At 62.7% G+C, this 114055-nt stretch carries 107 protein-coding genes, 3 tRNA genes, 3 rRNA genes and 1 pseudogene (2 of these 114 cut by a window edge); 56 read left to right on the forward strand and 58 right to left on the reverse strand.

Annotation, left to right across the window (positions count from 1 at the left end):
• From GJR96_RS05485 to upp, 5 genes are all read right to left on the reverse strand, one after another.
• Nucleotides 1-1147, reverse strand: the beginning of a protein-coding gene (locus GJR96_RS05485) for a TRAP transporter permease (protein ID WP_151162012.1). Its footprint begins 1694 nt before the window's first position; only the first 1147 of its 2841 coding nucleotides appear in the window; it begins with the start codon at nt 1145-1147; its stop codon lies off the left edge, out of view.
• A gap of 3 nt (nt 1148-1150) precedes the next feature.
• Nucleotides 1151-1639, reverse strand: a complete 489-nt coding sequence (locus GJR96_RS05490; protein ID WP_151162013.1) for a DUF1850 domain-containing protein — start codon at nt 1637-1639, stop codon at nt 1151-1153.
• Between the two features lie 51 nt (nt 1640-1690).
• On the reverse strand, nt 1691-2722 hold the full coding sequence (locus GJR96_RS05495) for a TAXI family TRAP transporter solute-binding subunit (protein ID WP_151162014.1): 1032 nt from the start codon (nt 2720-2722) through the stop codon (nt 1691-1693).
• A gap of 385 nt (nt 2723-3107) precedes the next feature.
• Nucleotides 3108-3317: a DUF7569 family protein gene (locus tag GJR96_RS05500; protein ID WP_058573015.1), complete on the reverse strand. Its 210-nt coding sequence runs from the start codon at nt 3315-3317 to the stop codon at nt 3108-3110.
• Between the two features lie 93 nt (nt 3318-3410).
• Nucleotides 3411-4091: a uracil phosphoribosyltransferase gene (gene upp / locus GJR96_RS05505; RefSeq protein WP_151162015.1), complete on the reverse strand. Its 681-nt coding sequence runs from the start codon at nt 4089-4091 to the stop codon at nt 3411-3413.
• Between the two features lie 247 nt (nt 4092-4338).
• Between upp and GJR96_RS05510 the strand changes: the two genes are divergently transcribed.
• The gene (locus GJR96_RS05510) at nt 4339-4668 is read left to right on the forward strand and encodes a hypothetical protein (RefSeq protein WP_151162016.1); all 330 of its coding nucleotides are present in this window, start codon (nt 4339-4341) and stop codon (nt 4666-4668) included.
• A 146-nt stretch (nt 4669-4814) separates the two neighbouring features.
• Nucleotides 4815-5036, forward strand: a complete 222-nt coding sequence (locus GJR96_RS05515; RefSeq protein WP_151162017.1) for a hypothetical protein — start codon at nt 4815-4817, stop codon at nt 5034-5036.
• Between the two features lie 46 nt (nt 5037-5082).
• Here the strand turns inward: GJR96_RS05515 and GJR96_RS05520 are convergent, their stop codons facing one another.
• Nucleotides 5083-5286: a hypothetical protein gene (locus GJR96_RS05520; RefSeq protein ID WP_151162018.1), complete on the reverse strand. Its 204-nt coding sequence runs from the start codon at nt 5284-5286 to the stop codon at nt 5083-5085.
• A complete protein-coding gene (locus GJR96_RS05525) occupies nt 5283-6569 on the reverse strand; it encodes a CobW family GTP-binding protein (RefSeq protein ID WP_151162019.1) in 1287 nt (428 codons plus the stop codon). Before GJR96_RS05525 ends, GJR96_RS05520 begins: the two co-directional genes overlap by 4 nt.
• Nucleotides 6570-6670: 101 nt before the next feature.
• Here GJR96_RS05525 and GJR96_RS05530 point away from each other — a divergent pair, with 101 nt between their 5' ends.
• The 3 genes from GJR96_RS05530 (at nt 6671) to GJR96_RS05540 (ending at nt 9880) form a co-directional block, all read left to right on the forward strand.
• Nucleotides 6671-6967, forward strand: a complete 297-nt coding sequence (locus tag GJR96_RS05530) for a hypothetical protein (protein ID WP_151162020.1) — start codon at nt 6671-6673, stop codon at nt 6965-6967.
• Between the two features lies 1 nt (nt 6968).
• Nucleotides 6969-7934, forward strand: coding sequence for an ArsA family ATPase (locus GJR96_RS05535; RefSeq protein ID WP_151162021.1), 966 nt, complete (start codon nt 6969-6971; stop codon nt 7932-7934).
• 137 nt (nt 7935-8071) lie between these two features.
• Nucleotides 8072-9880 (forward strand): carbon starvation CstA family protein, encoded by a 1809-nt coding sequence (locus tag GJR96_RS05540; RefSeq protein WP_151162022.1) that lies wholly within the window; start codon nt 8072-8074, stop codon nt 9878-9880.
• A 29-nt stretch (nt 9881-9909) separates the two neighbouring features.
• Here GJR96_RS05540 and GJR96_RS05545 read toward each other — a convergent pair whose 3' ends face one another.
• Together GJR96_RS05545 and GJR96_RS05550 are read right to left on the reverse strand one after the other, a co-directional pair.
• Nucleotides 9910-10536, reverse strand: coding sequence for a hypothetical protein (locus GJR96_RS05545; protein ID WP_151162023.1), 627 nt, complete (start codon nt 10534-10536; stop codon nt 9910-9912).
• Nucleotides 10533-10913, reverse strand: coding sequence for a cupin domain-containing protein (locus GJR96_RS05550; protein ID WP_151162024.1), 381 nt, complete (start codon nt 10911-10913; stop codon nt 10533-10535). The genes GJR96_RS05545 and GJR96_RS05550 overlap by 4 nt, the downstream gene beginning before the upstream one ends.
• 88 nt (nt 10914-11001) lie before the next feature.
• Here GJR96_RS05550 and GJR96_RS05555 point away from each other — a divergent pair, with 88 nt between their 5' ends.
• The 6 genes from GJR96_RS05555 to GJR96_RS05580 all read left to right on the forward strand — a co-directional run bounded on the left by GJR96_RS05555 (nt 11002) and on the right by GJR96_RS05580 (nt 14890).
• Entirely contained in the window at nt 11002-11211 is a 210-nt protein-coding gene (locus GJR96_RS05555; RefSeq protein WP_151162025.1) for a hypothetical protein, read from the forward strand.
• A gap of 127 nt (nt 11212-11338) precedes the next feature.
• Nucleotides 11339-12031, forward strand: a complete 693-nt coding sequence (locus GJR96_RS05560; RefSeq protein ID WP_151162026.1) for a DUF5828 family protein — start codon at nt 11339-11341, stop codon at nt 12029-12031.
• Between the two features lie 235 nt (nt 12032-12266).
• Nucleotides 12267-12506 carry a hypothetical protein gene (locus GJR96_RS05565; RefSeq protein ID WP_151162027.1) on the forward strand — a complete coding sequence of 80 codons (240 nt, stop codon included), beginning with the start codon at nt 12267-12269 and terminating at the stop codon, nt 12504-12506.
• 90 nt (nt 12507-12596) lie between these two features.
• Nucleotides 12597-12968 carry a helix-turn-helix domain-containing protein gene (locus GJR96_RS05570; RefSeq protein WP_151162028.1) on the forward strand — a complete coding sequence of 124 codons (372 nt, stop codon included), beginning with the start codon at nt 12597-12599 and terminating at the stop codon, nt 12966-12968.
• A gap of 93 nt (nt 12969-13061) precedes the next feature.
• Nucleotides 13062-14321 carry a threonine synthase gene (thrC, locus tag GJR96_RS05575; protein ID WP_151162029.1) on the forward strand — a complete coding sequence of 420 codons (1260 nt, stop codon included), beginning with the start codon at nt 13062-13064 and terminating at the stop codon, nt 14319-14321.
• Between the two features lie 119 nt (nt 14322-14440).
• Nucleotides 14441-14890 (forward strand): hypothetical protein, encoded by a 450-nt coding sequence (locus tag GJR96_RS05580; protein WP_151162030.1) that lies wholly within the window; start codon nt 14441-14443, stop codon nt 14888-14890.
• Nucleotides 14891-14896: 6 nt separating this feature from the next.
• On the opposite strand, the gene serA is transcribed toward GJR96_RS05580, so the two are convergent.
• Nucleotides 14897-16474 (reverse strand): phosphoglycerate dehydrogenase, encoded by a 1578-nt coding sequence (gene serA / locus GJR96_RS05585; protein ID WP_151162031.1) that lies wholly within the window; start codon nt 16472-16474, stop codon nt 14897-14899.
• Between the two features lie 161 nt (nt 16475-16635).
• Here serA and serB point away from each other — a divergent pair, with 161 nt between their 5' ends.
• The 3 genes from serB to GJR96_RS05600 all read left to right on the forward strand — a co-directional run bounded on the left by serB (nt 16636) and on the right by GJR96_RS05600 (nt 19104).
• Nucleotides 16636-17286: a phosphoserine phosphatase SerB gene (gene serB / locus GJR96_RS05590; RefSeq protein WP_151162032.1), complete on the forward strand. Its 651-nt coding sequence runs from the start codon at nt 16636-16638 to the stop codon at nt 17284-17286.
• 110 nt (nt 17287-17396) lie between these two features.
• Nucleotides 17397-17588 (forward strand): hypothetical protein, encoded by a 192-nt coding sequence (locus GJR96_RS05595; RefSeq protein ID WP_151162033.1) that lies wholly within the window; start codon nt 17397-17399, stop codon nt 17586-17588.
• Between the two features lie 166 nt (nt 17589-17754).
• A complete protein-coding gene (locus GJR96_RS05600; protein ID WP_191965811.1) occupies nt 17755-19104 on the forward strand; it encodes a dienelactone hydrolase family protein in 1350 nt (449 codons plus the stop codon).
• A 92-nt stretch (nt 19105-19196) separates the two neighbouring features.
• Here the strand turns inward: GJR96_RS05600 and lpdA are convergent, their stop codons facing one another.
• The 5 genes from lpdA to lipA form a co-directional block, all read right to left on the reverse strand.
• The gene (gene lpdA / locus GJR96_RS05605) at nt 19197-20624 is read right to left on the reverse strand and encodes a dihydrolipoyl dehydrogenase (protein ID WP_151162035.1); all 1428 of its coding nucleotides are present in this window, start codon (nt 20622-20624) and stop codon (nt 19197-19199) included.
• A complete protein-coding gene (locus GJR96_RS05610; RefSeq protein ID WP_151162036.1) occupies nt 20624-22123 on the reverse strand; it encodes a dihydrolipoamide acetyltransferase family protein in 1500 nt (499 codons plus the stop codon). Before GJR96_RS05610 ends, lpdA begins: the two co-directional genes overlap by 1 nt.
• A complete protein-coding gene (locus GJR96_RS05615) occupies nt 22124-23107 on the reverse strand; it encodes an alpha-ketoacid dehydrogenase subunit beta (protein ID WP_151162037.1) in 984 nt (327 codons plus the stop codon).
• Complete coding sequence (gene pdhA, locus GJR96_RS05620; RefSeq protein ID WP_151162038.1) at nt 23104-24210, reverse strand: pyruvate dehydrogenase (acetyl-transferring) E1 component subunit alpha; 1107 nt, start codon at nt 24208-24210, stop codon at nt 23104-23106. The genes GJR96_RS05615 and pdhA overlap by 4 nt, the downstream gene beginning before the upstream one ends.
• Before the next feature lie 317 nt (nt 24211-24527).
• Nucleotides 24528-25463: a lipoyl synthase gene (lipA, locus tag GJR96_RS05625; protein WP_151162039.1), complete on the reverse strand. Its 936-nt coding sequence runs from the start codon at nt 25461-25463 to the stop codon at nt 24528-24530.
• A 572-nt stretch (nt 25464-26035) separates the two neighbouring features.
• Between lipA and GJR96_RS05630 the strand changes: the two genes are divergently transcribed.
• The gene (locus GJR96_RS05630; protein WP_151162040.1) at nt 26036-28375 is read left to right on the forward strand and encodes a DEAD/DEAH box helicase; all 2340 of its coding nucleotides are present in this window, start codon (nt 26036-26038) and stop codon (nt 28373-28375) included.
• Between the two features lie 193 nt (nt 28376-28568).
• Here GJR96_RS05630 and GJR96_RS05635 read toward each other — a convergent pair whose 3' ends face one another.
• Nucleotides 28569-29219 carry an HAD family hydrolase gene (locus GJR96_RS05635; RefSeq protein WP_151162041.1) on the reverse strand — a complete coding sequence of 217 codons (651 nt, stop codon included), beginning with the start codon at nt 29217-29219 and terminating at the stop codon, nt 28569-28571.
• A gap of 132 nt (nt 29220-29351) precedes the next feature.
• On the opposite strand from GJR96_RS05635, the gene GJR96_RS05640 reads away from it, so the two are divergent.
• From GJR96_RS05640 to GJR96_RS05650, 3 genes are all read left to right on the forward strand, one after another.
• Entirely contained in the window at nt 29352-30083 is a 732-nt protein-coding gene (locus tag GJR96_RS05640; RefSeq protein WP_151162042.1) for an Sjogren's syndrome/scleroderma autoantigen 1 family protein, read from the forward strand.
• Between the two features lie 104 nt (nt 30084-30187).
• Entirely contained in the window at nt 30188-31207 is a 1020-nt protein-coding gene (gene endA, locus GJR96_RS05645) for a tRNA-intron lyase (protein WP_151162043.1), read from the forward strand.
• The gene (locus tag GJR96_RS05650) at nt 31204-32793 is read left to right on the forward strand and encodes a tryptophan--tRNA ligase (protein ID WP_151162044.1); all 1590 of its coding nucleotides are present in this window, start codon (nt 31204-31206) and stop codon (nt 32791-32793) included. The genes endA and GJR96_RS05650 overlap by 4 nt, the downstream gene beginning before the upstream one ends.
• 18 nt (nt 32794-32811) lie before the next feature.
• On the opposite strand, the gene GJR96_RS05655 is transcribed toward GJR96_RS05650, so the two are convergent.
• Nucleotides 32812-33834 (reverse strand): ornithine cyclodeaminase family protein, encoded by a 1023-nt coding sequence (locus GJR96_RS05655; protein ID WP_151162045.1) that lies wholly within the window; start codon nt 33832-33834, stop codon nt 32812-32814.
• A gap of 93 nt (nt 33835-33927) precedes the next feature.
• Here GJR96_RS05655 and GJR96_RS05660 point away from each other — a divergent pair, with 93 nt between their 5' ends.
• On the forward strand, nt 33928-35106 hold the full coding sequence (locus tag GJR96_RS05660; protein ID WP_151162046.1) for an NAD(P)/FAD-dependent oxidoreductase: 1179 nt from the start codon (nt 33928-33930) through the stop codon (nt 35104-35106).
• Between the two features lie 34 nt (nt 35107-35140).
• Here the strand turns inward: GJR96_RS05660 and GJR96_RS05665 are convergent, their stop codons facing one another.
• Nucleotides 35141-35407 carry a hypothetical protein gene (locus GJR96_RS05665; RefSeq protein ID WP_151162047.1) on the reverse strand — a complete coding sequence of 89 codons (267 nt, stop codon included), beginning with the start codon at nt 35405-35407 and terminating at the stop codon, nt 35141-35143.
• A gap of 396 nt (nt 35408-35803) precedes the next feature.
• On the opposite strand from GJR96_RS05665, the gene pheS reads away from it, so the two are divergent.
• From pheS to GJR96_RS05685, 4 genes are all read left to right on the forward strand, one after another.
• Nucleotides 35804-37303 (forward strand): phenylalanine--tRNA ligase subunit alpha, encoded by a 1500-nt coding sequence (pheS, locus tag GJR96_RS05670; protein WP_151162048.1) that lies wholly within the window; start codon nt 35804-35806, stop codon nt 37301-37303.
• The gene (gene pheT / locus GJR96_RS05675) at nt 37303-39015 is read left to right on the forward strand and encodes a phenylalanine--tRNA ligase subunit beta (protein WP_151162049.1); all 1713 of its coding nucleotides are present in this window, start codon (nt 37303-37305) and stop codon (nt 39013-39015) included. Before pheS ends, pheT begins: the two co-directional genes overlap by 1 nt.
• Nucleotides 39016-39284: 269 nt before the next feature.
• On the forward strand, nt 39285-40490 hold the full coding sequence (locus tag GJR96_RS05680; RefSeq protein WP_151162050.1) for a trans-sulfuration enzyme family protein: 1206 nt from the start codon (nt 39285-39287) through the stop codon (nt 40488-40490).
• A gap of 138 nt (nt 40491-40628) precedes the next feature.
• On the forward strand, nt 40629-43235 hold the full coding sequence (locus tag GJR96_RS05685) for a valine--tRNA ligase (protein WP_151162051.1): 2607 nt from the start codon (nt 40629-40631) through the stop codon (nt 43233-43235).
• 39 nt (nt 43236-43274) lie between these two features.
• On the opposite strand, the gene GJR96_RS05690 is transcribed toward GJR96_RS05685, so the two are convergent.
• A complete protein-coding gene (locus GJR96_RS05690; protein WP_151162052.1) occupies nt 43275-44330 on the reverse strand; it encodes a quinone-dependent dihydroorotate dehydrogenase in 1056 nt (351 codons plus the stop codon).
• Between the two features lie 62 nt (nt 44331-44392).
• A complete protein-coding gene (locus GJR96_RS05695) occupies nt 44393-44590 on the reverse strand; it encodes a hypothetical protein (RefSeq protein WP_004044784.1) in 198 nt (65 codons plus the stop codon).
• A gap of 238 nt (nt 44591-44828) precedes the next feature.
• Here GJR96_RS05695 and GJR96_RS05700 point away from each other — a divergent pair, with 238 nt between their 5' ends.
• From GJR96_RS05700 to GJR96_RS05725, 6 genes are all read left to right on the forward strand, one after another.
• Nucleotides 44829-45143, forward strand: a complete 315-nt coding sequence (locus tag GJR96_RS05700) for a non-histone chromosomal MC1 family protein (protein WP_151162053.1) — start codon at nt 44829-44831, stop codon at nt 45141-45143.
• A gap of 879 nt (nt 45144-46022) precedes the next feature.
• Nucleotides 46023-47495 (forward strand): 16S ribosomal RNA (locus GJR96_RS05705).
• Between the two features lie 95 nt (nt 47496-47590).
• A tRNA-Ala gene (locus GJR96_RS05710) sits at nt 47591-47662 on the forward strand.
• Nucleotides 47663-47875: 213 nt separating this feature from the next.
• Nucleotides 47876-50787: ribosomal RNA gene (locus GJR96_RS05715) — 23S ribosomal RNA — on the forward strand.
• 108 nt (nt 50788-50895) lie between these two features.
• Nucleotides 50896-51017, forward strand: a 5S ribosomal RNA gene (gene rrf / locus GJR96_RS05720).
• Together the 16S, 23S and 5S rRNA genes with 2 tRNA genes alongside form the textbook arrangement of a ribosomal RNA operon.
• Before the next feature lie 289 nt (nt 51018-51306).
• Nucleotides 51307-51383 (forward strand) — tRNA-Cys (locus tag GJR96_RS05725).
• A gap of 152 nt (nt 51384-51535) precedes the next feature.
• Here GJR96_RS05725 and GJR96_RS05730 read toward each other — a convergent pair.
• The gene (locus GJR96_RS05730; protein WP_151162054.1) at nt 51536-55108 is read right to left on the reverse strand and encodes a tetratricopeptide repeat protein; all 3573 of its coding nucleotides are present in this window, start codon (nt 55106-55108) and stop codon (nt 51536-51538) included.
• 200 nt (nt 55109-55308) lie between these two features.
• On the opposite strand from GJR96_RS05730, the gene GJR96_RS05735 reads away from it, so the two are divergent.
• Nucleotides 55309-56163: a hypothetical protein gene (locus GJR96_RS05735; protein ID WP_151162055.1), complete on the forward strand. Its 855-nt coding sequence runs from the start codon at nt 55309-55311 to the stop codon at nt 56161-56163.
• A gap of 9 nt (nt 56164-56172) precedes the next feature.
• On the opposite strand, the gene GJR96_RS05740 is transcribed toward GJR96_RS05735, so the two are convergent.
• The 3 genes from GJR96_RS05740 to GJR96_RS05750 form a co-directional block, all read right to left on the reverse strand.
• Nucleotides 56173-56394, reverse strand: coding sequence for a hypothetical protein (locus GJR96_RS05740; RefSeq protein ID WP_151162056.1), 222 nt, complete (start codon nt 56392-56394; stop codon nt 56173-56175).
• A gap of 173 nt (nt 56395-56567) precedes the next feature.
• Entirely contained in the window at nt 56568-59153 is a 2586-nt protein-coding gene (locus GJR96_RS05745) for a heavy metal translocating P-type ATPase (protein ID WP_151162057.1), read from the reverse strand.
• Between the two features lie 119 nt (nt 59154-59272).
• Complete coding sequence (locus GJR96_RS05750; RefSeq protein ID WP_151162058.1) at nt 59273-59878, reverse strand: AsnC family transcriptional regulator; 606 nt, start codon at nt 59876-59878, stop codon at nt 59273-59275.
• 133 nt (nt 59879-60011) lie between these two features.
• Between GJR96_RS05750 and GJR96_RS05755 the strand changes: the two genes are divergently transcribed.
• The gene (locus tag GJR96_RS05755) at nt 60012-60209 is read left to right on the forward strand and encodes a heavy-metal-associated domain-containing protein (protein WP_151162059.1); all 198 of its coding nucleotides are present in this window, start codon (nt 60012-60014) and stop codon (nt 60207-60209) included.
• Nucleotides 60210-60291: 82 nt separating this feature from the next.
• Nucleotides 60292-60477 carry a hypothetical protein gene (locus GJR96_RS05760; RefSeq protein WP_151162060.1) on the forward strand — a complete coding sequence of 62 codons (186 nt, stop codon included), beginning with the start codon at nt 60292-60294 and terminating at the stop codon, nt 60475-60477.
• A 47-nt stretch (nt 60478-60524) separates the two neighbouring features.
• Here GJR96_RS05760 and GJR96_RS05765 read toward each other — a convergent pair whose 3' ends face one another.
• From GJR96_RS05765 to GJR96_RS05775, 3 genes are all read right to left on the reverse strand, one after another.
• Nucleotides 60525-60929, reverse strand: coding sequence for a MaoC family dehydratase (locus tag GJR96_RS05765; protein ID WP_151162061.1), 405 nt, complete (start codon nt 60927-60929; stop codon nt 60525-60527).
• Nucleotides 60930-61265: 336 nt separating this feature from the next.
• A complete protein-coding gene (locus GJR96_RS05770) occupies nt 61266-62465 on the reverse strand; it encodes a branched-chain amino acid ABC transporter permease (protein ID WP_151162062.1) in 1200 nt (399 codons plus the stop codon).
• A gap of 6 nt (nt 62466-62471) precedes the next feature.
• Complete coding sequence (locus tag GJR96_RS05775) at nt 62472-63785, reverse strand: ABC transporter substrate-binding protein (RefSeq protein WP_151162063.1); 1314 nt, start codon at nt 63783-63785, stop codon at nt 62472-62474.
• 122 nt (nt 63786-63907) lie between these two features.
• Between GJR96_RS05775 and GJR96_RS05780 the strand changes: the two genes are divergently transcribed.
• From GJR96_RS05780 to GJR96_RS05790, 3 genes are read left to right on the forward strand one after another with little or no spacing between them, the layout of a single operon-like run.
• Nucleotides 63908-64810 carry a branched-chain amino acid ABC transporter permease gene (locus GJR96_RS05780; protein ID WP_151162064.1) on the forward strand — a complete coding sequence of 301 codons (903 nt, stop codon included), beginning with the start codon at nt 63908-63910 and terminating at the stop codon, nt 64808-64810.
• Entirely contained in the window at nt 64807-65580 is a 774-nt protein-coding gene (locus tag GJR96_RS05785) for an ABC transporter ATP-binding protein (RefSeq protein ID WP_151162065.1), read from the forward strand. Before GJR96_RS05780 ends, GJR96_RS05785 begins: the two co-directional genes overlap by 4 nt.
• A complete protein-coding gene (locus GJR96_RS05790) occupies nt 65577-66293 on the forward strand; it encodes an ABC transporter ATP-binding protein (RefSeq protein ID WP_151162066.1) in 717 nt (238 codons plus the stop codon). The genes GJR96_RS05785 and GJR96_RS05790 overlap by 4 nt, the downstream gene beginning before the upstream one ends.
• A 63-nt stretch (nt 66294-66356) precedes the next feature.
• On the opposite strand, the gene GJR96_RS05795 is transcribed toward GJR96_RS05790, so the two are convergent.
• Nucleotides 66357-67040, reverse strand: a complete 684-nt coding sequence (locus GJR96_RS05795; RefSeq protein WP_225317702.1) for a helix-turn-helix domain-containing protein — start codon at nt 67038-67040, stop codon at nt 66357-66359.
• A 256-nt stretch (nt 67041-67296) separates the two neighbouring features.
• On the opposite strand from GJR96_RS05795, the gene GJR96_RS05800 reads away from it, so the two are divergent.
• Nucleotides 67297-68913 (forward strand): long-chain-fatty-acid--CoA ligase, encoded by a 1617-nt coding sequence (locus GJR96_RS05800; RefSeq protein ID WP_151162068.1) that lies wholly within the window; start codon nt 67297-67299, stop codon nt 68911-68913.
• A gap of 65 nt (nt 68914-68978) precedes the next feature.
• On the opposite strand, the gene GJR96_RS05805 is transcribed toward GJR96_RS05800, so the two are convergent.
• Nucleotides 68979-69614, reverse strand: coding sequence for a hypothetical protein (locus tag GJR96_RS05805; RefSeq protein ID WP_225317703.1), 636 nt, complete (start codon nt 69612-69614; stop codon nt 68979-68981).
• A 153-nt stretch (nt 69615-69767) separates the two neighbouring features.
• On the opposite strand from GJR96_RS05805, the gene GJR96_RS05810 reads away from it, so the two are divergent.
• Nucleotides 69768-70124 (forward strand): hypothetical protein, encoded by a 357-nt coding sequence (locus GJR96_RS05810; RefSeq protein ID WP_151162069.1) that lies wholly within the window; start codon nt 69768-69770, stop codon nt 70122-70124.
• A 106-nt stretch (nt 70125-70230) separates the two neighbouring features.
• On the opposite strand, the gene GJR96_RS05815 is transcribed toward GJR96_RS05810, so the two are convergent.
• On the reverse strand, nt 70231-70863 hold the full coding sequence (locus GJR96_RS05815) for a GNAT family N-acetyltransferase (RefSeq protein ID WP_151162070.1): 633 nt from the start codon (nt 70861-70863) through the stop codon (nt 70231-70233).
• Between the two features lie 86 nt (nt 70864-70949).
• Here GJR96_RS05815 and GJR96_RS05820 point away from each other — a divergent pair, with 86 nt between their 5' ends.
• The 6 genes from GJR96_RS05820 to GJR96_RS05845 all read left to right on the forward strand — a co-directional run bounded on the left by GJR96_RS05820 (nt 70950) and on the right by GJR96_RS05845 (nt 77548).
• Nucleotides 70950-72527: a lipopolysaccharide biosynthesis protein gene (locus GJR96_RS05820; protein ID WP_151162071.1), complete on the forward strand. Its 1578-nt coding sequence runs from the start codon at nt 70950-70952 to the stop codon at nt 72525-72527.
• Nucleotides 72528-72681: 154 nt separating this feature from the next.
• Nucleotides 72682-73218 (forward strand): DoxX family membrane protein, encoded by a 537-nt coding sequence (locus tag GJR96_RS05825; RefSeq protein WP_151162072.1) that lies wholly within the window; start codon nt 72682-72684, stop codon nt 73216-73218.
• A gap of 202 nt (nt 73219-73420) precedes the next feature.
• On the forward strand, nt 73421-74614 hold the full coding sequence (locus tag GJR96_RS05830) for an ABC transporter substrate-binding protein (protein WP_151162073.1): 1194 nt from the start codon (nt 73421-73423) through the stop codon (nt 74612-74614).
• A 2-nt stretch (nt 74615-74616) separates the two neighbouring features.
• Nucleotides 74617-75609, forward strand: a complete 993-nt coding sequence (locus GJR96_RS05835) for an FAD-dependent oxidoreductase (protein ID WP_151162074.1) — start codon at nt 74617-74619, stop codon at nt 75607-75609.
• Nucleotides 75606-76721: a FecCD family ABC transporter permease gene (locus GJR96_RS05840; RefSeq protein ID WP_394349478.1), complete on the forward strand. Its 1116-nt coding sequence runs from the start codon at nt 75606-75608 to the stop codon at nt 76719-76721. Before GJR96_RS05835 ends, GJR96_RS05840 begins: the two co-directional genes overlap by 4 nt.
• Nucleotides 76721-77548 carry an ABC transporter ATP-binding protein gene (locus GJR96_RS05845; protein ID WP_151162075.1) on the forward strand — a complete coding sequence of 276 codons (828 nt, stop codon included), beginning with the start codon at nt 76721-76723 and terminating at the stop codon, nt 77546-77548. The genes GJR96_RS05840 and GJR96_RS05845 overlap by 1 nt, the downstream gene beginning before the upstream one ends.
• Nucleotides 77549-77587: 39 nt before the next feature.
• Here the strand turns inward: GJR96_RS05845 and GJR96_RS05850 are convergent, their stop codons facing one another.
• The 10 genes from GJR96_RS05850 to GJR96_RS05895 all read right to left on the reverse strand — a co-directional run bounded on the left by GJR96_RS05850 (nt 77588) and on the right by GJR96_RS05895 (nt 88068).
• Nucleotides 77588-78061, reverse strand: coding sequence for an FKBP-type peptidyl-prolyl cis-trans isomerase (locus GJR96_RS05850; protein ID WP_151162076.1), 474 nt, complete (start codon nt 78059-78061; stop codon nt 77588-77590).
• Nucleotides 78062-78135: 74 nt separating this feature from the next.
• Nucleotides 78136-79677, reverse strand: coding sequence for a hypothetical protein (locus GJR96_RS05855; protein WP_151162077.1), 1542 nt, complete (start codon nt 79675-79677; stop codon nt 78136-78138).
• A gap of 93 nt (nt 79678-79770) precedes the next feature.
• Nucleotides 79771-80496: a cytochrome C biogenesis protein gene (locus tag GJR96_RS05860; RefSeq protein ID WP_151162078.1), complete on the reverse strand. Its 726-nt coding sequence runs from the start codon at nt 80494-80496 to the stop codon at nt 79771-79773.
• Nucleotides 80496-81089, reverse strand: a complete 594-nt coding sequence (locus GJR96_RS05865; protein ID WP_151162079.1) for a TlpA family protein disulfide reductase — start codon at nt 81087-81089, stop codon at nt 80496-80498. Before GJR96_RS05865 ends, GJR96_RS05860 begins: the two co-directional genes overlap by 1 nt.
• 100 nt (nt 81090-81189) lie before the next feature.
• The gene (gene fer, locus GJR96_RS05870) at nt 81190-81870 is read right to left on the reverse strand and encodes a ferredoxin Fer (protein ID WP_151162080.1); all 681 of its coding nucleotides are present in this window, start codon (nt 81868-81870) and stop codon (nt 81190-81192) included.
• A gap of 86 nt (nt 81871-81956) precedes the next feature.
• Nucleotides 81957-83012, reverse strand: a complete 1056-nt coding sequence (locus GJR96_RS05875) for a phosphate uptake regulator PhoU (protein ID WP_151162081.1) — start codon at nt 83010-83012, stop codon at nt 81957-81959.
• A gap of 114 nt (nt 83013-83126) precedes the next feature.
• Nucleotides 83127-84041: a phosphate ABC transporter ATP-binding protein PstB gene (pstB, locus tag GJR96_RS05880; protein ID WP_151162082.1), complete on the reverse strand. Its 915-nt coding sequence runs from the start codon at nt 84039-84041 to the stop codon at nt 83127-83129.
• A gap of 6 nt (nt 84042-84047) precedes the next feature.
• Nucleotides 84048-85670 carry a phosphate ABC transporter permease PstA gene (gene pstA, locus GJR96_RS05885; protein ID WP_151162083.1) on the reverse strand — a complete coding sequence of 541 codons (1623 nt, stop codon included), beginning with the start codon at nt 85668-85670 and terminating at the stop codon, nt 84048-84050.
• Nucleotides 85670-86803, reverse strand: coding sequence for a phosphate ABC transporter permease subunit PstC (gene pstC / locus GJR96_RS05890; protein WP_151162084.1), 1134 nt, complete (start codon nt 86801-86803; stop codon nt 85670-85672). The genes pstA and pstC overlap by 1 nt, the downstream gene beginning before the upstream one ends.
• 65 nt (nt 86804-86868) lie before the next feature.
• Complete coding sequence (locus GJR96_RS05895; RefSeq protein WP_151162085.1) at nt 86869-88068, reverse strand: substrate-binding domain-containing protein; 1200 nt, start codon at nt 88066-88068, stop codon at nt 86869-86871.
• A 176-nt stretch (nt 88069-88244) separates the two neighbouring features.
• On the opposite strand from GJR96_RS05895, the gene GJR96_RS05900 reads away from it, so the two are divergent.
• Both GJR96_RS05900 and GJR96_RS05905 read left to right on the forward strand, forming a co-directional pair.
• Nucleotides 88245-89195 (forward strand): halo transducer protein, encoded by a 951-nt coding sequence (locus tag GJR96_RS05900; RefSeq protein WP_151162086.1) that lies wholly within the window; start codon nt 88245-88247, stop codon nt 89193-89195.
• 108 nt (nt 89196-89303) lie between these two features.
• On the forward strand, nt 89304-89651 hold the full coding sequence (locus tag GJR96_RS05905) for a nuclear transport factor 2 family protein (protein WP_151162087.1): 348 nt from the start codon (nt 89304-89306) through the stop codon (nt 89649-89651).
• Between the two features lie 134 nt (nt 89652-89785).
• On the opposite strand, the gene GJR96_RS05910 is transcribed toward GJR96_RS05905, so the two are convergent.
• Nucleotides 89786-91426 (reverse strand): methyl-accepting chemotaxis protein, encoded by a 1641-nt coding sequence (locus tag GJR96_RS05910; protein WP_225317704.1) that lies wholly within the window; start codon nt 91424-91426, stop codon nt 89786-89788.
• Between the two features lie 602 nt (nt 91427-92028).
• Between GJR96_RS05910 and GJR96_RS05915 the strand changes: the two genes are divergently transcribed.
• Nucleotides 92029-93255, forward strand: coding sequence for a CaiB/BaiF CoA transferase family protein (locus GJR96_RS05915; RefSeq protein WP_151162088.1), 1227 nt, complete (start codon nt 92029-92031; stop codon nt 93253-93255).
• A 213-nt stretch (nt 93256-93468) separates the two neighbouring features.
• Here the strand turns inward: GJR96_RS05915 and GJR96_RS05920 are convergent, their stop codons facing one another.
• From GJR96_RS05920 to GJR96_RS05950, 7 genes are all read right to left on the reverse strand, one after another.
• Nucleotides 93469-93798 (reverse strand): hypothetical protein, encoded by a 330-nt coding sequence (locus GJR96_RS05920; protein ID WP_151162089.1) that lies wholly within the window; start codon nt 93796-93798, stop codon nt 93469-93471.
• Entirely contained in the window at nt 93799-94170 is a 372-nt protein-coding gene (locus GJR96_RS05925; RefSeq protein WP_151162090.1) for a hypothetical protein, read from the reverse strand.
• Between the two features lie 165 nt (nt 94171-94335).
• Nucleotides 94336-94408: transfer RNA gene (locus tag GJR96_RS05930), tRNA-Arg, on the reverse strand.
• A gap of 62 nt (nt 94409-94470) precedes the next feature.
• On the reverse strand, nt 94471-95937 hold the full coding sequence (locus tag GJR96_RS05935) for an MATE family efflux transporter (protein ID WP_305037519.1): 1467 nt from the start codon (nt 95935-95937) through the stop codon (nt 94471-94473).
• 188 nt (nt 95938-96125) lie between these two features.
• A complete protein-coding gene (locus GJR96_RS05940) occupies nt 96126-96710 on the reverse strand; it encodes a 2Fe-2S iron-sulfur cluster-binding protein (RefSeq protein WP_151162092.1) in 585 nt (194 codons plus the stop codon).
• 170 nt (nt 96711-96880) lie between these two features.
• On the reverse strand, nt 96881-97780 hold the full coding sequence (gnd, locus tag GJR96_RS05945) for a phosphogluconate dehydrogenase (NAD(+)-dependent, decarboxylating) (RefSeq protein ID WP_151162093.1): 900 nt from the start codon (nt 97778-97780) through the stop codon (nt 96881-96883).
• An 82-nt stretch (nt 97781-97862) separates the two neighbouring features.
• Nucleotides 97863-98735 carry an ATP-grasp domain-containing protein gene (locus GJR96_RS05950; protein ID WP_151162094.1) on the reverse strand — a complete coding sequence of 291 codons (873 nt, stop codon included), beginning with the start codon at nt 98733-98735 and terminating at the stop codon, nt 97863-97865.
• Nucleotides 98736-98846: 111 nt separating this feature from the next.
• Between GJR96_RS05950 and GJR96_RS05955 the strand changes: the two genes are divergently transcribed.
• Nucleotides 98847-99947, forward strand: a complete 1101-nt coding sequence (locus tag GJR96_RS05955; RefSeq protein ID WP_151162095.1) for an aminopeptidase — start codon at nt 98847-98849, stop codon at nt 99945-99947.
• A 109-nt stretch (nt 99948-100056) separates the two neighbouring features.
• A pseudogene (locus tag GJR96_RS05960) lies at nt 100057-100542 on the forward strand (high-potential iron-sulfur protein); the annotation flags it as partial.
• 355 nt (nt 100543-100897) lie between these two features.
• Here the strand turns inward: GJR96_RS05960 and GJR96_RS05965 are convergent.
• The gene (locus GJR96_RS05965; RefSeq protein ID WP_151162096.1) at nt 100898-101152 is read right to left on the reverse strand and encodes a rubrerythrin-like domain-containing protein; all 255 of its coding nucleotides are present in this window, start codon (nt 101150-101152) and stop codon (nt 100898-100900) included.
• Nucleotides 101153-101305: 153 nt separating this feature from the next.
• On the opposite strand from GJR96_RS05965, the gene GJR96_RS05970 reads away from it, so the two are divergent.
• The 3 genes from GJR96_RS05970 (at nt 101306) to GJR96_RS05980 (ending at nt 102795) form a co-directional block, all read left to right on the forward strand.
• A complete protein-coding gene (locus GJR96_RS05970; protein WP_151162097.1) occupies nt 101306-101710 on the forward strand; it encodes a 30S ribosomal protein S6e in 405 nt (134 codons plus the stop codon).
• 21 nt (nt 101711-101731) lie between these two features.
• Nucleotides 101732-102169 (forward strand): DUF7112 family protein, encoded by a 438-nt coding sequence (locus GJR96_RS05975; RefSeq protein ID WP_151162098.1) that lies wholly within the window; start codon nt 101732-101734, stop codon nt 102167-102169.
• 197 nt (nt 102170-102366) lie between these two features.
• Nucleotides 102367-102795 carry a DUF5807 family protein gene (locus GJR96_RS05980; protein WP_151162099.1) on the forward strand — a complete coding sequence of 143 codons (429 nt, stop codon included), beginning with the start codon at nt 102367-102369 and terminating at the stop codon, nt 102793-102795.
• A gap of 24 nt (nt 102796-102819) precedes the next feature.
• Here the strand turns inward: GJR96_RS05980 and GJR96_RS05985 are convergent, their stop codons facing one another.
• A complete protein-coding gene (locus GJR96_RS05985; RefSeq protein WP_151162100.1) occupies nt 102820-104067 on the reverse strand; it encodes a DHH family phosphoesterase in 1248 nt (415 codons plus the stop codon).
• 98 nt (nt 104068-104165) lie between these two features.
• Entirely contained in the window at nt 104166-104627 is a 462-nt protein-coding gene (locus GJR96_RS05990; protein ID WP_151162101.1) for a universal stress protein, read from the reverse strand.
• 100 nt (nt 104628-104727) lie between these two features.
• Between GJR96_RS05990 and GJR96_RS05995 the strand changes: the two genes are divergently transcribed.
• The gene (locus GJR96_RS05995; RefSeq protein WP_151162102.1) at nt 104728-105183 is read left to right on the forward strand and encodes a universal stress protein; all 456 of its coding nucleotides are present in this window, start codon (nt 104728-104730) and stop codon (nt 105181-105183) included.
• 33 nt (nt 105184-105216) lie between these two features.
• Here the strand turns inward: GJR96_RS05995 and GJR96_RS06000 are convergent, their stop codons facing one another.
• On the reverse strand, nt 105217-105756 hold the full coding sequence (locus GJR96_RS06000; protein ID WP_151162103.1) for a GNAT family N-acetyltransferase: 540 nt from the start codon (nt 105754-105756) through the stop codon (nt 105217-105219).
• Nucleotides 105753-106121 (reverse strand): universal stress protein, encoded by a 369-nt coding sequence (locus GJR96_RS06005; RefSeq protein WP_151162104.1) that lies wholly within the window; start codon nt 106119-106121, stop codon nt 105753-105755. The genes GJR96_RS06000 and GJR96_RS06005 overlap by 4 nt, the downstream gene beginning before the upstream one ends.
• Nucleotides 106122-106230: 109 nt before the next feature.
• On the opposite strand from GJR96_RS06005, the gene GJR96_RS06010 reads away from it, so the two are divergent.
• Entirely contained in the window at nt 106231-106977 is a 747-nt protein-coding gene (locus GJR96_RS06010) for a DUF5806 family protein (RefSeq protein ID WP_151162105.1), read from the forward strand.
• On the opposite strand, the gene GJR96_RS06015 is transcribed toward GJR96_RS06010, so the two are convergent.
• Nucleotides 106974-107495: a DUF7529 family protein gene (locus GJR96_RS06015; protein ID WP_151162106.1), complete on the reverse strand. Its 522-nt coding sequence runs from the start codon at nt 107493-107495 to the stop codon at nt 106974-106976. The genes GJR96_RS06010 and GJR96_RS06015 overlap by 4 nt on opposite strands.
• 100 nt (nt 107496-107595) lie before the next feature.
• Here GJR96_RS06015 and GJR96_RS06020 point away from each other — a divergent pair, with 100 nt between their 5' ends.
• Nucleotides 107596-108066, forward strand: a complete 471-nt coding sequence (locus GJR96_RS06020) for a hypothetical protein (RefSeq protein ID WP_151162107.1) — start codon at nt 107596-107598, stop codon at nt 108064-108066.
• 2 nt (nt 108067-108068) lie between these two features.
• On the opposite strand, the gene GJR96_RS06025 is transcribed toward GJR96_RS06020, so the two are convergent.
• Nucleotides 108069-109358: a dihydroorotase gene (locus tag GJR96_RS06025; RefSeq protein ID WP_151162108.1), complete on the reverse strand. Its 1290-nt coding sequence runs from the start codon at nt 109356-109358 to the stop codon at nt 108069-108071.
• Nucleotides 109359-109423: 65 nt separating this feature from the next.
• Nucleotides 109424-110110 carry a lipoate--protein ligase family protein gene (locus GJR96_RS06030; protein ID WP_151162109.1) on the reverse strand — a complete coding sequence of 229 codons (687 nt, stop codon included), beginning with the start codon at nt 110108-110110 and terminating at the stop codon, nt 109424-109426.
• 54 nt (nt 110111-110164) lie between these two features.
• Between GJR96_RS06030 and GJR96_RS06035 the strand changes: the two genes are divergently transcribed.
• Entirely contained in the window at nt 110165-111073 is a 909-nt protein-coding gene (locus tag GJR96_RS06035; RefSeq protein ID WP_151162110.1) for a hypothetical protein, read from the forward strand.
• A gap of 219 nt (nt 111074-111292) precedes the next feature.
• Entirely contained in the window at nt 111293-111982 is a 690-nt protein-coding gene (locus tag GJR96_RS06040; RefSeq protein WP_151162111.1) for a helix-turn-helix domain-containing protein, read from the forward strand.
• Nucleotides 111983-112215: 233 nt separating this feature from the next.
• Here GJR96_RS06040 and GJR96_RS06045 read toward each other — a convergent pair whose 3' ends face one another.
• Entirely contained in the window at nt 112216-113340 is a 1125-nt protein-coding gene (locus tag GJR96_RS06045) for a hypothetical protein (RefSeq protein WP_151162112.1), read from the reverse strand.
• Nucleotides 113341-113400: 60 nt separating this feature from the next.
• A protein-coding gene (locus tag GJR96_RS06050; protein ID WP_151162113.1) for a PAS domain S-box protein crosses the window boundary here: on the reverse strand, nt 113401-114055 show its final stretch. Its footprint extends 1991 nt past the window's final position; only the last 655 of its 2646 coding nucleotides appear in the window; its start codon lies off the right edge, out of view; it ends in the stop codon at nt 113401-113403.

The raw sequence follows: 114055 nt of genomic DNA on the forward strand, positions 1-114055 counted from the left end.
CGAGGATGGACGCCTTCGCTGGGCCCCCCTTTCGGGTCCCCGTCGCGGCGTACGCGAGGTCGATGAACCACTGGCCTGCGCCGGACATCTCCAGGAACGCTCCGAACAGGATGAAGATGTAGATGAACTGCACGGAGACGGTGACCGGGATGCCGAACACACCGTTTTCGGTGTTGTACCAGAGGTTCTGGATGATGTTCGCCCACGTCCCTTCCGGGATGGAGAGGACGCCGATGAGTGGCGTCGTCGGCGAGATGAGGAACCCGTACTTCGCGTAGACGATGAACGAGGCGACGATGAGCGTCAGGTAGAACCCGAGCGAGCGTCGCGTCGCTTCGAGCACCAAGAGGACGCCGACGACGCCGAGGAAGAACGGGTACGACACGCCGGCGAGTGGGATTCCGACGGCGCTGATAATCTCGGCGACGAAGCCGAGTGGTCCGAGGTACTCTGCGACAGTCCGGCCCGCGTTGAGGCCGAAGATACGGAGTTGCTGAATCTCGGACCACTCCATGACCATGTAGATGGCCGTCGCGGCGGCGAGGACGATGAAGAGCAGGTCCACGGGCGTCACGCGTTCACGGTCCGGGTCGACGGCGAGCCAGCGGACGAACCGCCGGACACCGGCAGCGGCGCGAGTGACGGGGCTGTCTTCACCGAGGCTCGATGCGAGCGATGGTACGACGCGCCCGAGACGCGTCGCGACGGCACCGTGTCCGGTCGTCGGCGGGAAGAGGATGAACGCCAAGATGAGCGCGAAGGCGACGTGAATCGAGTTCACCTGCAGGAGTTGCAGTGACCCGAGCGAAACCTCGCCGACGAGAGGCAGTGTCGCCGAGAAGTCGAATCCACGGGCCGCCAGCCACACTTGGAACACCGAGAAGGTGATGGCGATGAAGGAGGTGACGATTGCGGCCCATCCGGTAATGGTTCGCTTGCGGTCGATGCCCTCCAGCATCTCCTGAGCCTCTTCTTCGGATATCTCTTCGTCTGTCTCGGTCCCCTCACTGTCGTTCGGCGCCTCACCACCGTCGGTTCGAACCGGTGGCACGTCGCCGTCGTGTCCTCCCGTGCGGTCGGACCGAGGGGCATCATTGCTGTCGTTGGGGTCGTCGGTTCGACCCTCGTCGTGTGTTCTGTTCGTCATTGGTCAGTGGAGGGCGGCATCGAGGACCGACTGGTTCGTGACGTGAAGGCGAACTGAGCGCGCATCGGAGAGCTCGACGAGGTCGTACGTCTCGTCTCCGACGTGGAGTTTGTGACCGGCGACGTGGCCGGGCTTGATGTAAACTTCCTCCCAGCTCCCTTCTGGGTCGAAGACGTACGACCCGTTTTCCTTGTGGACGTCAGCATAGGCTGGAAGGCCCCACCCGTACGACTCGAATTCCATTCTCGTCATCTCGAGTTCACCGTTTCTTCGAACTGTGTACTCGTCGAGGACGCGCGTCTTCTCGACGCTGTGCATATACTCGACGGAGACGGTAGTATCTTCTTGAACTGGCGCTGTCAGTAGCGTCTCGCCTGTCTCCGCGTCTTCGACGACGAGCGCTTGCCCGCCGGGAACGGCGGCGCTCCCGCCGACAGCGAGCGCTAACACCGCGACTGCGACGAGGAAACGTGTTCGGTTCGAATCAAGCATCGAAAGGATTGGTCGGGTTGGTATACTGCTGTTCTGGTGCGCCCCTGTGCGTTAGCCGAAGTAGGCTTCAGCACCGGGGTGCAGCTCGATGGACATGCCGTCTTGGGCGGTGTCCGCCGAGATGAAGTCCGTCTTGATGGTCAACTGGTCGACGTTGTCGAAGATTGCCGCGGTGACCGCTTCGACAGTCGCGTCGGACTGTTCGGCGTTGGTCGCAATCATCGCCTGGACCGAGACGGTCGGGGCGGGGTTCTCGAGGCCGTAGGTACCGGCCGGGACTTCGTCGTCCGCGTAGAACGGTGCGGCTCCCTTGACGGCTTCGCGGGCGTCGCCCTCGACGGGGACGATGCGGACGTCTTCGGTCGCAGCGAGTTCTTCGATGGCACCGACCGGCCAGCCGCCGACGACGAATGCCGCGTCGATGTCGCCGTTCTTCAGCTGGTCAGAAGCCTGCGAGAAGCCGGTGTTCTGCTCGGTGTAGTCCGTGACACCGAGGGCTTCGAGAATCTGGTTCGCGTTGACCTGCGTCCCGGACCCGAGGTCACCGGTGTTGATGGTCGCACCCGAGAGGTCGTCGGTCGTCTCGATGCCCGTGTCTGCGAGCGTGACGATGTGAATCGTCTCGGGGTAGAGCGTGGCAACGCCACGGAGGTTCTCGACGGCGTTCCCTTGGAACGCCTCGATACCCTCACCGTTGCGGGCGAAGTACGCGACGTCGTTCTGAATCAGTGCGAAGTCGGCGTCACCGCGTGCGAGGCTACCGACGTTCTCGACGGAGGCACCGGTCGACTGGACCTGAATAGTGAAGTCCGTATCGGACTCGATGACCGACTTAAACTCGTTCGAGAGGGGGAAGTACGTCCCACCCGTGCCGCCTGCGTGCCACGAGAGGCGAGCACTGCCGCCGTTGCCGCCGTCATCACCTTCGGTGGTCGTCTCTTCGGCTTCCGTCGTCTCTTCGCCACCGGACGATTCGGTGGTCGTCTCCTCGCCGTCGCCACCGCCGGTACACCCGGCGAGGCCAGCGAGACCAACTGCGCCTGTTGCAGCGATAAACTGTCTTCGGTCGAGCTTCCGAGTCATACAGTACCATTCGTATTTATAAATATAAATCACTGTTCATGTCAGAGCCCAAAATGTGTATATTTTCACATTATAGATGATAAATTATTATTATAGATTGGGGTTTTAATGTGGGAGATGTTATCGTAGAACCATCCCCTATCGTAGGTGGGATAATGTCGTTCAAGAAGTATTAACTATTCGGCAGTCTTCGTCAGGGCGGCGAACGGGGGTCCACTTGTGTTCGACTCGAAATGAAGGGTTCGGTGGTGTCTATTCTCGTTGCATCGCCGAGTGTGCTGGTGTTTGTCACACTACTCGAAAGAGGTGTGCTTCGGGACGTTCGAGTCGAGCGAAAACCCCTCGACACCGGTCACTTTTCGACCCGAAAAGAGGGGGTGTCGCCTCAGTCGACGATTATCTCTGAGTCGGACGACTCCGACGACGCGTCGGACGCTTTCGGCGACATCTCGTCTTTGTATCGCGTAATCCAGTCGGCGAAACAGTTCGGACAGAGTCGTTGGTCGTCGACCGTCGAACGGTCGACCTGTAGACGGACCGCCCGTGCGAGTGCGTCTTCGACCGGTTGCCCGCAACCGTCACATGGGTCGCTCATCTCCGACTCCCTCCGCGAGTACGAGTGTCGTCCATGATTCGGAGTGCGCGGGCGGTAACTTAGTCGTTACCCGCGTGCTTCGCGAGTGCGAGCCTAGGTGGTTCGAAACGCGCGGTCACCGGCGTCGCCGAGGCCGGGGACGATGTATCCGTCGTCGTCGAGGTAGTCGTCGATAGCGACCGTCAGCAGGTCGACTTCGGGGAACTGCTCGCCGACGCGAAGGAGTCCGTCGGGGGCCGAGACGGCCGAGAGGACGAAGAGTTTCTCGGGGTCGACGCCCGCGTTTTCGAGGACGTGGTCGAGGACGGCGCACATCGTCGACCCCGTGGCGAGCATCGGGTCGGCCACGATGACGGTGTCCGCTTCGGTGATTTCGGGGAGTTTCACGTAGTCGATGGTGATGGGGAAACTCCCTTCCTCGCTCATGCCTGCCTCTTCGTCACGGCCTGCGGAGATGACGCCCTGCTTCGCCCGCGGGAAGGCCTTCAGGAGACCTTCGACGAAGGGCGTAGCGGCGCGAAGCACGTTGATGATGACCACGTTGTCGAGGCCCTTCACACGTTCACCGGTCGTCTCCTGCAGTGGCGTCTGGATGGTGACGTATTCGGTCTCCATCGCACCGTCGATAATCTCGTAGCCACAGATACGGCCGAGTTTGACGAGGCCTTTTCGGAAGGCGACCTGCGTCGTCTGGACGTCTCGGAGGCGCGAGAGCGTGTCCTTCGCCAGCGCGTGCGTGATGAGGTACGCGTCGTCTCGGTCTTCGATGGGCATCTTACCGAATAAGCGGACTCCCGAAGGACATAAATGCGGCTATCGGCCGCCAGCGGCCCCCTGCGGGTAGTTCACGAATGGGGCGCGAGGGAGTCGCACGACGACGGGTGCGAGTCGTGTTACGGACTCATTACGTGGATAGACACGGCCCGACCGCCAACACCACCGAGTATAGGTTCCCTACTGTGACACTCTGGACGAGGATAAGCTGAGTATATCTTTGTCGTCGTAGCGCGTAGAATGGACTATGTACCTGCGGAATCGCCACGGAAAGAGCGTCGACGCCGTCCCGTTCTTCGTCGTGGCCTCGCTCGCGTTCATGTTCGTCGTCTCCTTCGGGCCGTTCTACGGGACACTGTTCGGCCTCTCTATCGCGGCGGGCCTCGTCGGGTCATTCGTCGTGACCGTCGGATGCAGTTGCGTCGCGTACTACCGACTCGTCTGGACCGTGGACCCTGACCTCCGTGCCGAGATTCCGGTGAGCGTTCGCTTACGGAATCTGGGGTACGCCGCGTTGGCACTCTTCTTTCTCCTCGTCTTGTTGCTCCTCCCGGTCATCCATCGGATGTACTACTGAGATACGTCGGCGGCGCACGGTGGCTCCTCGCCGGCGAGACTCGCACCGGCGTGTTGTGTGAGCGGTCGTGCACCTGTGGAAGCGGTCGTGTACCGTGCTCGGCCACCCGGCCGGGGATTTAACAATCGAGCCAACGAGCCGAAGCTATGGGTCTCGTTAGCACACTCAGAGGCGTTCTCGTGGCCGCGAACCAGTCGGCAGACAGGTCGGGAACTGGCCGTGAATCGAAAGGCGGGTACTGGTGTCACGACTGTGGCGAGCGTATCCTCGACCTCGACGTGGAGGGCGAAGGCCCACCGTCGTGTCCGTCCTGTGGCGACGAGATGGTGTTGGAGCGTTCTCCCGGAAGCACTGGGTGTGCGTGTTAGCTGGCACGCGACGTCCGGTCCTCGAGTGCGACCGACCTTCCCGCCGCTACTTCGTCACGACGTAGGTGAGTGCGATGAGCACTAGCGCCGCTGTCGCGACGTTGACGAAGGTGAACGCCATGAGTTCGAGGTACGAGAGTCCGTAGACCACGACGGTGGCGAAGATGGACGAGAGGACGATGTTCATGACGAACACGACGCGAGGGTCGCCTTCGCCCCACTCTATCTCGCCGGTCTCTCCGTCGCTCATTGCGCACCCTCCGGTTCGGCGAGCGTGAGTTCAGCACCCGGTTCGACAGGATACGTGCCGTTTGCCACGTCTGCACCCGGTTCGAGGACGTGTTCGTCCAGTGCCTCGACGAGGGACGCTTCGTCGATGCCGCGTCCGATGAACACGAGTTCGGTCCGTTTGTCGCCGTACTCGTCGTGCCAGTCGATTTCGGGGTGATTGCGTCGGTAGGTGTCCTGTTCGAACTCGGGGAGTGTCGCAATCCACGGGCCGCCGGCGGTCACGTACGCCGACGGACCGGCCTGACTGTAGGTGTAGTGGACATCGTCGGCCCCGCCAATCCACAACGACCCTTTGGCTCGGACGACCGAATCGGGGAGATTCCCGAGCACTTCCGACGCTCCATCGGGGTCGAGCGGTGCGCGTCGGCGGTAGACGAACGACGTGATGCCGTACGTCTCCTCTGCGTGCGAGACGACGCTGTGGTCGTGGTCGTCTCCGTGTGCGTGCGAACGTTCGTCGTGACTGCTGTGGTCGTGGTCGTCTCCCTCGTGACCACTCTCGTCGTGGCCCTCGGCATCTCTCGCTTCACCCTCGTGTTCGAGTGCGGCCCGCCAGCCAACGGGTGCATCGGGGTCGTGGAGGTCTGAGAGGAGGAAATCGACGTCCACGCCGCCGTGGGTCGTCTCGACGATATCGACGCTGGGACGAAGCGCCGAAATCACGTCGCGCACGTCTGCGACTTCGTCGTCGCTGACGAGGTCACGCTTGTTGAGGACGACGAGGTCCGCGCTCTCGACCTGTTCGACGAGGAGGTCGGAGAGCGGTTCGACCGACCCGTCGCTGTCCTCGGCGACCGTTCGTTCGGGGTCGCCGCCGACGAAGGTGTCGGCGAAGAGGCGGGCGTCGACGACGGTCACGAGACCGGCGACGTCGTACCTCGCTGCCGCCCGCGACGTGACGAAGAGTCGCGCGACTGGTCCGGGTCGTGACACGCCGGACGCCTCGACGACGAGGTGGTCGAACGAGCGCTCCTGAGCGAGTCGCACGACGGCCGTCTCGAGGTCGTCCTGCAGTTCACAGCAGATACACCCGTTGGACAATTCCGTCACACCACCGCCGACGGTCAGTTCGGACTCCTCTGCGACCAACTCGGCGTCGACGTTCACCGACCCCATGTCGTTGACGAGGACGGCGATGTCGTGGTCGCCAGCGTTCGTCAACAGGTGGTTGAGAAGCGTCGTCTTGCCCGCCCCGAGGCTCCCGCCGAGCACCGTCACAGGGATTGCCTCACGCGGATTCATGGCCGGCCCTACCTCGCCCTCGTATATGAACCCGGGGGAATCCTGTGTCGTCGTTCGTGAGCGATACGCTTTTGGCCAGTCATCGGCGAGTGTGTAACCTGATGACGCTTGCCGCGCGCATCGAGTCCTTTCGTGAACTCGTAGTGGAGTGGCTTCGCGGCCTCTACCACGGGATGATAACACACCCGGCCTACGAGAAAATCGAGAAACAGGCCGAAGACGACGAAGACGCGTTTATGCTCGCGTGCTTCCCGGATGCGTTCGGCATCCCGTCGCCCGTCTCCTACTACACGGCCGAACTGCTGCCGTACCTCGAAGACGAGTTCGAGGCGTGGGAGCGACGGATGTGGGACCGTGGGTCGCTTCTCGAACGAAAGGGCCATCAATACCACTTCTAACATGCGAAAATTCGTGTTCTTCGGCGGAAAGGGCGGCGTCGGAAAGACGACCATGTCGAGCGCCTACGCGGTCAAGTGCGCTCGCGCTGGCGTCTCCACGCTCCTCGTCTCGACAGACCCGGCGCACAGTACGCGGGACGTGTTCGACCAGTCGTTCACCGACACGCCGGAACCCGTCGAGGACGAACCGAACCTCGACGCGATGGAGATAGACCCCGAGACGGAAGTCCGGGAACATCTCATGGAGACGAAGCGAGCGCTGGGCGAACAGGTGAGTCCGGCGATGGTCAACGAAATCGACCGGCAGATTGAGATGGCCCACCAGACGCCCGGCGCACACGAATCTGCACTCTTCGACCGGTTCATCGACGTGATGCGGGACTCCGACCAGTACGACCGGATCGTCTTCGACACCTCGCCGACGGGTGGCACCCTTCGCCTCCTCTCGTTGCCCGAGTACCTCGACGGGTGGATTCAACGACTGCTCCACAAACGAAAGCAGTCGGTCAAACTCTTCGAGCGTGCGGCTATCGGCAACAACGAACCACGGCGGATGATGGAAGGCGACCCGATTATCGCACGTCTCGAACAGCGTCGTGACGACTTCAACTTCGCCAAGGAGATGCTCCAGTCGCAGGCGGCGTTCTTCCTCGTCGTGAACCCCGACGAACTCTCGATTCGTGAGACGAAGCGAGCAGTCGAGCAACTGGACGACTACGGACTCGACGTTCGTGGACTGGCGGTCAACCGCCTGACACCCGAACCGGACCCAGACGAACAGGGCCGTGGCGCGACGTTCTTGCGAAATCGGGTCAAGACCGAACAGGAGCGGCTTCGAGAACTCCGCGAGGACCTATCGCCACCGCTGGTCGCCGCAATCGAGACACGGGTCGCCGAAGTGAAAGGAGATTTCCTCGGTGAAGTGGCGGACGAAATCGAGGTTGGTGTAGAACTCACCACGAATTGAGTTGTCATTGAATTTATGACGGGATGTTGGTTTTCGAACCCGTAGCGATGCGTACCTGTACTCCAGTTTCCATACATTCTCAACTATCGTTAACGTTAAGGTAACCATTTTCGTGTCTCATGGTGGGGCAGAGTACCATGGTACAAGTTATTTGGCTGGTCGTTACCGTACTTGCGTTGTTCACGGTGGGGTATTTCGGTTACTCCCGGTACCTCGCACGATTCGTCGAACTCGACGATAGTCGTGATACACCGGCGCACAAGTACGAAGACGGTCAAGAGTACGTACCGGCGAAGAAGCCGGTCTTACTGGGGCATCACTATTCGAGTATTGCAGGCGGGGCTCCCATCGTGGGGCCAATTACGGCTGGTGTGGTGTGGGGGTGGCTCCCCGCACTCGCGTGGATTGCTATCGGAAACCCACTTCTCGGTAGTGTCCACGACTTCGTGTCGCTGTCGAGCAGTCTGCGACACGACGGAAAGTCTATCGGGTACATCATCGGCGAGTACGTGGGCGAACGCGGCAAGAACATGCTGCTGTGGTTCGCGTTCCTCACCATCATCCTCGTCGTCGCGGTGTTCGCCCTCGTGGTGGCCATCGTGTTCAACGCGTACCCCGAGGCGGCGACGGCGAGTCTGGTCTACATCGCCCTCGCCATCCTGTTCGGGATGTACCTCTACCAACTGAACCTGCCGTTCCTTCCGGGCACGGTCGGGTTCGTCGCCGCCATGTTCATCGGTGTGTACTTCGGCATTCAGTTCCCGATTGCACTGTTCGAACCTGCGGCACGCGCACCGGCGTCGACCATCGTCCTGCTCGGCAGTGGCGGGTCGTGGCTTCCGGCAGCGGGCGCGTTCGGTGCTAACGCCGCGGCGTGGATTCCGATTATCCTCGTCTACGGTGCACTCGCGAGTGCCCTTCCGGTGTGGGTACTCCTGCAACCGCGTGACTACCTCTCGTCGTTCCTGCTCTACGCAGGTGTCGGCGGGGCACTGCTCGCAATCATCGTCGGCACGCTCGTCGGCACCTCGTCGCAACCGCTCGTGACGAACCTCGAACCGTTCTACGGATTCATGGGCCGGACTGGGACGCCGTTGTTCCCGCTCCTGTTCATCACCATCGCGTGTGGGACCATCAGCGGATTCCACTCGCTCGTCTCTTCGGGGACCACCTCGAAGCAACTCAACAAGGAGTCTGACGCGCGGATGATTGGCTACGGCGGCATGCTCGGTGAGGGTCTCCTCGCCACTGTCGCGCTCGCAACGGTCGCTATCGTCGCTCCCGACGTGGGTGGCGGTATCGGCCTCGCCCTGCCGACGTTCGCGGCAGGTGGCGGTATCATCCTGACGAGTTTCGGTGTCCCGACGTCCTTCGGTGGTCCGTTCATGGCTCTCGTGCTCGTGAGTTTCCTGCTCACGTCCACTGACACGGCCGTGCGCCTCGGCCGCTACATGATGGAAGAAATCGTCGGCACGCCCGAGTCGTCGGCCCAAGAACTCGCGACCAACCGCTGGGGCAACGCTGCGGTGCAGGCTATCCCGGCGTACGTCCTCATCACGAGTGGGTCGTGGCTCACCCTCTGGCAACTGTTCGGCGGTGCCAACCAGCTTCTCGCTGCGCTGGCACTCCTGACGGCTACGGTGTGGCTGGCCAACTGGGACGACTCGAAGCAGCTCATCAGCACCGGCGGTCCGATGGCCCTGATGGTCACCATCACGAGCCTCGGTCTGCTGTGGCTGGCGATTCACGACAACATCTACGCGAAGTTCCTCAACGCCGAGTGGATGGCGTCGGCCACGACGGTCTCGATGATTTCGGCAGTCGTCCAGATTATCCTGGCGTTCACGCTCATCTACCTGGCGCTCTCGCTCGCCAAGATGGGCTACGAGAACATCCAGGACGTGCGGGGTTCGAGCAGCGGTCACGTAACCCCGAACGACGACTAACGTCGCGAAACCATCCGACGGTTCTTTTTTTATCGACGCAATCGCTCGACGAGTCGCTGCACGACGCCCTTCGAACTCGTGGGTGAGATATCGGTCCAGAGGGTAAAGGCGTCCACCGAGTCGGCGTTTCGACTCGCGATTGCCGCCTCGTCGTCGGGGGCGACGACGGCGACGTTCATCTCGACGTGGCCGTAGTAGCCGAACTTGATGAGCGTCCGGTCCGCGAAGTCGGAGACGAAGTCGTGGACGTCTTCCGGGACGTCGGGCGCGACGAGGACGAACGTGAAGTCCGTCCCGAAGTGCTCTGGACTCGGTTCGACCCACAGGTCGGCGAGTTCGTGCCCCAACTCGACGAGGCGTTCGAGTTCGGCGATAGTCGCGGTGTCGACGCGACGGGCGAAGAGGTACTCCTTCGCGTGGTGGTTCGCGTAGTTGATGGACCGATGCATGAACTGCTTTTGCGTCTCCATCAGCATCGACCCGAAGAGGTCGAACCGCTCACCGCGGACGACGGAGTTCTTCTCCAAGTCGTAGTGGAACATCAGTCGGTCACTCACTCGGTCGAGATACTCGTCGTCCCACTCGGGAACGTCGAGGTCCGGGCCGTCAGTGTCGTCCCGATTGTCGCTTCTTCCGGGGTGTCCGACGTCGCTCATCGCTCGTCGGAGTCGTACGCTTCGGCGTCACCCGACACGGCAGGTGCACCGATGGCGAGGATGTCGACCGCCTCAGTCGCGTCGTCCGGGTTGTGAGCGCGGTGCGGACTCTCCGGGTCGGCGACGAACAACTCGTCTGCCGACACCTCGAACGTCTCGTCTGGCGTCTCGACGAACAGTGTGCCCGAGAGGACGTAGAACGCCTCTTCCTGTTCGGTGTGATAGTGGTACTTCAGCGGCACCTGTTCGCCCGGTTCGGCGCGGAAGCGATTGAGTGCGAACTGTTCTAAGCCGCCTTCGACGCCGATGCGTCGAAGTTCGCATGGTCGGTCTGGTATCGGTTCGACGTCGTCCGTGTCCACGACGCGGTATCCCATGAGACGGTGCAACACGTTCGTCCCTATAAGCCCGTCGCGACCGGTGGGAAACCAAGATTTATTCGTGATGGTTGCGAATCGGGCGCACATGGCAGGCCCGAACCGAGAGGCGTGTGGTCGGTGTTCGATGACGACCGTCGTCGATGCGACGAGTACCGGCGACCGCGACCCATTCGGGGACGAGAAGATAGAACTCGACGAGTCGGAACTCCGGACAGCGTCGCCCAGTGCGTGGTTCGAAGGCCTCTCGAACCGCCTCGACGCCTTCGCAGAGCGTGTCATCTACGGCAATCGCTGAGCGTTTCGACCGACCGAAGCGCCCTCGCTGGTTCTCGACTGATTGCTTCTCTCTTCAGTAAATTTTCCTCGTGTGAGAGGGGTTCTCGGAGAATTTTTATCTCTTGGCACGTAGTCCAGTCAACGACATGGAAGAGAGCATCTCCGGATTCAAATGCCGGGGCTCTTGGGGGGAAGTCGTCGAACACGGGGAGCGAATCACCCGTGCCCTCCGCGAGTCCGGGGTCGAAGGCGCGCACTTCGACGACTGGGACGAGTGGCGGCCAAAATCGCACGAGCGACTGGGAGAAGACGTCAACGAGAAGACGGCCAAGCAAGCGAGTGTCGGCGAGGGCGAAGGTGAGAAGGAGGGGAAAGCGCCCAACGAAGACCTGAAGACGGCCGGCGAGAAGTTGTCTCGTTCCTACGAGAAAATCGAAGCGGGAGACGACGAGGGTGCCGTCGAGTCGTGGCAAGACTCCATCAACTACGTCGCGCGTGCTGCCGACTCCGCCGGGCGGAAAGCCCTCCGCAAAGTCGAAGACACCGTCTACCGGAAGGTGATGACGCAGTTGGCCCCGTACTACTTCGACAACGAACTCATCAGTGCCAACATCCAGCAGGTCGGCCGTGGAACGGGCGACGAAGTGTTCGTCTTCGAGGTCAACGTCAACGACGACGGCCTGAAGACGAACGTCTCGGAGATGCTCCGAAACTACGAGGACGAAGTGGACCGCTGGCACATCGACACCGAGAAAGAGACGGAAGTCGCGGAGGTTGTCGAAGGCGTCGAGGTGCCGGTCACAGACGCAGAGAAGCGGTCCAAGTCGACGACGAACTGACGGGAGTGGAGTCTACCGGTGACTCGTCGTGGGGTTGGGAAGTCGACGACGAACTGACGGGAGTGGAGTCTACCGGTGACTCGTTGTGGGGTTGGGAAGTCGACGACGAACTGACGGGAGTGGAGTCTGCCGGTGACTCGTTCCTCACTCAGTCCCCTCTGTTCGGTCTGGGTTTCGCCGCACGCACCTCTCACCCTTCGATAATACTGATACGGCTCGCCCGAAATGTGAGTGTATGGCCGACTTGCTCCGAATCGAGTCTGGGGAGTTGACCGCCGACGAGATTCTCGACGCGCTTCTCGATGGGCATCGCATCATCGTCCGGGCTGAGATGCTCGGCGGGATTCACGAGGTGACGCTCCGTCACGACGGGTCGACGTTCTACTGCGACACGCCGACGACGCTCCACAAACACGAAGACGAAGCCGGGATGCGGACGTGCGTGACGAAGATGGGATACGCGAAAGACGAGTAGACTGCGTGTCGGGTCGGGGTACTTCTCCGGCGGAGCAACGCCTTCGCCGCTTGGTGAGGGTTTAATTCGGCGGACAGCGAACAGATGTGCATGGCTGATGCACCGGATATGGAAGACCTGATGGAGACTGACGACCCGAATTTCGGGCACGTCCTCGCCTGTGTCTTCGGAATCCAGAGCCACGAGAGTCGGACGTACCTCGCGCTCCTCGACAACCCCGGAAGCACCGTCGCAGAACTCGCCGAAGTTCTCGAACGCGACCGGAGCAACGTCAATCGCTCGCTGACGACGCTGCTCGACAAGGGCCTCGCAGAGCGCAAACGCCGACTGCTGGACCCCGGCGGCTACGTCTACCAGTACACGGCGACGCCGCTCCCGGAGGCCAAAGAGATGATGCACGCCGCCCTCGACGAGTGGGCCGACGACGTGCACGCTCGTATCGACGCCTTCGGCGAGTCGTAAGCAGCAGTGCGCTTCACGTCCGTCTCGCTGTCGGTCCGGTAGGTACCGCCCAAACCCACCTGCTTTTGTCCCTCTGGTGCCACGCCCCGACCAATGAGCCTCGAACTCACGGCACCTATCCCCGAGGAGCCATCTGTCGCCGACGACGGCACCTGGCTCGAATGTATCGAGTGCGGCGAACAGTTCGCACCGTTCGACGACGTACGGTACACGTGTGACGACTGTGACGGCCTCCTCGAAGTTCGCTACGCGTCCCCGCCGACGTGGGACGACTTCGAGGGCCGCGGCGTCTGGCGCTACAACGCCGCGCTCCCGTTCGAAGAAGGCGTCTCGCTCCCCGAGGGCGCGACGCCGCTGCACACCGTCCCGCGCCTCGAATCTGACGTCGGCGTCGAGACGCTTCGCATTAAACACGAGGGGATGAACCCCACGGGGTCGTTCAAAGACCGCGGCATGACCGTCGGCGTCCGCGTCGCGAAGGAACTCGGCGTCGGGCGTCTCGCCTGCGCTTCGACGGGTAACACCTCGGCCGCCCTCGCAGCATACGGCGCGCGCGGTGGGATGGAGACGCTCGTTTTGCTCCCTGCCGGGAAGGTCGCCGCCGGGAAGATTGCGCAGGCGGCGCTCCACGACGCCCGCATCCTCGAAGTCGACGGCAACTTCGACTCGTGTCTCGACATCGTACAGGACCTCGCCGCCCGCGGTGAGGTCTACCTCCTCAACTCGCTGAACCCCTTCCGCCTCGAAGGCCAGAAGACCATCGGCCTCGAAATTCTCGAAGAGTTCTTCGACGACTACGGCACGTACCCAGACCGAATCGTCCTCCCCGTCGGCAACGCGGGCAACACCTCGGCGCTCTACAAGGCGTTCCGCGAACTCGTCCAGTCGGGTGCGCTCGACGCCGAGGACGTGCCGAAACTGACGGGCGTGCAGGCAGAGGGTGCCGCCCCGATGGTCGAAGCCATCGAGAACGGGTGGGACGAGACGCGCCGCTGGGACGACGTGGAGACGCGTGCGACGGCCATCCGTATCGGCAACCCCGTCAACGCGCCGAAGGCACTCCCCGGAATCCGCGAGACGGGCGGCACTGCCGTCGCCGTCTCGGACGAGGAAATCACCGAGGCACAGCGTGACCTCGCCGCCGAGGGCGTCGGCGTCGAACCCGCGTCCGCGGCGTCTGTTGCCGGCCTCCGCAAACTCCGCGAGAACGGCACGGTCAGCGAAGACGAACAGGTCGTCTGTCTCACGACGGGGCACCTCCTGAAGGACCCCGACGCGGCGTTCGAGGCCGGTGACGACCCCGAACCGGTCCCGAACGATACCGACGCAGTGCTCGAACACCTCGCCGAGTAAGCGGGGCGTTCGACCACCGACTTTCACCCACGACTTCGGCCTGCGACGGACGACCGCTGACGTGCGTCAGTTGTTCGTCTGACACGTCTTTTTCATTCTGTGTCACGTGGTACCACACGATGTCGCTCAGTAGTCTGCCGACCGGGACCATCGGAGGTGGGTCAGGGTCACGAACGTACCCCTCAGACGAGACGGGCACCGGCCACTCCGGGGCCGGCCCACCATCGTCGACCCGTCCTGCTGATTCCCCTCCAACGCAGGATGTCGCGTCGCTTCGCCGCGAGAACGAGGCGCTTCGCCGTGCGAACACGCGTCTCAAAGAACAACTCGATACGACCCACGAGAATCGTCACGCGGTCATCGACCACTACGAACGGTTACTCGCAGAACGGTACCGAGAACACGCTCACGGGATGTCGTCACGAGCGTCGCAGTCGCCGAAGAATCGGTCGCAAAGAAGTGATACGTCGGCCGGCCTGCTGTCGTCCATCGGCCGTGGTCTTGGCCGCGTTCAGTCGGGCGTCGGCCGCGTTGTGATGCGAGTTGTGCCGTCGGTTGGCGGACGGTAACCCTGCTTACAGGGTAATCGCGTCGACGTCGATGATACGGTCGTCTGCGAGCAGTTTCTCGCGGACGTCGTCCGTAACCTCGTCGTCGAGGTTGTAGACGGTCAGTGCCTCGCCGCCGGCCTTCGCGCGGCGGGCGTTGAACATCCCTGCGATGTTGACGTCGTTCTCGCCGAGGACGGTGCCGATGAAGCCGATGACGCCGGGTTTGTCGTAGTTGCGAGCGACGAGCATCTGGCCGTGCGGGATGGCGTCGAGTCGGTAGCCGTTGATGCGGACGATGCGCGGGTCGTCACCGGCGAAGAGCGTCCCCGAGATGGTCATCTCTTCGTCGCCGTTGCGGACGGTGACCGTCACGAGACTCTGGAAGTCCTCCGACTGGCGGGACTTCGACTCGGTGACTTCGATACCGCGCTCTTTCGCAATCTGTGGCGCGTTGACGGCGTTGACCTGCCATTCGAGGGGCGTGAAGACGCCCTTCAGGGCGGAGGCGGTGACGAGTTCGACGTCTTCGGCGGCGATGTCACCCTGATAGCTGACTTCGACTTCGCCGAGGCGTCCGTCGAGGAGTTGACCGGCAATCTTGCCGGCGGTTTCGGCGATTTCGATGTAAGGTTGGATGCGTGGGAAGGCGCTCTCGTCCACCGAGGGGGCGTTGAGCGCGTTCATGACGGGTTCCTCACGGAGTGCGGCGACGACTTGGTCGGCCGTCGAGACGGCGACGTTCTCCTGTGCGGCCGAGGTGGATGCACCGAGGTGCGGCGTGACGACGACGTTCTCCACCGAGAGGAGTGGGTTGTCGGGCGAGACGGGTTCGTCGGCGAACACGTCGACTGCGGCACCGTCGAGGACGCCGCTTTCGACGGCCTCGGCGAGGGCGGCCTCGTCGACGACGCCGCCGCGGGCGCAGTTGATGAGGTAGCCGCTTCCCATCGTCTCGAGTTCGTCAGTGGAGATGAGGCCCTCCGTCTCGGGCGTCAGCGGCGTGTGGACCGTCAGGAAGTCGGCCCGCGAGAGACACTCGTCGAACTCCACGAGTTCGGCACCGAGTTGTTCCGCGCGCTCTTGGCCGATGTACGGGTCGTACGCGACGAGGTCCATCCCGAGTGAGTGGTACTTCTTCGCGACTTCTTGGCCGACGCGGCCGAGGCCGACGACGCCGAGCGTCTTCCCGTTGACTTCGTTGCCGAGGTAGTCGGACTTGGCCCACTCGCCGTTCTTCAGACGGGTGTGCGCCTGCGGAATCGAGCGTGCGGCGGCGAAGCCCATCGCAACCGTGTGCTCGGCGGCGGCGCGAACGTTCCCTTCCGGTGCGTTGGCGACGATGACACCGTGTTCGGTGGCGGCGTCGATGTCGATGTTGTCGACACCGATACCGGCACGGCCGACGATGACGAGGTCGGGTGCCGCCTCGAATACCTCGGCGGTGACCTGTGTCCCGGAGCGAACGATGAGCCCATTTGCGTCGGAGACGGCGTCCAGTAGCGCGTCGCCTTCGACATCGTATGCGGTCTCTACTTCGTACCCAGCCTCACGAAGTCTGTCCAGACCCGCATCGGCGATTGGGTCCGTGACGAGTACCTTCATGCGCGTAGGGACATACTCACGGGGGTTAAGAGTTGCCACAACGGCCGATATCGTGACAGTGAGAGTGTCTCACATGATTGTGTACTTGTCGAACGACTGTCTCTGTTCGGTGTTTCTGCCGACGCGGAAGCTTTGAAACCCCGCGGGAACGACGGGCACGTATGCGAATCATCGCCTTCGACTTCGACGGCACGCTCTCGGACTCGGAGATGACCGTCCTCCTCGGCGAGAAGAACGGTACCGCCGAGAAGATGGCCGATATCACCGAACGCGCCATGAACGACGAGATTAGCTACGCGGAGAGCCTGCGCTCGCGCGCTCGACTCCTCGAAGGACTCGAAGAGGAACTCGCAGAAGAGGCCTACGGCGAGGTTGAACTTCGACCCGGCGCGGCCGAACTCATCCAGCGACTCCGCGACTACGGCCACCACGTCGCCATCTTCACCGGCGGATTCAAACGCGGCGTCGAACGCGCACTCGAAAAAGAGGGGGTCGAAGTCGACGACATCGTCTCGAACCACCTGCCCGTGAAGGGTGGCCGACTCACCGGCGACGTCGAGGGGTCGCTCATCGAGGGGACGAAGGACACGGCGCTGGAGAACTACGCCGCCGAACACGACGTACCAATGGAGCGAACCGTCGCTGTCGGCGACGGCGCGAACGACCTGCCGATGCTCGAAGTCGCCGGCCTGTCGGTTGGGTTCGTCCCGAAGACGGCAGTTCGCCCCGCCTGCGACGTCGTCGTCTCCTCGATGGACCGGTTAGGAAAGGTGTTCGAGGGGTACAACATCCTCGACGCCGACGAGGAGTAACCGCGTCGACGACACCGACGCGTCCCGTCTTGAGGAACTGGCACGCACTACTGGCCGGCGACGTTTGAACACTGCTAACGCTTATCATGGTTGGCGTCGTATCGACTTTCATGTCTATCAGCGACGTCGACACACCCGAGCTCTGGGTGGCGGGGTTCGTCTTCGTAGCCCTCGCTCTCGCCGCCCAGTTAGAGGGTGTGGTCCTCCTCGACTTCCGCACACTCGGCATCGACAAATCGATTCCCGCCGCCGTGGCAGTGGTGGGGACGATGCTGGCTTTGTGGTGGTTGGAAAACGAGTGAACCTTCCGATGGGTGTCTTCTTCGGGTCGGGATAGGGCCGGCGGTCAGTTTTCGGGTATTCGTCCGCCGTCTCGGGATTCTCTGTGCGGGAGAATCGAGTTCGAACGTTATTACGCGGCCAAATCGACAACCAATGGTTATGTTTGGTTCCCGCTGGTTCCCCATTGTGCTCGCTGCCCTCGTCGTCGTCGGAGTCGGCGGGTGGGTGTCACCCTTCGTCTTCGTCCCGGACGTTGGTGGTGAGGGGTTCACCACAGAACGAGTCTACGTTCGAGCAGATGGTCGCATCACCGAGGCGGCACTGTACGTCCCGAGTGGCGAACGCCCCAGACCGGGTATCGTGTTTGGGGCCGGGTCAGGGTCTGAACCTGCGATGTACGCTGGATACGGTGAGACACTCGCTCGACAGGGGTTCGTCGTCTTGATTCCCGGACCGACCTACGAACTCGAAGACGGGTCTCCCGTCCCGTGGATGATTGTCCGCGACGAGAGTGACCTCTGGGACCGGGTGACTGAGAACTACCTCAACTGGGTGGCGTATCTGGAAGCACATCCGCGAGTCGACGACGAACGCATCGTCGCCGGTGGGCACTCTGGCGGGGCCAACGGGGCCTATCGGGCGGCGTACGAACGTGGCGACGTACGGGGAGTCGTCGCCATCGCTGGCCGGTTCCCACCAGAGCGACCCGACCCGCTTCAGACGAACGTCCTCTTGGCGACTGGGAGCGACGATTCACTCGTTCCACCGAGTACCCTCGTGGAGATATCCGAACCACTGACTGGGACGAGACTCGAACCCGGTGACCGAACCGGGTCCTTCGACGACGGAACGGCGGCACGCGTCTTCGTCGCAGATGGGGCGACACACCTGTCCGAGTCGTACGACCCGTCGCTCGTCGCCGCGACGACAGACTGGTCGCTCCGGTCGGTTGGCGAGACGCCCCCAGACCAGTACGAGACGACTGGCCGACCCATTCGGTCGGTTCTCCAGCAGTTCGTCTTCGGGTTGGTCGGCGTCCTCGCGGCCACCGCCCTCGTCGCCCGCGAAGGTGCTCCCTCGCTGGACAGCGACTACCGGGCGTACCTTCCACCGACAGTTGCGGTGGTCGGATTCGTCGCAGTCGTCGGCACGACGCTCTCGGAGAGCGTCTACCACCTCTGGCCTGCACCGTCACAGTTCGTAAAATACGTCTTCTTCGCCGGCATCCTCGCAGTCGTCGGTGGGGTGCTTCTTCGCGGGTCCGAACGAATCCCGCGACTTGAGACGAGATACGGGGCCGTCCTGTTCGACGCCGCGTTCCTCGTCGTCTCGATGGCGGTGTTCGTCCTCGTTTCGACGCGCTTCGTCACGTTCCAGTTGGTGACGACGGTGGTCCTGTCGGGCGTTTTCTTGCTGCTACTGTTGCCCGTCGTCGTCCTGCTTTCCCTTCTGGAGCGAGACGCCGCGCCGCGCTGGGTGTTCAGTAGCCTCGCTGTCCTCTGGTTGTACCCGGCAGTCGTCCCGCCGTACCTGTGAGTGGTCTAATTCTGACACATACGCGCTGGTGGCGGCCGTCGCTCACAGTGAGCGTGTCTGCAAAAAATCGAAGTGGGTGTCGGGACTCGAGGTTACCGATTCAGCGTGTGAATCGCCTGTCCGAGCGCGTTTTCGGCGGCCTCCATGACCGCTTCGGCGAGCGTCGGGTGGGTGTGGATGGTGGATGCAACGTCTTCGAGCGTCGCGCCCATTTCGATGGCGAGAGCGACTTCGGCCACTAACTCGGACGCCTCGGGGCCGACGATTTGCGCTCCGAGGATGAATCCCGAATCTTCGTCGGCGACGATGCGGACGAAGCCATCGGCGTGACCCGTGGTGAGGGCACGACCGGATGCGCGGAAGGGCATCTGCCCGACAGCAGTTGTGAATCCCATCTCTTCGGCCTCGTCTTCGGTCATCCCGACCGTACCGATTTCAGGGTCGGTGAAGACGGCGGCCGGGACGGCCTGACTGTCGAAGGCGACGGGTTCACCGGCGATGTGCTCGGCGGCGACGATGCCTTCTTTCGAGGCGACGTGTGCGAGCATCGGGGTGTCGGCGACGACGTCACCGACTGCGTAGATGTGCTCCACGTCGGTCCGGCGGAAGTCGTCCACTTCGAGGAACCCACGTTCGTCGGCTTCGAGGCCGGCGTTTTCGAGTTCCATCGTGTCGGTGACGGGCGAGCGACCGACGGCGACGAGCACCTTGTCGGCACGGTACTCGGCTTCCTCGCCGTCTTCCGTCTCGGTGGTGACGATGATGCTGTCGTCGTCTTCGCGCCACCCGCTGGCACCTTCGCCGAAGTTCATGTCGATGCCGAGGTCTTCGGCGCGCTTGCGGACGACACGGGCCACGTCGGACTCGTATCCCGGGAGGATGTCGTCGAGCATCTCGACGACGGTGACGTCCGAATCGAGTTTGGCGAACGTCGTGGAGAGTTCCATGCCGATGTAGCCGCCGCCGACCACGACGAGGCGGTCCGGGACGGTGTCTGCGGCGAGGGCGTCGCGCGAGGACCAGACTTGCTCGTCCGCGAAGTCGAAGCCCGGAATCTGGATGACGCGCGACCCGGTGGCGATGATGCAGTGTTCGAACTCGATGGTTTCGGAACCCTGTCCTTCGCCGCCGTGGGCGATGCGGACGGCGTTCTCGTCTTTGAAGCGGGCGGTTCCCTCGACAAGGTTGACGCCGTTGGCCTTACAGAGTTTCTCGACGCCGCCAGTGAGTTGGTCCACGACGCCGTCCTTCCAGTCGCGCAGTTGCGACATGTCGACGACGGGGTCGGCGTGGATACCCATCTCTTCGGCGTTACCCGCCTCGTGGGCGAGGTTCGCACTCGTGATGAGCGCCTTCGACGGGATGCACCCGTAGTTCAGGCAGGTGCCGCCGTAGGCGTCCTTCTCGACGAGCGTGGTGTCCAGACCCTGCTGTGCGGCGCGGATGGCGGCGACGTACCCGCCCGGTCCGGCACCGATGACGAGTACCTCGGTTCCGGTCGCGATATCTCCAACGACCATTATTCGAGCACCAGCAGTTTGGGGTCTTCGAGCAGTTCTTTGATGCGGTTCGTGAAGCGGGCACCCTGTGCGCCGTCGACGATGCGGTGGTCGAACGACAGCGAGAGGGTGAGGACTTTTCGAGGCACGATTTCACCGTCTACAACGCGCGGCTTGTCCTTGATTGCACCGAGCGCGAGGATTGCCACTTCGGGGTAGTTGACGATGGGCGTCGCGTACTCGCCGCCGATGCCGCCGATGTTGGTGATGGTGAAGGTGCCACCGCGCATCTCGCCGGGCGAAATCTTGCGGTTACGGGCCTTCTCGACCAACTCGTTCATCTCGTCGGCGATTTGGAGCATGCCCTTGCGGTCCGCGTCGTGGACGACCGGAACCATGAGACCGGCGTCCGTCGCGGCGGCGACGCCGATGTTGTACTCGTCGCGGAGGACGATTTCTTCGTTCTCCTCGTCGAGTTGCGAGTTGATGTACGGGAAGTCCTTGAGCGCCGCGATGACCGCCTTCATCACGAACGGCATGTAGGTGAGTTTCGTGTCGCGTTCCTCGGCGACTGGCTTGAGTTGCGAGCGCAGTTCCACGAGTTCCGTCACGTCCACTTCGTCGTGGTGGGTGACGTGCGGCGCGGTGTACTTCGAGCGCTGCATCTGGTCGGCGATGGCCTTGCGGACGCCCTTGAAGGGAACGCGCTCGCCGGCGACGGGGCCGGAGTCGGCCGTCGCCGTCTCGGCCGTCGCGGTGCCTGCCTCGGGTTCGGCGGCGACTGCTTCGGCGTCTGCGGCCTGTGCCGCACGCTGGGCCTCGGCGTACTCGGTGACTGCTTCGGGCGAGACGAACGCCGCACCGTCGCGCATCTCCGTCGCAGGCACGGCGTCGATGTCGACGCCTTTCTCTTTGGCCAGCGCACGGGTCGCGGGCGCGGCGAGCGTCTTGTCACGCGCTGCGGCCTCAGCGGCCGCGGCAGCGCTTTCGTCGCGCTTCTCCGTCGCCGACTGACCGTTGATTTCGATGCTGCGTGGCCCTTCGGCCGGCGCTTCTTCTGCTTCTTCTTCCTCGGCGGCCGCACGAACGTCGCCTTCGGTCACACGACCGCTCGGACCGCTTCCGTCGACAGATTCGAGGTCGACTTCGAGTTCGCGGGCGAGTCGTCGGACGCTCGGTGGGGCGAACACGCGTCCGCCAGCGTCGGTCTCTTCTTCCTCGTCGGGTTCGGGTTCTGCCTCGGGTTCGGCGGCCGGTTCGGCCTCCTCGGCCTCTTCGCCACCGACCTGAATGGTGATGATGACGTTGCCGACCGGAACCATCTCGCCTTCTTCGGCGAGGAGTTCGTTCACCGTCCCGTTGAACGGCGACGGAACGTCCACGAGTGCTTTGTCCGTCTCGACCTCTGCGAGTACCTGGTCTTCGGTCACTTCGTCGCCCGGTGCGACGTGCCACGTTACGAGTTCGCCTTCTGCGACGCCTTCACCGACGTCGGGGAGTTTGAATTCCTTGAGTGCCATTCAGAAGTTCACCGCCTCACGAATGCCGTCTTCGACGCGGGCGACCGACGGGAGGTAGTAGTCCTCCAGTGCGTACAGCGGGTACGGGACGTCGTAGCCTGCGACGCGCTTTACGGGTGCTTCCTGGTAGAGGAGCGCCTCTTCTTGGATGATAGCCGTGATTTCGCCGCCGAGGCCGCCGGTCTTGGGGGCCTCGTGGACGACGACTGCGCGACCGGTCTTCTTGAACGACTCCACGATGGTCTCGCGGTCCAGCGGCGAGATAGAGCGCAGGTCGACGACTTCGGCGTCGATACCCTCTTCTTCGAGGTTCTCGACCGCTTCGAGCGTCGGGCGGGTCATCGCGCCGTAGGTGAACACCGACACGTCCGACCCTTCGCGGCGGACGGCGGCCTCACCGATTGGGACCGTGTAGTCTTCTTCGGGGACTTCGCCGCGGAACGCCCGGTAGATGAGTTTGGGTTCGAGGAAGACGACCGGGTCGGGGTCGCGGATGGCCGAGATGAGCAGTCCCTTCGTGTCGTACGGCGTCGAGGGGATGACCACCTTCAGACCGGCCTCGTGCGCGTAGAACATCTCTTTCGACTCGGAGTGCGACTCGGGTGCGCGGATGCCGCCGCCGTAGGGGGCGCGCAGGACCATCGGGAGCGTGTAACGGCCACGGGTCCGGGTGCGGAACCGCGACATGTGGCTCACGATTTGGTCGAATCCGGGGTACATGAAGCCAGAGAACTGAATCTCGGGAACCGGCTTCAGGCCCATCGCGGCCATCCCAACTGCCGTGCCGATGATGCCGGACTCTGCGAGGGGCGTGTCGATGACTCGGTCGTCGCCGAACTCGTCCCAGAGGCCCTCGGTGGCCCGGAAGACGCCGCCGTTCTTGCCGACGTCTTCGCCCATGACGAGCACCTCGTCGTCGAGGTTCATTTCGGTGTAGAGACCGTCCCGTACTGCTTGCACGATGGTGAGGTTCTGTGCGCTCATTCTCGGAGGAATCCTTCGTCGCCAACCTTCTCACGGAGTGCTTCGAACTCCTCGTACTGTGCTTGAATCTCCGGCGTCCGTTCGTCGTAGGCGTAGTCGAACATGTCGCTGGGTTCCGGACGCGGGTCGGACTCGGCCGCCTCGATGGCGTCTGCGACTCGTTGTTTGATTTCTGCCTCGATTTCTTCGACCTTCTCGTCGTCGAGTCGGCCCGTCTCACGGAGGAACGCTTCGAGACGCGGGATGGGGTCTTTCGCCTTCCACTTCTCGACTTCCTCGTCGTCGCGGTAGACGGTTGGGTCGTCGGCGGTGGTGTGTGCGCCGAAGCGGTACTGGACCGCCTCGATGAGCGTGGGTCGTCCCTCGCCCTCACCGGGGTTCCGAGCCTTCTCCAGTGCGGCCTTCGTCACGGCGTAGACGGCGAGGGGGTCCATTCCGTCGACCTGCACGCCGTCGATGCCGTAGGCGGCGGCCTTCTGTGCGATGGTCTCGGAGGCCGTCTGTCGCTCGCGCGGGACAGAAATCGCCCACTGGTTGTTGTTACAGAAGAAGACGTTGGGGGTGTCGAAGACGCCGGCGAAGTTCAATCCTTCGTGGAAGTCGCCTTCGGACGTCGCACCGTCACCGAAGTAACAGAGAACTGCTTTGTCCTCTTCACCGCGGAGTTTGAACGACCATCCGGCACCCGTCGCGTGCGGAATCTGCGACGCGATAGGAACTGCAGGCGGGAAGAGGTTCACGCCCTCGGGCATCTCGTTGCCCTTCTCGTGGCCCATCCAGTACAAGAGCGTCTGCTTGAGGGGAAGGCCGCGGAGCAACGCCGCGCCGTGTTCGCGGTAACTGGGCACCATCCAGTCGTCTTCTTCGAGTGCGATGGCGCTGCCAATCTGTGCGCCTTCCTGTCCCGACAGCGGAGGGTAGGTTCCCATCCGTCCCTGTCGCTGCAGACTCACTGCCCGAGTGTCGAAGTGTCGAGCAAGGCGCATATTCCGGTACATGTCGACCAGTGTCTCGTCGTCGATGTCGGGGACTTCACCGACGACGGTGCCGTCCTCATCGAGCACTCGTACCTGGTCCTGTGGGTCACGCTGAAGTACGCTCACGGGAGAACCCTCCTGTTCATGGCAAAATCGACACCCGCTGGCGTTATATTGTTTTCGTATATAATTTACTTTGACTCGGAATATTGCGTCACTGGGCGTGCTATGTAAACCCACACAGGTGAAAATTGGACATTTTGGCTTCTAAACGATTCTTCCTGAGGGTCATTAGTGCGAACCCACATCTCACCGAGAAATAATCGGAAATATCGACAACGTTTCACAACGGACCGGGAGTATATCGACTCGGGTTGTGACAACGCCGACACATCTGTGGCGACGTGAGAACGAAGTTTCCCGTCCGGTGCGCGCCGGCCGCGTTACTGCCCTGCTGCCGCGCGTGCCGCCTGCCGTGCCTCTTCGACGCTCGACCCCTCGCGGAGCAGTGCGTCGACGAACAGCTCGCCCGCCTTGTACGACGACCGGACCATCGGACCGGAGGCGCAGTAGAGGAAGTCGAGTTCGTCTTCGGCGACCCGCCGCCACGTCTCGAACACGTCGGGGTGGACGTACTCGTACACGTCGAGGTGGGTCCGCGACGGTTGGAGGTACTGGCCGAAGGTCACGATATCGACGTCCGCCTCGCGGAGGTCTGAGAGCGTCTGATAGACTTCGTGGGCGTGTTCGCCGAGGCCGAGCATGATGGACGTCTTCGTGTGGATGTCCGACTCGTCGGTCACCTGCTGGAGGACCGACAGGGACTGCTCGTACCCCGCGCGCCGGTCACGAATCGGCCACTGGAGGCGTTCGACCGTCTCGATGTTGTGGGCGATGACGTCCGGGCCGGCGTCGATAATCTTCCGGACGAGTTCGGGTTCACCCTGGAAGTCGGGAATCAGCACTTCTACGAGGACCTCCGGGTCTCGCCGTTTTATCTCCCGAATCGTCTGTGCGAAGTGACCGGCACCCTGGTCGGGTAAGTCGTCACGGTCCACGGAGGTCAACACGACGTAGTCGAGACCGATTTCCGTCACGGCGTCGGCGACGTTCGCGGGTTCTTCGGGGTCGAGTGGTTCCATGCCACCCGTCGTCACGTCACAGAAGTTGCATCCGCGCGAACACCGGTCGCCCATGAGCATGAACGTGGCCGTCCCGGGACCGTCCCGACCACTCCAGCACTCGCCGAGGTTCGGACAGTTGGCCTCTTCACAGACCGTGTGGAGGTTCCTGTCCCGGAGTGTGGATTTGATGTCGGTGAATCGCCGGCCCGATGGCGGTCGCATCTTCAACCAATCTGGCTTCCGCCGCGTGCGCATGGTCAGTTCTTACGGGGGGACAGGCAAAAACGTGAGGATTACACCGCTGTCGGTCGACCACTTGACACGTCTGACCGGCTCGATTCGACCGAATCACTCGCCGTGAGCGTCGTGTTCTGTGTTACCACGACGGCAGACAAATCGACCAAATACGCACGACTATCACGAAAAAGAAAACGTTTGATTCGAATTCATCACGTATGTCCACCATTCTGCATGTAAAACCGTGCTAGACATATCATGGAACTGAAAAACTTATGTTCGAGTAAAGATTTTCACACAGTGTATGAACTGGAAACACCGCCGTGACCTGTCGAAGGCTGAATCGAAGAAACGCGAAGCCACCGCGGGAACGAACTGGTCGTTCATCGCTGCCCTCGCCGGCGCGGCGTAAGTCAGGAGACGGTCGGAATCGAACCCTGAACGGTCCCCCGAACACGTTTTTGTATCTTCGCCCGCCGAGCGGTGCCACCGGATGGAGAAACGCCTTTCCCCACGGACGACTCGGCTACCTGTATGACCCTCGTCTTCGTCTCGCTTTCGGCCGCTGTACACACAGGGAGGTGCGCCCCGTGAAAGTCGTCGAAGCGGTCCCCGAATTCGCCGACGCGTTCGGGTTCGACGAGTTCAACCGGATGCAACGCGAGGCGCTGCCGGGCATCCTCGACACCGACCACAACGTGGTCGCGTCCGCGCCCACCGCCAGCGGGAAGACGGCGCTCGCGGAACTCGCTATCTGCAAGACGCTCCGCGACGACGGGACGGCCCTCTTCATCGCCCCGCTTCGCGCTCTGACCACCGAGAAAGAGACCGAGTGGGAGCGTTTCGAGGACCTCGGCTACTCCGTCTACGTCGTCACCGGCGAACGCGACTTGAATCCCCGGCGCGCCGCACGCGCGGACATCCTCGTGATGACGCCGGAGAAGACGGACTCCGCGACGCGCAAACACGATTCAGCGCGTTACTCGTTCATCGAGGACGTCGACTGCGTCGTCATCGACGAGGTCCACCTGCTCGACTCCGAGACGCGCGGCGGGGTGCTCGAAGTCACCGTCTCGCGGATGCGTCGCATCTGCGACCCGCGCATCGTGGCACTCTCGGCGACGATGCCGAACATCGACGACGTTGCGGCGTGGCTCGATGCGCCGCCCGAGACGACGTTCGAGTTCGGCGACGACTACCGGCCCGTGGACCTCCACGCGGGCGTGAAGACGTACACGCACGGCGAGAACTCCTTCGCAGACAAGTACCGCCGCCTGTACCGGGCGTTCGACCTCGCGGAACCGCACATCCGCGACGGCGGGCAGTCGCTCGTCTTCGTCTCCTCGCGGCAGGATTCGGTTCGCGCCGCCGAGAAGGCCCGCGACGAACTCGCTAAACGTGACGTTCCAATCAGTTCCCGCGGCGACTACGACTTCCACAACGAGGCGAAGGAACTCAGCAACGACTCGCTCCGAAAATCCGTCTTAGACGGCGTGGGCTTCCACCACGCTGGCCTCGCCCGCGACGACCGGGAAGCGGTCGAAGAGTGGTTCAAAGAAGGGAAGATTCAGCTCCTGTTTTCGACCTCCACGCTGGCGTGGGGCGTGAACCTCCCCGCGCGGTGTGTCGTCATCCGCGACACGAAACACCACGACCCGCTCGAAGGCGAAGTCGACATCTCGCCGCTCGACATCCTCCAGATGCTCGGGCGCGCCGGCCGACCGGGGTACGACGACGTGGGATACGGGTGGGTCGTCTGCGACCACGCCGACCAGAACAAGTACCGCCGCCTGCTCCGGGAAGGCAAGGAAATCGAGTCACGTCTCGCAGAGGACCTCGACGCCCACCTCAACGCGGAGATTGCGATGGGAACGATTCGTGACTTAGACGACGTGATGTCGTGGTTGGAGACGACGTTCTACTACCGGCGAGCGCAGTCGGACCCCGGTGCCTACGACTTCGAAGACCTGCGCTCGCGCGTCCGCGACGTCCTCGACCGACTCGTCTCCCGCGGGTTCGTCGAGATGGACGACGACCTCTCTATCGACGCGACGGCACTCGGTCGTCTCACCTCGAAGTACTACCTCCGTCTCGGGACCGCGACCCGATTCTCGACGCTCGCCAACCGCGACCGAATCTCGGCCGACGACATCCTCGAAACAGTCGCCGGTGCGGCAGACTTCCGGCAAGTCTCGTCTCGACAGTCCGAAGTCGACGCCGTGAACTCGGTGTTGACGGGCGTCTCGACCGAACTCGAAGACGGCCCGCGGAAGGTGCTGGCCATCCTCCACGCGAGTATGGCGAACTCCACGCCGAGCGAACTTCGGAGCGACGCGTGGGTCATCCGCCAGAACGCGCTTCGACTCCTCTCGGCGCTCCGCGAGTTCTTGGATACGTTCGCGGACGCGCGCGCCGCCAACCTCGCCCGCCGGGTCGAAGCACGCGTCGACCACGGTGTCAGCGGCGACGCCGCGGCACTCACGGCAGTCGATGGCATCGGTCCCGGCCGTGCTCGCACGCTCGCCACGGGCGGCCTCTCGTCACCGGCCGAGGTCGTCGACGCCGGCGTTCGGGAACTCACGCGCGCCGGTATCTCACAGGGTGTGGCCGAACGCGTCGTCGAGAGCGCCAAGGACCTTCCCGCACCAGAGCTTGAGTGGGGTGACTTCCCCGAGACGGTCGCTCGCGGCGAGAGCGACATGCACGACATCCGGGTGACCAACACCGCCGGCGGCGGATCCATCGGCATCCGTGTCACCGTCAACGGCGTCGAGATGTCGGCGAAAGAGTGCTACCTCACGGACGAGGTTGTCGTCCCCGTCGGCGTCTTCGGCGCGACGGACGACGAACTCGAATTCACGGTCGAAGTGACGTTCCCCGACCTACCACTCTTGCCGATTCGGGAGACGCAGACGGTTCGGGTGGAGTAACGACACCGACCCGTTCGAGAACAACGCTGTCGCTCTGTGGCGTAGAGCGAAGACCGGGAGATGGTACCCGGGAAGTTGTTGACGTGCGATGGCACAACAAACCTACCGAAGATTCCCGGCCTTCGGAGTAAACTGAACGCCCAAATAGTAAAAAGATTAAGAATATCTGTCTCGGAAGTTCGGCGCAGTCTCTTCAGTCGTCGCCGAGCAGTGCCGCCCGGAGTTCCTCGGGACCGTCCACGATTTGGTCGGCCTGCGAGAGGTCCAACTCGCTGTTGTGGTCCACGCGGTAGGCGATGGTGTGCGCCCCAGACCGGGCGGCCGATTCGATGCCGTTCACCGAGTCTTCGACGACGATGCACTCCTCGGGGGCGACGCCGAGTTCCGCGGCGGCGTGTTCGTAAATGTGGGGTTCGGGCTTGCCGGGGTCGTCGATGTCGTCCGCCGAGAGAACCAAGTCGAGTGGGTCGAGAGCGAACCGTTCGCGGACAGTCGAAATCCAGTCCTGTGGTGCAGACGAGACGATGGCGACTTTCTTCCCGGCGGCGCGGAGGTCGGAGAAGAGTTTCTCCGCGCCGTCCATCAGGACTACTTTCTCACCGTAGAGTGCTTCGGCGTTCTCGTGGTACGCCGCGACGAACTCCTCTTTCGTGACGGTGGTCCCGTACTCCTCGTCGAGGTAGTCGTATATCTCGCGGAAGTTCATCCCCGTAATCTCCTCGTGTGCGGGGTCACCGGATTCGATGGCGTCGGCGAAGACCCAGTCGTCCTCGAAGGCGTGCCAGTACTGTTCGGAATCGACCAACACTCCGTCCATGTCGAACAGCACGACGTTCGCATCCATACCACGACCTGTGGCCTCGCCGACAAAAGTCCTTCGTGAGGCGGCATGGTTTCACCTCGCCAACCGAACCTCGCTCTCGCGCATGAACCTTCGCACGAAGGTTCAAATCGGAATCCGGGGTCACCCCGGCACATGGAATCTATCCGCGTCTTCGCAGGCGACTGCACCGTCCGATTCGAGGGGTCTCGTGACCGCGTCCAACGTGGTCGGGTCGTCGTCGTCGCCAAACCCGACCGAACCGTCCTCGTCCACGACACCAGTGGGTACCAACCCGTCGCGTGGTTGACCCGCGCCGACTCGTTGACGGTCGAATCTGGACCAGAGTCGTTCGGCATCGTCGCCCGCGCAGGCGACCAAGTCCTCACCGTCGAATCGCACGATTCCGCTCGTCGCTCCGAGTACCCCGCGAGTGAAGCAGGTGTCCCAGTCGGCAGTCACCCCGGCACCGGCGAACCTCTCGTCCGAACCGGTGGGTCAGTCGTCGGCCTCGACTCGGGCGTCGAGTTTTCGCTTCCGGCGGGTGCGACAGTCCTCGACGAGACGTGCGACGACTGTGGGTTGCCACTGATGCGGGTCGAACGCGGGGCCACCTTCGAGGTGTGCATCGACCGTCAGTGCGACCCGCTGGACGACCACGTGAAAGACCGGTTCGACGGCGAGTGGACGTGTCCCGACTGCGGGTCGCCGCTTCGCATCATCCGCCGCGGCGGTCGGTTGCTCGCCGGGTGCGACGCCTACCCCGAGTGTGAGACGGCATTCTCGGTCCCGTCAGGTGTCGTCGTGGACGACTGTGAGTGCGGCCTGCCGATATTCGAGACGGGTCGCGGTCGGCGGTGTCTCGACTCCACGTGTGCGTTCGCATGAGTCGTCGGTACGAGGAGTGCCACTGGTCTCGTCGGTGGCGACACCCGAACGTTCGTCCCGCCGGCATCGCAGGCCCTTTGTCGTCGCCCCGCCCCGATTCGTGTATGCAAGGACGCCTCGAAGACGGTGTCGTCCACCTCCCGGGCGACGCCCGCCAGCGGTTCCACGACTCGCGTGGCTACGGGAGGCCGACCGGTGGGAACGACCTCGATGTCGCGCCCGTCGAGGCCGCGCACCTCCTCTCGCGCGGCGACATCGACGGCGTAGACGGGATGGGCCTGCGCGAACTCCTCGCGCGAACCGGCACCACGCTCGACTTCGTCGTCTACAAAGACCTCCGCGACCGGGGATTCTACCTCTCGCCCGCACGCGAAGGATGGCCCGGCGTGGACGACCCGGACGGTGCCGACTTCCTCGTCTACCCGCGCGGCAAAGGTCCGTGGGACGGCGTGGTCGAACACCGAGTTCGAGTCGCCGGCGAACGCCAGTCGATTCCCGTCTCCTCGCTCGGTGAGACGGTCCTCGCCATCGTCGACGAGGACGGCGACTTGACGTACTTCGACACCGAGGGCTACGTTCCCGAGGGGTCGGCCACCGAGGACCTCCCGTCTGGCCTCGACGCAGAACTCCTCTCGGACCGGGCGCTCCTGTGGACCGGCGTCGACCAGTTGTACCAACAGGGATTCTACGGCCAGCGACTCTACGGCCGAAACGCAGACAGCGGTCCGCTCCAACTCTCGCTCCTCGAAGCGGCGTCCCTCGCCTGCCGCGACGCACTCGATATCGCCGAATCCGATGTCGTCGCTCGCGGCCGCGACGTGGAAGGCGACCGCTTCGACCGCCGTCTCGCGGTCTACTCCGCACTCCGCGAGGCAGGGACGGTTCCCAAGAGCGGGTTCAAGTTCGGGTCGGACTTCCGGGTCTACACCGACTTCGAGACGGTGTCGAACCTCTCGCACTCCGAGTTCCTCGTGCGCGTGGTCACGCCCGACCACACGTTCGTCCCGCGTGACCTCTCGCTGGACGTTCGTCTCGCGGGCGGTGTCCGCAAGCGAATGGTTTTTGCGCTGACCGACGCCAACGGACAGATAGACTGGCTTTCGGTCAGTCGGCTTACGCCATGACAGACGACGAACCCGCGGAGCGCATCCGCACCGATGGAGGCACAGCAGAGGGAGCAGACGAAGTCGCTCTCGACCCGTGGGGCTCGTCGACCATCGCCGACTACCGCAAACTGTTCGAGGAGTTCGGCATCGAGGAGTTCGACGAAATCCTCGACGAGGTACCGAACCCACACTACCTGATGCGCCGGGGGGTCATCTTCGGCCACCGCGACTACCGCCCGGTACTCGAAGCGATGCGCGACGGTGACGACTTCGCCGTCCTCTCGGGGTTCATGCCGACGGGCGACCCCCACATCGGCCACAAACTCGTCTTCGACGAGATAATCTGGCATCAACAGCAGGGTGGCGACGCGTACGGCCTCATCGCCGACATGGAGGCCCACTCTGCCCGTGGCATCTCGTGGGACGAAATCAACGAGCACAGCCGCGACTACCTGCTGTCGCTCATCGCACTCGGCTTCGACACCGAGGAGGGCGAACTCTACCGTCAGTCGGACAACGACCGACTCCAGCGACTCGCGTTCGAACTCGGTGGGAAGGCCAACTACTCGGAGTTCGAGGGTATCTACGGGTTCGACGGTGAGACCAACATTTCGCACATGCAGTCGGTTGTCACCCAGATGGCCGACATCCTCTACCCGCAGTTGGACGACCCGCAACCGACGGTCATCCCGGTCGGCCCCGACCAGGACCCCCACGTCCGGTTCGCCCGTGACCTCGCCACGCGGATGCGCTTTTTCAAAGTGACCGAGGCGTTCGCGTCGTTCGAACTCTCGGACGCCGAACGTCCGGTGGTCGCCGCCGCCTACGACGCCCGCGAGGAGTACGCCGAAGACGCCGATGTGCCGCGGTGCGGTGAAGCGGCCGAGTGGTTAGCCGACGCCGACCTCGACGCCGCCGGTATCCTCGTGGACGAATCCGTCCGCGACTCGGCGGTCGAGAAACTCGAAAACGCCGGCATGGAACCGCTCCGTCCGCGTATTCGGTTCTTCGCCCGGCAGGCTACCGACGAGGCGTTCGAGGCACTCATCGAGGAAATCGAGGGCGAGAAGCGTCGGTACGACCAGCACATCGACGCCTTCGACGTCGACGTCGAGGAAGCCGAAGACCTCGCCCGCGAGGTAGAGGCCCACCACGGCGGCTACGGGTTCATCCCGCCGTCGTCCATCTATCACCGCTTCATGACCGGTCTCACGGGCGGCAAGATGTCGTCGTCCATCCCGGCGAGTCACATCTCGCTGTTGGACGACCCCGAAGACGGCTACGACAAGGTCAAGTCCGCGACGACCGGTGGCCGCGACACGGCCGAGGAACAACGCGAACTCGGCGGCGAGGCCGACAAGTGCCCCGTCTACGAACTGTACGCCTACCTCCTCACCGGCGACGACGACGAACTCGCCAAAGAGGTGTACGACGAGTGTGTCGGCGGCGAACGACTCTGTGGCGGGTGCAAAGAGCAGGCCGCGACGATGATGCGCGAGTTCCTCGAAGACCATCAGGAGAAGCGCGAAGAAGCGGAAGCAATCCTCGACTCGCTCGATATCGACTTAGAGACAGAACGACGGGGCGTCGCCGCCGAACACTAACGAACTCACCACTGGGGGCTACAACCCCACGTCTTCGCCGACGCCGCGTTCACGCGCTTTTTCGTAGAGGTATTCGGCCGTCGCCGCATCGAGCACCGCCGAGCCAACGCTCTCGACGACGAGAATCTCTTCGTCTGAGTCCCGGCCGACGACGCCCTCGAACACCTCCGAGAGGGGCACGAGGTCCGACTCCGAGAGGCCGGCCTCACGTACGTCGCCGATGTCTGCGACTTCCTCGGGAACGTCGGCGAAGACCCGCGCCGCCCGGTCGAACGTCGTCTCGTCGAGTTCCTGCATCTCCGCGGTGTAGGCACCGACGGCGACGACGAGCGTACCGGGTTCGAGCGATTTGCCGTCGAACACGGGGTCGGTACTGGTCGTCGCGGTGACGACGACGTTCGCGTCGGAGACGGCTTCTTCGGGTGAATCGACCGCATCCGCGGGGAGTCCCTCGCCACGCAGGTCGGCGGCGCACACGTCGCGAGAGTCGCTGGGTGAGTAGATACGAACCGACTCGACGTCGGACCCCGCGGCGATAGCGCGGGTCTGCCAGCGTGCCTGTGTGCCCGCGCCGATGACACCGAGTCGAATCGGGTCGGTAGCGAGGTACTCTGCGGCCAATCCACCGATGCACCCCGTGCGAGCGCTGGTGATGCTGTTCCCGTCGAAGAACCCGAGTGGGAGGCCGGTCGTCGAGTCGGTCAGGACGACCTGTGCGTTCACCGTCGGGAGGCACTGCGCGGCGTTGTTCGGGTGGACGGCAGCGAGTTTTGTCGCGTACACTGACCGCCCGTGGATGTACGCCGGCATCGTCAGCGCGGTTCCGAGTGGCGAATCTGTCGCTGGGTCCTCGTTCGACTCTCCCTGTGGGCCGATTCCGTCTCGAATACTGTCGACACGAATACCGACCGGAAAGTGTGGCCTCGGTGGCCGCTCGACCTCGCCGCGGCCCTGCTTCACGAACGCCTCTTCGACGACTGGGAAGAGCTCTGAGAGCGAGAGAAGTTCGCGGACGGCGTCCGCAGAGAGAATCTGAACCATACACGTGCTACTCACGTCGGGAAAATGAAACTACCGTGTATCGATACCGTGTCACAGACACACTCATAACACTGGGAAAAATCAGTGACGACCATGCACGTCCTCATCGTCGGTGGCGGCGTCGTCGGACTCGCCTGCGCGTACGCCCTCACCGACCGCGGTGCCGACGTTACCGTCTGCGAGGCGGGGACACTCGGCGGCGGAAGTACCGGCCGGGCGGCGGGCGGCATCCGAACGCAGTTTTCCACCCGGGTCAACGTCGAACTCTCGCTTTCGAGTATCCCCGTCTGGGAGTCGTTCGCCGACGAGTTCGGCGTCGATATCGACTACCGCCGGCCGGGATACCTCTTCCTCGCGCGGACCGAAGAGACGGCGTCGGCCTTCCGCGACAACGTCGAGATGCAGACCGAGTTGGGCGCGCCGAGTCGCGTCCTCGACCCCGAGAAAGCGCGCGCGCACGTCCCCGAACTCCGCACAGAACAGTTCGTCGCGGCAACCTACTCCCCTGCTGATGGCATCGCCGACCCGCACTCCGCGGTACAGGGATACGCAGACGCGGTCCGCAACGCTGGTGGCGACATACGGAGCAATACACCGGTGACGGGACTCGAACGCGAGGGTGACGGGGGCGGCGAGAGTGAGGACGACGACAGTCGCGCGTGGCACGTCGAGACGCCGGACGAGACGTTCGAGGCGGATGCCGTGGTCTGTGCGGCGGGCGCGTGGACGAAGCGCGTCGCCGCATTCGCCGGTCTCGACCTGCCAATCGCCCCCCGCCGGCGACAAATCGCGGTCGTCGAACCGGACGGTGACCTCCCGGACGACGCACCGTTGACAATCGACCTCGACACAGGGTCGTACTTCCGCCCGGAACGGGACGACACCGCCATCGTCGGCGGACACTTCGCCGACTCGGACCCGGACGTGGACCCCGACCGGTTCGACGAGTCGATGGACGTCGACTGGGCGGTGGAGGCGACAGAACGCGCCGACGACTGCGCCGCGTACTTCGGGCCGGAGACGAGGATTCGCAACGGGTGGGCCGGGTTGTACGCCGTGACGCCCGACCACCACGCGATTCTGGACGAAGTCGCGCCGGGGTTCGTCGTCGCCGCCGGCTTTTCGGGACACGGTTTCCAGCACGCACCGGCGACTGGTGAGGCGGTTGCTGACTTCTGTCTCGACGAGAACGAGTGTGACGTGGACGTGTCGGACCTCTCGCTGGACCGATTCGAGGCGGGCGAGACGCTCACAGAACAGAACGTGGCGTGAGGGAGTGAGGTGAGCGTGTGAGGAGACGACTCCGCTACGTACTCATGTTGACGACGGCCCGGAGTTCGCCGAGTGTCCGGGTCGGGTCGGCCACGTCGCGGGATGCGAGTACCTGGTAGCGACCGTCTTCTTCGACGATTCGGTAGGTGACCTCACCGTCGTCGAACTCGTACGGCGGGTTCGATTGGACCAGAACGGCGTCCACGTCGTCTCTGTCGTCCGGTCGGTTCGGTGGTTTGACGATGAGTGACGCCTCCTCACCAAGTCGAATCGTCTCGAGCGTCGCAGCCAAGTCGCGCATTCGTCTTCGTCGCCCCTGAGACGGCAGTGGATAAGAAAGTATCTTATCTCCAACTGGTGGCTCCTGAATCGACACCCGCCACTGCGCTACTCTCCATGTCGGCGACACAAGCGACGAACGTGCCACTCACTCCCACGATTCCGGAACCGTTTTGAAGGAACGTGGCAATCTCGAAGATATGACAACCGAACCTGTCTGTGATGGTGTCAGCGCCACTCGCGAACCGAGCACCTCCGGGTTCGGCTTTTTCTTCCTGACCGCCTGAGGTCGGCGGACTCCGCCCCGGCGCGACCACGCCCGGCGGACGAAACCGACCCCTTCGGTCAGACTCGCCAACGCGGCGAGGCTTCGAAACTGCTAACCAACTCCCAGACGGCTAACGCCACAACGAACCAGATGCGACTTCCGGAATCACAGGTCGCGGTGTTGAACGCCGCGAGCGCTACAGACGAACGGACGATAGAACAGTTGGCGGAGGCGACGGACCTGAAACCAGAGACGGTGACGGGTGCGGCCTTCGACCTGCGCGACGACGGCCTCGTCTCGGTCACAGAGACCATCGAGGAAGACGTCGAACTGACCGACGAGGGCGTCGAGTACGCCGAAGGCGGCCTTCCAGAGGTCCGACTCTACCGCGCCGCACTCGACGTCGGCGACGGCGATTCGGTCCCGATGGGGCAGGTCATCGGTGCCTCCTCGCTTGGCGGCCCGCAGGTCGATATCGCGCTGTCGAACTTCGCGCGAAAGGGCTACGGCCACATCGACTCGGGCGAACTCGCGCCCGACGCGGACGCCGACCCCGACGCTGACGAGGAGGCCGCAGCACTCGCGGCCCTCGTCGCCGGCGACAGTGTCGACGACGCCGTCCTCGACCAACTCGAATCACGCAACCTCGTGGTCCGCCGCGAGCGAACCATCCGCGCCGTCACCCTCACCGACGAGGGCGTCACGGCCATGATGGAAGGCGTCGAGGCGGCCGAGACGGTGGACCGTCTCACGCCCGAGATGCTCACCTCCGGTGAGTGGGAAGACGTCGAGTTCACCGAGTACAACGTCGAAGCCGACGCCCCCGAGGTACGCGGCGGCAAGAAACACATCCTTCGGCAGACGGCAGACCGCGTGAAGGACGTGCTCACCGGCATGGGCTTCGCCGAGATGGAAGGTCCGCACGCCGACGCGGACTTCTGGATAAACGACTGCTTGTTCATGCCGCAGGACCACCCGGCACGCACGCACTGGGACCGCTTCGCCCTCGACGTGCCGCCGATGGAAGACATTCCCGAGGACCTCATCGACCGCGTCCGCGACGCCCACCTCAACGGCGTCGGCGAAGACGGGGACGGCTACCACTCGCCGTGGAGCGAGGACTTCGCTCGCGCTATCGCCCTCCGCGGGCACACCACATCGCTGTCGATGCGCTACCTCTCGGGCCACGAAGTCGGCGAACTTGAACCGCCGCAGCGGTACTTCTCCGTCGAGAAGGTCTACCGCAACGACACGCTCGACCCGACCCACCTGCTGGAGTTCTATCAAATCGAGGGCTGGGTGATGGCGGAAGACCTCTCGGTGCGCGACCTGATGGGTACCTTCGAGGAGTTCTACTCGCACTTCGGCATCACGGACATCCAGTTCAAACCGCACTACAACCCCTACACGGAACCGTCGTTCGAACTGTTCGGCCGACACCCCGAGACGGGCGAACTCATCGAAATCGGCAACTCCGGGATGTTCCGCGAGGAAGTCCTCCGCCCACTCGGCGTCGAATGCGACGTGATGGCGTGGGGCCTCGCCTTAGAGCGTCTCTTGATGCTCATGTACGGTTTCGACGACATCCGCGACGTTCACGGAACGATGTGTGACCTCGACCTGCTCCGCGAGACGGAGGTGCTCCGATAATGCCCGTAGTCGACGTTCAACCAGACGAACTGCGCCGCCTGACCGGCCACGAAGAGAAGTCCGACGAGGAGTTCAAAGACGACCTGTTCGCGCTCGGCCTCGAATTCGAGGGCGTGACCGACGACGGGGCCTTCCAACTGGAGTTCGGCCCGGACCGCCTCGACCGTCTCTCGGTCGAAGGCGTCGCCCGGTCGCTTCGCTACCAGTACGGCGACGCCCGTGGCGTCTCCGTCCCGAAGACGAACGACCCAGACTGGACTATCGTCGTCGACGAGTCCGTCCCGGACGAGCGACCCTACGTCACGGGTGCGGTCATCCGTGGCGTGGACTTAGACGACGCCGCGCTGGACTCGCTCATCCAACTGCAGGAGAAACTCCACGCGACGATGGGTCGCAAGCGCGCGAAGGGCGCGATTGGCATCCACGACCTGACGATGCTGAAAGGCGACGTGCTCTCGGAGGACGCCACCGGCAACTCCATCACGTACACGGGAATCGCCCCCGACGGCGACACCTTCGTCGCCCTCGACTCGAACGAGGAACTCACGCCCGCCGAGGTGCTCGAACAACACGCGACCGGACAGAAGTATGCCGACCTCGTCTCTGAGTACGAGCGTTACCCGGCCATCTACGACGAAATCGGCCTGTTCTCGTTCCCGCCGGTCATCAACGGCCGTCGGACCGAGGTGTCGACCGACTCGCGTGACCTGTTCGTCGAACTCACCGGCACCGACCAGTGGACCATCGACCGGATGTGCACCATCATCTGTTACGCGCTGGCCGCCCGCGGGGCGACCATCGAGCAAGTCGAAGTCCAGTACGAAGACGGCACCGTCGTCAAACCCGACTTCGACGTCGACACGAAACACGTCAGCCACGACCGAATCGAGTCGATTCTCGGCGTCGAGTTAGAGATGGACGAGGTCATCGACCTCTTCGAGCGCTCTGGACTCGACGCGAACGCCGAGTTGGGTGAACAGACAGTCTACGAAGTCTCCATCCCACCGTATCGCGTCGACGTGCTCCACCCGCTGGACCTCGTCGACGACGTGGGTCGGGCCTACGGCTTCAACGACCTCGAACCGCGCTACCCCGACGTGGGGACGGTCGGGCAGCGTCACGAGCGCTCCCGACTCGAAGACGCCGCCCGCAACAGTCTCGTCGGACTCGGGTTCGAGGACATGCTCGACTTCCACATGATTTCGGAAGGAGAGAACTACGAGCGCATGGGTATCGAACCCGGCACGGACGTGCTGGGCGGCGGCGAACCCGCCTCCATCACCGAACCCTACAGTGAGGACTACACCATGCTCCGCACGTGGGTGCTCCCGTCGCTGACGATGGTGCTGGAGAACAACACCCACCGCGCGTACCCACAGGACCTCGCCGAAATCGGCCACGTGGCCCACCGCGACGACGACGAGAACACCCGCGTCGCCGAAGCGCGCCACGTCGCCGCCGTTCTCGCCCGCCACGACGCGACCTACGAGGACGCGAAGGCCCGCCTCGCCGCACTCTGTGGCGACTTCGACGTGGAACTGGAGACGCCAGCGACCGAACACCCGTCGTTCATCCCCGGTCGGACCGCCGCCGTCGTCATCGACGGCGAGGAAGTCGGTATCGTCGGTGAACTCCACCCGAAGGTCATCGTCGGACACGACCTCGAACTGCCGGTCGCGGCGTTCGAGTTCGACCTGTCGGCGCTGGCGTAACCGACCACGGATTAGATTTTTTGGACCAGATTTTTGCGTGACGAGCGGTGCGAGTCACGGAAAAGGTGGGAGTTTCGACCTGTCGGCGTTGCAGTAAGCGACACGTCAGCTTGTAACCACTTTTCACGCGAGTGTCGAGTGCGATACGTGGTCTCTCCCACCCTCTCTGAGATAACTTCGAGTAATTTCAAATTTCTCGTCATTCCTTTTGTGCATTTGGTGTGAGAACGATAGAAACCTTTAGGATGTAACTCGTCGCCAGTTCTTGTATGAACGATTATGAACTAACGCGCGAGACGCTGGCAGTCACCCACGGCGAGCGCGGACAGGCTCCTGCGCCCGGTGTCGAAGACGTCGTCGTCCCGCTTCACCTCTCGTCGACGTACTCGGTTCCCGACGTAGACCCCGATGCGGACCTCGAACTGCTCGACCCGGACGCGGGCGAGTATCTCTACTCGCGGTTGTCGAACCCCACGCGAAACGCACTGGAGCATCGGTTGGCGGCACTCGAAGGTGCGGAGCACGCCCTCGCGTTCGTGTCGGGGACGGCGGCCATCACGGCGACGATGACGGCGATGATTCGCCCCGGTGACCACATCGTCGCGTTCGAAGACCTCTACGGCGGGACGAAGACGATGCTCAACCGCCTCTTCGCCGAGCGACTCGACGTGGACGTGACGTTCGTCGACGCGACGGACGTTGCCAACGTCGAAGACGCCATGCGGGAGGAGACGCGTCTCATCTGGATGGAGACGCCGACGAACCCGCTCATGCACCTCTGCGACATCGAGGCTATCGCCGCCATCGCCGACGAGTGGGACACCATCTTCGGCGTGGACAACACCTTCCTCAGTCCGTACTTCCAGAACCCGCTGTCGCTCGGTGCCGACGTGGTCGTCCACAGCACGACGAAGTACCTCAACGGCCACTCCGACTCCATCGGCGGTGCCGTCGTCACCAACCGCGACGACATCATGGACGAACTCGCGTTCCTCCAGCGTGTCGGCATGGGGTCGATGCTCTCGCCGTTCGACTCCTACATGACCCTCCGCGGTATCAAGACGCTCCCACTGCGGATGCGCCAACACGAGGAGAACGCGATGGAGATTGCGCGGTTCCTCGAATCCCACGACGCCGTCACGCGTGTCCTCTACCCCGGCCTCGAATCCCACCCACAGCACGAACTCGCCGCCCGGCAGCAGTCCGGGTTCGGTGGCGTGCTCTCGTTCGAACTCGACACCGACCTCGACGGGACGGCCGAGTTCCTCGGCCGCCTGCGCGAGTTCCCCCTCGCAGTGAGTCTCGGCGGTGTCGAGAGCCTCATCGAGCACCCGGCGACGATGACGCACTCGCCACTCGCTCAGACCGAACGGGACCGTCTCGGTATCTCGAACTCGCTGCTTCGCATGTCCGTGGGCGTCGAACACGTCGACGACTTGCTCGCTGACCTCGACGCGGCGCTAGCGTCGGTCTAATCGCTCTCTCGCCGATTTCTCTCGTTTCGACGGCGTGCCCGTCGCTGCGACGGGTTCTCTTCGCCGCTCGATACTCGCGCTCTCGGGCCGCTAACCGAGTTGTTTAACAGTCTACCCGGTGGTAGGTACGCCAACGCAATGCCGAGCGGAGAATACGACCCGGAAACCGTCGAGGCGAACTGGCAAGAGAGGTGGGTCGACGAAGACCTGTACGCGTACCCAGCGGGTGCTGTAGACCCCGACACCGTCTTCTCCATCGACTCGCCGCCGCCGACTGTCTCCGGGAGTCTTCACTGGGGTCACGTCTACGGCTTCACGCTCCAGGACTTCGTCGCCCGGTTCAACCGGATGCGCGGCGAGGAGGTCTACTTCCCGTTCGGATACGACGACAACGGAATCGCCTCGGAACTCCTGACCGAAGACGAACTCGGAATCAAGCACCAGGACTACGAGCGACGCGAGTTCCAGAAACTCTGCCGCGAGGTCACCTCGAAGTACGAAGCGGAGTTCACCGAGAAGATGCAGAACCTCGGTATCTCCATCGACTGGGAGCAGACGTACCAGACTATCTCACCCGAGGTCCAGCGCATCTCGCAACTCTCGTTCGTCGACCTCTACGAGAAGGACCGCCAGTACCGACAGCGCGCGCCCGCAATCTGGTGTCCCGAGTGTGAGACGGCCATCTCGCAAGTCGAGACCGAAGACGACGAACAGGGGTCGCACTTCCACGACATCGAGTTCGGCGTCGCCGACTCGGACGAGTCGTTCGTCATCTCCACGACGCGCCCCGAACTCCTCCCCGCGTGTGTCGCCGTCTTCGTCCACCCCGACGACGACGAGAACGAACACCTCGTCGGGCAGGAGGCCGAGGTTCCGCTGTTCGGCCAGCACGTCCCCATCCTCGAAGACGAGCGTGTCGACTTAGAGACCGGAACGGGCCTCGTCATGTGCTGTACCTTCGGTGACCAGACGGACATCGAGTGGTATCAGGCGCACGACCTGCCACTCCGCGTCGCCATCGACGAATCCGGCACGATGACCGAGGTTGCAGACGACTACGCCGGTCTGTCTTCGGACGAGGCTCGCGAGAATATCGTCTCGGACCTCGACGACGCCGGCGCACTGCTCGACACGCGCGCCATCACGCACACGGTCAACGTCCACGAACGCTGTGGCACGAGCGTCGAGTTCCTCGTCAAAGACCAGTGGTACATCAAACTGCTCGACAAGCGCGAGGAGTACCTCGACGCGGGCGAGCAGATGGAGTGGTTCCCCGACAAGATGTTCACGCGGTACAAGAACTGGATCGAAGGCCTCCAGTGGGACTGGGCGATTTCGCGCCAGCGCTCCTCTGGGATTCCGTTCCCGGTCTGGTACTGCGGCGACTGCGAACACGTCGTCGTCGCCGACCGCGCGGACCTGCCGGTCGACCCACTCTCGGACGACCCGCCGGTCGACACCTGTCCCGAGTGTGGTCACGACGAGTTCGTCGCCGAAGACGACGTCTTCGACACGTGGGCGACGTCGTCGCTCACACCCCTCATCAACGCCGGATGGGACTGGAACCCCGAGACCGAGGAGATGGAACTCGAACGCGACGAACTCTATCCGTTCGACATGCGCCCGCAGGGCCACGACATCATCTCTTTCTGGTTGTTCCACACCGTCGTCAAGTGCTACGAGCACACCGGCGAGGTGCCGTTCGACAGCGTGATGATAAACGGGATGGTCCTCGACAAGAACCGCGAGAAGATGTCGAAGTCCGTCGGCAACGTCGTCTCGCCGGACGAGGTTCTGGACAAGTTCCCGGTCGACGCCGCCCGCTACTGGGCCGCGGGGAGCGCCGTCGGCGACGACCTGCCGTATCAGGAGAAGGGTCTCGTCGCGGGCGAGAAGTTGATGCGAAAGCTCTGGAACGCGTCGAAACTCGTCGAGAGTCTCACCGAGGACGCCCCCGAAGAGTTCGACCACGACGACCTGAAGACGCTCGACCGCTGGTTGCTCGCGTCGCTCGACCGCGAAATCGAGTACGCCACGGAGAAACTCGAGAACCGAGAGTTCTCGAAGGCACGCGATAGCCTGCGGAGTTTCTTCTGGCACACGTTCTGTGACGACTACCTCGAAATCGCCAAACAGCGACTCCGCGAGGGCGACGACCCCTCGGCGGCCTACACGCTCCAGACCGCCCACCAGCGTTTCCTCGTCCTCTTCGCGCCCATCCTCGCACACATCACCGAGGAACTGTGGCGTGAGATGTACAACGCCGAGAGCGTCCACGAACAGTCGTGGCCCGACCCACTCGGCCTCGACGCCGACTTCGAGGCCGGCGAGACTGCCATGGCCGTCGTCGGCGCGCTTCGGAAGTACAAGAGCGACGCGCAGCTCTCGATGAATGCCGGCATCGACGAGGTGGAGGTCTATGGCGACATCCATGGGTTCGAATCCGATATCAGCGGCGTCATGCACGTCGAGTCGCTCACCTCGACCGACGAGGAACCACCTATCGAGTCGGTCATCTCCGGTATCGACCTCGACTACGCCGTCGTCGGCCCCGAGTACGGGAGCAAGGTTCCGGATATCGAGGCGGCACTCGCACAGGACGACTACGAACTCGTCGGCGACGAACTCCACGTCGCGGGCGTCGAACTCGGCCCCGACATGTTCGAGGTCAACGAAGCGCGCACCTACACCGGCGAGGGCGAGTTCGTCGAGACAGAGGGCGCGCTCATCATCGTCAAGAACTGAGCGGAAGACCGTGGCGGGTTCGCCACAGAAACTCCTGTTTTAGCGGTCTGCGCCAACTGCGTCTTCGATACTGTCGAAGCCGTCGCGTTCGAGTCTGTCGAGGAGGCCGCGGTTGATGTCGCGGGCGATGGTTGGGCCCTCGTAAATCATGCCCGTGTAGAGTTGGACCATCGACGCGCCCGCGCGAATCTTCTGATAGGCTCCTTCGGCGTCGGAGACGCCGCCGACGCCGACGATGGGTACGTCTGTTCGGTCGGCGATGAACCGAATCATCTCGGTGGCCGGCCCTTCGATGGGCTTGCCAGAGAGGCCGCCGCGTTCGGCCTGGTTGGCGTTCTGGAGCGAGTCGGGCCGCGAGGTGGTCGTGTTGCTCGCGATGATACCGTCGAGCGAGAGGTCGTCGACGACTTCGAGGGCGTCCTCGACGGCGGGGTTCGGCAGGTCCGGTGAGAGTTTGACGAGGAGTGGGTCCGCGCCCGCGTCCACGAGGGTGCCGAGAATCGCTTCGAGGGAGTCGCGGTTCTGCAAGTCGCGGAAGCCCTCGCTGTTGGGACACGAGACGTTGACGACGAAGTAGTCCGCGCCGTCGGCGACGCGTTCGTAGGTGTACAGGTAGTCTTCGGGTGCGTCCTCGGTGGCCGTCACCTCGGAGAGTGCGAGGTTGACGCCGACGGGAACGTCCGGGTGCGGACCCGCGGACAAGCGTGCGCCCACGGCGTCCGCGCCCTCATTGTTGAGGCCCATTCGGTTGATGAGTGCCTCGTCTTCGGGGAGGCGGAACATGCGCGGGCGCGGGTTCCCAGTCTGTGGCTTCGCCGTGACGCCACCGACTTCGACGTGGCCGAATCCAAGCGCCGCGAGGACGGTCGGAATCTCGGCGTTCTTGTCGAATCCGGCGGCGACGCCGACGGGGTTCGGGAAGTCGAGACCGAAGGCTGTCGTCGCGAGTCGTGGGTCCTCGACGCGGTAGCGTCGTTCGAGGAGTGTCTCGACGGGCGTCTCGCGGACCGACCGGAGGAGTCCGTGAATCGTCCCGTGTGCCGTCTCTGGTGGGAGCGAAAAGAGGAGTGGTTTGGCGAGGTGGTAGAGGTTCATGTCGGGAGTGCGTGCGGTCCGCTGAGGGTGGTTGTTTTTCGAGACGTCACGGCACACCTGTGTTAGAAGTCGTGTTCGACCTGATCTGGGTCTGCTTTTTGGATGATTATCTTTCCGTCTCGAACGCGAACGAATACTTCGTCGCCGATCTCCATGCCGGCGACTGCGAGTTCGTCTTCGTGGAGGTTGACGTGGACGTTGTGATACTCGCCATTCTCGTCTTTAGCGCCACTCGGACTGAGCTTCTTTTTCCGGACCATCTGGGGGTCTATGCGTTGGTTCGCCGCAGGGAATACATAAGTGTTGTCTCCGTCATTCCTCGCGGACGGGACTTTCTCCCCGATTCGAACGTTTTCCTCGTGCAATCGTTGGTTCGTTGACGGCTCTTCGCTGGGGTTCATCTGACGCGAGTATATAAGTATGGCCCCGTCGTCGGTCGAAAATCGGCGATATATTTATGATGTGCCATGTGGTTCAATGGCATAGAGGTGGAAAATCATGGTACGCGAGGACGGTAAACGGAATTTCGTGCTCCGAGAGGAGGACGGTACAGAGACGAGTGTTTTCTCTGGGAGCATGCCACGACAGGCAGCCCTCAAGGCTGCTCGACGGCTCGACCCAGCAGACTCCGAAGAGGACGCACAAGACAACGCGGTGGAGATTCGACTCCGAGAGAAAGGGACCGACAAAGTCCACATCTTCGACGCTTGGTCGTGGGAGAGCAGTGCTCCCGAGGACAAGCCCGGCTGGATGGAGGGCAGTATCACCAAGGGGAACGTCTCCAAGAAGGGAATCGAGCACCTCGACGAGTAGTACGAGAGCGTCCATTTTCTTATCGCGCGCGGACACACGCACGTACGAGCGACGACTATCACGTACCCGGCACTACCGGAGCCAGTTGGGTGAGCGACGACCCACCGGACGGACGCCGGGTATCGACCGATTGACGCCTCGCGAGTCGATACGTCTTTGGCGACGGCACCGCCAGTTTCGCTTGCGCGACCAACACCCGGTCAGACCGTACGTACGACGCGGGGGATGAACGGCCGGCCTCCAGTCGCGCGACATTACTCTCACAGCCTCGCTGTTCTCGAGTGACTGCCTCTGGTCGCTGCCACTCCCGACACAACCTCGCCGACCCACCAGTCGCTTGCGGAGACTATCACGATTTATTTGATGCCCCGTCATGAAACCGCATGACGAAGAGCCTCCAGTTCGACGGCCTTTTATGTAACCGTGCCATTCGAAGTAATGTGAAGAAGCGCACGGGGGCACTCCCCCCGAAGGCTTCGTCCGAACGCCCACCGACCCAAGGCCGTCTGGCGCTCACCGGGATGACACACTCTCCCGGGGTGCCGACGATACGACGGCCTTAAGTGGTCCAAGGCATTTCGGAAGAATGCGAACGACACACCGCGATTGCGGGGCGATTCAACGCGTCCCGCCTCACCGGGTTTGGTCGAGCGAGGTTCGACGGGTTTATACCCACGAACCACCTCGATTCAAATCCGAAGGAAATGAGGATTCCGCCCCTGCGGTACGCCGCAAGACGGTATCTGATGTTAGCCCTAGTAGTTCGGTGATATCCGAACGGATATCATTCGAACTCGGACCTTTGAACGGTGATTTGACAGCATTACGCTGCCATTCACCCGCCAACACCCCGCGACCAGGTTTAAATGGTCGCGACCCATTCCGGTTGATCCTGCCGGAGGTCATTGCTATTGGGGTCCGATTTAGCCATGCTAGTTGTACGAGCTTAGACTCGTTGCGGAAAGCTCAGTAACACGTGGACAAACTACCCTACGGAGAACGATAACCTCGGGAAACTGAGGCTAATAGTTCATAGGGGAGTCGCGCTGGAATGCCGACTCTCCCAAACGCTCCGGCGCCGTAGGATGTGTCTGCGGCCGATTAGGTAGACGGTGGGGTAACGGCCCACCGTGCCGATAATCGGTACGGGTTGTGAGAGCAAGAGCCCGGAGACGGAATCTGAGACAAGATTCCGGGCCCTACGGGGCGCAGCAGGCGCGAAACCTTTACACTGTACGCAAGTGCGATAAGGGGACCCCAAGTGCGAGGGCATATAGTCCTCGCTTTTCCCGACTGTAAGGCGGTCGGGGAATAAGGGCTGGGCAAGACCGGTGCCAGCCGCCGCGGTAATACCGGCAGCCCAAGTGATGACCGATATTATTGGGCCTAAAGCGTCCGTAGCCGGCCACGAAGGTCCATCGGGAAATCCGCCAGCTTAACTGGCGGGCGTCCGGTGGAAACCACGTGGCTTGGGACCGGAAGGCTCGAGGGGTACGTCCGGGGTAGGAGTGAAATCCCGTAATCCTGGACGGACCACCGATGGCGAAAGCACCTCGAGAAGACGGATCCGACGGTGAGGGACGAAAGCTAGGGTCTCGAACCGGATTAGATACCCGGGTAGTCCTAGCTGTAAACGATGCTCGCTAGGTGTGGCACAGGCTACGAGCCTGTGCTGTGCCGTAGGGAAGCCGAGAAGCGAGCCGCCTGGGAAGTACGTCCGCAAGGATGAAACTTAAAGGAATTGGCGGGGGAGCACTACAACCGGAGGAGCCTGCGGTTTAATTGGACTCAACGCCGGACATCTCACCAGCTCCGACTATAGTGATGACGGTCAGGTTGATGACCTTACCACGACGCTATAGAGAGGAGGTGCATGGCCGCCGTCAGCTCGTACCGTGAGGCGTCCTGTTAAGTCAGGCAACGAGCGAGACCCGCACTTCTAATTGCCAGCAGCAGTTTCGACTGGCTGGGTACATTAGAAGGACTGCCGCTGCTAAAGCGGAGGAAGGAACGGGCAACGGTAGGTCAGTATGCCCCGAATGAGCTGGGCTACACGCGGGCTACAATGGTCGAGACAATGGGTTGCTATCTCGAAAGAGAACGCTAATCTCCTAAACTCGATCGTAGTTCGGATTGAGGGCTGAAACTCGCCCTCATGAAGCTGGATTCGGTAGTAATCGCATTTCACAAGAGTGCGGTGAATACGTCCCTGCTCCTTGCACACACCGCCCGTCAAAGCACCCGAGTGAGGTCCGGATGAGGCTGTCACACGACAGTCGAATCTGGGCTTCGCAAGGGGGCTTAAGTCGTAACAAGGTAGCCGTAGGGGAATCTGCGGCTGGATCACCTCCTAACGACCGAGACCACCCCGACGGGGTGGCTCACACGCGATCTTCCGAGTTCGAACACCATCCGTTCGGACACCTTAGAACTACTAGGGCTAACACGGGCCCATAGCTCAGTGGTAGAGTGCCTCCTTTGCAAGGAGGATGCCCAGGGTTCGAATCCCTGTGGGTCCATGGTAAGCAATGTTCAACCCTCGTTGAATCGTGCCCCTTAAGTGTGGGACGGCGATACGAAGGAATGAGCATTGACGACTGATGCACCAACCCGCGCAAGCGTGGTTGGGAAGGGTCGAAAACGCGCCAGAAGACTACTGGGCGTTTGATGAAACCGTGTGTACGTGCAATCCAGGCGTCCACTGGACCCGTTCTCCGGGTCACAGTGACTATATCAACTGGCTACTGTGCCAGCTGGTGGATAGCTCGGCTCGAGAGCCGATGACGGACGTGCCAAGCTGCGATAAGCCTCAGGGACCCGCATGGAGGGAAAGAACTGAGGATCTCCGAATGGGAATCCCCACGCAATTGCCTTGCGCAATGGGGAACGCTCCGAATTGAAACATCTTAGTAGGAGCAGGAAAAGAAAGCAATCCGCGATATCGTGAGTAACGGCGAGTGAAAGCGACACAGTCCAAACCGAAGCCTTCGGGCAATGTGGTGTACGGACTACCCGTAACGGACCTGGATCTTACACGAAGTCTCCTGGAACGGAGCGTGATACAGGGTGAAAACCCCGTAGTGTAAGAAAAAGGTCCCGGGGTTGTTCCAGAATAGCGGGGGTTGGATATCCCTCGTGAATTACGCAGGCATCAACTGCGAAGACTAAACACTCCTCGAGACCGATAGCGAACAAGTAGCGTGAGCGAACGCTGAAAAGCACCCCGAAAAGGGCGGTGCAATAGGGCTTGAAATCAGTTGGCGATAGAGCGACGTAGCATACAAGGTCGCACGACGAATGAATTGGAAGCGATTCCATAGTAAGACTCGTGCGAAGCCGATGTTACGTCGTACGTTTTGAAAAACGAACCATGGAGTGCATCTGACTGGCGAGTCTAAGGGGTGAACCCCCGGAGGCATAGGGAAACCGATACGGCCGCAGTCTTTGACCAGGGCCACCGTCTTCAAGGGCGGGGAGCCAACCGGATGCGACCCGAAACCAAGTGATCTACGCCGGAGCAGGGTGAAGCGTGGCGAAAGCTGCGTGGAGGCCCGTTAGAGTTGGTGTCCTACAATACCCTCTCGTGACTCTGGTGTAGGGGTGAAAGGCCCATCGAACTTGGCAACAGCTGGTTCCAACCGAAACATGTCGAAGCATGACCTCTGATGAGATAGTTCGTGAGGTAGAGCGACCGATTGGGAATCCGGACTCCGAGAGGAGTTCGCTTCCCTGTCAAACTCCGAACTTACGAACGTCGTAGACTCAGGGAGTCCGGTGTGCGGGGTAAGCTTGTGCACCGTGAGGGAGACAACCCAGAGCTAGGTTAAGGACCCAAAGTATGGATTAAGTGCGATTGAAGATTGTCTCGAGCCCTAAACAGCCGGGAGGTGAGCTTAGAAGCAGCTACCCTCTAAGAATAGCGTAACAGCTTACCGGCCGAGGTTCGAGGCGTCGAAAATGATCGGGGCTCAAATCCATCTCCGAGACCTGGCGGCGTACTCATAGTACGATTCCGTAGGTTGGCATACTGTTTGGGTGGAAGCACGGGGGAGACTTCGTGTGGACCGAGCAGCAACGAAAATCATGGTCTCAGTAGCAGCGAGAGTCGGGTGTGAACCCCGACGGCCTTACGCGCAAGGGTTCCTCGGCACTGCTAATCAGCCGAGGGTTAGTCGATCCTAAGTCTATCCGTAATTCGAAATAGATGAAAGGGAAACTGGTTAATATTCCAGTACCTTCTTGCACTCAAAGTCGACGCTTTAGGAAACACCGAGCGGGGCCTTCGCCCCGTCGAATCACCGAACTTCGTGGAAGCCGTAATGGCACGAAGCGAAAGAATGGTGAGATAGGGAAACTCGGCGGTACCTAGAGCCCGTGAAAAGACGAGCAAGAAGACCGTACCGAGATCCGACACAGGTGCGCTGGCAGAGCAAGCCAAGGCCTGTCGGGAACAACCGACGTTAGGGAATTCGGCAAGTTAGTCCCGTAAGTTCGCGATAAGGGATACCTGCTCTTGATCGAGCAGGTCGCAGTGACTCGGACGCTCCGACTGTCTAGTAACAACATAGGTGACCGCAAATCCGCAAGGACTCGTACGGTCACTGAATCCTGCCCAGTGCGGGTATCTGAACACCCATTACAATGGGACGAAGGACCCGTCAACGGCGGGGGTAACTATGACCCTCTTAAGGTAGCGTAGTACCTTGCCGCTTCAGTAGCGGCTTGCATGAATGGATCAACGAGAGCGTCACTGTCCCAACGTTGGGCCCGGTGAACAGCACGTTCCAGTGCGGAGTCTGGAGACCCCCAAGGGGAAGCGAAGACCCTATAGAGCTTTACTGCAGGCTGTCGCTGAGACGTGGTCGCTAATGTGCAGCATAGGTAGGAGCCGTTACACAGGTACCCGCGCCAGCGGGCCACCGAGGCAACATTGAAATACTACCCGTTAGTGACTGCGACTCTCACTCCTGGCGGAGGACACCGGTAGCCGGGCAGTTTGACTGGGGCGGTACGCGCTCGAAAAGATATCGAGCGCGCCCAAAGATTTCCTCACGCGAGTCGGAAACTCGTGGAAGAGCGCAAGAGCAAACGGAAGTCTGACAGTGACATTCCCAACGAGTGTCGCTGACGCGAAAGCGTGGTCTAGCGAACCTACGAGGTTCATTCATGGGACCCGTAGATGACAGAAAAGCTACCTTAGGGATAACAGAGTCGTCACCGGCAAGAGCACATATCGACCCGGTGGCTTGCTACCTCGATGTCGGTTCCCTCCATCCTGCCCGTGCAGAAGCGGGCAAGGGTGAGGTTGTTCGCCTATTAAAGGAGGTCGTGAGCTGGGTTTAGACCGTCGTGAGACAGGTCGGCTGCTATCTATTGGGGGTGTTTAGGAACATGACGTGAACGTTCGTATAGTACGAGAGGAACTACGAATGGGTGCCACTGGTGTACCGGTTGTCCGAGAGGGCAGTTGCCGGGCAGCTACGCACCGCAGGGTAAGAGCTGAAAGCATCTAAGCTCGAAACCTACACGGAAAAGAAGTTCCACTGAGGTCACTCGTAGAAGACGAGTTCGATAGACTCGGGGTGTACGCAACGAGGCAACGAGTTGTTCAGCCCGCGAGCACTAACAGACCAAGCCACATTCATACGCACTGAGACCCGAGAACGGGTCCAGGCGCAAACTGGATTGCACGTACGTTAGTCAGACGCCACCGATATTGGTATCACAATGGTTCGATTCCATTGATCGGAATTAAGGCGGCCAGAGCGGTGAGGTTCCACCCGTACCCATCCCGAACACGGAAGTTAAGCTCACCTGCGTTCTGGTCAGTACTGGAGTGAGCGATCCTCTGGGAAATCCAGTTCGCCGCCCCTACTCATACTTCACCGAAAGCCCACCGGACACGCGTCCGGTGGGCTTTCTTCATTTACGGCGAGTGGATTCGCCACTCGCGTGCGGTTCGGTGCCCGTGAGCCGCAGCACTCGCGGGTCCGTCACTCGCGACTGGAACGAGTGAGCCGGTCGGTGCTGTGAGCGGCAGCACACGACGCCTGCAGGTACCACCCACCACGAGTGAGACAGTACCCCTTGAACGGGGGTTAGAACACCACACGAACCCTCACACCGTCAGGCTTAAGCACCAGACAGCGATACGATAAACTGCGCCAAGGTGGCAGAGTCCGGCCCAACGCATCCGCCTGCAGAGCGGAACCCCCGCCGGTTCAAATCCGGCCCTTGGCTTCTTCTGACTCTCCTCGACCGTACTGACGAGTCTCGTCCGCGCCCTTACAGTGGCGACACTGCGTGCACGTTGTGTTTTCAGAGAGGCCAGACTGACCACCACCGAACCTTCCTCCACAGCGCGTAGAGAACCAGTCGGGCCGAGTCCGTGCTCAGTCGAGGTGCGTTTCGAGGTTCGCTATCGAAGAGTCGTTGCCAATCTCCTCGGCGAGTTCGATCGCGTCGAGTGCCGTCTTCCGTGCTCGAACCCCTGCTTCGACGGTCGAAAAACACTCCACAGCACGTTCGAGTTTGTCGAGTGCGTCGGTGGGTCGGCCCACAGTACGGAGTGCGTCCGAGAGGAAACAGAGACACCGACCCTCGAAGACACGTGATGGTGCGACTTCCACGGCTGATTCGAGGGACTGTAGTCCGTCGTCTATCTCGCCATCTTCGACCAATGTGAGTCCATACGCGAGATGTACATGGGCTCGTGCTTCTCGATTGAGTGTCGGTATCTTGTCGACTGTATCCTCGGTGAGCGATCGGGCAACAGCTAGCTCTCCGCAATCCAGGTGGGCGCGCGCTCGAATCATTTGTGCTTCGACCAACTTCGACGTCCCCGGTTCGAGTACGTCGACTGCCGCGTCGATGTGTTCGAATACGGCGTCGGAGTCGCCCAGTTCGAGGAGTACTGCACCGAGTCCGAGATGAACGTGTCCGCGAATCCAATCGAGTTGGTCGTCGTTGAGTGAACTGGAGAGTTCCTCGAAGCGCGCTCTCGCATCGGTGACTGCGCCCTGTTCGAACTCGATTCGTGCGAGGTTGTTCGACGACGACGCAGCACCCATCGAGTCGCCGATATCGTGGCGGATATCCAGCGCTAATCGAGTGTATCGCTCGGCGTCGTCGAGCGTCCCGTCCTCGAGTTCGATGATTCCCATGAGGGAGATGCTGAGTGCTTCTCCCCATCGATAGTGAATATCTCGCCGAATCTGGAGGCTCTGTTCTGCGTGTTCGCGTGCCTCGTCGTAACACCCGAGAGACATCTCCACTTGGCCGAGGTTCGCGAGCGTGCTCGCAACTTTGGCCTCGTCACCGACGGCTCGTCGAAGCTCGAGCGCACGTTCGTAGTATTCTGTCGCAGAGTCGAGTTCCCCAAGGTGCCGCTCGATGGACCCCATTGCGTTCAACACGTCACTCCGTCCAACGTCGTCATCCACCTGTTCGAAGCGGTCGAGGGCCGCTTCTGCGGCCTCACGCGCACGGTCGAAGTCACCATGGTAGCGAGCAACTTCCGAGAGTCCGGCGAACCCGTCCGCACGCGCTCGCGTCCGTGTCTCATCGCTGAGCACTTCGCCAGTTAATTCTGAGAGTGTGCGGAACTCACGTTCTGCCCGGTCGAGTTCACCGCCGTTGACGAACATACGGGCGCGCCATCGACGGACGTCGAGTCGGAGGGCCGAATCGCACGTAGTGGGGACATCGATGTCTGAGTATTCCGTCTCAGCGAACAGTTCTGAGAGTGTCGGGTTGTTCACGCCGAGTTGGAAGACGTTCTCTACGAGGTGGTCACCCCACGACGCGGGGTCGTCGTCTATCGTTCGGATGATATCTGCGGTCCCGCCAAAGACCGATTGAACCCGCCGGCGTTCCGATTCGTCTTCGACGAGCGAGAAGAGAGATCCGAGACAGTGCTCGAACCGACGCCTTGCTCGCCGTTCGGATTCGATATCGAGGAGTCGCTGGAGGAATCGCGTCGACCACGTCTCGTGGACAGTCCGGACGCGGTCTGACTCTGTGTCGCCGAACGTGGAGTAGAGAACTGAGCGTTCGAGTTCGTCGAGTGCCGATTCGACGACCGATTCGTCGTGTGTCGATTCCGCCAGCGCGTACGCGAGGGGAACGTCGACGTCGATTCCGGAGGCGTTCAGGAGATTGACGAGGACACCGACGTCGACGGCGAGTTCTTCGTCGACCGCCAGAAGGTCCTCGTAGACACCGTCGATGTCGTCGAGTAGCGTCGTCGGGGCCGCATCGCCGTAGGTGGTGGGTTCGGCGTGCCGCGCGAGGCGATGGAAGAACAGGTACATCTCTCCGGGAGCGAGTTCGTCCTCTTCGCTAGGGAGGAACTCCTCGGGGTCGAGGTCGATTGTGCGACCAACCGTCTCTTCGAAGTGCTCGACGATGCGTTCGCGTTCGCGGGCATCGACCGGTGGGACCGACACCACGTCGATTGCCTGTGTCCGGTGTGATTCGAGGCGGGCAGACCCACGGAGGTGGCCCTCAAGCCACTCGTTTTCACGGCTATCGAGGAGGAACGTCACCCGGTCGTCGTCGGCGAACTCACGGACGAGTTCGAAGATGTCGTTGGCCTCGCTCCGCGTCGCGTCTTCTACGACGACGAGGGTGTGCCCCGGCGTCTCAGCGAGATACGCCGAGAGGTGTGCCGTGGCGGAGAAGGGTTCTCGTCGGCCGCTCTTCCGATAGAGGACAGTTCCTCGCTCGCTCTCGTACCACCGGGAGGCGACAGACATGCACACCGTACTTTTCCCGGAACCGGGCGGTCCGACGACGACGTGGTCCTCGCCGGCACGGAGTCGTGCGACCACGTCGTCGGTGACGTTCTCACGACCGTCGGGCGTTGGTCGCTCCCGGTCGAGTGCGTAGCCTTTGCGGACTTCGGCGAGGTCGAATCCGGCGCGCCAGCACGCGAGTGGTGCCGAGACGCCGACGCGGTCGAAGTACTCCGGTGAGAGGCGGACGAATCCCTGCGACTGGAGCGTGGTCGGGAGTTGTGTACCGGAGTCCTGTGTTTCACTCGCCGCACGCGGGCCGGTCTCTGTCGCTCCAGCGGGGTCCTCAGCCACGTCGGGCGAGTCACTCGTGTCTGCCCCGCCGGGAGGAGTGATTTCACTCGCGTCGATAGTGTCGCCGCCGACTGCCGTCTCGTCGGTCTCGCCGTCGAGGTCGAAGGGAGTCGCCTCGTTCCAGAGCGACTGTGCGCGGCTCCGTCCCCACCTGACGCTCTCGTCGGACGTGTTCTGAATCACACACCGCGGGTGCCTGTCGGCGTCGTAATCGACGACCGTCAGGTGCGGTGTTCCGCCGACGACACCGAGCAGGAAGGAAAACGGTGGGACCTCCCCGGTGCGAATCGCGCAGTTATCCACGGCGTGAATCGTCTCGAGGAGGAGCGGAGACTCTCTCCACATGGCTGTGACGACAGGTTCGGGCGCGAGGATGCGACACGAGTGCCCGTCTGCAATCCATCGCGTCAACCGTTCCATGTAGGCGTGGTTCGGCCGTCGAGCGAAGACGAACGTGCCGTGACTCGTCGACGCGAGTTGAGCGCTGAGTTCCTCGATTGGACGGTCGGGAGACGTACTGACCGTCTGTTGGACGTCGGAACCGAGGAGCACAGGGAGGGGAAGTGGGTAGTCAGCGGACTCTTTGGAGATAATCGAGTCCAGTTCGAGGAGGTCCGCGAGGTCGTCGTGACACGACTGGAAGAGTGTGAGCACGTACCTGCCCTTCAGCGAAATCGAAAAGCTCCCCTGCCGTGCGACGACGAGGCCAGACGCAGTCAGGTCACGGATGGCTCTGTCCACAGTCGACCGAGAGTAGCCGAGATAGTCGGCCAAGTCGCGTTTGTCGAGGCTATCGCTGTCTAGCGCCCGGAGAAAGTCGAACCGGTCGAAGACGAGTTCGAGATGGTCGGCCACGTGTTCGTTCTCAGATGTCATCGTACCCCAACCCGGCCGGCCTGCCCAGACTCGACCGAAGGTTTTGCTGGTACTGTATTGCACACCGGTATCAAAACCCTTGGTTGTCGGACGAATTTCCCTCAATATTCTGGGATTTAACTGCCCCACCTGCTCTGAGATTCGCGGACACACTCCGAAGAAAAGTAATCGTTATACGCCGTGTGGCCCATGCCGAAACCATGCAACGACGCGCCGCGATCATCTCCGTCGTGTTCTTCCTGGTCATCGGTGCCGGTGCATACTCGCTCATCGCGACTGCATCGACGCCGTCGATCAGTTTCGAGAACCCCGAGTACTCGCTGGCACAGGGAGACGAGTTCTCCGTCCCCGGAAGTGACCAGACGTATACAGTGTCGTCGATCACCGAGGAAGAGGAATCCGGCGGGCACGGTGGCGGCACCACCCTCGTCCGTTCCGGTGAACTCTCCTACGTGAACGAATCAGCCCGTTTCACCGAGGCGTGGGACAACGCGAGCACCGTCACGCTCGACGGCACGGACTACCGTGTCGAAATCGCCAACGTCTCCGACCCGTCCGAAGCGACGCTCGTCGAACTCCGAAACGACACGGCCATCCTGCAGAACGACCCGAACGCCGACAACGAGACGGTCACTCGTGACGGTGAGCGCTACGTCGTCGTCAACGACTCGACGCTCGTTCCCGCCGACGAATACTTCCCGGCCAACGAGACGCGCACCGTCGCCGAAGGTGACTCCTTCGACTACAACAACGAGTCAGTCACCGTCGCCACAGTCGAAACTTCGGGCGTGACCCTCGAGTGGTTCGCCGCCGAGGAGAACACCATCGGTATCGACAACGAGGCGAACGTGACTCTCGGCGACCAGCAGTACCTCGCGTACTTCCCTGACGGAAGCACGATGGTCCTGACGCAGAACTACGAGAGCTACGAAGCGCAGCAACACAGCATCGAGGAGTTCCACCTCTTCGAGAACGGCCTGTGGGGAGTCACCATCGTCTCGTTCACGACGATTGTCCTCCTCATCGGTATGGCGTTCATGCCGTCGCGGTACTGAACACGCCACTCACCGTTTTTCGCGCCCACTCGTCACGCCGAGCCACGCGAGTCCTGCCCCGATTCCGACAGCGACGACCGACCCGAACATCTGCAGTGCGATGCCGACGACACCCATCGCGGTGTAGCGCCACGGCATCCCGACGAGGGTCGCCACACCGGCGAGTGCGACGAAGAGACCGACTGCGACTACTCCCCACATCACCAACCCGGCCGTCGTTTCTCGTATCATCGTGCCTGATACTTCACCCCGTGAGAACAAAAACTGGGTGGCGTCGTGACCGGCGGGCGTGCGGGTCGAACGTCGAAACCGGTGCGAACAAACTGTCGTCTGTGGGAGTGTTGTTCGAGATGAAATAGGGGGGTTCTGTCCTCACCAGACCCAGTCGATTCTGGGTGCCCGACTTACCGGCGGAGGAAGTCGAGAAGCGAGTAGTCGTGGTCCGGTTTGTAGGTGCGGAACAGGAGGCTGTTCGCGAGCACCGACACCGACGAGAACGCCATCGCGCCGGCGGCGAAGACCGGTTGCAAGAGACCGAGCGACGCGAGCGGAATCATCGCCGTGTTGTAGCCGAGCGCCCAGAACAGGTTCTGTTTGATTTTCGAGAGCGTCCCCTCGGAGATGCGGATGGCCTTCACCACGTCCTGCGGGTCGTCGCGCATGAGCGTCACGTCGGCCGCCTCGATGGCGACGTCAGTGCCCGACCCGAGTGCGGTCCCGACGAACGCCGCGGCGAGGGCGGGTGCGTCGTTGACGCCGTCACCGACCATCATGACCTTGCGGCCGTCGCTCTGGAGCGATTCGACGGCGTCGGCTTTGTCCTCGGGGAGGACGCCGGCACTGACGTTGTCGGGGTCGATGCCGACTTGCGCGGCGACGGCGCGAGCAGTCCGCTCGTTGTCGCCGGTAATCATGTGAACCTCGGTGCCGCGTTCGCGGAGGGCGCTGACGGCGGCCTTCGCGGTGTCTTTCACTTCGTCTGCGTCGGCGACGATACCGGCGAGTTCGCCACCGACGGCGACGAGCATGGCAGTCTTTCCGTCTTCTTCGAGGGCACGGAGCGCGTCTTCGGCGGGTGCCGGGTCGACGCCCTCGTCCGAGAGGAGTTTGCGGTTGCCGACGAGGACAGTTCGCCCGTCGACAGTCGCATGAATCCCGTGCCCGGGGACGTTTTCGAAGTCTTCGGGGTCCGAGAGGTCGATGCCCCGGTCTTCCGCACCCTCGACGATGGCGCGGGCGAGTGGGTGTTCACTGTTCCGTTCGGCGGAGGCGGCGTACCGGAGGACGGCCGTTTCGTCGAGTGCCTCGTCGTCGGCGGTGACGACGCCCGACCCGTCGGCGGCGGGGCCGAGTGCCACGACGTCGGTCAGCGTCATCTCGCCTTTCGTGAGCGTCCCCGTCTTGTCGAAGACGACTGTCTCCACGTCTTTGACGCGTTCGAGGATGTCACCGCCCTTGAACAGGACGCCGTTGCGGGCACCGATGGCCGTCCCGACCATCGTCGCGGCCGGCGTTGCGAGGCCGAGGGCACACGGACAGGCGATGAGGACCGCCGAGGCGAAGACGACGACGGCGAACTCGAACGTCGAGACGCTTCCGCCCGCGATGGTGGGACCACCGGCGACGAGTCCCCACAGTGGGAGCGACTGGACGAATCCGGACAGTGCTTCGGGGAAGAGGAACCAGACGCTTCCCCAGAACAGGGCGTTGACGATGACGGCCGGGACGAAGTACGCCGAGATGCGGTCTGCGAGGTTCTGGATGTCGGGTTGGCGACCCTGTGCTTCCTTGACGAGCGAGACGATTTGCTGAATCGCCGTCTCGGACCCGACTTTGGTCGCTTCGACCACGAGGACGCCGTTTTGGTTCACCGTCGACCCGACGACTTCGTCGCCGGGTTCCTTCGAGACAGGGACGGACTCGCCGGTGACCATCGACTCGTCCACGGCGGAGTCGCCGTCGACGACGACGCCGTCGGTTGGAATCTTCTCACCGGGTCGGACCTTCATTCGGTCGCCGACTTCCACCTCGTCCAGCGGGACTTCGCGTTCGGTGCCGTCGTCGGAGACGAGCGTCGCGGTGTCCGCTTCGAGTTCGAGGAGCGTGCGAAGCGCCTCGGACGCTTGGCCCTTCGAGCGCGCTTCGAGGAAGTTCCCGAGCGTGATGAACACCAGGATGAGCGCGGCGGTGTCGAAGTAGAGACTTCCTGCGAGGAGGCCGACGAGAACGGCCACCGAGTAGAGGTACGCCGTGGAGGACCCCATGGCGATGAGGACGTCCATGTTGGCAGTGCGGTTGCGCACGATTGCCTTGTAGGAGTTGACGTAGAACTCGCGGCCGAGGACGACCTGGACGGGCGTCGCGAGGGCGAACGCAAGCCACCCCATCGGGATGCCCGTCCCCGGAATCGTCTCGGGGAGACCGGACGCGGTGAACAGTTCGAGTGCGAGCATCACCAACAGCGGCGTCGACAGTGCCGCACCGAAGAGCGTCAGTCGTTTCTGACGGCGTATCTCGTCGTTTCGTGCCACGTCGCGTGCGTCTTCACCGCTTCCAGATTCGTCTTCGTCGTCGCGGATAGGCGTGTAGCCGGCGTCTTCGACGGCCTGATACAGGTCGTCGAGCGTCACGTCGGCGGGGTTGTACGTCACGAGGGCTTCGTCGGTGGCGAAGTTGACCTCCGCGTCGACGACGCCGGGAAGCGACTCCAGCGATTTCCGGTTCGCGTCGGCGCAGTTCGCACAACTCATCCCAGAGATACCGATAGAGCGGGTCTCCGAGACGGCCTCGTACCCCGCCATCTCGATGGCGTCGTACACCTCTGCGAGCGATACCTCCTCGGGGTCGTACTCGACGGACCCCTCGTCGGTGGCGAAGTTGATGGTCGCCTCCGAGACGCCGTCGAGTGATTCGAGTGTCTCCCCGACGGTGCGCGAGCAGTTCGCGCAACTCATGCCGCGGATGTCCAGATGTGCCGTTCGGCTACTCATTACGTAGGTATACGTGCCCCTTTCTTACCTGAATTGTGCCTTACGAACTGGACAAAATCCGGACCCAAACTTTCGATTCGAAGGTGATTCTCGACATCGAGTTTCGGAACTGGTCCCACTCAGTCGTCGTTCGATTTCGCACCCGCTTCGAGACGGTCGTACCGCGAGTCGAAGCGGTCCAGACAGGACGAACAGCAGAAGTGGTAGAGTGTGCCGCCGATGCGGGCGCTTTCGCCTTCGCTCGTGACGGTGTTGCCACACTCGGCGCACTCCAGTGCGAACCCGGTTCCGTTGACCGTCGGCGTCCACTCCGCGGATTCGACGAGGCTGACCTCGTAGTCGCGGACCCGTGAGAGGTCCACGAGTTCGTTCAGTTCGGTGCGCGTGGCGTCGCCGTCGAGTCTGGCGTGGAACGTCACCGCACCGTCTACCGACACGAACAGGTGTTCGACCGGGTCGGCGGCGCGGAGGGTATCCCGCACCTCGTCGACGAACTCCGGACGGACCGAGAGGCGGACGAGGACGGGCGTTCCCCCGGCGAGCGTCGATTGGTCGAGGTCGACGGTAAAGCGGCGGATGATTCCCTCTTCCCGGAGTCTGTCGATTCGGTCGGAGACGGCGGGTGCGGAGAGACCCACGTTGTCGGAGATGTCACTGAAGGGCCGGCGGGCGTCTTCGGCGAGGAGTTCGAGGATTCGGAGGTCCGTTTCGTCGAGGTCACGCATGCACCGTCGCTTACGAGCCACAACTGCATAGGTATTTCTCGAATATTGGTTTGGATTCCAAAGTACACTCGGCGTCTGAGCCGGCCTTTCAAAAGGAAAATCGACAAAGGAGAGAAGACCGTACCATCGAACGATGAGTACGACCATCACCGTCACTGGTATGACGTGCGAACACTGCGAAGGGCGCGTCGAAGACGCACTCGCCGGCGTCGACGGCGTGACCGACGCGACGGCGGACCGCGAGGCAGACAGCGCCACCGTCGAAGGTGCGGCCGATATCGACGCACTCGTCGCTGCAGTCGAAGAAGCAGGATACGACGCGAGCGCCTGAAACGGACGAATCGCCTCCTGCACTGCCACTTTTCGACGACGCTACCTCAACGACTAACTCCGTGGAGTCGCTACGTTCGACTATGCGCGCCCGGTCGTGGACGATGGTGCTGTTCACGCTCGTCGTCGGGTTGCTCGTGTCTCTCGGCGTATACAGACTCGCCGCCTCCGGCGACGTCGGTGACTTCGTCAGGAACCTCGGCATCGCAGTGTTCTTGACTGTCTTCAGTGTCGTGTTGCTCCGGAACTGGGATTCGCAGGCGATGTAAGGTCTGCCGCCTCTCGTCGGTGCGGACCGAGACTGCCACCACGTGGCTTAGTTCGCTGCTTCGACGGGAGGAAGCGACAACACGACTGCCTCTCCGGTGAGCACTGTCTCGTCTGTCTCGGCACCCGTCTCCACGCGAACTTTGTCGTCGCCGAGGTCCTCGACGACTGTCACGGTCACCGAGACTGTTTCACCCGGACGTACTGGCTTCAGAAACTCCAAGTCTTGGGAGAGATAGACGATTTCGCCGGGGAGGTCGGCGAGTGCGGCACTGACCGCCCCCGCAGAGAGCATTCCGTGTGCGATTCGGCCGCCGAACATCGACGCGTCGGCGTGTGCGTCGTCGAGGTGCAGTGGGTTCGTGTCTCCGGTCACCTCGGCGAAGGCCTCGATTCGCTCGGTAGTCACGTCGAGTGTCGCGTGAGACGTGTCGCCGACGGTTGCGATTGCCATACGTGAGAGACGAGTCGACCACCCTTCTACGTCGGGGTTGACATGTGGACCACTCACTCGTTTGGTGGGGTCTCGACAGGAGAGTCCCTCGGGACTGGGACCCCGAGGGTGGCACGGGGTATCGGAACGGGGCAGGTGTGCGCTACCGAACGCACGTGATATCGCCGCCGCCACGCTCCGTGTTAACCATCGACGACGTATCCAATCAATTGGCGGGTTGGTATGTGAAGTTCGCCGGGAGCGTCACGCGTGGTCGTCGATGTGGAAGAACACGTTGAGTGAAAACCGGTTGGTTCGACCGGAGAAGAATGGTGACTCCGCAGCGAACGGAGGGATTCAGTCGTTCGACCCGGGGCCACTGCTGCCGGTAATCGAGTCGACGGCGTTGAAGACCGGTCGCAACTTCGCGACGATGCTCTCGCCACCGAAGCCGACGACGCCGCCGAAGCCGTCGCGGTCGTAGTGGCCGCGGGCCGCACCGAGCCACTCACCGAGTCGTTCGAGACCACCGGTGACTCCGTTGTCGAAGAACAGGACCACGACCAGCAGGAGGATGCCGAACGAGAGTTCCCAGTAGGCTTCCAGCAGCGGGAACTGCCGGATGAACCACCGGAGATACTCGAAGGTAATCGCACCGACGACTGGCCCGAGGAACGAGTAGGGGCCACCGATGACCGTCACGAGCACCGGTTCGGCCGAGGCCGTCCAGTGGGCGGCACCGGAGGTGATGCCCCCGCTGTGGATGGTCAACATCGCGCCGGCCAGCCCAGTGAAGGCACCCGAGATGACGAACGTCTTCCAGCGGTGACGCTGGACGTTCACACCGAGGGCCTGTGCCCGTTCGGGGTTCTCTCTGAGCGCCTGACAGACCGTTCCGAACGGCGACCGGACGATTCGCCACAGAGCGTACACAGTGACCGTCCCGATGAGGAGACTGATGTAGTAGTACGGCCGCGGGTGGAGGAAGTGTCGTAAGTAGAACTCGACACCGAAAACGTCGACCGTCCCAATCTGCGAGAGGAAGTCGAGGCCGTCAGAGCCGTTCGTGACTACGTCCAGCGGCATCACGGCAGCCAGGTGGTCGTACTGGACGATGACCCAGATAGCCATCGAGAACGACAGCGTAATCATCGCGAAGTATATCTCCTCGAGTTGGACCGAGAAGTAGCCGACGACCACCGCGAGGAGGCCGGCGGCAATCACGCCCAGTAGCAGCGCGAGGACGAAGTTGACGAGCACCGAGACCCCGCCGAAGGCCGCGCCGAGGCCGTAGGCCGGCACCACGCGCAGGAAGAACAGCGCGGCGGTGTAGCCGGCCGCCCCGACGAACATCGCGTGACCGAACGACAGCAGTCCGGTGAACCCGTACAGGAGGTTAAACGCGACTGCCAAGACACCGATGAGTAGCGCACGGGTCAGCAGGTCCACCTGCAGGTCTGGGAGCACCCACGGGATGACGACCAGAACCGCCATCGCCGCCGCTACCCAGAGTCGCTTCCCTTCGAGCCGCAACGTGTGGCGAGTGTTGGCAGACATTCGGCGCTAGAGTCCCGGTGGGAGGCCGGACCCGTCGAGCAGGTTCGTGGCCTTCTGTCGGGTCAGGGTCACTTGCTTGTTGTTCGAGAGGCCGAGGCCGTCGTAGGGCACGTCGTCGTCCGAACTGGAGACGCCGAGTACGGACGGCGCGTTGGCCTGGTGGCTCTCTGCGTTCATGGTCCAGGTTCCACGGGGACCGGTGACCTCGATTCCCTCAAGTTCGCTGACCACGTCGCCGGTGTCGGTTCCGCCGGCGGCTTCCATGGCCTTCTTGTACATCCAGATGGCGCTGTAAGCGCTGCCACCCGTGAACGACGGGATGGCCGGCAGGTCTTCGGCGTGGTCCGCGTACTGGTCGAGGAACTCCGTGTTGGTCTCGTTGTCGAACGCGGAGTGCCAGTACCAGCCGGCGACCTTGACGCCTTCCGGCATCGTCGACCCGAGTGCCGAGAACACCGTTGGGTCCATCGCCAGGGTCATGTACACCTGGTCGACTTGGTCGAATAAGCCCTGCTCGGTGGCTTGCTTGAAGAACGTGACAGCGTCGCCCGCCCAGAAGCCGGAGAAGACGACGTCCGGGTCTGCGTCCATGATGGCGTTGATTTGGGGAGTCATGTCCGTCGCACCCAGACTGGGGAACTCGCTGGCGACGTACTCGTGACCGGCACCCAGGCCGTCGGAGTAGGCCTTGAAGTAGCTCCAGACCTGCTCACCGTAGGCGTAACCGGGGCCGATGTTGGCGACGCGTGAGCCACTGTGGTTCGCGTTGGCGTCTTCGGCGATGCCGTAGACGTTCGTAGACGTGTTGGCGTTCGTCCGGAAGATGTTCTTCTTGAACGAGGCCTTGTCGGGATACGTGCCCGTGTCGAACTCCGTGCTGTACGGCGTCCCGATGTCTGTCAGCGTCATGGGGACGCCGAGTTGATTGATGGCTTCCGCGTTGGCCAGCGCCACCCCGGAAGAGGTCAGCCCGACGAGGGCGTCGACCTGTTCTTCTTGGACGAGGCTCTTCAACTGGGCCGCCGGGTCGTCACCGTGACCGCGGATGACGATTTCGACGTCGTTGCCGTTGATACCACCGGCGTCGTTGACCGCGTCGACGGCGGTCCGGGCCGCTGCCGCAGAGGCTTTGCCGAGTACGGAGGCGACACCCGTGATGAGGTACATGCCGCCGATTTTGATGGTTCCGCCACCGCCACCGCCCATGCACCCCGCGAGTCCGGTTGCTGCCCCTGCCCCGACAGCCGCGAGATACTTCCTGCGTGATACACCCGATGTATCCGACGCCTCCCTGGTCGTGTTCGTTTTGTTATGTAGCATGCCGAGTTCACACCTGTGTGCTAAGTTAGAGGTACAGAATATCCATTATAGATGCACGTTGGCATGTGAACGTTCAACAGTACACGTGCATTTATAAACAGGGTGGAACACAACTACCCCGCATGGTATCGGTAGATTTCGTTGTCACACAGCTCATCACCGGGCTCAGCATCGGGAGCCAACTGTTCTTGGTGGCTGTCGGGCTGAGCCTCATCTTTGGTGTGATGGACGTCCTCAACTTCGCCCACGGCGTCCTCTACATGATTGGCGCCTACGTAGTGGTCCTGTTCTCGACTGGCGGAGAACTGCTCGGATTCACCTTCCCGCAGTTGGGTATCTGGGCGGGACTCGTCCTCGCCATGGTCGTGGTCGGACTCATCGGCGCCGGTATGGAGTGGGGGTTCATCCGCCGAGTGTACGACCGAGAACCGCTCGACCAACTGCTGTTGACGTTCGCGTTCGTCCTCATCTTCACCGACATAATCAGAGAGCTGTTCGGGGCGGCCACCAGCATCGGGCCACCGGCTCAACTCGCCGGCAAACTACTGCTCCCGGCTGGATACACTATCTCTACCTACCGGGCGTTCGTCATCATGATGTCCGTCCTGACGATGGCTGTCTTGCTCGCCACCCTCCGGTACACGAACGTCGGACGGAAGGTCCGGGCGACGGCCAGTGACCGTGACATGGCTCAGTTACTCGGGGTCAACGTCCCGATGTTGTACACGGCCGTCTTCTTCGTCGGTGCCGCCCTCGCCGGCCTTGGCGGGGCACTCTCGGCACCTATCTTGAGCATCAAACCGGTGCTGGGCGACCAGGTCATCATCCAGTCGTTCATCGTCGTCGTGCTGGGTGGCCTCGGTTCGTTCGGCGGGGCCTTCATCGGCGCGTACGTCATCGGCATCATGTCGGCGATGGGGCCGGTCATCGGCGTGACCGGTGCCGGTGAACTGATGCCGTTCTTGGCGATGATTCTCATCTTGCTGGTCAAACCCGAGGGCCTGTTCGGGTCGGTGGAAGCATGAGTACGGTACTGGAGACTGACGAACTCGCACGGTGGTTCGGCCGCCTCGTCGCCGTCGACGACGTCACGGTCAGTATCGACGACGACGAGATTACCAGCATCATCGGGCCGAATGGGGCCGGCAAAACCACGTTCTACAATCTGCTGAGCGGGACGCTCCAGCCCAGTTCCGGGTCGGTGAAGCTCCGCCCTCGGGACAGCACCGAACTGGTCGACGTCACCGACGACGAACCCCACGAAATCGCCCGTCAGGGTCTCTCGCGAGCCTACCAGATAAACAACGTCTTCGAGGGGCTGACGGTGCTGGACAACGTCCGAGTGGCGCGAATCAGCCACGACCGGCGGACGAACGACCTGACCGCCATCACGAAAGACGACGAGGAACTCACCGAGGCCGCCTGGGAGGTACTCGAACTCACGAACCTCGAGGAAGTCGCCGACACCGAATGTGCGAACCTCTCACACGGGGACGCCCGTAAAGTCGAGATTGCGCTCGCCCTCGGAACGGACCCGTCGATTATCCTGCTGGACGAACCGACGGCCGGCATGAACAAGTCCGAGACCGACCGGATGGTCGACCTCATCCGCAGACTGGACGAGGAGACGGACACGACGTTCGTCCTGACCGAACACGACATGGAGGTCGTACTGGGCATCTCGGACCGCATCCTCGTCCTCGAGGGTGGGTCACTCATCGCCGACGGCACACCCGACGAGGTGATGGCCGACGAACGCGTCAAGGAGGCCTATCTGGGAGGTGAGGGAGTGTGAGCATCCTCGAACTCGACGACGTCAACGCCTACTACGGCAACAGTCACGTCCTGTTCGACCTCGCGATGTCCATCGAGGAGAACGAAGTCGTCGGCCTGCTGGGCCGGAATGGCGCTGGCAAGACGACGACACTCCGGACGATTACGGGGACGGTCCCACGGCGCGAAGGCCACATCAGCTACCGCGGCCGGGACATCAGCGACGAGTCGGTCGACTCGATTAGCCGGGCGGGTATCAAGCTGGTGCCGGAGGGTCGCCGAGTCTTCCCCGACCTGACCGTCAACGAGAACATTCAGGTCGCCCGGGACACCTGCGCTGACCCCCGGCCGATAGAAGAGATGTACGACGCCTTCCCAGTGCTCGCCGACCTCCGCGAGAGCCTGGGACAGAACCTCTCTGGCGGTGAACAGCAGATGCTGTCTGTGGCCCGGGCGCTGGTTCAGGACCCGGATGTCCTCTTGCTGGACGAACCCACCGAAGGACTGGCTCCGGTCATCGTCGACGACCTTGCGGACGTCCTCAGCGATGTCGTCAAACGTGACGTGACGGTCATTCTGACCGAACAGAACGTCGACTTCACACTGAGTCTCTCGGAACGCGCCTACATCATCGAGAAAGGTTCGAACGTCTGGGACGGGTCCGTCGACGACCTGCGGGACCGCGACGACTTGCTCGAACAGTACCTCTCGGTCGGCAGCGCAGACGCGGACTGAGCGAATCGCTCGTCTGGGCGGCGGGGTTTCCAGAGGAACCTCCAGCCGTCGATTCTCCGACCGTTATCTCTCTACGTCGTCCATCGCGTCGACGAGTGCAGTCAGCAGTTTTCGCTCGCCGCGACGGATATTCTTCGAGACGGCGGTCGTCGAGACGTCGAACTCGGTCGCGAGGTCGGTCACGGTCGCACCACGTGGGGTCTCGTAGTGGCCTGCTCCCATCGCACGCTGAATCGTTCTCCGCTCGGTTTCGGTCAATCCCCGAACGGCGTCCAGGACGCTCTTGGCCGTGTCCACGTTCTTGATGACGTCGAAGTAGTCTTCGAACGAGATGGTCGCTTGCGACTCCACGGTAAAGTCGTTGTGCCGGTCGAGTTCGGAGAGTGCGTCGCCGACTGCCTCGTTGCGGTCGAACCCGATGTGCCAGCGCTCGCTGCCCTCGCTCGCTTCGAACGCCCCGGTGAGGTACCCACCGTTCTCACGAATCGCTCGCATCGCACTGGTCTGACCGACAGCGTTCTTGATGATTGCTTGGTCGCCACGACGCGAGAGCAACCGATAGTCTGTATGGTTGTGGTGCTCTCTGAGGGCACTGAGCCCTTGGTCGAGGGCGTCTACGCTGTCGCCTTTGACTAATACACGCGATTCGAACTGTTGTCGCGCTGTATTGTAGTCCCAGTGAAGCCCCGTGAACGACACGTCGTGGTCGATTGTGGTGTCGATGTATGGACAGTCGTATTGTACCATATCGACCATTAACGATTCCATGGGGTGAGCTATCATGATTCATGATAGATAAGTGCTTTCATCCCAAGACTCCAGTCGTCCGTTGGCACGTTCAGTTCCCGCTGTCGACCACCCGTTTTCTCGCATCGTCCATCGGCCCAACGTCTGAGGTAGCGGGGTTGTTCGGAGATTCCACTGGGCTACGGCCCCCGGGTTGCGTTCTGCCGTTCACATGTGAACCGCCCCACTTTCCGTGTATTCTTGTCATGGTATACCCATGCACAGAGAGCTACTCGCGACGGAATTCCTCGACAGGGCGAGGAGGTACTACGGCGAGATGGAAGCCGTGGTAGCGACCACTGGAGAGCGATTCACCTACGATGAACTCGGCGAGAGGGTGGACCGACTCTCCGCGGCACTGCAGGCGCGCGGCATCGAGAAGGGTGACCGCGTCGCCGTCATCGACCCGAACACGCACTACCACCTCGAATCGGCGTACGCGACGATTCAACTCGGCGCGATTCACACGCCGCTGAACTACCGACTGACACCGAGCGAACTCGACTACATCGCGAACGACTGCGGCGCGAAAGCCGTCGTCGCCGACTACGAGTACGCCGAGAAGATAGCGGCCATCCGCGACGACATTCCAGCGGAGATATTCATCACCAACGACGCCGAGGCAGTCGAAGGCGACTGGGAAGACTTCGATTCGGTCGTGGCCGACGCCGACCCGAACGCGTACACACGCCCCGAGATGGCCGAAGACGACGTCGCGGCCATCAACTACACCTCGGGGACGACGGGTGACCCGAAGGGCGTGGTGATGACCCACCGGGCCGAGGCCATCCACACCTACCTCTCCGCGGCCCACCAGGAGATACGCGACGACGACGTGTACCTCTGGACGCTCCCGATGTTCCACGCGAACGGGTGGGGCCACATCTTCTCTATCACCGGCATGGGTGCGACACACGTCTGTACCCGCGGCATCGACGCCGGCGACATCTTCGAGACAGTCGTCGACGAGGACGTGTCGTACATGTGCTGCGCGCCGACGGTGATGAACATGCTCATCGACTACTATCGGGACCACGAACCGCAGACGCTCGGCGACACCCCACTTCGCATCGCGTCGGGTGGGGCGGCCCCGCCCGAAGCGACGATGCGGACGCTCGAAGACGAGTTCGGGTGGCACTTCAAACAGATGTACGGACTCACCGAGACGGGGCCACTCATCGTCTCGTCGGACTTCCGTCGGTTCTACGACGAAGACAGCGACTCGCGCTTCGCCGTCAAGAAGAAGACCGGAATCGGGTTCATGGGCTGTGAAGTGCGTGTCGTCGACGAGGACGGCGAGTTCGTCCCCCACGACGGCCAGTCTATCGGCGAAGTCGTCGTCCGCGGGAACATGATTCTCGAAGAGTATTGGAACAAGCCCGAAGAGACGCACGAGGTGTTCAACGACCGGCGCGAGGGCTGGTTCCACACGGGTGACCTCGCGACAGTCGACGAACAGGGGTTCTTGACCATTCAAGACCGCAAGAAGGACATCATCATCTCCGGCGGGGAGAACATCTCCAGCCTCGAACTCGAAGACGTGCTCCACGACCACCCGGCCGTCTCGGAAGTCGCTATCGTCCCGATACCGAGCGAAAAGTGGGGTGAGTCGCCGAAGGCGTACGTCCTCCCCACGAACGGCGATTCACAGGACCCGGGCGTGACCGCCGACGAACTTGAGTCGTTCATGCGCGAATCGCTCGCGGGTTACAAGGTAGTCAAAGAAGTCGAGTTCGTGGAGACGTTGCCGACGACTGCGACCGGCAAAGTCCAGAAGTACGAACTCCGAAAGCGCGAGTGGGACGCAGAAGACCGGATGGTCGGCGAAGGGTAAGCGTCCCACGGCGCGTTTGTGTTGTACCTGCATTCACCGAACTTCACTCGTAGAGACCTGCTTCCTCACCGAACCGGAATTCGATACTCCTCTGCTTCTGCTTTGATGTGGCCCAGCGCCTGTTGCATGAGATACCCGGCAAACGGGCCGATGAGCGTCCAGTAGCGCCGGAAGCGTCGTCTCGCCCCGGGGTCGGTCGTCGCGGTCCGCGCCTCGTACGAGAGAAGTGTTCGGTCGGTACCGTACGGACGAACCGAGAATCCGATAGCGAGTTTCGCGTATCCCGGTCGGTCGAACGTGGTGAACCCGTCGGGGGCGATATCGACCCACTCGATGTCAGGTTTCCAGAACTTGCCGACGGCCCCGAAGACGAATTCGTCGCTCTCACGCTCGCCGAGGACGACGTAGCCAGTCGACTCGAACAGGTCGCCCAGCGTGACTGCCGCCGGCATGCCGTCCCACCGCTCACCCCGCGCGAGTGTTCGAATGCGTTCGGGGAGTGCGCGAAGTTCGTTCAGAACCCGGACGGCAGCGCCCATCTGCATGAAGTCGATGTCCATCACGGCACGGTACGTCGCGTCCGGTGGCGCGTCGACGACGACGTGGCGTATCTGCGTGACGTCGAACGTCGGGAGTGCGTCGTCGATGAGCATCGACTGCTCGAATTCGGTCGTCTCTCGGCGGTTTGTCCTGCCACTCACGATGATTCTACCCGACTGGACTACGTTCGCAGACGACAAATACGAGACTGAACGTCTCGCGACGCCTGAGGGTCACGTTCGACTAGTCGTCGGGTGTGACTCACCCGCGCACCCAGCCTTCAGGTACAAGAGGCTCGGCGTCTAACCCCGTCTGTGTCCACTCCGAGCGACGACGACTTCCAGACGCCACCGCCGACCGCCCCAATCGACGATACGCCGACCGTCTCCTGTTCTCGCTGTGGGAACGAGTGGGACCTCGCGTACGAACTCGACGAGTTACAACTCGGCAACCAGTCTGTCGAGCAGTTCGCCCTCGACCACCATCGACACACCGGCCACTTCCCCGACGACGTGAAACCGTGGGTCGTGAGTTGTCGCCGCTGTCCCGACGGCGAGCAGTTCCTGTCCGAAGGCCCGGCGCGTCGATGGGCGCGAACCCACGCCCGACACACCCGACACGACGTTGCCATCGAACACGCAGACGAACAGCACATCGTCACTGCAGAGTAACGCGCGCTCGCTCTTTCCGCGTGTCAAACGGTTCGTCGCCACGCACCTCGCTCTCACCACCTCAGCACAGCTATATTTGGCGACCCCGAAACGAGCGACCGCTGAACTACTGCCCGACGCCTCTCACGCCGGGGCGTTCGCCGGCGTCGGGTGTGGTTCGGGTCTTCGCGAGGACCGACTGGTCGAGGTCCAGTCGCATCTTCGTGTCCGTACTCTCGGACGCGACAACCTCGAAACCGAGTCCGAGGTAGACGTGAATCGCGCGACGGTTCTCCTTGGCGACGTGGAGAATCAGTGCATCGAGACCCGCAGTGGCGGCGTCGGCGATGACGTGGCGGCAGAGTTCGGTCCCGATGCCGCGGTTGTGGCTGTCCTGGTGGACGAATACGGCGAGTTCGGGTTCGGGTCCTTCTCGTGGCACGTAGGTGATGTGGCCGACGATTCGGTCGCCGTCGACGGCGACGAAGTTGCGCCCGTGGTCGACGAGGCCCGTAAGCCAGTCGGCGATGTAGACGTCACCGACTGGTGGCAGGCCCATCGACCGATGTTCCCGCGCGTAATCGCGGTACATCTCGTTGAGCGCGTCCCAGTCGTGTTCCTCGTACGGACGGATGACGAGGCCCTCACCGAACTTGTCGACGAAGCGCGGACACCGCGGTGGACAGTAGGGCGTTCCAGTGCAGTCACTCGGGTCCCAGAAGGTGCCGTCTCCGTCGCCCTCGCCTGCAGTGACGTCCATACGAGAAGATACGCGGGCGACCCACTTGACACTGTCCGGCCGTTCTCGGGGGTCGGTCATTCTGTCCGTCCTCGCATCGGTCAGTCGTGGAACTTATGCTCACGCTCCGCCGCGATTCGCTCGTGCCTATCGACTCAGACGACTCCCCGTCCGACGCCACGAATGCCGATAGGCGACTCGAAGACGCGTTAGAACGCGTCGCACACGGGGCCGTCGTCTCTGTCCCCTCCATCGTCTTCGAACGCGGGTTACGACTCGCGTTCACGGCCGTCCTGACGAACAGTTTTGCCGCCAGCACGTACGGCCTGTTCGCCTTAGCACGACGACTCCAGCGGTACCTCGCACACGTCACGCTCGGCTTTCGAAACGGCTTGAGCCGATTTCTCCCGACGACCGACGTTGACGCCGACCGGGACGTCATCGCCACGTTCGCCAGTCTCCTGTTGCTCGCTGTCGCGACGCTCTTCGGCGGTGCGCTGTATCTCGCGACACCGGCGATTGCGGATATCGCAGACGAAGGGCCACTGTTCGAACACCTCTTGCGCGTGTTCGCCGTCGGCCTGCCGGCGAGCGTCTGGTTGTTCACCGTCACGGAGATGCTTCGCGCGTTCGAGGAAGTCGGTCCGCTGAACCTGACGCTCCGACTCGGGTTTCCACTCGCCCAACTCGCCGTCGGACTCGCCGGCGCGTTCGTGTTTCGTGACGTGGTCGTCGTCGCCGCTGGCGTCTGGGTCACGATGGGACTCGTCGGCGTCGTCGCACTCTGGTGGTTGGGTCGGTCACGTGGGCTCCGTCCGCGACTTCGAACGCCGAACACCGCACGACTCTGCCGACGGTACGTCGGCTTTTCGACGCCGATGTTCTTCGGCGGTATCGCCATCACCACCCAGCGTCTCGGGTTCTATCCGCTCATCGCCGTCTACCTCTCGGGGACTGCAAGTGGCGTGTTCGCCGTCGGCGTCCTCCTCGGGGAGTTGGTCCGACTTCCACTCCTCGGCATCAATCAGTTCATCCCGCCCGTCGCCGCGGCCCTCTACGAAGAGGGTCACCACACGGCGCTTCGCCGACTGTACCACGTGACGAGTAGACTCGTCCTCGTGGGTGCGACGGGACTCGCAGTTCCAGTCGTCGTCTTCCGCCAGTCTATCATGGCCGTCTTCGGTCCGACGTTCGTGACCTACGCACCGTTGCTTCCGGGATTCATCCTCGCGCAGTACGTCGCGTCCGCCGCCGGTAGCGTCGGTATCCTGCTGATGATGACGGATAATCAGCGCGCCCTCCTCGTGGTCAACACGGCGATTACCGTCGTGCTCGCACTCGTCGCGATTCCGCTCACCGCCACCTTCGGCCTCTCCGGACTCGTCGCGAGTTACCTCCTCATGCTGACGCTGAACAACGGGTTCGAGGTTCTCGTCCTGTACTACCTCGAAGGCCTCCAACCAGTGACGCGGGGGCACGCGAAACCCCTCGTCGCGGCGATTCCACTGGCACTCGTCGCCCTCGGCGCGAAACTGCTCCTCCCGGGGTACGTCGCTGTCGCCGTCGGAACCGCCGCAGGACTCGTCGCGTACGCCGTCGCGATTCGATTGCTGGGAACTGCCCCTGTCGAGCGCCAGTTGGTCGCCACACTCGTCAGTCGCTACCGAGAGGCTGTGGACCGATGACATCGTATCGCTCCGCAGTCGGTTGATTTCGTAGTTTTCGGATTCCAGAAACGTGCATTTTGGGTACCGCCGATTCCCAGTTCCATGGATTCGAAAATCGGTCTGGCTTTATATTCATCTCCGGTGCCACGTCTCACATGTGAGGTGAAGGACGATGGCTGCAACCGGACAAATCGAGATGCTGGGGAACCGCCTCGAGTTCGACTACGCCGAAGGGGTAACCGGCTACGTGCTGGTGCTCACCCGTCTCATCACGGGGTACTGGTTCCTCCACGCGGGGGTCGGAAAGTACCTCGCCGCCGAACCGTTCAACGCGGGAGGGTGGTTGGTGAACGCCACCGGCGGTGCGCCGGGACCGGTCCACGCCTTCCTGGTCTGGGCGGGCCAGACCCCGTGGATGCTCGAGTTCACGAACTTCATGATTCCGCTCGGCGAGACGCTCATCGGCCTCGCACTCATCGTCGGCGCGGGTGTCCGCCTCGCCGCCTTCGGGGGAGCGTTCCTCATGACGTTCTTCTACCTCGGCAACGCGGCGTGGGGTCACGGCTACGTCAACGGTGACCTCTTCGGCCTCATGATGTTCGTCATCGTCGGCACCCTCGCCGCGGGACGCATCCTCGGCCTCGACGCCTACATCGAGGACACTGAGTTCGTCCAACAGCGTCCCAAACTGAAGTACCTCCTCGGCTGAGGGGGAACACCGTTCGGCGGCGGTGACCGGCGACTCGACGATTCCTTTTCTCTGCGGTGTGCGATGGCTCGTGACGACGAGACCACGCCGAGTCCCGACTGTCTCACTCGCACCCGACGTTCGACCCAATCCTTCACGAACAATATTTTAGGTGGGCCTAAACTTCGAAAGTGGTTTATCGGATTAGGTGTGCCTAAAACTCATGGACGAAGACGGAAATAGTTCGCGCAACTCGACGCGGCGGTCGATTCTCAAGGGCACCGGCGTCCTCGTCGCCGGTGGCCTGCTCGCCGGGTGTACCGGACAAAGCGGGCCTGACCAGACTGAGACGGCCACCACGACGGACGCAGAGACGGTGACTGAAACCGCGACTTCGACTGCGACGGAGACGACGGAGGCGAACGATTCGTACTCCGTCTCCATCGAACCCGTGGGCGACGTCGAATTCGACGCGGTTCCCGAGACGTGGGTCGCCAACAACGGTAGTTGGGCGGACATGGGCGTCGCACTCGGCCTCGAACCGCCGAAAGGCGTGTGGTTGACGAGTCGGTACCACACGCAGTATTACGACGCGATTCCGGGGCTGTCGGTGGACAAGAGCGACATGGTCTCGCTGTACCAAGACGGCGTCAGCAAGGAGTTGTTCTACGAACTCGACGCCGACGTACACGTCATGGACCCGAACTTCCTGATGAATCGGTTCAAGGGGTGGGAGCAGGCCGACGTGGACGAAGTCGACCAGAACGTCGGCCCGATGTTCGGGAACTGCATCTACGCCCAGCACTACCCGTGGCACGAAGACTACCGCTACTACACGCTCTACGAGGGGTTCGAGAAACTCGCACAGGTGTTCCAGCGCACCGACCGCTACGAGGCGTTCGTCTCGCTCCACGACGAGTTCCAGACGAACCTCGAATCGGTCGTTCCTGCCGAGGGTGAGCGTCCGTCTGCCGCCGTCCTCTGGGGCGTCGGCGACGAACCCGAGTCGTTCTACCCCTACATTATCGGTGGTGGGACCGGGTTCAAGCACCTCCGTGACCTCGGCGTGAACGACGCACTCGCCGACACCGACGTGAAGGACTTCCACGGCAGTCGCGCGGCAATCGACCTCGAAACGCTGCTCGAAGTCGACCCCGAGGTGCTCATGCTCCGCGGATACGAAGCGAAGACCCGCGACGAGTTCGAGAACACCGTCGTCTCCTCCCTGCAGAACCACGACACCGCGAGTGCCCTCACCGCGGTCCAGAACGACGACGTGTATCGCGCTGGCGGCCTCTATCAGGGGCCGATTACGAACTTCACCCTCACCCAGCGTACCGCCGAAGAACTGTACGGTGTCGAATCGCAACTCTACGACGCAGAACACGTGGCCGATATCGTGAACGGAGACATCTGACGATGGCCGACGGCCGGACAGACGGCGATGTCGAAACCTCCGACGTGGTCGTCGTCGGGGGCGGTCCATCGGGGTGTGCCGCGGCCGTGTTCACCGCCCGGTACGGCCTCGACACAGTCGTCTTCGACCGGGGCAACGCGGCGTTCCGTCGGTGCGCCTACTTGGAGAACTACCTCGGGTTCCCCGCCGGCATCGGCGTCGAGACGTTCACCTCGCTGATGCACGAACACGTCACAGAGGCCGGTGCGAACTACGTCGCCGACATGGTCGAATCGGTCGAACGAGTCGATGACGACGCCACCACGACCGACGCGGATACCGACGGTGCCGCTGGGTCCGGTGGCGACGGGTTCGTCGTCACCACCCAAGACGGTCGCCGGGTCGTCACCGAGTACGTCGTCGCCGCGGCGTGGTACGACGGCGACTACCTCCGTGGTCTCGACGACGACGACGCGATGTTCGAACGCCACGACCACCACGGCGAGTCTCACGAACACTTCGACTCGTCGTACCCCGACGACGATGGCCGGACCCCGGTCGAGGGGTTGTACGTCGCTGCTCCCTCCGGTAACCGAAACGCACAGGTCGGTATCGCCGCCGGGCAGGGCGCGCACGTCGCTCGGTGCTTGCTCGAAGACCACCGCCGCGAACAGAGGTTCCCCGAGGGCGTCCTCGCGGCGCACTACGATTGGCTTCGCCCCGAAAGCGAGTTCGCCGGCGAGTGGGCTGAGCGTGACCGCTGGCGCGAGTGGTTCGACGAGCAGGTTCCCGCTGACGCTGACATCGACGACGACCACCTCGCCGACCTCCGCGAGTCCTACATCGACCGGGCGTTTGAGACGCGGCGGACCGACGAGGAGATTGCCGCCGCCGAGTCTCACGGGATTCGACGCCTCGTGGAGACGATTGGGACAGGACGTGTCCTCGACGCTGTCTCCGACGAGGTGCTTTGCGACTATCTCGACGGGCGCGAACTCGGGGGTGCCGAGCAGTGAGTGAGGCGACCGACACCTCACAGGGTCGTGAGCCGATTACTGGGAGGTTCATCGAGTGGTTCGACGGGTCGCTCGCCGCGTTGTGTGTGGGGAGTCTCCTCGTCGTCGTCGCTGGTGGTCTCGTGCAGGTGACGTTCGGTACCTTCTCTATGACTATCGTCGAGGCGTGGCGGGCAGTCTTCGACCCAGCGGTCCTGCTGAATTCGCAGGCGTGGACCGCGTTCCTGCTCGGTGGCGACCTGCCGGAACTGAGTAAACAGACGCTCATCGTCTGGAACATCCGACTTCCGCGCGTGTTCGTCGCCATCTTCGTGGGGATGAACCTCGCCGTCTCCGGGGCCATCTTTCAGGCAGTCACGCGGAACGAACTCGCGAGTCCGTTCATCCTCGGTGTGTCCTCCGGTGCGGGACTCGCGATTCTCCTCACACTGGTGGTCTTCTCGGGACTGTCGACGTTCTTGCCACTCGTCGCCTCCGTGGGTGGGGCAGTCGCGTTCCTCACCGTCTACGCCATCGCGTGGAAGAACGGCACGTCCCCCGTCAGACTCGTCCTCGCGGGCGTCATCGTCGGGACGGTGTTCGGGAGTCTCCAGACGGCGCTGTTCTTCTTCGCCGACGACATCGGCGTCGTCCAGAGTGCAATCGCGTGGACGACTGGGTCACTGACGGGGACCGACTGGGAGCAAGTCCGGATGGCTCTCCCGTGGACTGTCGTGGCGATGCTGCTCGCACTGGTCAGTTCGCGGCAGTTGAACGTCCTCCTCCTCGGCGAGAACACGGCGAGTTCGCTCGGCATGAACGTCGAGAAGGTCCGATTCGCACTCTCCGGCGTCGCTGTCCTCGCTGCCGCGGCGAGCATCGCCGTCGCCGGTATCGTCGGATTCGTCGGCCTCATCGTGCCGCACATGGTCCGCAACATCGTCGGCAGCGAGTACAAGAAACTCGTCGTCGGGTGTCTCTTCGCCGGTCCGGCACTGATGGTCGCCGCCGACGTTGGTGCCCGCCTCGCGTTGCGTCCGGCCCAGATTCCCGTCGGCATCGTCACCGGTCTCCTCGGCGGCCCGTACTTCCTCTACTTGATGCGCAAACAGGACCAGATGGGTGATATCTGATGGGCGACGAACGAACACCCTCGACCGGTTCACCAACGGCGAGCGAACTCGTCGGAGAGAACCTCGCCATCGGCTACCCGACTACCGACGAACCGGTCGTCGAGTGCGAGAACGTCGTCATCCCGGCGGGAGAGGTGACGGCACTCGTCGGCCCGAACGGGAGTGGCAAGAGTACGTTGCTGAAGACGATGGCGAACCAGCACGACGCCGAGTTCGGGCGAGTCCTCGTCGATGGACAGCGAATCCAGTCGTTCGACTCGAAGGAACTCGCCAGACGGGTTGGACTCCTCTCACAGGAGAACGAATCACCCGCGAGTCTCACCGTCGAAGACCTCGTCTCGCACGGTCGGTACCCTCACCGGGGCTTCTTCGATTCGCTCACTGACGAGGACCGAGTGGCTATCGACCGGGCCATCGAGTTAGCGGGCGTCGAAGAAATCCGAACGCAGGCGGTCGGAAACCTCAGCGGCGGCCAGAAGCAACTCGCGTGGATTGCGATGGTCCTCGCACAGGACACCGACGTGTTGTTGCTCGACGAACCGACCACGTACCTCGATTTGCACCACCAACTTCGCGTGATGGAAGTCGTCCGAACCCTCAACCGCGAAGAAGAGATTACAATCGGTATCGTGCTCCACGACATCGGGCAGGCGGCGCGGTTCGCGGACAACCTCATCGCCATGAAAGACGGTGAACCGTACGACTGGGGACCGCCGAAAGAAGTCGTCACCGAGGACCTGTTAGCCGACGTCTTCCGCGTCGATGCCGACGTAGACAGCGAGAGCGACACTGGCCCCCACATCGCACCGCACCGCGCACTCGACTGAGTGGTCGCAGGGTGACGAGTGAGCGGCGGCGGCGCCGACTCACTCCACGGCGACGATTTCGATGTCGAACACCAGCGTCTTGCCGGCGAGTTCGTGGTTAAAATCGACTTCTACGGCGTCTTCACGGACGGCAGTCACGTCGCCGTGGAGGCCGTTTTCGGCGTGGACGTGGAGGCCGACTTCGGGTTCCTGTCCGACCATCCCTTCGAACGTCTCGGGGTCGTACGTCCGCACGCGGTTCTCGTCGAACTCGCCGTAGCCTTTCTCCGGCGGCACCGTCACAGTCGCCTCCTCTCCGTCCGTCATCCCGACGACTGCCTCGTCGAGTCCGGGGAGTATCTCGTCGGCACCGACGACGAACGACTGGGGCGCGTAGTCGTCTCGGCCGCGTTCCTGTGCGTCGAAGAGGCCGTGTTCGACTGCCACGTCGTAGCGGGACGTGTTGAAGACGGTTCCGTCCTCGAAGCGCCCGACGTACGCGATGGCGACGCGGTCACCCGACTCGATTGCCATATCGACACGTCGGGAACAGACCCGGATAAATATCATCATCGGCGCGACTGACAGGGGACGACTGCGACCGCTCTTCAGACCCGAATCGACGGGGGTTTGTCGTCACCAGTCTCGTTCGTGTCGCCGTCCGTCTCGTTCAGTGTGACCCACGAGGGGCGACTCACGGTGGTCGAATCGAGGTTCCCGTAGGTCCACTCGAACTGGACGCGGTAGACGCCGGCATCCGAGACGAGTGCGTAGGTCACTTTCGCCGCCGAGACGAATCCCTCGTCGTCGACGTAGGCGACGAATCGGTAGTCCTGTACGGGTGCGACGCCGCCTATCGACGGTCGCTGTTCGCCTACGATGCGGTAGTACGTCGTGTTCCCCTCGCGGACCTTCCCGGTCACGTTCGTCGTCCGCGTCGCGAGGTACTGGCGGACGAGGCCACGGTTCAGTTCTCGTGGTTCGAACTGCACCGGCGGGGACGTGGAGTTGTCCGCGACACGGCGCGTCTGTTCGCGCCCATCTTCGAGTTCGGTCACGTACCAGTCGTTCCCGTCGTAGTACACGGTCCGCAAGCGGGCCTGATTGCGACCCGCTTCGACGTTCTCGACGATGAGGTACGTCTCCCCCGAGACGGTCACGTCGGTGTCGTACTGGATGCGACTGGAGTTCGCCCCGACGTCTCGCGGTTGGTAGGTGTCTAACCACAGCGTGTAGGACCGATTCGAGAGGACCGCGTCGTGTGCGTCGCCGAGTGCGGTCAGGTTCGTGATGCCGGTCGCTGTGACGCCCGGGACGGAGTTCAGGTCGCCGTCGGCGAGGGGTTCGAGGTCGGCACGAGTGGGTTCACCGTCGAACGGTGCGGTCGCCGCTCGTGGGTCGGCTATCGAAGTTGTCGCGCCGGGTGTCGGCGTCGGTGTCGATTGCACCGGTTGTTCGTACGGTTCGACTGTCGGTTGTCCGCCAGCGGTCTGAGACGGGCCGGTTGCCGCCCCAGTACCCGATTGCGCCCCCCACTCGACCGGCGACGAGACGAGGCCAGCATTCACCGCGCCGCCGCTCAACACGAGTACGAGTACCACGAGTACAGTGACACCACGGGCCGTGGGGCGACTCGCGTGGGCGACTCGCTGGCTTCCTCGAGCGACCTTCCAGCGCATCCGCGTCCGAAGTGGCGGACGGAGGCCGTCGATGGGGGCACCGAAATACCGGACAGCGAGGCGGTTCGCGTCCACTCGGCCGAGTCCGTACAGGAGCATCTCGACGAAGGCCACCGAATCGACGTGTCGAGCGCCGTGGGCAGACGAAAGCGTGTTTCCGAGGCGGTCGCTCCCGAGTGAGACGACCACGTCGATGGATGGTCGCCCATCGAGGCCGGCTGCTCCGCGGTCACCACCGAGTCTCGCAGAGATGCCCCTCATCGAACGTCCCACGTCCCACCACCGACCACAGACCGGGAGGATGACCTGTGTACGGCCACCTTTCGTCGCGGAGACGACCGTTCCGTCGGTGTCCGTCTCGAACCCGCGAGCGCTCCACACCTCGGCGACGAACGCGAGACACGCCTGTGAATCGAGGCGTGCGAAGTGCGATGAGAGTATCGCCTGCTGGCGTGCCCGGCCGCCGGTCATGAGTCTCTGGGTGTCCCCATGGACCGAACCGAAATAGGCGCTTCTGCGCGCGAAATGACCTGTTCGACGCGCATCTGGTCGGCCGCTACCGGGTCATTCGAGCGTCGCATCGAAGATGGCTTCGACCTGACTCGCGACGCCGAGGACGTCGAAGACGACGACGAGGTAGTAGACGCTGACGACGAGCATGACGGCCCCCGTGACGCGATTGATGCTCGTGGTGTGGCGCGCGAACCAGCGCGTGACCTGTCTGCTGTACCGTTCCGAGACGAGTGCGAAGGCGAGCAACGGCGCACCGATACCGAGGCCGAACGCCAAGAACCCCAGTAGACTCTCTGCCGCCGTGTCGAACAGGACGGGAACGCGGGCGAAAAAGAGGGCGATGAATCCCGGGTTGCACGGCAAGACGATAGCGCCGAAGAAGAACCCGTAGGAGAACGCCGAGAGTGCGGGGTGTCGAGTCTCCGGTGGTTCGAGCGTCGGGATGCGAGCGAACACCTTCGCGTCCGCGAGGAGTGCGAGACTCACCACGAACAGAACGCCGAACGCGAGTGGCGAGACGATTTCGACGACGGCGGTGAGCGAGATTTCGAGGAGGAGCGAGAAGACGACGCCCACGACGAGCATGAACGAGACGGCACCGACCGTGACCAACGCGCCGAGGGCGGCGATTGGGAGGCCACCGTCACCATCGCCGTGCGAACTCTGTCGGGCGAGATACGCGAGAAAACCGGGATACAGCGGCAGGGCACACGCTGCGGTCAGCGGCGTCCCGACGCCGAGAACGAAGAGTTCGAACAGGCGTGGCGCGAGGTCCATCAACACTCGGCGACTCGTTCGCGGAGGTAGTCGGTGGATTTGAACCCGTCTTTGATTCGCGTCGCCGTGCCGTCGGGGCAGACGCGGAGCATCGGGACAGTCGGCGCACTGGCCATCGACGACCCGAACTCGTCGGTGAGGCTCTTGGTCACCGACTCCGGCGAGAGTGCGTACCGCCAGTCGAACCCGTGGCGTTCGGCGTGTTCGCGAACCTTCTCCGCGTCTTCGTTCGGGTCGATGTCGAGGGCGACGGTGACGACGTCGTCACCCACGGCGTCGTGGAAATTTATCATCTCCTTTTGTTGACGCAGGCAGTTCGAACACCACACTGCGAACGTCTCGACGAAGACGGGTCTGTCTACGAGTTCCTCGATGGTGAACACCTCTCCCGACCGAACGTCGGTGAGTTCTGTCGTGTACCAGAGGCGGTCGCCGCCCGATTCGTCGGTTCCTTCTGTACCGGCACCGCCGCTACCCATCTCACCACCTGTTCCACCGCCGCCCATCTGTCCGCCTCCGAGACACCCCGCGAGGCCGACACTGCCCGCACCGGCGAGACGGAGGAACCCTCGCCGAGTCTGTCTATTAGTCATGTCGTTGTAAGGAATCCATCGAAGCTTAACTGGGCCGCGGTTGGGCGATGCCTCGCACAACCGGCCGATGGACGGGAATCTGCGACCTCTCGCTGTGTGCTCAGTCACTCGGGCGGACGCGCCGTGCCTGCTGTGACGGCAACCTGAGTTCGTCCAGTCCGGGGAGATGTTCGATGTTGTAGACGACTTTGACTTCGTCCGTCGTCGGTACGCTGATACACGAGAGTCTGATACCGAAGTCCATCATCTCCGACGAGAGGATGTGGTTCGCCGGCATCTCCATGTCACCTTCGACGACGGCGACGGCGCAGTTCGCACAGGCACCGCCACGGCACGCGTACGGCCAGTTGTGTCCGTCTGCTTCGGCGGCCTTCAGGAGACACGTTCGCGGTTCGACCACGACTGTTCCGTACGACTCGGCGTCGAGTCCGGCGGCGGCCGCCTTCTCGAAGAGGTCCTCGTCGGTGAGTTCCCACGAGTGTTCGTCGAGCACGTCGTAGTCGAGATATTCGACGCGGGTTCCATCTGGTTCTGCGTCCGACTCGGCGTCGTCCTCACCCGCGTCGCCCGGCCGGTCACTCTCGTCGGCGCGTGCGATATCTCTCTCACCGAGTGAGTATCCTGTCCGTATCTCTTCGTACGCCGCCCGGACTCGTTGGAACTCGTCTGCAGACCCGCCGTGGTCGGGGTGCGCTTCTTTCACCCGTTGGCGATACGCTTCGATAACGTCCGCTTCGTCTGCATCCGGGGTGATATGGAGGATGTCGAACGGGGTGTCCACACTCGGGCTAGTAGGAATTCGAGAGCATAAATCCACGGCCACCGGTGGTCTCCGTGGGGATTTCTCGGTCGGCGCGTACTGGAAACTTAGACGCTCGACGCTCGGCCGCCCGCCCCCGGCATCTCTTCGTCGATGCCGGTGTCGTCCAGGTCGCCGCGGTGGACTGCCGTCCGAAGGCCAACCTCCGCGATGTTAGTGGCGTGTTCGGCCGTGCGGCGGAGTGCGTGGAGGGCGTGGACGTATCGATAGTCCCCACCGTGTTCTTCGACCACCCGTCGTTCGAGCGAGTCGAGTCGGTCACAGACTCGGTCTCTCACGTGGAGCACCTCTCGTGCAGTGTCGGCACTCGCGCCGTCGAAGACGATATCGACCGCCGACTCGACAGCGTCGTGCGTCTCTTCTGCGATGTCCGCAACCTCGTCGCGAACCGGTTCTGGAACGGGGTCGTCTACCGTCGCCGCAATCTCGCCGATGCGTTCGGCGTGGTCTGCGATGCGTTCTAACTCTCTGGCAGTCTCGTGGAGGTGGAGCAACTCTTCTCGTGTCTCGCCGAGGGCGTCGATTTCGTCGAGGCGTTCGATGCCACGGCCATAGTGTCGTTCGACCATCGCGTACAGTCTGTCTGCTCTGTCGTCGCGGCCCATCATCTCTCCCGGTGACCTGCCGTCGACGAGTGCAGCAGTCGCATCGCGGTGCATAGACAACGAGACGAATCGCAGTTGCCGAACCGACTGGCGAATCGAGACTTCGTTCGCGTCGAGGACGTTCCGAACGACAATCTGCGTGTCCGACGCTTCGGTGATTGTCACACCGACCAGATTCCGGACGACCCGTCGTGCGGTCTGTCGCTGGTCCGGCGTCGCTCCGCCGTCGAACTCGAGGGCCACCTCTCTCGGCCCGGCAGCGTACGCCGCCCGGAGAACCTGTTCGAGGTGGCCGGGGTCGGCGTCCGCCGGTCGAAGCGTCACCCGTTCTATCGGGTCACTGCCGCCCTCCGGCGGTTGGATGACGAGGACACCGTCGATGTGTGTGTGCAGGTCGACGACCGTTCCAGTGGTTATCCCTTCCGCGTTCGCCCAATCTTTGGGGAGTGAAACTGTGAACGTCCCGTTACTGACCTGCTGGATTTTCCGTGTGTCCATGTGTTTGGTTGTGTCTGTGGTCGTGTCGGCGGTGTGCGGGGTATTGCCACCGACGTGTCGTCTGCCGTCCGTTGCACCCTGGGGTTCAGCCGGATACTCGACGGTCGCCCCCGGTTACCCGAACTTGCCGCTTATGTAGTCTTCGACGCGCTGACTCTCCGGGTCTTCGAATATCTGGTCTGTGTCACCGTACTCGACGAGTTCGCCACCCGTCAGGAACACGGCGGTCTGGTCGGAGATGCGGGCCGCCTGCTGCATGTTGTGGGTGACGATGACGACGGTGTAGTCCTCGGAGAGTTCGTGGACGAGGTCCTCGATTTTCGACGTCGCAATCGGGTCGAGTGCCGATGCCGGTTCGTCCATCAGGATGACTTCGGGGTCCGTCGCCAGCGCACGGGCGATACAGAGACGCTGTTGTTGCCCGCCGGAGAGGCCCAGTGCGTTGTCGTCGAGACGGTCTTCGACTTCGTCCCAGAGGGCGGCCTGACTGAGCGACCGTTCGACCAACTCGTCGACTTCCTCCTCGTCACTGCGACCCAGCAGGCTCGAGAGGAACCCTGTCTCGAGGTCTCCGTGCTTTCGGGGGCCATACGAGATGTTGTCGCGGATGGACTTCGGGAACGGATTCGGCGACTGGAACACCATCCCGACGCGTTTACGGAGTTCGACGAGGTTGACGCCGTCCTGGTATATCTCTTCGCCGTCGAGTTCGACGGACCCGTCGATGCGCGCGGCGCTGATGCGGTCGTTCATCCGGTTGAGACACCGGAGGAACGTCGACTTCCCACACCCGGACGGACCGATGAGGGCGGTGACACTGTTTTCGGGAATCTCCATCGAGACGCCCTTCAGTGCGTGGTCGTCGCCGTAGTACACGTCGAGGTCCTCGACGCTGAACTTGGCTTGTCCCTCGAACTCGTAGTCGGTCCACTCGTCTTGGGTCCGCTCTCGTGTCTCACCAGCCGTGACTTCGAGTGGCTGGTCGGTACGCTTCGTCTCGTCTTCTGTCGTCTGTGAGGTCTTACTCATGGATGTTCACTCGTGCTGCAGTTTCCGCCGGAAGTAGTACCGGGTGGCAATACCGACTGCGTAGAAGCTCAGAACGACGACGAGCAAGATGAGGGCCGTCGCCCACCGGAACTGCTCGATGTCCGCGATGTTCGACGACTGCCCGACGCCTGCGGTGATGAGCGAGTAGAGTTGATACGGGAGGGCCGACGTCGCCTGGAGGAGTTCGGGATTCGAGACGAACGGCGGCGAGGACGTGAAGCTGAATCCGCCGATGACGTCCACCGTCTGACTGCCTGGGGGTGCGACGCTCCCGGACATCGTCAGCAGGATGGGTGCCGTCTCACCGGCGATACGGCCGACACCGAGGATGATCCCCGTGACGATTCCGGGGAGCGATGCGGGGAGGACCACACTTCGAATCGTCTGCCACTTCGTGACGCCGAGTGCTGCACTCGCGTCGCGGTACTCGTCAGGCACTGACAGCATCGCCTCACGACTGGTGATGACGACCAGCGGAAGGAGCATGAACCCGAGCGTGAGCATGCCTGCGAGGAGCGACTTCCCGTTTCCGAGACGCGGAACGAGGAACGCCAGTCCGAACAGGCCGAAGACGATACTCGGGGTACTCCAGAGACCGTTCGTGGCGATTTCGACGACCTGCGTGAAGCGCCCACGGTCGGCGTACTCGGTGATGAACACTGCCGCGCCGACACCGAGCGGAACGGCGAAGATGACGGCGCCGATGACGAGCCAGATGGTCCCCACGATAGCCGGGAGGACACCGTTGACGTCGTTGAGAAGTGCGACACCGTTCATCACGAAGGGCCACGCGAACGGCCACGCGAAGGTGAAGCCGAAGAGCGTCGTCTCCGGTCCGGAACCGAGGCCGAAGGTGAGGCCGTTGAACAGGCCCGGAAGACCCTTGAACACGGTGAACGCGACGAGGAGGAACAACACGGCGATGATGGAGAGCGCGTTCAGGTAGACGAGGAGGTACGCGCCGACGTGTCGGCCGCGTGCCCCGAAGCCACCGTACGCTTTCGCGGACGCCCAACTGACGAGGAGCGAACTGAACGCCGTTATCACCGGAATCGAGAACTCGGCGTTGAACGATGCCTGCTGTTCCCACCCGAGGTCCCACACCCACGACGGGCCGATAACGCCCGTGAGGAAGACCACGCCGACGAACACTGCAAAGACGCCGACGGGGAGCGTCGACCCGACGTCTTCGCGCGGGAGTGCGGTCCCGGCGAACGCGAGGCCACCGGTCACGAACGCGACAGCGACCCACCCGACGGTGCCGAGTCCGAAGGTCTGAGAGGCGACGAGTCCGCCAACGGCGAACCAGATGCACGAGAAGGCAATCGACGCGACCAACCCTGCGGACGGTCGGGGGTCCGTCGCGACGTAGCCGAACCGCGACCCGAGACCGAATCCGACCACACTGAGGCCCAACAGGGCCAACAGCGCACCGAGCAGTGCGACCATCGGGACACCCGCGATAGGGTCGGTAATGCTCAGGAGTTCGAACATCGAACCGAGCGAGAGGCCGAACAGGACTGCGGCGATGCCGACGACACCTGCGGCGACTGCCTCGGTCCCGGACGTGTCTTCACTGACGAGTGAGGACTCGACTGCGCCCGCCATTATTCGGCACCCCCAAGCTTCTGCTGCATGCGCGCTTCGATGTACTGCGAGCCGATGCTGAGGAACAGCACCGTGATGAACAGGATGACGCCCGCGACGAACAGCGCGGACATCTGCAGACCGTCGGCGTCACCGTAGTTCGCGGCGATGAGCGAGGTCAGCGTGTCGTTCCCGTAGAACACGTTGTACAGCGGTTTGGTGAGCCCCGGACTGCCTCGGAGCATCACCGTCGCGGCCATCGTCTCACCGATGGCGCGCCCGACGCCGAGCAAGACGGCCGCCGACACGCCGGAGAACGCCGCCGGCAGCGTGATGGAGGTCATCGTCTGCCAATCGGTCGTCCCGAGCGCGAGCGACCCGCTCTTCATCGATTCGGGGACGCTGTTGAGCGCGTCTTCTGCGACCGAAACCACGGTCGGAAGCGCCATCAGGCCGACGACGACACCGACGAACAGGTACGTCCCCTGCCCGACGATGTCGAACTGGTCGGAGGCCCACGGGCTGAGGATGGTAAAGCCGATGAACCCGTAGACGATGGAGGGAATTCCGGCCAGAATCTCGACGCCGGGTTTGACGAGTTCGCGGACTGTCCGCGGTGCGATTTCGCTGAGGAACAGTGCGGCAGCGACCCCGAGCGGTGCGGCCACGGCCGTCGCGATAATCGTCACGAGGACCGTCCCGTGAATCATCGGGACCATCGAGTACCGAAGCGGCGGCGTCACCGGACTCCACCGCGCTTCGATGAAGAGGCGGAGCCCTGGGAGTGGAATCCCGAAGACGGTCACCGTGGCGTATTCGACTGTCGGCCACGCCTCGACGAAGATGAACACGAGGATGAGCCCGAGTATCAGGATGGTCGAGATGGTGGTCGTCAGTGTCAACACGCGTGCGGTCAGTTCTTGATGCCGGAACCAGCCGTACCCGGACGCGACGAGGAACACCACGAACGGGATGGCTGTCAGCGACGAGACGGTCAAGAAGCCGACGAACGCGGCGAGGAGTGCGACTGCCGCGACAGTGACCGTGACGAGCGCTTCCGGTTCAGTCTCGTCGACGAAGTCACGGCCCCGCTGAACCTCCCGCCGTGCCGCAGCTCGAAGGCCGCCGCCGTCGTTGTCTGAAAGAGTGGTCATGGTTGGTACGTATGAGTGTGAAAGAAACGGAGTTTCAGGCTTGATACAGCGTTACGTGACGCGTCTTAGGCCTGGTCGGGGAGCTTGGCTGCCTCGGACTCGATGTCCTTCGTCGGGAGTGGGATGTAGTTGTTGTCCTCGACGAAGAGCTTCTGACCGAACGTGGTCAGGAACATGTTGATGAACGCTGCTTCGCGCATGTCCGTCCCGCTCGGGGTGTCCTCCGTGATGGTCGTGTACTGGTGGAGGTCACGGTTGAGTGGGTACGCGCTGTCGAAGATGGTGTTCTCGGCGTCCTTGTCGGGTTCGAAGAGCGTGCCGTCGAACTCGATACCGATTGGCTTGACCTGCGGTCCCGTGAATGCGAGTGCCATGTACGCGATGGCACCTTCGTTCTGCTGGACGACGGTCTTGACCTGCTGGTTCTGACCCTTACGGGTGTCGACACCGGGCATCGCGGCCTCGGCGTCACCGAGCATGTTGAGACGGAACGCGGTGTCCGTACCGGACCCTTCCGCACGGCCGACCACGTAAATCTCCTTGTCCGGGCCGCCGACGTCGCTCCAGTTCGTGATTTCGTCCTGGTAGATTTTCTTGACTTCCTCGCCGGTGAGTTCCGTGACGCCTGCGTCGAAGACGTCCTTCGAGACGACGACGGGCTGGCCGTCGCGGCCGAGGACGTGGTCGACGTACTTCTCGTCACGCTCGGCTTCGCTGATGCCGAGTTCGGCCGTGATAGGGCCGGAGGAGTTACCAATGTCGACGAGGCCGTCGCGGACGGACTTACATCCCGTCCCGGAGTGGCTCAGACCGATAGACGTCGCGAACGGCGGGTTCGCCTGCGTCTCGGTCGGCTCGAAGCCGTAGAGGGACGCGAAGTAGTCGGCGAGGCGCATGTCGCCTGCGTCGAGTTCGTCCCAGCCGGGGACGGTCCCTTCGGAGCTCGAACCCCAGTACTCACCGTCGCTCGCCGGTGCGTTGGAGTTCCAGTACGAACTCCCCTTGTTCGCGATGGGGTAGACCGTCGAGGAACCCTCGGCGGTGAGCATCTCCGGCTGGGAGTTCCCGCCCTCGCTCGAGGCTTCGGTGGTCTCTTCCGGAGCTTCGGTCTGCGCTTCAGTCTGAGCCTCAGTCTCTTCGGATTCGTCGCCCGAACCCGACCCACCCGTACAGCCAGCGAGGCCGGCCAGTCCGGCAACACCGGAGGAGACGAGGAATTTCCGACGTGATACGCTCTCTGTCAACGCTTTGGAGTCACGCGCCATCAACTGACCAGACCCGTGATATAATAAAATGCGTTTATAATACTACTCTGGTTCGCTCAGATTCACGGGTATTGATACCTCTCTCGCAGTATTGCTACCCTCTGGACATATTGCTATATTCCACTATATATCCACAAACCGACAAAATGTATACGCCGGAGTCTCGTGACTTCGACATGGACCAACCGGACAGTCAGCACGCCCCCGACAGCGTCGTCGGCATGTCGAAAGGCGACGCGACGGACGCCCTCGTGGCCGCAGACGACTCGCGCGACCCCGAGTTCGTGGAGGCGATTCTCGGCCACGTCACTGACGACGGCGTCGTGACGGAGGACGCAATCGACGAGACAGTAGCCGACGCATCGATGGTCCTCTCGACGGCCGAGACGCGCGTCGAACTCGCACAGCAGGCGCTCGAAGACGCGACAGCGACGGCGAAGGACGTCTCGGGCGTCGATACTGTTCGGTCTCGTCTCGACACGTTCGAGTCGACGGTTTCGGCGCTCGATGCGCACGTGACCGACCTCGGTGCTTCGATTCAGTCGCTCTCCGGGTGGCGAAACGGCGACGGTGACCTCTACGGCCTCGTGACTGGCCTCCGGGACGTCACCTCCGAGGCGCAGACCGTCACGCGCGTCGCGGACGACACGCAGTTGGACCTCGAACAGTTCGAGCGGTGGGTCTCCTCGCACGACTGGCGTCGCGACGAACTCGACGCCGACGTCGACGCACTCGAGCAGTCGCTCGACGACCTTGCGTGCACGTGCGAGGAACTATCGACCACAGACGACGGGCGACTGTGGTTCGACGCGATGCTTCGTCGCCACGTCGTCTCACTGCTGGTCGCTGACGTGCGAGCGGAACTCGCCGACCTCCGCGAACTCGCAGACCGGAATGATGTCGACGCCGACGGACTCGACGAGATAGCAGACCGACTCGACGAACTCGACGACCGGACGACGACGCTCGGCGACGAACTCGACTCGCTCGCGCAGGCGACGTGGCAAGCCCAATTCGAGGACCGACTGACGTCGTTCCGCGAGGGCTTGGACGAGTTCGAACCACCGGTCTCGTGGGGTGACGTACAATCGGAACTCGAACAGCGCCGTCCCGACGTGGGACAGTAACGGACTGCATTCCGTTCGCGTCCCTCCCTCCTACACACGAAGACGAGTTCGTGACCCGAGCCATATCTTGATGATTAATTAGAACAATCTAGTGGGTGGTGGATTCGAATGAAGACGACAGAAGAGGTGCTCGGTCACCACCTCAAAACGTTCGCCGAGGGGGATATGGACGGAATACTGGCTGATTACGACGATTCGTCGGTCGTCATCACGCCCGAAGAGACGTACCGGGGTCTCGACGAGATTCCAACGTTCTTCGAGGAATTATTCACTGACTTCGGACAGGAAGGTGCCTACGCGGACATCGACCTCCAGACAATCGAAGGCGATATCGCGTTCATCACGTGGCACGGAGAGACACCGGACAACGTCTACGAGTTCTGCACGGACACGTTCGTAGTCGAAGATGGGGTCATCACTACCCAGACGTTCGCTGGGAAAATCGAATCGAAGTGAGTCGTATCCACGTCGGTACTTCCGACACTGGCTATCGAACGACCACGAGTACGCAGTCAGGACATTTTCGTTGGACCGGCGCAGTTGCCGGCAGGTCTGTGTAGAGACCAGCCCCCTCGCGTTGCCTCCCGATTTCAGTCGTCGGCTGGCATCTCACACTCGAACGTCCCGAGTTGGTCTTGTAAGCCGCCAGTCTGCCCCCTGAGTTCGCCGAGTTGTGCTCGAATCTCTGAAATCGTCGTCGCTCTGGCCTCAGCTTGGCTAGCGAGTGTGTCACTTTGCTCCGCAATGTCTCGCGAGCGGTCGGCGACTCTGATGATTGCGTCGACTACCTCTTCGGTCGTTCGAGCGCCGTCGTCGGTCGCTGCGGCGACTTCGTCGACCGAGACGTCGACACCTTCGACTATCTCAGTGACGTCTGCGAACGCTTCACCGGCGTCAGTTGTCGTCGACTTTCCGGTCTGTATCTGCACCTTCGTCTGCTGCATCTCTTCCTGAACACGTTCGACGTCTTCGACTGTCTCGTCGATGGTCTGCTCGATTGCGGACGAGTGGTTCTGGGTCTCGTCAGCGAGGGATTTGACTTCGTTGGCAACGACAGCGAACCCTTCGCTCCCGCTCGAAGCACGTGCAGCCTCGATGTTGGCGTTCAGTGCGAGCGTGTTCGTCTGCTCGGCAATCGACTCGATGAGGTCGGTGCTCTTCGAGACGTCGTCCATCCGGGCGTCGAGTGATTCGACTAACTCTGCAAGCTCACTGATGCTCTGTTCGATGTTCTCGATTGCTTCGATTGCGTCTGTCGCGGTTCCCGTTCCCGACTCGGCCGCCGCTGCTGCACTGCTGGCTTCGTCCGAGACTTGGTCGGCGTTCGCGGCAATCTCTTCGATGGTCGCCGAGAGACTGCTCAACTCGTCGGTGGTCGATTCGAGGTCGTGTGCCTGCTCACGCACGTCCGTGGCAAAGGTACGAACGTCCGCTGCTAGTTGCCGCTGTGTCCGTTCGAGTGTCTCGGCGTCGTCGTGGACCGACTGTGTCGTCTGCTCGACAGTCGTCGCGAAGTCTCGTAAGTCTACGATGGTCGCCGAGAGTTCTCGTTTCATCTCCACGAACGCGTCACTTATCTCTTCGATGGCCTCGATATCGGTCTCTTCCGGCGGGCTAGCAGTGAAATCCCCCTCCGAGACTGCGTCCATGGCCGTGGCGAGTTCGTCGGCTTGAACGACTAGCTGGTCGTTCAGACGCTCGACTTTCGCCTTCGCCTCTTGACTGTCTTCGAGGTTCTGCATCTTCTGTTTGGTCTCTTCGCGAGAGCGCTCGATCGAGAACCAGTTCGTTACGAGCGCGCCGGAGAGTGCGAGAAGGAACACCGCGTGAACTACCGCCCATCCCATCGGCCTCGCCACGGCGTCCGGGTGGTTGTATACCATCTCAGGGTACGACATTCCGAAGATACCGTGCTCGACGGCGACGTACAGGACGCCGGCGACGAACGGAACCCAGTCCTCGTAGACTGCGATGACGCCGACGATGACGAAGAAGTGAAAGTGTGCCTCGATGAACCCGCCGGAGAAGTACACGAGAATCGCCGAACACGTCATCAACCCTACCGACGCGAGTGCGCTTCGTATTCGGCGTGAGAACCACGGTGCGAGTGCCGCGAGCGCGAAGCCGAGGATTATGCCGGTGCCGGCGAGGGCGTGTTCGGTGGGGACGGCCGTGAAAGTCGCCCCTGTGAGTAGTGATTCTGTCCCGGTGTACGACCCGAGGAGGAACAACGCTGGCGCATGTGCGACGAGAAGTAAGACGATATTTCTGTGCCGACGCCGCCACGCTTTGTCGGGTATCGAATCTCCCTTTGGAATATACCTGATTACTCTCTGAAACTTGTTCGCCACTTTACGGAGTGTGGTATCGGTACCTCCCGGGTCTACGGTTCTTGGTCCCATGGTTATCTCCAAAAAACGTGACGTAAAATGTGTTCCTTCCCCCATATCAGACCTGATAGCCCCGATACCCGCGATGAGCGGTCGTTCGGTGACGCTGGATATATGGTGGTGCTGAGCGCCTCCATCGACCACCGTGCCGACGCGCGCACCTGTTCGTCGTCACCCCGTTTCGACCACCGACAGAACTAACGACGCGCGATTGGTCATAGGACTACGATACCGAGTATGGGTGAGAACGATATCCGCGCGCTCTCGGCGAGTGCCCAAACAGGGGCAGGTAGTCGCGAGAAGAGTCACGAACAGAGTGTGATTCCGACCCCAACGGGCCACTTGGAGTACGGCGGCGCACCGAAACAACGTGTAGATGGCGCGCGACTGGCCGCGCATTCTCGGACACAAACTGACAGGAACCCTCGCTCACGACCCAACCGATGACCGGTGAAGCCCGTACCCCGGAGGGTGAGACCGGTCCTCTCGACGGACTCACCGTCGTCGACGCGTCCCGTGTCCTCGTGGGCCCATTCTGCACGATGCAACTCGGTGACCTCGGTGCGGACGTCATCAAGATAGAACGCCCCGGTGTCGGCGACCAGACCCGTGGCTGGCGACCGCCATCGTACGGCGACACCGAGGAGAGTGCCTACTACCTGAGTATCAACCGCAACAAGCGTTCGGCCACGCTCGACTTCTCGACCGATGCGGGGCGCGAGGTGTTTCGTGACCTCGTGGGCGAGGCCGACATCCTCGTCGAGAACTTCCGAGTCGGAACGATGGAGCAGTGGGGCCTCGGCTACGAGGACCTCCGCGCAGAGAACCCGGAGTTGGTCTACTGTTCGCTCTCCGGATACGGTGAATGGGGGCCGCACAAAGACCGCCCTGCGTACGACATCATGATGCAGGCCGAAGGTGGTATGATGAGTATCACCGGCGAGGAGGACGGTCCCCCCGTTCGAGTCGGCGTCGCCATCGCGGACATCGGGGCAGGGATGTACGCCACACAGGCGATTCTCGCCGCCTTACTGCATCGTGAACTCGGTGACGGGACCGGGCAGAAAGTCGACGTCAGCCTCCTCGATGGACAAGTCGCGTGGATGAGTTACATGGCCTCGAATTACTTCGCGACGGGAACCCCACCGAGGCGAATGGGGAGTAAGCACCCGACTATCACGCCCTATCAGGCCTTCGAGACCCGCGACGACTACGCCGTCGTCGCCTGCGCGTCCGAGCACATCTGGCCTCGGTTCTGTGCTGCGTTCGACCTGCCGAACCTCGTGGACGACGAACGCTTCGCGACGAACGCCGACCGCGTCGACAATCGGGACGCCCTCGATTCGATTCTCGCCACGGAGCTCGCGACGTACACGACCGACGAAGTCGTCTCGCGCTGTCGCGAGCACGACGTTCCCGTCAGCCCGGTCAACGATATGGAAGACGTGTTCGACCACCCTCAAGTCGACGCTCGACGAATGCACCAGACCGTCGAACATCCCACGGCCGGCACCGTCGAGATGGCTGGATGCCCCATGCACTTCTCGGAGACACCGACGTCGATTCGTCGCCACCCTCCCCTTCTCGGTGAACACACGGAGGAAGTCCTCAGCGAGTACGGGTACGCGCCCGAAGATATCGAATACCTGCACGACGTGGGCGCGATTTGAGGTGTCAAAACTTCGTCGTTACTAGTAGCCAATGGAGATTTGCACGTCAGACTCCTCAGTGGATGGAGGGACTGGTTCCGGACCAAAGACATCTCCGTACGGTTAATTCAGAGGGTCGTGCAAAGAGACGGACTCGACTGGTGTTCGTCATCGCGTGTGACGAATCTGTGTTAATCGACGTGCAGTCTGACGATTAGCGACTCTCAGTTCTGGCTACTTCAGATACCCTTCGACGTGCTCGACGACGCGGTCCACAAACGTCCCTTCGAGACGCCCCTGCCACGCCACGAAGTCTTCTTTCCGAGGTGAGTGAATTGCCCACGGAGAGACGAACGAGTCGCGAGGAACGCCACCGACTGCCCACAGGTCATCGGTAAGTGGGAGCGAGTCCTCGTACTGCTTAGTCGAGATAGCGACCGCAATGAACTGCTGGTCACCGAACGGGTGGGAGTCGTTGTTGACGATGAGCCACGGCCGTTGTCTGTCGTCACCGAGTTTGAACGGGTCAGAACTCCGGACGACATCACCACGCCTCGGTTGCATCTATTGGTCGTCCTCGTCTCGTTCGCTTGGATGCGGTGTCTCTGGAGCGACTGCGTCCCACTCGTCGGCGTCGATGCCGCCGTCTTCGTCGTCCAGTCTGTCGGTCGTGGTGTGGAGGTCGTACGCGGCGGCGACGCGTTCGTCGTCGTCCGTGATTGCCCAGAACTCTCCCTTGTGGCGAACGAGGCTTCGGCCCTTGAGTCGAGAGAGTGCAGTGCCGACTGTGTTCGGGTCTTCACTGATGGCTGTCGCAATCTCGGAGCGTGTGAACGCTTGGTCGCTGTGTGTGTAGAGGTACGTGACCACCTGCTCGGGGACGCTCGGTCCTCTCGGGAGGTCACCGGACTCGAAGTCGTCGATGCTCACGGGCATACTGCGAAATTAGTGTGCTGATGTAATGAGTGTACTGCTGTACGTTGTGTGCTGTACGTCGCCGGTGAGTCCGTCACGCTACGTGACGGACTCTGATGGTGGGAATATGTGCGATTCGAGGGATCCAGCGGCCGCTCTTTGGTTCTAAAGCGTTCCAAAAGTATACGGACCCGACGGGATTTGAACCCGCGACATCTTGGTCCGGAACCAAGCACTCTGTCCACTGAGCTACGGGCCCTCAGCGAACAGAGGTACACGACACCGACGTAAAACCATTGTGGAACCCACGACGGCGGTCGATTAGCCGGCACTCGCGTCCGCGTCGATGACGCTCTCTTTCCACGTGCCGCGGGTGAACCACGCCGTCGCAGCGATGGCACCGAGTATCTGTCCGACAGCCATGCCAAGCCAGATACCCGTTTCCGCGAACCCGAACTGGAACGACAGCAGGTAGACGGTGGGAACTCGGCCAAGCCAGAGCGCGAGCAGCGAGAAACTGAGGGCAGTCTTCGTGTTTCCGGCACCGCGGTACGCACCGAGAACGACCTGCAAAACGCCGATGAAGCCGAACTCGAAGGCACGAATCCGGACGTACTCGACACCCAAGTCGATGGTCTGGGCGGCGGACTCGGTGCCGGTCGAGATGAAGAACGCGACGATTGGTTCGGCGAAGAGGTAGGCGACGACGCCGATGACGACCATCACGCTCGCGCCGACTTTCGCTGCCAACCAGACGGCGCTCTCGGCGCGGTCAGGTTTCTGCGCACCGAGGTTTTGCCCGACGATGGTGTTGGTCGCACGGCCGAGGCCGAGTGCAGGGAGGAACACCAGCGACGTGAGGCGGTTACCGAGGCCGAACGCGGCGACGACTTCCGGTGCGAACGTGACGACCATCGCGGTGAGGGTGATGAACCCGAGCGCCGTCGCCGACTGCTCGATAGCACTCGGAACGCCGATATCGACGATTTTCTTGATGTACTCGAACTGTGGTCGGAAGTCCGAGAGCTGAACGTCCGGACCGGCGGAGGTACCGAAGATGACGTAGATGCCGATGACGGTGGCGACGCCGCGTGAGAGAACCGTCGCGTACGCTGCCCCGGCCACTTCGAGGCCGTCGAACCCTGTCGCAGCGAAGAGACTCGTTTCGAGGCCCCGGAGGCCGAGCATACCGAACAGCGGGTTGGACTCGAAGCCGAAGATGAAGATGGGGTCGATGACGACGTTGATGACGACGCTGATGAACATCACGACCATCGGGGCGCGGGTGTTCCCGTACCCGCGCATGAGCGCGGAGAAGACGAAGAAGCCAAAGAGGAACGGTAACCCGAGGAAGAACACGCGCATGTAGTCGCCGGCGAGGGGGATGACCTGACCTGCGGTCGCTGGCGAACTCGGGAGGACGCCGAGCATCGCGTCGGTGGCAAAGAATCCGATGATACCCACGGTGATGGCGATGAGGGTGATGAACGTGAGCGTCTGGCCGGCGACAGTGCCGGCGGAGCCTTCACTCTTCGCGCCGGTGTACTGGGCGACGAGCGTACTCCCTGCGACGGTGAAACCTCCGCCCACGGAGATGAGGAGGAAGATGAGCGGGAACGCGAGGCTGATAGCGGCGACGGCGTCAGTCGAGAGGCGACCAAGCCACACCGTGTCGGCGAGGTTGTAGGCCACCTGGAGGAGTTCGGTGACGATAATCGGCCACGCCAGTTCGAACATTGGACGTTTGAGGTCACCCTCGGTGAGGGAACCTCCTTCGGGGACAGACACTGAACCTGTGAGACACGCGGCGTGCGTTTCAAGGCGTCGATAATTCTCTCAGGATGTCGCCGTGGGCGACTACGAATATCGGTAGCTGGCGAGGCAGGATTCAAGACTCGAGACGGCAGAACCGACTCGCAGAGCGAAGCGAAGAATCGGCACGCGAGCGCGAGAAAACGAATGGTGGGTTCGAGTCGTTACGGTGCTTCGCCAGTCTCGATGGCGAAGTCGGCCTTCGGGTAGGCCACACACGTCAGGGTGTATCCGTTCTCCATCTCGTCGTCGGAGAGGGTCTCCTGCGTGTGGTGAGTCACGTACTCTTCGGCGGGGCCGTTGGTAATCTTCCCGGCACAGGAGACACACGAACCTTGACGGCACGCGTACGGGAGGTCCATCCCTGCGTCTTCACCTTGGTCGAGCACCGTCTGGTTGCTCGCCAGTTCGATGGTCTCGCCCTGCTTGACGAACTCGATTTCGAAGTATTCGACTTCGTCTTCGGGCATGTCCGCGGGACTCGGTTCTTCCTCTTCGGCTTCTTCGCCTTCGAGTTCGGCACCTTCTTCGCCACCGGCGATTGCACCAGCGACCGCGCCACCGCCGATGGAGCGGTTCATTGGTTCGGGGAAGTCGGTCTCCGGGACGGTCGCCGCACGGCGCTCGAGGACCTCTTGCGTGATGTCGGCGGTTGGTTCCCAACCGGTGCCCTTCGAGAAGTGCAGGGCGACGGCGAGGAGTACCAGGACTAATCCGGCCCCGACACCCACCAGACTGATGACTGCCATGAGGGCGGATATGGAGGGAGGGGTTAAGGAAATTGTGATTGTGCCGCCGTCTCCGAACTGTCAAATCCGCCGGGGAGACGGCGAAACTGCATAAGTTCCCACAATATTTCGGGGCGACCTGCAGACGGTCGGACTCGCGTCGCCGTAGGGTCGCGTTCGTGCTGTCGTGGTTAGTCGTCTTTCCGTGCGACTTCGTGGCGGCCGAACCCGTATCGAAGTCGGTTGGCGAGTCGTCGCGAGAATCGGTCGGCGGCGCGCGACCCGAAGCGCTCGGCGAGCGACTGGTAGATGAGCGGAACGGGAACTTCCTGTTCGAGCGCCTCTTGGACCGTCCACGTGCCAGTCGACCCGCCAGCGATGTGGTCGTCCACGTCGCCGAGGTCGGTTCCTTCCTCGCGGAACGCCTCTTCACAGAGTTCGAGGAGCCACGAACGGATGACTGCGCCGTTGTTCCACGTGCGTGCGACCGCTTCGAGGTTGAGGTCGTAGCGACCCTCGGCGAGCAGTTCGAATCCTTCGCCGTAGGCCTGCATCAGCGCGTACTCGACGCCGTTGTGGACCATCTTCACGTAGTGGCCAGACCCTGCTTCGCCCATCCGGTCGTGGCCGTCGGGATTGGTCGCGACGGCGTCGAAGACGGGCGTCATCTCGTCGTAGGCCCACTGTGGGCCCCCAATCATGAGTGAGAAGCCGAGTTCGGCACCGGCGGGACCGCCGGAGGTTCCACAGTCGAGGTACGCCGCGGAACACGCTTCGGCACGACGAACCGACGCCTCGAAGTGTGAGTTGCCGCCGTCGACGACCACGTCGTCTGCGTCGAGGTGCGGGTCGAGGTCGTCGAGCGTCGCGTCCACCGCGTCGCCCGCGGGGACCATGAGCCAGATTCGCTTGTCGTCTCCGAGTCGGTCGGCGAGGTCAGCGACGCTCTCGGCGGGTTCTGCGCCCGCGTCTGCCGCTGCTGCGACTGCCTCTTCGGAGAGGTCGAAGGCGACGACCTCGTGCCCGGCATCGAGCACTCGGTCGACGACGATGCGCCCCATACGGCCGAGGCCGATGACGCCTAGTTGCATGCGACGGAGTCGTCTTCGGGGGGAGGTAGTGGTTGTGGTTTGGCGCGCAGGACGAACGAGTCGACCCGGTCGAACTCGTCCTTCAGAGTCGGTCGAGTATCGCATCCGACAGGAGGCCACCGGCGCCGGCGTCGACCCGGAAGAACAGTTCGGGTTCGATGAGTTCGACTTCGAGGAGGACGAAGTCGCCGTCTCGTTCGACGCCGTCGACGCGGGCGTACAGCGGACGGTCGCCGTCCATCTCGTCGGCAACCGCGTCGACGACGTCTCTCGCGTGCTCACGGAGTGACTCGCTCGGTGTCTCGACGTGGACGCTTCCACCGTGTTTCTCCTGGACACGGTAATCTCCGGACTCCGGGCGTTTGACGACAGCGTGGCTGAACCCGTCGCCGAAGAACACGAGCGACCACTCACCGTCGGTGATGTCGTCGGCGAACTCTTGGACGAGCACGTCCTTCCGTGCGACGAGTGACTCGACCCACGACTGCTCTGCTTCGGCGTCCTCGCGGCCGATTCGCTTCGTCTCGAACGCGCCGGCGCTCACCGCGGGTTTGACGACGAGTTCGTCCCACCCTCTGTCGTCGAAGACCGACGTGAGCGACACGTCACCACCCTGTTCGACGTACTCGGTCGGGAGCGTCGAGATGCCGTGACGCTCCAAGTCACGCAGGTAGAACTTGTGGCTGTTCCAGCGGAGTGTCTCGACCGAGTTCAACACTGTACAGGACGAGGTGTCGAGTTCATCGACCCACGCGGTGAACTCGTCGGGCCGTTTGTAGTAGTCCCAAATCGACCTGACGACGACGGCGTCGTAGTCGCTCCACTCGACAGTCTCGTCGGACCAGACGGTCGGTTCTGCGGTCACACCTCGGTCGCGAAGTGCGTCGAGAAACGACGCGTCGTCGTCGACGAGCGAGGGGAGTTCTTCACAGGTGGCGAGTGCGATGGAGGTCACGGGAGGGAGTGTCGCACGTCGGGCGATAAACGTTCTGTCACGATTCTCGGATTTAGGTGCGAAACGGTCGCCAGACGCCGACGTTTTTACTGCCCCCCGCGAGGGTCGCGTATGGACGAACGTATCTACGAGCATGCCGAGGTACTCGTCGATTGGAGCGCACGAATCGAGGCCGGCGACGACGTGGTCGTCTCGGTCGGTGAGGGCGCTCACGACCTCGCTGTCGCCGTCGCCGAGGCACTCGGTGAACGCGGCGCGAACGTCGTCACGACCTACGCATCAGAAGAAGTTCAGCGCGCGTACCTGCGCGCACACGCCGGCGACTTCGAACTCCCCGACCACGAACTCGCACTCTACGAGGCGGCCGATTCGGTCCTCTTCCTCGGGGGCACGCGAAACACGGCCACGACGGCAGACGTGCCAACCGAGACACGACAAGCCTACGGCCGCGCGACTGAGGCGGTTCGCGAGGCCCGTATGGCGACCGACTGGGTTTCGACGGTCCACCCGACGCGCTCGATGGCCCAACAGGCCGGTATGTCCTACGAGGAGTACGCCGATTTCGTCTACGATGCCATCCTCCGGGACTGGGAGGCCCTCGCAGACGAGATGGCGAACATGAAAGAGATTCTCGACGACGGCTCAGAGGTCCGAATCGTCAAGGAAGACACCGACCTCACGATGTCTATCGAGGGTCGGACAGCGGTCAACTCCGGTGCGTCTGTCGTCTACGACTCACACAACCTCCCGTCCGGCGAGGTGTTCACCGCACCCGTCGAAGACGCCGTCGAGGGGGAGGTGTTCTTCGACGTGCCGATGACGCTCGAAGGTCAGCGTGTCGAGAACGTCCACCTCACGTTCGACGGCGGCGAAGTCGTAGACTTCAGCGCGGGGCAGGGTGAAGAGGCACTCGCCGGCATCCTCGATACCGACGAGGGTGCACGCCGTCTCGGAGAACTCGGTATCGGAATGAACCGCGGTATCGACCGCTTTACCGACAGTATCCTCTTCGACGAGAAGATGGGCGACACCATCCACCTCGCCGTCGGGCGCGCCTACGACGCCTGTCTCCCCGAGGGTGAAGATGGGAACCAGTCTGCAGTCCACGTAGACATGATAACCGACATGAGCGAAGACTCGCGCATCGAAGTCGACGGCGAAGTCGTCCAACGCAACGGGACGTTCCGCTGGGAAGAGGGGTTCGAAGGCTGAGACGCTCGTAGCGCTCACTCCCAACGTGTCAGAATAATAGTCTACTATCTGGCACCGTCACGTGGTAACTATGCGCCTACCAAAGTACGCTGACAGACTAATTTTTTCTATGACACAATCTGGCCGGACGAGGCGGCGGTTCCTTCAACTGGCGGGGAGTGGCACAGTTCTCAGCCTCGCTGGGTGTCTTGGTGGCGGTGGGTCGCAAGAGACTGAGACGACGACCACCGGGCAGATGACTGAGGAAGAACACGAAGAGGAACGTCCAGAGGGCGTCTCTGAGGAGGAGTTCGAGCGCGGACCGGTCCCAGAGGCGTATCGGACCGCGTTGTCACAGGCGAACGAGGAGCGTGACCCGGACCGACTGCTCGCGAAGGAGGACGTCCAATTCCAGGAGGCAGACGCAGCGTTCGAGGCGGGACTCGCCGTCGAAGGGACAGACTGCGGGAACTGTGCGGAGTACATCCCGGACAAGAACGGCGACGGGTTCGGTGCGTGCGCGAAAGTCGAAGGCTACGTCGACCCCGAAGACTGGTGCGTCCTCTGGGAGTCTATCGAAGACGCAGAAGCGGAAGCAGAGCAGACGGCGGAAGGAGAAGGACAAGACCACGAGGAGGAACTCCCGGAAGGCGTCTCCGAAGAGGAGTTCGAGCGCGGACCGGTCCCAGAGGCGTATCGGACCGCGTTGTCACAGGCGAACGAGGAGCGTGACCCGGACCGCTTGTTCACGAAGGAGGAAGTTCAGTTCCAGGAAGCGAAGGACGCCGTCGCAGCAGGGTTCGCCGACGAAGGCAGCGACTGTGGGAACTGTGCGGAGTACATCCCGGACAAGAACGGCGACGGGTTCGGGGCGTGCGCGAAAGTCGAGGGGTACATCGACCCCGAAGACTGGTGTGCCGTCTGGGAGTCTATCGAAGACGCAGAAGCAGAACAAGAGAGCTAACTCGGATTTACTCTTGAGCCACCCCGATGTGCTTCAGCATCCCGCCACAGCGGGGACACAGTTGTTCGTGGACGCCGTGTCCAGAGCGGTAGCCACACGAGACACACTCGTACCACGCCCGTTCGACGAGCGCTTCGGTCGGTCGTTCGACCAGTTCTTCGGGGCGGCGTTCGGCCAGTTCGGCCGGTTCCGGTTCGACGAGTTCTCTCGACTCCGCTTCCACGAGGTCTGTTGGCTCGCGTGTGGTGATATCGTCAGTCATGCGTGTCCATACGCTGTGCTAGGAGTTAACTGTTGACACAGACGTTCTCAGGCGTAATCGTTCCGAATTCAGGCGTTACGCGGGGTTTCGCCCGGACTGGTCCCGAGACACGCTTTCGACGTACTTTTTATCCGCGACCGTTTTCATCCGCGCATGGCAGAATTCATGGTCGTCGTCGCCGACCCCGACTCCGGCGAGACCCACCAGTTCGACGTCGAAGGACAGGACGCAAACCGATTCCTCGGCCGTGACCTCGGTGACGAGGTCGACGGCGGTGCCGTCGGCCTCGACGGATTCACGCTCGAACTGACGGGCGGGTCCGACAAGGCTGGTCGTCCGATGCACCCCGAAGTCCCCGGTTCGAACCTCAAGGAAATCCTCAGCGAAGGCGGTATCGGCTACGCCCCGTCCCGTGACGGCGAGCGCAAGCGTGTCACCGTCCGCGGCCGTCAGGTCTCCGAAGAGACCGTCCAAATCAACGCGAAAGTCGTCGAAGGCGGCGACGTCGCCGCCGCACTCGGCGAAGACGACGACGACGAAGAAGAAGCAGACGAGTAAGCTTTCTCGCTACTCTCTTTCGTGCCCGAGCAACTACCATCCGACCATCCGTCGGTCCAGACGTTCCGCGCGAACATCGCCCGCAGCGGTGGCACTCGTCGCCCCTGTCTGCGCGTCCCTGACGAAGTCCCGGCCGCAGACGGCGACTTCGTTCGCCTCCACCTCGACGGAACGGCCTCCCACGCACGTCTCTCCGCCGACGCCTCTGGTCTCGTGATTCGCGGTGCGTACGACAACAAACGCCTCGCACGCTCGCCCGGCGAGGGTGAGAACCGCCTCGTGGAGTGGTGCCGCGAGAACGACCGCGGCCCAGACGATGCCGTCGAACTCGACTCGCTCGACGGTGGCTACCAGTTCGGTCTCCGCGTTCCGGGTGTTCGAACCGTCTACCGAATCACTGAACGGCCGAACGACTCGCTTTCGAGTATCGCGGAGAAGTTCGGCTTGTCGGACGAGTAAGTCGCTCGGCCGGTCCAATCTACCGGACGAGTAAGTCGCTCGGCCGGTCCAATACAACCGGGCGAGTACGTCGCTCGACCGGTCCAGTGCAACCGGACGAGTACGTCGCTCGACCGGTCCAGTGCAACCGGACGAGTACGTCGTCTCCCCCACACAGATACACGCCGCTTTTACGGCCTGATTCCCCTAGGCGGGGTATGAGCAAGGTAGCGGAGTACCTCGCGGGCGAACGTCTCGACGACGTGGCGCTCTTCCTGACACACGAGTATCTCGACAGCGAAGGCAAACTCCCGAACATGGGTGAGGAGGTCGAAAACGGGTACATCCTCGTCGTCCCCGGCGACGACGGACGCCGCGCGTTCGCCGCCGGGACGGGGATGGACGCGATGGAGTTCGCCCAGACGGCGATGGGCAACGACGGCGACATCGACCACGACCTGAGTAGTGGCACCTGCCCCGACGCGGCACCCGACGAGAACCACGAACCGAAGTTCATCTTCTCGTTCGCCGAGGCACAAAACGAGGAGGTCGGCGGTATCTACGAAGACGGCGACGTCGTCCACGCCTACGCGAAGTGCACCTGCGGGGCGACGTACTCCGACCGCTGGGTCGTCGACGACGAATAACGCGACGACAGTTCAGAACCGGTTTTACCGGTCCGTCTCGATATCTTCCTCTTCTTCGGGCATCTCCGCGACGCGTTCGAACGCGTTGAGGATGACGCGCTTCGTGGTTGCGCCCTGTGTCGTCCAGTGGTGGGCGTAGTCAAGCATGTCGTCGTAGATGTCGGGTTTACACCCGGCCGCCTTCGGGTGGCCGCCGCCGTTGACGAGGCCGGCGACTTCGTGACAGCGTTCGAAGTCGTCCGACCCGCGGATACTCGCACTCCCGGCGGGTTTGACGATGACCGCGGCGTCGGCACCCTTCTCGCGGAGGGCGTCTGCCACTTCGTTCTGCGAACAGCGACCGTAGGTGATGCCGACGGTCCAGTCACCGACCGCCTTCATGTCCGCGCGGTCCACGGCGGCTTCGATGAGGTTCTCTTTCTCGATGCGACGGTGTGCGATGTACTCTTCGACGACCGGCGGAAGGTCGGCCCCGTAGGCACCGACGACGGCGACGTACTCCTCCTTTGAGGTCCAGTAGGCGTAGTCGGCGAGGTCCTGACTCCGCTCGTCTTCGTTCAACCAGAGGTCGTGGTCGCGAGTGACCGCGGCGAGTTCGACGAATCGGTCGTCGAAGTCGTAGTCGAGTTCGCGGAGTGCCACGTCGGTCGAACACTCTTCGTCGGACTCGCCGACGACGAGGTCCACGCCCGCATCGCGGACCTGCTGTTCGACCTCGGGCTTCCACTGGTGGTGGTCGAACCATCGAATCGACCCTGCAACCTCGGCGAGTGCTTCGAGTTCCTCTTCGACGTACTCGTACTTGTCCGGACAGAGGTCACAGACGAACACGTCGATACCCTCCGGCGCGTACTCGGCGACGCGTAGTAGGTCGTCTTCGAGCGAGTACGGACTCGACCCAACGAGTGCGACGGGTGATGTGGGTCGCTCTTCTTCTTCTTCTTCTTCAGCAACGTCCACGACGGCGTCTTCGGCTTCGGCGTCGTCTTCGACTGCTTCTTCCTCGTCGCCGCGTAGTCGCTCTTCGATGCGGTCTTCGAAGTCTGCGACGTCGAGGGCGGCGTCGTACATCTCGCGGATGAGCGCGACACACCCGAGGCCGTCGGCGTCGGTGTCGGTGACGACTGCGACCGAGGCGTCTTCGAGTTTCTCTCTGGCACGCTCTTCGGCGCGCGATTCGTCGAGCGAGTCGGGGTAGAAAAAGCCCGCTCCCGGGAGGACGGACTTGCGGGGGAGCGAGAGTCGAGAACTGTCGATGAGCTCGTCTTCCATACCAGCGGGTCGAACGCGACGGGGAAAACACCTGCCGATTGTCCCGTGTCGCGTTCGTTAGCGTTGGCGAGTCTCGAACCGGCGTCGCTCTCTCTTCTTCAGGCCGGTTCTTCGCCGAGGAGCGCGTCGACCGACCCTTCTTCGAGCTGTCGGACTGTCAGCACCGGTACCGGGCACGTTCGAACGACGCGCTCGGCGACGCTCCCGATGAGGAAGCGGTTCTCGCCGTGGCGGCCGCGGGTTCCCATTGCGACCAAGTCGGCCTCGGCGTCGCGGGCGTAGTTCGAAATCTCGGCCGCTGGCCGGCCTTCGCGCACGGCGAATGTCACCTCTCGGTCTGTCGCCGCCTGCACCTCCGAGAGTGCTTCTTCACCGCGTTCGTGGAGTGCCTCGCGCATCTCGTCGCGGAGTCGCTCCGGTGCAGTCTCCACGTCGCCGGCGTCGACGACGTACAGTGCGTGTACGTCGGCGTCGAAGCGTTCGGCGAGATCGACGGCGACCCGGACGCCGCGACGGACACTCGCCGACCCGTCCGTGGCGATGACGATGGTGTCGAACATGTCCACGGGTTCTCCGTGGGAGGTGATAAAACCCGTCCGGGTCGGCGAGATGCTGGGACGGTGGGTGAGTTTTTTGTCGTCCCCCGACGGAGGTGGGGACATGTCATCGCGCCCGCTCTCTATCGACCTCGTCCTCGTGCCGGTCGACCAAAGCGAGGAGGCGACGCGTGCGGCCCGGTACGCCGTCGCAGTCGCGGCCGAATACGACGCCGCAGTCCACGCCGTTCACGTCCTCGGCGAGGACGTCGTCCGCGCTATCGAGCAGGGCGTCGTCGACCAAGACGCAGTCGCCGAAGACAGTAAGGCTGTCACCGACACGATTTCCAAGATTGCCCACGAGGCAGACGTCCCTATCACGACGTCTGTCGCGTACGGATTCTCTCCGACGAGCAAACTCCGTCATCCCGGGAGCGTCGTCCTCGACACCGCAGAAGAACTCGAAGCCGACTTCGTGGTCGTGCCGCGCGAACCCGTCTCTGGCGACCCGGGTGAAGTCCTCGCGAAGGCCGCCGAGTACGTCCTCTTGTACGCGAGTCAGCCCGTTCTGTCGGCCTGACGACCGTTCGGCGTTTCGCCGTCGAACGACCGGTTACCCGTCAGGTTCTGCGAGACGGATGGTCATCTCTAACTCGAAACTCTCGGCGTCGCTGGTCTCGAAGCCCACGTTCTGGTAGAGGTTGACCGCGGCGCGGTTCCAGCGTTCGACGGTGAGCCACACCTTCTCGACGCCCGAGACGCGTCCGTGTCCGAGGAGCGCCTTGATGAGCCGCGTCCCGATACCCGACCGCTGGTACGTCTGGTGGACGAAGATGGCGAGTTCGTACGCGTCGCCGTCGGGGACGAGCGTCGCGTGACCTGCCACGTCGTCGCCGTCCCACGCGATGACGTTCAGGCAGTCGTCGTCGAGGATGTTGTCTAGCCAGTCGCGGATGCGGTCTTCGCGCCCCGGAGGGATGCCTTGTGCCCGGTCTGAGGGGTCGAACGACTCGTACATGTCGACGAGCGACTCCAGTTCCTCGTCTGTGCCGTCGTAGGCTCGAACCTCGATGGTCCTGTCTTCTTTGTCCGTGAACGACAGTGGGGGTGCCTCGTACGGGTCTGCGACGGCGTCGGAGTACGTTCGAGTCATCGGACTAGCGTGACCGTTACGTGGGAGTTGAGGAGGACGAACTCCGCGATGCTCCCAATCTGTATCTTCCCCATCGGACTCGTTTCACCGCCGCCCAGGACGAGTTGGTCGAATCCTTCGTCCTCGGCGAGGTCGACGAGCGAACTTCCGGGGTCGCCTTCGAGGTGGCGAACCGTCGCGTCGATGCCGAGGTCGGAGAGCACCTCCGAGACCTTCGATTCGATGTCGTCGCGCGAACGCTCCACGGACGGGTTCTCGACGATAGCGATGGTCAGGTCGTCGTCGGCGTTCGCCGTTCGTTCGACCGTCTTCTCCAACGCTCGGATGGAATCGTCGCTGCCACCGATTCCGAGCAGTACCTTCATGATTCCCACTCTCGCGGGGATGATAGAAAACCCTTGCCCGGACTCGGGGGTCGAGACACCCCCTGCTCGTCGCGGAACCCTTTTCGGCCATGCTGCGGTACCCCGCGGTATGACAGACGAGTTTGGTGAGGCCGACGAGGGGTCGGACCCGGCCGAATCGGTCGAAGACGCCGAACCATCGGCGTCTCCATCGACTGACGCGGCAGGGGCGGCCGAAGAGTCAGATGCTGGCGTGGAGACGGCGGATACAGCAGAGACGGAGTCGGACGGTGATATGCACGCAGCGTCGGACGCCGATGCGAGTGACGGGGACGATGCGGCGGATGCCGACACTGACGCCGAATCGGAGGTCGACGTCCCCGAGGACGTCCAGAAGTACGCCCGCTTCAAGAAGGTCGACGGCGCGCAGTACGACCGCGTCAACGACTTCCTTCGCGAGCGAACCTACGTGACGGCGCGCGAGTGGGCCATCGCACGTCTCTGTGCCGACTTCCGCACCGAGACGGGCGTCGAGATGACGAAAATCGGTGAGAACCTCCCCGAACTCGTCCCCTTCATGACCGACACGTACTCGCCGCAGGCGGTCAATCAGGCGCGTTCCGCCTTCCGCGACAAGGTCCGCAAGTCGGGTGCGACGTTCCTCTACGGCGCGATGTCCGGGTTCTTCACGGCCGAAGAACTCGACGAGATGATGTACGAAGTCACCGAGATTGCGAAGTTCCTCCTCGAAGTCGAGGGTGTCGACCTCTCGGTCGAAGAAGAACTGGAGGCCGAAGAGCGCATCTCCAGCGTCATGCGCGAGGTTCGCGAGGCGAGTACCGAACTCCGAAGCGAAGAACTCTCGAACGACGACTAAGGAAAGAGCGGGTCTGGGTCGGACTGGACGAGTTCGACACGCTGGTCTGCTTCGACGGGCCGGACGTAGAGGCGTAATTCCCCTTGTTCGCGCGCTTTCTTCGCCATCACGTCGACCGCGTCCACGGCGTAGTAGAGCGGTGCGACGACGGCTTTTCCCGCTTCTGCGGCCTGAATCACGGAGACGGCGAACACCGTCCCGCTCTCGCGGGCGCGGTACACGTCGTACCTGTCGAACGCGGCGTCTTCGACCCACTCGGAGAGCGTCTCGAACTCACTGCCCGGAACGAGGACGTCGAACCCGACGCGGTCCGTCGCGTCCGGCAGGGTCGCCGGAGGGAGCACGGTCACGTCACCGGGGTGGAGGACGAGTGTCTCCCACCCTTCCGACTCGTACTCCTCGGCGGTCGCTTCGGCGTCTTCGACCACCGTCTCCCAGAACGACAACACTCCTTCGAGTGCGTGTGGGTCTCCCGCGTTCGGCCCGCGCGTTCGCGGCGGCGTCTGCTCGTCGGTCATGTGTGTCGTTGTCTCGGTGAGTCCGACGGGAAAAGGATTCGCTTGTCGGACTCGGCACACGACGGAATACCTATCAATTTCGCGTCCGACGAGTGGGCCAATGCGCTGGTCCCTCCGTGCGGTAGTCGGGTCGCTCCAACTCCCCGTCGCGGGACTTGGCCTCACCATCGTCGCGTTCACGTGGTGGGGTGCGTACACGCTCCCACCAGCGCCACCCGGGAGCGACGGATTCGCCCACGGACTCGCCGGGTTCTTTCTCCTCCTCTTCGGTCTGGTCGGCTTCGTTCTCTTGGTCGTCGGGTTGTTGATTCCGCCCGGCCCGGGGTACGGCATCGACTTCACGCGGAGACAACGATGGCTGTTCGCCTACGCACTCGTCGCACCACTCGTGGGCGTCGCCGCGTTTTTCGCCGCCGTCTTCGCTCCCTCGAATCCTTTGGGCATCGAAGACTACTCGTTCGCAGTGCTCTCTCTCGGCGTCGGGAGCGCACCGCTTGCTGTCCTCGTGAGTATCGGATGGAAGGCCGTCCACGTTGCTGTGGAGCGATACGGGACTCGTACGTCCCAGTAGCCCTACGCGCGAACGTTTTCGCCCGCCACGTCGCCGAACTCGTCGCCGTCCCAGACCATCTCGCCGCGGAGCATCGTCCACTCGGGGAAGACGCCGGTGAACCCTTCGAACGGAGTCCATCCGCACTTCGAGTGCAGGTCGTCGCCGCGAATCTCCCGTGCGGCGTCGAGGTCGTAGAGAGCTAAGTCGGCGTCTGCGCCCTCCTCGATGCGACCCTTCTGCGGCAGGTCGAAGATGTCCGCGGGATTCGTCGCAACCACGTCGCGGACGGTTTCGAGCGACAGGTCGCCCTCGACGGCGGCCCCGAGGAGGAGTGGGACCATCGTCTCGACGCCGGGGACGCCGCTCGGTGCGTCGAGGAGTGACTGGTCTTTCTCGGCGGTCGTGTGCGGTGCGTGGTCGGTCGCAACCACGTCGATTCGGCCGTCTGCGAGGCGTTCGAACATGGCTTCGCGGCGTTCCTCCGACCGGAGCGGCGGGTTCATCCGGCCGTAGGTCCCGAGGTCCGACAGGTCGTCCCGCGAGAGGAACAGGTGGTGCGGCGTCACTTCACAGGTCGCCCCACCGTCGCGGGCGGCGTCGACGCCCTCGGGCGTGCTGGTGTGGGCGATGTGAATCTGCGCACCCGTCTCGCCGCCGACGCGGATGGCGCGTTCGACGGCCGTCGCTTCCGCTTCAGCGCGGCGGTAGGCACTCCACGCGTCGGCCGCGGCGTCGTGGCCGGTGCCACCGAGGTCACCCTCGATGGCCGCGTCGTCGAACAGGTCGGCGTCTTCGGCGTGGACGGTTACGGGAACGCCCGCGTCGCCCGCGCGTTCGGCGGCCGACTCGAACAGGTCGGCGTCGATACCCATGTCGCCGGTCGAATCGGCGAGGAACACCTCGCCGAGGGCGAACAGCGGTCGGTCGAACAGGCTCTCAGGGTCCCAGTCGGGCGTCACGCCGCCGTTGATGCCGTAGTCGATACACGACTTCGTGGCACGCTCGGCCTTCGCGTCGAACCCCTCTCCACTCGTCGTCGTCGGGTTTGTGTTCGGTTGGTCGGCGACAGTCGTCACCCCGCCCGCGGCGGCGCTCTGCGACCCCGTCTCCCACGTCTCTTTGTGTTCGAATCCCGGTTCGCGGAAGTGGACGTGGACGTCGATTGCGCCCGGCAGAAGGAGATTCTCGTCGGCGTCGATGGTCGCTTCGTCGGTGACTGGGTCGAGGTCACCGACTGCGGTGATGCGTCCGTCTTCGACGCGGACATCCACCACGCGCCCGTCGGCCACCGTCGCGTTCGCAATTCGCATAGGTGGGGGTGCCACGCGCCGCGCCCTAAGTCCGACGGTTCGGGTGACGCGACTCGTCGACTCGGTTACGCCGCGTCGCTCGCGTCTTCGATTCGTGGCGTCGCGTCGCCGACGAACACGTCTTCGAGTGCTCGACAGACCGCGTCCGGGTCGGCAGGTCCGCCCGCGGTGTCGACGCTCCCGACCGACGCCGGGTCGAACGGTACGTCGATTGCGTCGTAGATGGGGACGAGCACCTCGGCGATTTCGTCTCTGTCGGTGACGACGACGACGCCCGAGACGAGTGCAGACGACTTCCGCACTCGCTGGGCGATGCCGCAGAGTTTCCCGCCGGCCTGCACCGAGTGGTCACCCGGACAGTACGAGTCTGGGGGTTCGCCGCGCCGAGCAGGCACGCCGAGTGTCCGAAGTGCGCGGACGACTGCTGTCGTCGCCGCCTCGTATCGTTCGTCGAGGCCGGCGCGGGCGTCGTCCAGTGGTGTCGCGTAGGCGAACGCGACGGTCGTTCCGGTGTAGGCGACTGCACGGCCACCGACGGAGCGTTCGAGTGCCGGGAACCCACGGGATTCGGCGGCGTCGACGGCCTCGTCGTATCGGTTCGCTCGCGTGTCGCGCCGGCCGAACGCAACCTGTCGGTGCGGCGTCCACGCGCGGAAGGCGGGTTCCCCCGTCTCACCAGTCTCGCGGAGCATGGCCGCCGTAATCTCCCGGTCGGACACCTTGTCGGGGCCACGACCACGGATGACGCGCATACCTGTCCGAAACACCCCGACGTACCTAAGAACATCCGTCCCGTCCCGACGACCATGCTGCGACTGCCGCGGTCGGTCCTCGCCCGCTTCGAGCGATTCTCCCTCTACAACTCGCCGTACCCTGCGCACGATAGCGGGTGCGCCATCGACCTCTACGTCGACGACGACGACGCAGTCGCTCGGTCGCCCGTCGCGGGTGTCGTCCGCGAGACGCGCACCGTCCGCGCACCCGACAAACCGTACGCCCACGACGACGAGTACCTCATCTTGCTCGACGTGGACGCCGAAGCCACTGGGTTGAGGTGGGTCGGCAACGGCAGCGACGACCCGCGTGATGGACTCGTCGCCCGCGTTCTCCACGTCGAACCCGACGTCACCGCAGGCGACACCGTCGCAGTCGGCGACCCACTCGGACGACTCGTCCGGTCTGGATTCTTCGCGCCGTGGGTCACGAACCACGTCCACCTCGGGTTTCGCCCGGCGACGGCGAACCACCACCGTGCTCGGGGGTCGCTCCCCCTCAGCGTCGATGTCTCTGTCTCACCGCTCGATTGGGACGGGCGTGGCACAGTCGTCGACGTTGGGGAGACGTTCGTCGTCCTCGACCGACCGACGCGCGAAGGACAGGTCGACTCTGACGCGTTTGTCGGCCTCGCAAGCGACGACGGCGTCGTCTTAGATGGTGGACTCGCCCACTATGGGTTCGGCGGGACACTCTCACCCGTCGCAGACGGGCACTCACTCTCGTTACTCGGCGCGGACCTCGGCCGGACGACTGGACGCGACGTTCCGTGGGCCGACTTCGACGTCTTCGCCAACGGGAAGCGGGTAACCGGTTTGTCGCTGTTCGCCTCCCGTGGTGACTTCGGGACGAAAGTCGTCTTCCCCGGCCACGAGTTCGACGTCGGCGACGATGTCGAGGTGACGATTCGACCGAGTGACGACCCGATTCGACTTGGGTGATGGGGCGGTCGGAGAGTGATTCGTGCGCGATTCCCGAGTTCTCAATCACCTGACGGCTTCCTTGGTACCCATTTGGCATTTAAATACATTTACTATGAAAGGTTCAATATCCGCAAATAATATGTGGTGATTTCCCTTACGTATCTGCGCTCGTGAGAAACAGCATGCTGCCCATCATTGAGTTGTGGGTGTCTTTCGAAATCCCACTCCCCCCGACTGATGCCTGACGACGAGACGTCCGCTGGCTACGAAGTCGAACTCGGCTTCCCCCTCGGTGATTCGTACTTGGGAACCGCGCTCGAAGACTCTGACCTCGAAATCACGTGTGTCCCGAGCGTTCCCGTCTCCGGTGACCCGGTTCCCTACTTCACCGTCTCTGGAACGGACGCCGACACCTTCGAAGACATCTTAGAGGCACACCCCAACGTCGAGTACTTCGAACTCGTCACCAGCAGGCCAGAACGGCGATTGTACCGCTGCCAGTGGCGACTGAAAGACCGTGGTCTCATCTCGACAATTCAGATGCACAACGGTATCGTTCGACGGATAGTCGGGACGAAAGATGGGTGGACTCTTTCGGTCTTCTTTCCGACCAACGACCACGCCGCACAGTTCCACAGTGCCTGCCTCGACCGGCGTCTCGAAATCGACGTCCGTCGCGTCGAACCCGCCAGTGTGGACGAGCGTCACCCCGCCACTTCCGACCTTTCGGAGAAACAACTGACGGCACTCGAACTCGCGTTCTCACAAGGGTACTTCGAGACGCCAAAAGAAGCCTCTCTCGGCGACATCGCCGACGACATCGGCATCTCTGAACAGGCGCTCTCCCAGCGAATCCGTCGGGCACTCAATCGCCTCGTCGCGTCGTCGATGGACGACACAGACCGCGAGTACTCACACGAAAAATAGGTTCACTCGCTACCGTGGCGCTCGGAAGCAGTGAACTACGTGGGGGATGTCAGTACGCCACTGTGATGGTGCCTCTGACAGCATCACGTTCTCTCATTGGTCGAATATACGTTCCTCTTGTTCAGACAAGCCATTTTTCACGAGAGATGCGACGCCCATCGTTCTTCGTCCCTCATCCCTCGTCCTTCATCACGACGACAGGCGACGAGTGGGTGGTCCGGGTGTGGCCGTGGTCACGCCTCGAAGTAGTCGAGATAGCTATCCACGAACGCGCGAACGTCTCCGTACGTCGGCGGGGTTCCGTTGCGGACGAAGTGGCCTGCGACGGCGTTTCCGACGACGAGTGCGTCCGCCCGCCCGAGGCCGAGGACGTGTCCGAGTGCGAGACCGGCGTTGAAGTGGTCGCCGGAACTCGTCGTGAGAACGGGGTCGTCCGTCTTCGGGACGCCGACGCTGACGATACCGTCGCCGTCAACGAGGTGTGCGGCGTCGATTCCGTGGCCCACGAACCGTGTGACTCCGAGGTGGTCGAACGCGGCGCGCGATTCGTTCTCGAAGTCACTCTCGTCGGCATCGCCGAGTTGTGCGAGATAGCGTGTCTCGTACCGGTTCGCAGAGACAACCACGTCCACCACGTCGTCTAGTGCGGACACTTGCGACACCCCTTCGGCGACGACGTCGGGTTCGCGCTTCCGAAGGTCACCGGGGTCTAACAAGAGCGTCTCCGGTGGGTTCGAGAGCGTCGGCCAGAGGTCTTCGCGAATGCCGCGTGCAACGTCGGGGAGTTCGGGCATCTCCGACCAGTACCCCATGCCGAGCAGTTCGGCCCCGTCGACGAGTTCGGCGAGGCGGTCCAGTCCGACGCGAGCGTCGATGTCCGCCCAGTCGAGCGTCATCAGTGCGCCAATCTCCGTGAGCATCAGTTTTCCGTCGCCGAACTCGACGGCGTCGGTGTACCCCGGTGCCCCGAGCGTTTCGAGCGGGTAGTCGCCGAACTCCTCGGCGAACGGTTCTTCTGGCGGGTCACCGAGGCACCCGACGATTGCTGGGTCGAACCCCATCTCGCCGAAGGCCCGCGCGAGGTGACTCACGTGACCACCCGTCCGGACACCGTCTTGTATCCACTCGAAGGAGAGCGAACTCTCGGCTTCGACAGACGCGTTCACACGCTCGGAGAACGCCGCTAACGTCGGGACACGCTCGTACTCCTCGGCGGACTGTCGCTCGGAGACGAACTCTCGAACACGGTCGATGTAGCCGTCGAATCCGAAGACGACGCGCCCTCCATCGACCCTCTGTGGCAGGGTGGCGCGACAGGATTCGACCGCCTGTCTCGTCGCTTCGTCTGGTCGGTCCATGCCTCGGACTTCGAAAGGCCCCGAATTAGGTGTTTACGCTGACGGCGACGTTCGCAGGGGTTACGACTCGTCTTCGGTCGTGATTTCGAACCGCGCGCCACCGTCGCGACTCTCGTCGAACCAGATGCTCCACCCGTGGGCGTTGATGACGCTCTGGACGACGCTGAGGCCGATGCCAGTCCCGTCTGTGCTCGTCGTGAACCCCGCTTCGAAGATTCGCGGGCGTGCCGACGCCGGAATCCCCGGCCCGTCGTCTGCGACGTAGAATCCAGACCGGTCGTCCAGGGGGCCAATTCGGACGGTCACGTCGTCGCCACCGTGCCGAATCGCGTTCGAGACGAGGTTTTCGAGGAGTTGCCGTAGGCGGCCTCGATGCGCGCGTACGTCTTTGTCCCCCTCGATATCGAGCGTCGCATCCGGTGTGTTGGACGCGGCGATGTCCCACGCCTCTGTCGCGACCGCTTCGAGCGACAGCAGTTCGACTTCGTCGATGGTCTGCCCGTTTCGAGCGAGCGTCAACACGTCCTGAATGATCGACTCTATCCGGTCGTGCGCGTCGGCGACCCGTTGCAGTTCGTCGGAATCGTGTTCTTCCCGAGCGAGTTCGAGGTACCCTTCTGCGACGTTGAGCGGATTCTGTAAGTCGTGTGAGACGACCGACGCGAACGACTCCAGTTGCTCGTTCTGCCGGGCGAGTTCCTGTTCGCGTCGACGG

Source organism: Haloferax litoreum (genome assembly GCF_009674605.1).
In the GTDB taxonomy this organism is placed as follows: Archaea; Halobacteriota; Halobacteria; order Halobacteriales; family Haloferacaceae; genus Haloferax; species Haloferax litoreum.

Bases quoted from the DNA above. Each gene is read 5' to 3' on its own strand.
- serB (WP_151162032.1), top strand. From the start codon at position 16,636: ATGCGAATCATCGCCTTCGACTTCGACGGCACGCTCTCGGACTCGGAG.
- GJR96_RS05550 (WP_151162024.1), bottom strand. From the start codon at position 10,913: ATGGGATACCGCGTCGTGGACACGGACGACGTCGAACCGATACCAGAC.
- GJR96_RS05740 (WP_151162056.1), bottom strand. From the start codon at position 56,394: ATGATACGAGAAACGACGGCCGGGTTGGTGATGTGGGGAGTAGTCGCA.
- GJR96_RS05495 (WP_151162014.1), bottom strand. From the start codon at position 2,722: ATGACTCGGAAGCTCGACCGAAGACAGTTTATCGCTGCAACAGGCGCA.
- GJR96_RS05825 (WP_151162072.1), top strand. From the start codon at position 72,682: ATGGCTGCAACCGGACAAATCGAGATGCTGGGGAACCGCCTCGAGTTC.
- GJR96_RS05765 (WP_151162061.1), bottom strand. From the start codon at position 60,929: ATGGCAATCGCAACCGTCGGCGACACGTCTCACGCGACACTCGACGTG.
- GJR96_RS05700 (WP_151162053.1), top strand. From the start codon at position 44,829: ATGGTACGCGAGGACGGTAAACGGAATTTCGTGCTCCGAGAGGAGGAC.
- GJR96_RS05555 (WP_151162025.1), top strand. From the start codon at position 11,002: ATGGCAGGCCCGAACCGAGAGGCGTGTGGTCGGTGTTCGATGACGACC.
- GJR96_RS05970 (WP_151162097.1), top strand. From the start codon at position 101,306: ATGGCAGAATTCATGGTCGTCGTCGCCGACCCCGACTCCGGCGAGACC.
- GJR96_RS06005 (WP_151162104.1), bottom strand. From the start codon at position 106,121: ATGAAGGTACTGCTCGGAATCGGTGGCAGCGACGATTCCATCCGAGCG.
- pheT (WP_151162049.1), top strand. From the start codon at position 37,303: ATGCCCGTAGTCGACGTTCAACCAGACGAACTGCGCCGCCTGACCGGC.
- GJR96_RS05800 (WP_151162068.1), top strand. From the start codon at position 67,297: ATGCACAGAGAGCTACTCGCGACGGAATTCCTCGACAGGGCGAGGAGG.
- GJR96_RS05775 (WP_151162063.1), bottom strand. From the start codon at position 63,785: ATGCTACATAACAAAACGAACACGACCAGGGAGGCGTCGGATACATCG.
- GJR96_RS05845 (WP_151162075.1), top strand. From the start codon at position 76,721: ATGGGCGACGAACGAACACCCTCGACCGGTTCACCAACGGCGAGCGAA.
- GJR96_RS06030 (WP_151162109.1), bottom strand. From the start codon at position 110,110: ATGCGCGTCATCCGTGGTCGTGGCCCCGACAAGGTGTCCGACCGGGAG.
- GJR96_RS05560 (WP_151162026.1), top strand. From the start codon at position 11,339: ATGGAAGAGAGCATCTCCGGATTCAAATGCCGGGGCTCTTGGGGGGAA.
- GJR96_RS05490 (WP_151162013.1), bottom strand. From the start codon at position 1,639: ATGCTTGATTCGAACCGAACACGTTTCCTCGTCGCAGTCGCGGTGTTA.
- GJR96_RS05510 (WP_151162016.1), top strand. From the start codon at position 4,339: ATGTACCTGCGGAATCGCCACGGAAAGAGCGTCGACGCCGTCCCGTTC.
- GJR96_RS05745 (WP_151162057.1), bottom strand. From the start codon at position 59,153: ATGAGTAGCCGAACGGCACATCTGGACATCCGCGGCATGAGTTGCGCG.
- gnd (WP_151162093.1), bottom strand. From the start codon at position 97,780: ATGCAACTAGGCGTCATCGGCCTCGGCCGTATGGGGCGCATCGTCGTC.
- GJR96_RS05660 (WP_151162046.1), top strand. From the start codon at position 33,928: ATGCACGTCCTCATCGTCGGTGGCGGCGTCGTCGGACTCGCCTGCGCG.
- GJR96_RS05680 (WP_151162050.1), top strand. From the start codon at position 39,285: ATGAACGATTATGAACTAACGCGCGAGACGCTGGCAGTCACCCACGGC.
- GJR96_RS05665 (WP_151162047.1), bottom strand. From the start codon at position 35,407: ATGCGCGACTTGGCTGCGACGCTCGAGACGATTCGACTTGGTGAGGAG.
- GJR96_RS05770 (WP_151162062.1), bottom strand. From the start codon at position 62,465: ATGTCTGCCAACACTCGCCACACGTTGCGGCTCGAAGGGAAGCGACTC.
- GJR96_RS05980 (WP_151162099.1), top strand. From the start codon at position 102,367: ATGAGCAAGGTAGCGGAGTACCTCGCGGGCGAACGTCTCGACGACGTG.
- GJR96_RS05615 (WP_151162037.1), bottom strand. From the start codon at position 23,107: ATGAGCGCACAGAACCTCACCATCGTGCAAGCAGTACGGGACGGTCTC.
- GJR96_RS05855 (WP_151162077.1), bottom strand. From the start codon at position 79,677: ATGACCGGCGGCCGGGCACGCCAGCAGGCGATACTCTCATCGCACTTC.
- GJR96_RS06000 (WP_151162103.1), bottom strand. From the start codon at position 105,756: ATGACTCGAACGTACTCCGACGCCGTCGCAGACCCGTACGAGGCACCC.
- GJR96_RS05565 (WP_151162027.1), top strand. From the start codon at position 12,267: ATGGCCGACTTGCTCCGAATCGAGTCTGGGGAGTTGACCGCCGACGAG.
- GJR96_RS05655 (WP_151162045.1), bottom strand. From the start codon at position 33,834: ATGGTTCAGATTCTCTCTGCGGACGCCGTCCGCGAACTTCTCTCGCTC.
- GJR96_RS05920 (WP_151162089.1), bottom strand. From the start codon at position 93,798: ATGCAACCGAGGCGTGGTGATGTCGTCCGGAGTTCTGACCCGTTCAAA.
- GJR96_RS05860 (WP_151162078.1), bottom strand. From the start codon at position 80,496: ATGGACCTCGCGCCACGCCTGTTCGAACTCTTCGTTCTCGGCGTCGGG.
- pstC (WP_151162084.1), bottom strand. From the start codon at position 86,803: ATGACCACTCTTTCAGACAACGACGGCGGCGGCCTTCGAGCTGCGGCA.
- pstA (WP_151162083.1), bottom strand. From the start codon at position 85,670: ATGGCGGGCGCAGTCGAGTCCTCACTCGTCAGTGAAGACACGTCCGGG.
- GJR96_RS05535 (WP_151162021.1), top strand. From the start codon at position 6,969: ATGCGAAAATTCGTGTTCTTCGGCGGAAAGGGCGGCGTCGGAAAGACG.
- pheS (WP_151162048.1), top strand. From the start codon at position 35,804: ATGCGACTTCCGGAATCACAGGTCGCGGTGTTGAACGCCGCGAGCGCT.
- GJR96_RS05570 (WP_151162028.1), top strand. From the start codon at position 12,597: ATGGCTGATGCACCGGATATGGAAGACCTGATGGAGACTGACGACCCG.
- GJR96_RS05730 (WP_151162054.1), bottom strand. From the start codon at position 55,108: ATGACATCTGAGAACGAACACGTGGCCGACCATCTCGAACTCGTCTTC.
- pstB (WP_151162082.1), bottom strand. From the start codon at position 84,041: ATGAGTAAGACCTCACAGACGACAGAAGACGAGACGAAGCGTACCGAC.
- GJR96_RS05795 (WP_225317702.1), bottom strand. From the start codon at position 67,040: ATGGTACAATACGACTGTCCATACATCGACACCACAATCGACCACGAC.
- GJR96_RS05900 (WP_151162086.1), top strand. From the start codon at position 88,245: ATGGACCAACCGGACAGTCAGCACGCCCCCGACAGCGTCGTCGGCATG.
- GJR96_RS05750 (WP_151162058.1), bottom strand. From the start codon at position 59,878: ATGCGTGACCTCGACGAAACGGACCTCCGAATCCTCGAACTCCTCGCC.
- upp (WP_151162015.1), bottom strand. From the start codon at position 4,091: ATGCCCATCGAAGACCGAGACGACGCGTACCTCATCACGCACGCGCTG.
- GJR96_RS06010 (WP_151162105.1), top strand. From the start codon at position 106,231: ATGACAGACGAGTTTGGTGAGGCCGACGAGGGGTCGGACCCGGCCGAA.
- GJR96_RS06020 (WP_151162107.1), top strand. From the start codon at position 107,596: ATGCGCTGGTCCCTCCGTGCGGTAGTCGGGTCGCTCCAACTCCCCGTC.
- GJR96_RS05955 (WP_151162095.1), top strand. From the start codon at position 98,847: ATGGACGAACGTATCTACGAGCATGCCGAGGTACTCGTCGATTGGAGC.
- serA (WP_151162031.1), bottom strand. From the start codon at position 16,474: ATGAAGGTACTCGTCACGGACCCAATCGCCGATGCGGGTCTGGACAGA.
- GJR96_RS05690 (WP_151162052.1), bottom strand. From the start codon at position 44,330: ATGAACCTCTACCACCTCGCCAAACCACTCCTCTTTTCGCTCCCACCA.
- GJR96_RS05515 (WP_151162017.1), top strand. From the start codon at position 4,815: ATGGGTCTCGTTAGCACACTCAGAGGCGTTCTCGTGGCCGCGAACCAG.
- lipA (WP_151162039.1), bottom strand. From the start codon at position 25,463: ATGCGCACGCGGCGGAAGCCAGATTGGTTGAAGATGCGACCGCCATCG.
- GJR96_RS05735 (WP_151162055.1), top strand. From the start codon at position 55,309: ATGCAACGACGCGCCGCGATCATCTCCGTCGTGTTCTTCCTGGTCATC.
- GJR96_RS05580 (WP_151162030.1), top strand. From the start codon at position 14,441: ATGTCGCTCAGTAGTCTGCCGACCGGGACCATCGGAGGTGGGTCAGGG.
- GJR96_RS05915 (WP_151162088.1), top strand. From the start codon at position 92,029: ATGACCGGTGAAGCCCGTACCCCGGAGGGTGAGACCGGTCCTCTCGAC.
- GJR96_RS06015 (WP_151162106.1), bottom strand. From the start codon at position 107,495: ATGACCGACGAGCAGACGCCGCCGCGAACGCGCGGGCCGAACGCGGGA.
- GJR96_RS05595 (WP_151162033.1), top strand. From the start codon at position 17,397: ATGTCTATCAGCGACGTCGACACACCCGAGCTCTGGGTGGCGGGGTTC.
- GJR96_RS05520 (WP_151162018.1), bottom strand. From the start codon at position 5,286: ATGAGCGACGGAGAGACCGGCGAGATAGAGTGGGGCGAAGGCGACCCT.
- GJR96_RS06035 (WP_151162110.1), top strand. From the start codon at position 110,165: ATGCTGCGACTGCCGCGGTCGGTCCTCGCCCGCTTCGAGCGATTCTCC.
- GJR96_RS05685 (WP_151162051.1), top strand. From the start codon at position 40,629: ATGCCGAGCGGAGAATACGACCCGGAAACCGTCGAGGCGAACTGGCAA.
- GJR96_RS05995 (WP_151162102.1), top strand. From the start codon at position 104,728: ATGTCATCGCGCCCGCTCTCTATCGACCTCGTCCTCGTGCCGGTCGAC.
- GJR96_RS05540 (WP_151162022.1), top strand. From the start codon at position 8,072: ATGGTACAAGTTATTTGGCTGGTCGTTACCGTACTTGCGTTGTTCACG.
- GJR96_RS05940 (WP_151162092.1), bottom strand. From the start codon at position 96,710: ATGGCAGTCATCAGTCTGGTGGGTGTCGGGGCCGGATTAGTCCTGGTA.
- GJR96_RS06025 (WP_151162108.1), bottom strand. From the start codon at position 109,358: ATGCGAATTGCGAACGCGACGGTGGCCGACGGGCGCGTGGTGGATGTC.
- GJR96_RS06045 (WP_151162112.1), bottom strand. From the start codon at position 113,340: ATGGACCGACCAGACGAAGCGACGAGACAGGCGGTCGAATCCTGTCGC.
- GJR96_RS05865 (WP_151162079.1), bottom strand. From the start codon at position 81,089: ATGACTAATAGACAGACTCGGCGAGGGTTCCTCCGTCTCGCCGGTGCG.
- GJR96_RS05610 (WP_151162036.1), bottom strand. From the start codon at position 22,123: ATGGCACTCAAGGAATTCAAACTCCCCGACGTCGGTGAAGGCGTCGCA.
- GJR96_RS05530 (WP_151162020.1), top strand. From the start codon at position 6,671: ATGACGCTTGCCGCGCGCATCGAGTCCTTTCGTGAACTCGTAGTGGAG.
- GJR96_RS05925 (WP_151162090.1), bottom strand. From the start codon at position 94,170: ATGCCCGTGAGCATCGACGACTTCGAGTCCGGTGACCTCCCGAGAGGA.
- GJR96_RS06040 (WP_151162111.1), top strand. From the start codon at position 111,293: ATGCCTGACGACGAGACGTCCGCTGGCTACGAAGTCGAACTCGGCTTC.
- GJR96_RS05905 (WP_151162087.1), top strand. From the start codon at position 89,304: ATGAAGACGACAGAAGAGGTGCTCGGTCACCACCTCAAAACGTTCGCC.
- GJR96_RS05500 (WP_058573015.1), bottom strand. From the start codon at position 3,317: ATGAGCGACCCATGTGACGGTTGCGGGCAACCGGTCGAAGACGCACTC.
- GJR96_RS05525 (WP_151162019.1), bottom strand. From the start codon at position 6,569: ATGAATCCGCGTGAGGCAATCCCTGTGACGGTGCTCGGCGGGAGCCTC.
- lpdA (WP_151162035.1), bottom strand. From the start codon at position 20,624: ATGGTCGTTGGAGATATCGCGACCGGAACCGAGGTACTCGTCATCGGT.
- GJR96_RS05545 (WP_151162023.1), bottom strand. From the start codon at position 10,536: ATGAGCGACGTCGGACACCCCGGAAGAAGCGACAATCGGGACGACACT.
- GJR96_RS05640 (WP_151162042.1), top strand. From the start codon at position 29,352: ATGGAATCTATCCGCGTCTTCGCAGGCGACTGCACCGTCCGATTCGAG.
- GJR96_RS05780 (WP_151162064.1), top strand. From the start codon at position 63,908: ATGGTATCGGTAGATTTCGTTGTCACACAGCTCATCACCGGGCTCAGC.
- GJR96_RS05875 (WP_151162081.1), bottom strand. From the start codon at position 83,012: ATGGACACACGGAAAATCCAGCAGGTCAGTAACGGGACGTTCACAGTT.
- GJR96_RS05815 (WP_151162070.1), bottom strand. From the start codon at position 70,863: ATGGACGTCACTGCAGGCGAGGGCGACGGAGACGGCACCTTCTGGGAC.
- GJR96_RS05830 (WP_151162073.1), top strand. From the start codon at position 73,421: ATGGACGAAGACGGAAATAGTTCGCGCAACTCGACGCGGCGGTCGATT.
- GJR96_RS05895 (WP_151162085.1), bottom strand. From the start codon at position 88,068: ATGGCGCGTGACTCCAAAGCGTTGACAGAGAGCGTATCACGTCGGAAA.
- GJR96_RS05650 (WP_151162044.1), top strand. From the start codon at position 31,204: ATGACAGACGACGAACCCGCGGAGCGCATCCGCACCGATGGAGGCACA.
- GJR96_RS05985 (WP_151162100.1), bottom strand. From the start codon at position 104,067: ATGGAAGACGAGCTCATCGACAGTTCTCGACTCTCGCTCCCCCGCAAG.
- GJR96_RS05990 (WP_151162101.1), bottom strand. From the start codon at position 104,627: ATGTTCGACACCATCGTCATCGCCACGGACGGGTCGGCGAGTGTCCGT.
- GJR96_RS05835 (WP_151162074.1), top strand. From the start codon at position 74,617: ATGGCCGACGGCCGGACAGACGGCGATGTCGAAACCTCCGACGTGGTC.
- GJR96_RS05755 (WP_151162059.1), top strand. From the start codon at position 60,012: ATGAGTACGACCATCACCGTCACTGGTATGACGTGCGAACACTGCGAA.
- GJR96_RS05695 (WP_004044784.1), bottom strand. From the start codon at position 44,590: ATGGTCCGGAAAAAGAAGCTCAGTCCGAGTGGCGCTAAAGACGAGAAT.
- GJR96_RS05785 (WP_151162065.1), top strand. From the start codon at position 64,807: ATGAGTACGGTACTGGAGACTGACGAACTCGCACGGTGGTTCGGCCGC.
- GJR96_RS05760 (WP_151162060.1), top strand. From the start codon at position 60,292: ATGCGCGCCCGGTCGTGGACGATGGTGCTGTTCACGCTCGTCGTCGGG.
- GJR96_RS05635 (WP_151162041.1), bottom strand. From the start codon at position 29,219: ATGGATGCGAACGTCGTGCTGTTCGACATGGACGGAGTGTTGGTCGAT.
- GJR96_RS05965 (WP_151162096.1), bottom strand. From the start codon at position 101,152: ATGACTGACGATATCACCACACGCGAGCCAACAGACCTCGTGGAAGCG.
- endA (WP_151162043.1), top strand. From the start codon at position 30,188: ATGCAAGGACGCCTCGAAGACGGTGTCGTCCACCTCCCGGGCGACGCC.
- GJR96_RS05850 (WP_151162076.1), bottom strand. From the start codon at position 78,061: ATGGCAATCGAGTCGGGTGACCGCGTCGCCATCGCGTACGTCGGGCGC.
- thrC (WP_151162029.1), top strand. From the start codon at position 13,062: ATGAGCCTCGAACTCACGGCACCTATCCCCGAGGAGCCATCTGTCGCC.